The 115,343-nt window shown below is 44.5% G+C and carries 96 protein-coding genes, 6 tRNA genes and 1 other RNA gene (2 of these 103 cut by a window edge); 70 read left to right on the top strand and 33 right to left on the bottom strand.

Translation table 11 applies throughout. The features are described from left to right. Positions 1-1,108, bottom strand: partial view of an acyl-CoA dehydrogenase FadE gene (gene fadE, locus AAEU32_RS00805; protein ID WP_421968645.1) — the start only. 1,349 nt of this gene lie to the left of the window's left edge; the window shows 1,108 of its 2,457 coding nt (coding positions 1-1,108); the start codon lies at positions 1,106-1,108; the stop codon falls past the left edge of the window. 302 nt (positions 1,109-1,410) lie between these two features. Between fadE and AAEU32_RS00800 the strand changes: the two genes are divergently transcribed. Beyond that, positions 1,411-2,175, top strand: a complete 765-nt coding sequence (locus tag AAEU32_RS00800; RefSeq protein WP_421968644.1) for a class II glutamine amidotransferase — start codon at positions 1,411-1,413, stop codon at positions 2,173-2,175. Positions 2,176-2,194: 19 nt separating this feature from the next. Here the strand turns inward: AAEU32_RS00800 and rsmS are convergent, their stop codons facing one another. Genes rsmS through dinG form a run of 6 tightly spaced genes read right to left on the bottom strand, consistent with a single transcriptional unit; the run spans position 2,195 to position 7,045 of the window. After that, positions 2,195-2,365, bottom strand: coding sequence for a pleiotropic regulatory protein RsmS (gene rsmS, locus AAEU32_RS00795; RefSeq protein ID WP_421968643.1), 171 nt, complete (start codon positions 2,363-2,365; stop codon positions 2,195-2,197). Beyond that, entirely contained in the window at positions 2,337-2,627 is a 291-nt protein-coding gene (locus AAEU32_RS00790) for a late competence development ComFB family protein (protein WP_421968642.1), read from the bottom strand. Before AAEU32_RS00790 ends, rsmS begins: the two co-directional genes overlap by 29 nt. A 53-nt stretch (positions 2,628-2,680) precedes the next feature. After that, positions 2,681-3,592, bottom strand: a complete 912-nt coding sequence (locus AAEU32_RS00785) for a histone deacetylase family protein (protein ID WP_421968641.1) — start codon at positions 3,590-3,592, stop codon at positions 2,681-2,683. Next, positions 3,589-4,197: a primosomal replication protein gene (locus AAEU32_RS00780; protein WP_421968640.1), complete on the bottom strand. Its 609-nt coding sequence runs from the start codon at positions 4,195-4,197 to the stop codon at positions 3,589-3,591. The genes AAEU32_RS00785 and AAEU32_RS00780 overlap by 4 nt, the downstream gene beginning before the upstream one ends. Continuing rightward, positions 4,197-4,973, bottom strand: a complete 777-nt coding sequence (locus AAEU32_RS00775) for a TSUP family transporter (RefSeq protein ID WP_421968639.1) — start codon at positions 4,971-4,973, stop codon at positions 4,197-4,199. The genes AAEU32_RS00780 and AAEU32_RS00775 overlap by 1 nt, the downstream gene beginning before the upstream one ends. After that, entirely contained in the window at positions 4,973-7,045 is a 2,073-nt protein-coding gene (dinG, locus tag AAEU32_RS00770) for an ATP-dependent DNA helicase DinG (RefSeq protein WP_421968638.1), read from the bottom strand. Before dinG ends, AAEU32_RS00775 begins: the two co-directional genes overlap by 1 nt. Positions 7,046-7,197: 152 nt before the next feature. Here dinG and AAEU32_RS00765 point away from each other — a divergent pair, with 152 nt between their 5' ends. Continuing rightward, positions 7,198-9,507: a DNA polymerase II gene (locus AAEU32_RS00765; RefSeq protein WP_421968637.1), complete on the top strand. Its 2,310-nt coding sequence runs from the start codon at positions 7,198-7,200 to the stop codon at positions 9,505-9,507. A 79-nt stretch (positions 9,508-9,586) separates the two neighbouring features. On the opposite strand, the gene AAEU32_RS00760 is transcribed toward AAEU32_RS00765, so the two are convergent. From AAEU32_RS00760 to AAEU32_RS00750, 3 genes are all read right to left on the bottom strand, one after another. Then, positions 9,587-11,116 (bottom strand): tetratricopeptide repeat-containing sulfotransferase family protein, encoded by a 1,530-nt coding sequence (locus AAEU32_RS00760; RefSeq protein ID WP_421968636.1) that lies wholly within the window; start codon positions 11,114-11,116, stop codon positions 9,587-9,589. Between the two features lies 1 nt (position 11,117). Then, entirely contained in the window at positions 11,118-12,878 is a 1,761-nt protein-coding gene (locus tag AAEU32_RS00755; RefSeq protein WP_421968635.1) for a 2OG-Fe(II) oxygenase family protein, read from the bottom strand. Positions 12,879-12,940: 62 nt separating this feature from the next. Continuing rightward, positions 12,941-15,799, bottom strand: a complete 2,859-nt coding sequence (locus AAEU32_RS00750; protein WP_421968634.1) for a TonB-dependent receptor domain-containing protein — start codon at positions 15,797-15,799, stop codon at positions 12,941-12,943. 564 nt (positions 15,800-16,363) lie between these two features. Between AAEU32_RS00750 and AAEU32_RS00745 the strand changes: the two genes are divergently transcribed. The 9 genes from AAEU32_RS00745 to AAEU32_RS00705 all read left to right on the top strand — a co-directional run bounded on the left by AAEU32_RS00745 (position 16,364) and on the right by AAEU32_RS00705 (position 26,551). Continuing rightward, positions 16,364-18,943, top strand: coding sequence for a TonB-dependent receptor (locus tag AAEU32_RS00745; RefSeq protein ID WP_421968633.1), 2,580 nt, complete (start codon positions 16,364-16,366; stop codon positions 18,941-18,943). Between the two features lie 57 nt (positions 18,944-19,000). After that, the gene (locus AAEU32_RS00740; protein ID WP_421968632.1) at positions 19,001-19,894 is read left to right on the top strand and encodes a class I SAM-dependent methyltransferase; all 894 of its coding nucleotides are present in this window, start codon (positions 19,001-19,003) and stop codon (positions 19,892-19,894) included. 509 nt (positions 19,895-20,403) lie between these two features. Continuing rightward, complete coding sequence (locus tag AAEU32_RS00735; RefSeq protein ID WP_421968631.1) at positions 20,404-21,174, top strand: DUF3450 domain-containing protein; 771 nt, start codon at positions 20,404-20,406, stop codon at positions 21,172-21,174. 6 nt (positions 21,175-21,180) lie between these two features. After that, positions 21,181-22,545 (top strand): MotA/TolQ/ExbB proton channel family protein, encoded by a 1,365-nt coding sequence (locus AAEU32_RS00730; protein ID WP_421968630.1) that lies wholly within the window; start codon positions 21,181-21,183, stop codon positions 22,543-22,545. After that, the gene (locus AAEU32_RS00725) at positions 22,545-23,069 is read left to right on the top strand and encodes a MotA/TolQ/ExbB proton channel family protein (RefSeq protein ID WP_421968629.1); all 525 of its coding nucleotides are present in this window, start codon (positions 22,545-22,547) and stop codon (positions 23,067-23,069) included. The genes AAEU32_RS00730 and AAEU32_RS00725 overlap by 1 nt, the downstream gene beginning before the upstream one ends. 14 nt (positions 23,070-23,083) lie before the next feature. Beyond that, positions 23,084-23,485 (top strand): ExbD/TolR family protein, encoded by a 402-nt coding sequence (locus AAEU32_RS00720; RefSeq protein WP_421968628.1) that lies wholly within the window; start codon positions 23,084-23,086, stop codon positions 23,483-23,485. Next, the gene (locus AAEU32_RS00715; protein ID WP_421968627.1) at positions 23,485-24,102 is read left to right on the top strand and encodes an energy transducer TonB; all 618 of its coding nucleotides are present in this window, start codon (positions 23,485-23,487) and stop codon (positions 24,100-24,102) included. Before AAEU32_RS00720 ends, AAEU32_RS00715 begins: the two co-directional genes overlap by 1 nt. A gap of 13 nt (positions 24,103-24,115) precedes the next feature. Beyond that, positions 24,116-25,381, top strand: a complete 1,266-nt coding sequence (locus AAEU32_RS00710) for a tetratricopeptide repeat protein (RefSeq protein WP_421968626.1) — start codon at positions 24,116-24,118, stop codon at positions 25,379-25,381. A 186-nt stretch (positions 25,382-25,567) separates the two neighbouring features. Next, complete coding sequence (locus AAEU32_RS00705; protein ID WP_421968625.1) at positions 25,568-26,551, top strand: hypothetical protein; 984 nt, start codon at positions 25,568-25,570, stop codon at positions 26,549-26,551. Here AAEU32_RS00705 and AAEU32_RS00700 read toward each other — a convergent pair. Then, on the bottom strand, positions 26,532-26,894 hold the full coding sequence (locus AAEU32_RS00700) for a TraR/DksA C4-type zinc finger protein (protein WP_421968624.1): 363 nt from the start codon (positions 26,892-26,894) through the stop codon (positions 26,532-26,534). The genes AAEU32_RS00705 and AAEU32_RS00700 overlap by 20 nt on opposite strands. A 368-nt stretch (positions 26,895-27,262) precedes the next feature. Next, positions 27,263-28,228 (bottom strand): tRNA-dihydrouridine synthase, encoded by a 966-nt coding sequence (locus AAEU32_RS00695; protein ID WP_421968623.1) that lies wholly within the window; start codon positions 28,226-28,228, stop codon positions 27,263-27,265. A gap of 185 nt (positions 28,229-28,413) precedes the next feature. On the opposite strand from AAEU32_RS00695, the gene AAEU32_RS00690 reads away from it, so the two are divergent. From AAEU32_RS00690 to AAEU32_RS00675, 4 genes are all read left to right on the top strand, one after another. After that, entirely contained in the window at positions 28,414-28,905 is a 492-nt protein-coding gene (locus tag AAEU32_RS00690; protein ID WP_421968622.1) for an HvfA family oxazolone/thioamide-modified RiPP metallophore, read from the top strand. Positions 28,906-28,971: 66 nt separating this feature from the next. Next, positions 28,972-29,817 (top strand): HvfB family MNIO-type RiPP peptide maturase, encoded by an 846-nt coding sequence (locus AAEU32_RS00685; protein WP_421968621.1) that lies wholly within the window; start codon positions 28,972-28,974, stop codon positions 29,815-29,817. Positions 29,818-29,823: 6 nt separating this feature from the next. Continuing rightward, the gene (locus tag AAEU32_RS00680; protein ID WP_421968620.1) at positions 29,824-30,567 is read left to right on the top strand and encodes an HvfC family RiPP maturation protein; all 744 of its coding nucleotides are present in this window, start codon (positions 29,824-29,826) and stop codon (positions 30,565-30,567) included. A 56-nt stretch (positions 30,568-30,623) separates the two neighbouring features. Then, entirely contained in the window at positions 30,624-30,749 is a 126-nt protein-coding gene (locus tag AAEU32_RS00675; protein WP_421968619.1) for a hypothetical protein, read from the top strand. 71 nt (positions 30,750-30,820) lie between these two features. On the opposite strand, the gene AAEU32_RS00670 is transcribed toward AAEU32_RS00675, so the two are convergent. From AAEU32_RS00670 to map, 4 genes are all read right to left on the bottom strand, one after another. Then, positions 30,821-31,870 (bottom strand): S66 peptidase family protein, encoded by a 1,050-nt coding sequence (locus AAEU32_RS00670; protein ID WP_421968618.1) that lies wholly within the window; start codon positions 31,868-31,870, stop codon positions 30,821-30,823. A 130-nt stretch (positions 31,871-32,000) separates the two neighbouring features. Further along, positions 32,001-32,825 carry a 2,3,4,5-tetrahydropyridine-2,6-dicarboxylate N-succinyltransferase gene (dapD, locus tag AAEU32_RS00665; RefSeq protein WP_421968617.1) on the bottom strand — a complete coding sequence of 275 codons (825 nt, stop codon included), beginning with the start codon at positions 32,823-32,825 and terminating at the stop codon, positions 32,001-32,003. A gap of 22 nt (positions 32,826-32,847) precedes the next feature. Then, on the bottom strand, positions 32,848-35,478 hold the full coding sequence (gene glnD, locus AAEU32_RS00660) for a [protein-PII] uridylyltransferase (protein ID WP_421968616.1): 2,631 nt from the start codon (positions 35,476-35,478) through the stop codon (positions 32,848-32,850). A gap of 15 nt (positions 35,479-35,493) precedes the next feature. After that, complete coding sequence (map, locus tag AAEU32_RS00655; protein WP_421968615.1) at positions 35,494-36,282, bottom strand: type I methionyl aminopeptidase; 789 nt, start codon at positions 36,280-36,282, stop codon at positions 35,494-35,496. 288 nt (positions 36,283-36,570) lie between these two features. On the opposite strand from map, the gene rpsB reads away from it, so the two are divergent. The 18 genes from rpsB to tilS all read left to right on the top strand — a co-directional run bounded on the left by rpsB (position 36,571) and on the right by tilS (position 57,389). Continuing rightward, positions 36,571-37,299 (top strand): 30S ribosomal protein S2, encoded by a 729-nt coding sequence (rpsB, locus tag AAEU32_RS00650; protein ID WP_421968614.1) that lies wholly within the window; start codon positions 36,571-36,573, stop codon positions 37,297-37,299. 111 nt (positions 37,300-37,410) lie between these two features. After that, positions 37,411-38,262, top strand: a complete 852-nt coding sequence (gene tsf, locus AAEU32_RS00645) for a translation elongation factor Ts (RefSeq protein WP_421968613.1) — start codon at positions 37,411-37,413, stop codon at positions 38,260-38,262. Between the two features lie 213 nt (positions 38,263-38,475). Further along, positions 38,476-39,222 carry a UMP kinase gene (pyrH, locus tag AAEU32_RS00640; protein WP_421968612.1) on the top strand — a complete coding sequence of 249 codons (747 nt, stop codon included), beginning with the start codon at positions 38,476-38,478 and terminating at the stop codon, positions 39,220-39,222. 13 nt (positions 39,223-39,235) lie between these two features. Further along, positions 39,236-39,793 (top strand): ribosome recycling factor, encoded by a 558-nt coding sequence (frr, locus tag AAEU32_RS00635; protein WP_421968611.1) that lies wholly within the window; start codon positions 39,236-39,238, stop codon positions 39,791-39,793. 100 nt (positions 39,794-39,893) lie between these two features. Then, positions 39,894-40,661, top strand: a complete 768-nt coding sequence (gene uppS, locus AAEU32_RS00630; protein ID WP_421968610.1) for a polyprenyl diphosphate synthase — start codon at positions 39,894-39,896, stop codon at positions 40,659-40,661. 16 nt (positions 40,662-40,677) lie between these two features. Further along, positions 40,678-41,544 (top strand): phosphatidate cytidylyltransferase, encoded by an 867-nt coding sequence (locus tag AAEU32_RS00625; protein WP_421968609.1) that lies wholly within the window; start codon positions 40,678-40,680, stop codon positions 41,542-41,544. After that, the gene (ispC, locus tag AAEU32_RS00620; RefSeq protein ID WP_421968608.1) at positions 41,541-42,740 is read left to right on the top strand and encodes a 1-deoxy-D-xylulose-5-phosphate reductoisomerase; all 1,200 of its coding nucleotides are present in this window, start codon (positions 41,541-41,543) and stop codon (positions 42,738-42,740) included. The genes AAEU32_RS00625 and ispC overlap by 4 nt, the downstream gene beginning before the upstream one ends. Further along, positions 42,740-44,095 (top strand): sigma E protease regulator RseP, encoded by a 1,356-nt coding sequence (gene rseP, locus AAEU32_RS00615; protein WP_421969040.1) that lies wholly within the window; start codon positions 42,740-42,742, stop codon positions 44,093-44,095. The genes ispC and rseP overlap by 1 nt, the downstream gene beginning before the upstream one ends. Before the next feature lie 201 nt (positions 44,096-44,296). Then, the gene (bamA, locus tag AAEU32_RS00610) at positions 44,297-46,768 is read left to right on the top strand and encodes an outer membrane protein assembly factor BamA (protein ID WP_421968607.1); all 2,472 of its coding nucleotides are present in this window, start codon (positions 44,297-44,299) and stop codon (positions 46,766-46,768) included. A gap of 10 nt (positions 46,769-46,778) precedes the next feature. Further along, entirely contained in the window at positions 46,779-47,297 is a 519-nt protein-coding gene (locus AAEU32_RS00605; protein ID WP_421968606.1) for an OmpH/Skp family outer membrane protein, read from the top strand. 2 nt (positions 47,298-47,299) lie between these two features. Continuing rightward, positions 47,300-48,322, top strand: a complete 1,023-nt coding sequence (gene lpxD, locus AAEU32_RS00600) for a UDP-3-O-(3-hydroxymyristoyl)glucosamine N-acyltransferase (protein WP_421968605.1) — start codon at positions 47,300-47,302, stop codon at positions 48,320-48,322. A gap of 21 nt (positions 48,323-48,343) precedes the next feature. Then, positions 48,344-48,796: a 3-hydroxyacyl-ACP dehydratase FabZ gene (gene fabZ, locus AAEU32_RS00595; protein ID WP_421968604.1), complete on the top strand. Its 453-nt coding sequence runs from the start codon at positions 48,344-48,346 to the stop codon at positions 48,794-48,796. 2 nt (positions 48,797-48,798) lie between these two features. Next, positions 48,799-49,569: an acyl-ACP--UDP-N-acetylglucosamine O-acyltransferase gene (gene lpxA, locus AAEU32_RS00590; protein WP_421968603.1), complete on the top strand. Its 771-nt coding sequence runs from the start codon at positions 48,799-48,801 to the stop codon at positions 49,567-49,569. A 244-nt stretch (positions 49,570-49,813) separates the two neighbouring features. Further along, entirely contained in the window at positions 49,814-50,971 is a 1,158-nt protein-coding gene (gene lpxB, locus AAEU32_RS00585) for a lipid-A-disaccharide synthase (RefSeq protein WP_421968602.1), read from the top strand. After that, positions 50,961-51,557 (top strand): ribonuclease HII, encoded by a 597-nt coding sequence (rnhB, locus tag AAEU32_RS00580; protein ID WP_421968601.1) that lies wholly within the window; start codon positions 50,961-50,963, stop codon positions 51,555-51,557. Before lpxB ends, rnhB begins: the two co-directional genes overlap by 11 nt. After that, on the top strand, positions 51,557-55,048 hold the full coding sequence (gene dnaE / locus AAEU32_RS00575) for a DNA polymerase III subunit alpha (RefSeq protein WP_421968600.1): 3,492 nt from the start codon (positions 51,557-51,559) through the stop codon (positions 55,046-55,048). The genes rnhB and dnaE overlap by 1 nt, the downstream gene beginning before the upstream one ends. 16 nt (positions 55,049-55,064) lie before the next feature. Further along, a complete protein-coding gene (accA, locus tag AAEU32_RS00570) occupies positions 55,065-56,021 on the top strand; it encodes an acetyl-CoA carboxylase carboxyl transferase subunit alpha (protein WP_421968599.1) in 957 nt (318 codons plus the stop codon). A gap of 42 nt (positions 56,022-56,063) precedes the next feature. Then, positions 56,064-57,389, top strand: coding sequence for a tRNA lysidine(34) synthetase TilS (tilS, locus tag AAEU32_RS00565; protein ID WP_421968598.1), 1,326 nt, complete (start codon positions 56,064-56,066; stop codon positions 57,387-57,389). A 244-nt stretch (positions 57,390-57,633) separates the two neighbouring features. On the opposite strand, the gene AAEU32_RS00560 is transcribed toward tilS, so the two are convergent. After that, positions 57,634-58,608, bottom strand: coding sequence for a GGDEF domain-containing protein (locus tag AAEU32_RS00560; protein ID WP_421968597.1), 975 nt, complete (start codon positions 58,606-58,608; stop codon positions 57,634-57,636). Positions 58,609-58,750: 142 nt separating this feature from the next. Here AAEU32_RS00560 and AAEU32_RS00555 point away from each other — a divergent pair, with 142 nt between their 5' ends. Continuing rightward, positions 58,751-60,721, top strand: coding sequence for a monovalent cation:proton antiporter family protein (locus AAEU32_RS00555; protein ID WP_421968596.1), 1,971 nt, complete (start codon positions 58,751-58,753; stop codon positions 60,719-60,721). An 8-nt stretch (positions 60,722-60,729) separates the two neighbouring features. Here the strand turns inward: AAEU32_RS00555 and AAEU32_RS00550 are convergent, their stop codons facing one another. Next, the gene (locus AAEU32_RS00550) at positions 60,730-61,869 is read right to left on the bottom strand and encodes a patatin-like phospholipase family protein (RefSeq protein ID WP_421968595.1); all 1,140 of its coding nucleotides are present in this window, start codon (positions 61,867-61,869) and stop codon (positions 60,730-60,732) included. Positions 61,870-62,012: 143 nt separating this feature from the next. On the opposite strand from AAEU32_RS00550, the gene AAEU32_RS00545 reads away from it, so the two are divergent. The 9 genes from AAEU32_RS00545 (at position 62,013) to AAEU32_RS00505 (ending at position 74,899) form a co-directional block, all read left to right on the top strand. Further along, positions 62,013-62,873, top strand: coding sequence for a DUF3014 domain-containing protein (locus AAEU32_RS00545; protein ID WP_421968594.1), 861 nt, complete (start codon positions 62,013-62,015; stop codon positions 62,871-62,873). Positions 62,874-63,048: 175 nt separating this feature from the next. Then, positions 63,049-63,145, top strand: an RNA gene (gene ffs, locus AAEU32_RS00540) — signal recognition particle sRNA small type. A gap of 183 nt (positions 63,146-63,328) precedes the next feature. Beyond that, complete coding sequence (locus AAEU32_RS00535; RefSeq protein WP_421968593.1) at positions 63,329-65,443, top strand: two-component system response regulator; 2,115 nt, start codon at positions 63,329-63,331, stop codon at positions 65,441-65,443. A gap of 119 nt (positions 65,444-65,562) precedes the next feature. After that, a complete protein-coding gene (locus tag AAEU32_RS00530; protein WP_421968592.1) occupies positions 65,563-66,831 on the top strand; it encodes an ABC transporter substrate-binding protein in 1,269 nt (422 codons plus the stop codon). Between the two features lie 9 nt (positions 66,832-66,840). Next, on the top strand, positions 66,841-69,135 hold the full coding sequence (locus AAEU32_RS00525) for a response regulator (protein ID WP_421968591.1): 2,295 nt from the start codon (positions 66,841-66,843) through the stop codon (positions 69,133-69,135). Beyond that, positions 69,119-72,607: an ATP-binding protein gene (locus tag AAEU32_RS00520; protein WP_421968590.1), complete on the top strand. Its 3,489-nt coding sequence runs from the start codon at positions 69,119-69,121 to the stop codon at positions 72,605-72,607. Before AAEU32_RS00525 ends, AAEU32_RS00520 begins: the two co-directional genes overlap by 17 nt. Before the next feature lie 354 nt (positions 72,608-72,961). Further along, positions 72,962-73,597 (top strand): energy transducer TonB, encoded by a 636-nt coding sequence (locus AAEU32_RS00515; RefSeq protein WP_421968589.1) that lies wholly within the window; start codon positions 72,962-72,964, stop codon positions 73,595-73,597. A 59-nt stretch (positions 73,598-73,656) separates the two neighbouring features. After that, on the top strand, positions 73,657-74,283 hold the full coding sequence (locus tag AAEU32_RS00510; RefSeq protein WP_421968588.1) for an RNA polymerase sigma factor: 627 nt from the start codon (positions 73,657-73,659) through the stop codon (positions 74,281-74,283). Next, a complete protein-coding gene (locus AAEU32_RS00505; protein WP_421968587.1) occupies positions 74,276-74,899 on the top strand; it encodes a hypothetical protein in 624 nt (207 codons plus the stop codon). The genes AAEU32_RS00510 and AAEU32_RS00505 overlap by 8 nt, the downstream gene beginning before the upstream one ends. Before the next feature lie 196 nt (positions 74,900-75,095). On the opposite strand, the gene AAEU32_RS00500 is transcribed toward AAEU32_RS00505, so the two are convergent. The 5 genes from AAEU32_RS00500 to cmoA all read right to left on the bottom strand — a co-directional run bounded on the left by AAEU32_RS00500 (position 75,096) and on the right by cmoA (position 79,359). Then, a complete protein-coding gene (locus AAEU32_RS00500) occupies positions 75,096-75,896 on the bottom strand; it encodes a DUF3108 domain-containing protein (RefSeq protein WP_421968586.1) in 801 nt (266 codons plus the stop codon). Beyond that, positions 75,829-76,500: a phosphoribosylglycinamide formyltransferase gene (gene purN, locus AAEU32_RS00495; RefSeq protein WP_421968585.1), complete on the bottom strand. Its 672-nt coding sequence runs from the start codon at positions 76,498-76,500 to the stop codon at positions 75,829-75,831. Before purN ends, AAEU32_RS00500 begins: the two co-directional genes overlap by 68 nt. Then, positions 76,500-77,552: a phosphoribosylformylglycinamidine cyclo-ligase gene (gene purM / locus AAEU32_RS00490; protein WP_421968584.1), complete on the bottom strand. Its 1,053-nt coding sequence runs from the start codon at positions 77,550-77,552 to the stop codon at positions 76,500-76,502. The genes purN and purM overlap by 1 nt, the downstream gene beginning before the upstream one ends. A 101-nt stretch (positions 77,553-77,653) precedes the next feature. After that, a complete protein-coding gene (gene cmoB, locus AAEU32_RS00485) occupies positions 77,654-78,622 on the bottom strand; it encodes a tRNA 5-methoxyuridine(34)/uridine 5-oxyacetic acid(34) synthase CmoB (protein ID WP_421968583.1) in 969 nt (322 codons plus the stop codon). An 11-nt stretch (positions 78,623-78,633) separates the two neighbouring features. Further along, positions 78,634-79,359 (bottom strand): carboxy-S-adenosyl-L-methionine synthase CmoA, encoded by a 726-nt coding sequence (gene cmoA, locus AAEU32_RS00480; protein ID WP_421968582.1) that lies wholly within the window; start codon positions 79,357-79,359, stop codon positions 78,634-78,636. Between the two features lie 229 nt (positions 79,360-79,588). Between cmoA and AAEU32_RS00475 the strand changes: the two genes are divergently transcribed. Continuing rightward, the gene (locus AAEU32_RS00475; protein WP_421968581.1) at positions 79,589-80,272 is read left to right on the top strand and encodes a DUF3334 family protein; all 684 of its coding nucleotides are present in this window, start codon (positions 79,589-79,591) and stop codon (positions 80,270-80,272) included. Between the two features lie 2 nt (positions 80,273-80,274). Here AAEU32_RS00475 and AAEU32_RS00470 read toward each other — a convergent pair whose 3' ends face one another. After that, positions 80,275-81,132 (bottom strand): DUF72 domain-containing protein, encoded by an 858-nt coding sequence (locus AAEU32_RS00470; protein WP_421968580.1) that lies wholly within the window; start codon positions 81,130-81,132, stop codon positions 80,275-80,277. A 190-nt stretch (positions 81,133-81,322) separates the two neighbouring features. Here AAEU32_RS00470 and aspS point away from each other — a divergent pair, with 190 nt between their 5' ends. From aspS to AAEU32_RS00370, 20 genes are all read left to right on the top strand, one after another. Further along, positions 81,323-83,104 (top strand): aspartate--tRNA ligase, encoded by a 1,782-nt coding sequence (gene aspS / locus AAEU32_RS00465; protein ID WP_421968579.1) that lies wholly within the window; start codon positions 81,323-81,325, stop codon positions 83,102-83,104. Between the two features lie 126 nt (positions 83,105-83,230). After that, positions 83,231-83,752 carry a crossover junction endodeoxyribonuclease RuvC gene (gene ruvC, locus AAEU32_RS00460; RefSeq protein ID WP_421968578.1) on the top strand — a complete coding sequence of 174 codons (522 nt, stop codon included), beginning with the start codon at positions 83,231-83,233 and terminating at the stop codon, positions 83,750-83,752. Positions 83,753-83,763: 11 nt separating this feature from the next. Further along, positions 83,764-84,387: a Holliday junction branch migration protein RuvA gene (ruvA, locus tag AAEU32_RS00455; RefSeq protein ID WP_421968577.1), complete on the top strand. Its 624-nt coding sequence runs from the start codon at positions 83,764-83,766 to the stop codon at positions 84,385-84,387. A gap of 11 nt (positions 84,388-84,398) precedes the next feature. Further along, positions 84,399-85,403 carry a Holliday junction branch migration DNA helicase RuvB gene (gene ruvB / locus AAEU32_RS00450; RefSeq protein ID WP_421968576.1) on the top strand — a complete coding sequence of 335 codons (1,005 nt, stop codon included), beginning with the start codon at positions 84,399-84,401 and terminating at the stop codon, positions 85,401-85,403. 785 nt (positions 85,404-86,188) lie between these two features. Further along, complete coding sequence (tolQ, locus tag AAEU32_RS00445; protein ID WP_421969039.1) at positions 86,189-86,890, top strand: protein TolQ; 702 nt, start codon at positions 86,189-86,191, stop codon at positions 86,888-86,890. Then, entirely contained in the window at positions 86,877-87,302 is a 426-nt protein-coding gene (gene tolR / locus AAEU32_RS00440) for a protein TolR (protein ID WP_421968575.1), read from the top strand. Before tolQ ends, tolR begins: the two co-directional genes overlap by 14 nt. 1 nt (position 87,303) lies before the next feature. Further along, positions 87,304-88,236 (top strand): cell envelope integrity protein TolA, encoded by a 933-nt coding sequence (tolA, locus tag AAEU32_RS00435; RefSeq protein WP_421968574.1) that lies wholly within the window; start codon positions 87,304-87,306, stop codon positions 88,234-88,236. A 9-nt stretch (positions 88,237-88,245) separates the two neighbouring features. Next, the gene (tolB, locus tag AAEU32_RS00430) at positions 88,246-89,601 is read left to right on the top strand and encodes a Tol-Pal system beta propeller repeat protein TolB (protein ID WP_421968573.1); all 1,356 of its coding nucleotides are present in this window, start codon (positions 88,246-88,248) and stop codon (positions 89,599-89,601) included. A gap of 122 nt (positions 89,602-89,723) precedes the next feature. Then, positions 89,724-90,257 (top strand): peptidoglycan-associated lipoprotein Pal, encoded by a 534-nt coding sequence (gene pal / locus AAEU32_RS00425; RefSeq protein ID WP_421968572.1) that lies wholly within the window; start codon positions 89,724-89,726, stop codon positions 90,255-90,257. A gap of 18 nt (positions 90,258-90,275) precedes the next feature. Next, positions 90,276-91,049, top strand: a complete 774-nt coding sequence (ybgF, locus tag AAEU32_RS00420) for a tol-pal system protein YbgF (protein ID WP_421968571.1) — start codon at positions 90,276-90,278, stop codon at positions 91,047-91,049. A 186-nt stretch (positions 91,050-91,235) separates the two neighbouring features. Beyond that, positions 91,236-91,311, top strand: a tRNA-Lys gene (locus AAEU32_RS00415). Between the two features lie 28 nt (positions 91,312-91,339). Beyond that, a tRNA-Lys gene (locus tag AAEU32_RS00410) sits at positions 91,340-91,415 on the top strand. 24 nt (positions 91,416-91,439) lie between these two features. Beyond that, positions 91,440-91,515: transfer RNA gene (locus AAEU32_RS00405), tRNA-Lys, on the top strand. 24 nt (positions 91,516-91,539) lie between these two features. Further along, positions 91,540-91,615 (top strand) — tRNA-Lys (locus AAEU32_RS00400). A gap of 35 nt (positions 91,616-91,650) precedes the next feature. Beyond that, positions 91,651-91,726 (top strand) — tRNA-Lys (locus AAEU32_RS00395). Between the two features lie 293 nt (positions 91,727-92,019). After that, positions 92,020-93,063 carry a quinolinate synthase NadA gene (gene nadA / locus AAEU32_RS00390; RefSeq protein ID WP_421969038.1) on the top strand — a complete coding sequence of 348 codons (1,044 nt, stop codon included), beginning with the start codon at positions 92,020-92,022 and terminating at the stop codon, positions 93,061-93,063. Between the two features lie 105 nt (positions 93,064-93,168). Then, positions 93,169-93,259: transfer RNA gene (locus AAEU32_RS00385), tRNA-Ser, on the top strand. A gap of 104 nt (positions 93,260-93,363) precedes the next feature. Continuing rightward, on the top strand, positions 93,364-95,091 hold the full coding sequence (locus tag AAEU32_RS00380) for a DUF6538 domain-containing protein (protein WP_421968570.1): 1,728 nt from the start codon (positions 93,364-93,366) through the stop codon (positions 95,089-95,091). Positions 95,092-95,113: 22 nt separating this feature from the next. Next, complete coding sequence (locus AAEU32_RS00375) at positions 95,114-95,998, top strand: hypothetical protein (protein WP_421968569.1); 885 nt, start codon at positions 95,114-95,116, stop codon at positions 95,996-95,998. 550 nt (positions 95,999-96,548) lie between these two features. Further along, a complete protein-coding gene (locus tag AAEU32_RS00370; RefSeq protein WP_421968568.1) occupies positions 96,549-97,136 on the top strand; it encodes a hypothetical protein in 588 nt (195 codons plus the stop codon). Between the two features lie 452 nt (positions 97,137-97,588). On the opposite strand, the gene rnhA is transcribed toward AAEU32_RS00370, so the two are convergent. Together rnhA and AAEU32_RS00360 are read right to left on the bottom strand one after the other, a co-directional pair. Beyond that, the gene (gene rnhA, locus AAEU32_RS00365; RefSeq protein WP_421968567.1) at positions 97,589-98,074 is read right to left on the bottom strand and encodes a ribonuclease HI; all 486 of its coding nucleotides are present in this window, start codon (positions 98,072-98,074) and stop codon (positions 97,589-97,591) included. Between the two features lie 165 nt (positions 98,075-98,239). Beyond that, positions 98,240-98,821: a recombinase family protein gene (locus tag AAEU32_RS00360; RefSeq protein ID WP_421968566.1), complete on the bottom strand. Its 582-nt coding sequence runs from the start codon at positions 98,819-98,821 to the stop codon at positions 98,240-98,242. Between the two features lie 388 nt (positions 98,822-99,209). Here AAEU32_RS00360 and AAEU32_RS00355 point away from each other — a divergent pair, with 388 nt between their 5' ends. Further along, positions 99,210-100,382, top strand: a complete 1,173-nt coding sequence (locus AAEU32_RS00355) for a hypothetical protein (protein WP_421968565.1) — start codon at positions 99,210-99,212, stop codon at positions 100,380-100,382. Between the two features lie 618 nt (positions 100,383-101,000). Further along, positions 101,001-101,966, top strand: coding sequence for a GGDEF domain-containing response regulator (locus tag AAEU32_RS00350; protein ID WP_421968564.1), 966 nt, complete (start codon positions 101,001-101,003; stop codon positions 101,964-101,966). A gap of 63 nt (positions 101,967-102,029) precedes the next feature. On the opposite strand, the gene AAEU32_RS00345 is transcribed toward AAEU32_RS00350, so the two are convergent. The 5 genes from AAEU32_RS00345 to AAEU32_RS00325 all read right to left on the bottom strand — a co-directional run bounded on the left by AAEU32_RS00345 (position 102,030) and on the right by AAEU32_RS00325 (position 107,097). Continuing rightward, positions 102,030-102,968, bottom strand: coding sequence for a LysR family transcriptional regulator (locus AAEU32_RS00345; protein WP_421968563.1), 939 nt, complete (start codon positions 102,966-102,968; stop codon positions 102,030-102,032). A 61-nt stretch (positions 102,969-103,029) separates the two neighbouring features. Continuing rightward, positions 103,030-104,724, bottom strand: a complete 1,695-nt coding sequence (gene aceK / locus AAEU32_RS00340; RefSeq protein ID WP_421968562.1) for a bifunctional isocitrate dehydrogenase kinase/phosphatase — start codon at positions 104,722-104,724, stop codon at positions 103,030-103,032. A 65-nt stretch (positions 104,725-104,789) separates the two neighbouring features. After that, positions 104,790-105,275, bottom strand: a complete 486-nt coding sequence (locus AAEU32_RS00335; protein ID WP_421968561.1) for a DUF4124 domain-containing protein — start codon at positions 105,273-105,275, stop codon at positions 104,790-104,792. A gap of 111 nt (positions 105,276-105,386) precedes the next feature. Continuing rightward, positions 105,387-106,880, bottom strand: a complete 1,494-nt coding sequence (locus AAEU32_RS00330; protein ID WP_421968560.1) for a DUF3413 domain-containing protein — start codon at positions 106,878-106,880, stop codon at positions 105,387-105,389. 4 nt (positions 106,881-106,884) lie between these two features. Next, complete coding sequence (locus AAEU32_RS00325; protein ID WP_421968559.1) at positions 106,885-107,097, bottom strand: YejL family protein; 213 nt, start codon at positions 107,095-107,097, stop codon at positions 106,885-106,887. A gap of 65 nt (positions 107,098-107,162) precedes the next feature. Here AAEU32_RS00325 and yejK point away from each other — a divergent pair, with 65 nt between their 5' ends. Both yejK and AAEU32_RS00315 read left to right on the top strand, forming a co-directional pair. Next, complete coding sequence (yejK, locus tag AAEU32_RS00320; protein ID WP_421968558.1) at positions 107,163-108,173, top strand: nucleoid-associated protein YejK; 1,011 nt, start codon at positions 107,163-107,165, stop codon at positions 108,171-108,173. Between the two features lie 234 nt (positions 108,174-108,407). Then, entirely contained in the window at positions 108,408-109,238 is an 831-nt protein-coding gene (locus tag AAEU32_RS00315; RefSeq protein WP_421968557.1) for a lipase family protein, read from the top strand. A gap of 85 nt (positions 109,239-109,323) precedes the next feature. Here AAEU32_RS00315 and rne read toward each other — a convergent pair whose 3' ends face one another. Continuing rightward, positions 109,324-112,584 carry a ribonuclease E gene (gene rne / locus AAEU32_RS00310; protein WP_421968556.1) on the bottom strand — a complete coding sequence of 1,087 codons (3,261 nt, stop codon included), beginning with the start codon at positions 112,582-112,584 and terminating at the stop codon, positions 109,324-109,326. Between the two features lie 636 nt (positions 112,585-113,220). On the opposite strand from rne, the gene rluC reads away from it, so the two are divergent. Together rluC and AAEU32_RS00300 are read left to right on the top strand one after the other, a co-directional pair. Then, positions 113,221-114,183, top strand: a complete 963-nt coding sequence (gene rluC / locus AAEU32_RS00305) for a 23S rRNA pseudouridine(955/2504/2580) synthase RluC (protein ID WP_421968555.1) — start codon at positions 113,221-113,223, stop codon at positions 114,181-114,183. Then, positions 114,167-114,832, top strand: a complete 666-nt coding sequence (locus tag AAEU32_RS00300; RefSeq protein ID WP_421968554.1) for an HAD-IA family hydrolase — start codon at positions 114,167-114,169, stop codon at positions 114,830-114,832. Before rluC ends, AAEU32_RS00300 begins: the two co-directional genes overlap by 17 nt. 6 nt (positions 114,833-114,838) lie before the next feature. Here the strand turns inward: AAEU32_RS00300 and AAEU32_RS00295 are convergent, their stop codons facing one another. Then, on the bottom strand, positions 114,839-115,343 hold the 3' portion of the coding sequence (locus AAEU32_RS00295) for a Maf family protein (RefSeq protein ID WP_421968553.1). 83 nt of this gene lie beyond the right edge of the window; 505 of the gene's 588 nt are visible here — the last part of the coding sequence; the start codon falls outside the window, past its right edge — the gene reads right to left on this strand; its stop codon occupies positions 114,839-114,841.

Genomic DNA, 115,343 nt, shown 5'->3' with positions numbered 1-115,343 from the left:
AACATTCAACTAACATGCGCCAGCCTTGACCAGCCATTTTTGGGCCACCAATAATGTAATCGAGCGGTACAAAGACGTCTTTACCCTTGGTAGGGCCATTTTGGAATGGCACATTGAGCGGGAAGTGACGACGACCGATTTCTACCCCTTTCATGTCCGTAGGGATGAGCGCGCAAGTAATACCCAAGTCTTCTTCGCCACCAAGTAAACCCTCGGGGTCTTGAAGTTTAAATGCTAAACCCAGTACGGTTGCCACAGGAGCAAGGGTGATATAGCGCTTGTTCCATGTAAGGCGAATACCGGTGATTTCTTCACCGTTGAATTTGCCTTTACATACCACTCCGAAATCAGGAATGGCACTGGCATCAGAGCCAGCTTCTGGGGAGGTCAGAGCAAAGCATGGGATCTCTTCACCACGGGCTAAACGCGGTAAATAATGATCTTTTTGTTCTTGAGTACCATAGTGTTGCAACAGTTCACCGGGACCCAATGAGTTAGGTACACCCACAATTGATGAGAGGAGTGTCGATTTACTGGTTAGCTTTTGCAGCACGCATGATTGTGCGTATGCTGAAAACTCAAGGCCACCAAACTCCTTTTTGATGATCATGGCAAAGAATTTATTGTCTTTTAGATATTGCCATACATCTTGAGGAAGATCAGTGAGTTCATGAGTGGCTTCCCAGTCATCCAACATTGCACATACTTCTTCAACGGGGCCGTCGAGGAATGCTTGCTCCTCAGAGCTAAGTTTAGGTGCTGGATACTGGTGTAATTTTTTCCAATTAGGATTACCGCAGAACAAATCGGCTTCCCACCACGTGGTACCTGCATCGATTGCTGACTTTTCGGTATCCGACATGGTTGGAGTCACTTTTTTGAAGGCTCTAAAAAGCGGCTCGGTGATATATTGCTTGCGAATTGTTGTGACTGACAGTGGAACGGCAATCACTAAAAATAGTAACCAACTGATGAAACCGAATGCGCCAGCGAAGGTGCCAATCACCATGGTCGCAATTGCAAGTCCCAAACAGGTATTAAAACTGGCTCGATTGTAGCTGGCATAGGACAGCACAACGATCAGCGCGAGTAAAAACAGAAGTGTCATAATCTTATTCCTTGTTAGAGGTCTGACCACTAGAGAGTAGATTAGCGTTACTCTATTGGGGATGCAAGCCCTTGCTTTTAATTATAGGGTGTCAAAGGAGGGAATGCTGACCTTTGACGTATTAATTTTGGATAAATCAAAGATTTTTAAAGCTTTATGGTCGGGTTTTGGAGTCCTTTGTGATCAGCGAAGTCACATGTGATGTTTGCGCGATTCATTATTAGGTGATTGCCATAGAGTCTCTAAGCGAAGCCAATAACACCCTGATAGTCTTGCTCAAGTTTTATTTTTTAGGAGTTTATGTGTGCGAATTACTTGGCATGTCTGCCAATGTCCCTACCGATATTTGTTTTAGTTTTACTGGCCTTTTGGAGCGTGGCGGAAACACAGGGCCACATCGAGACGGCTGGGGGATTACTTTTTATGAAGGCAAAGGGTGCCGCTCTTTTAAGGATCCATTGCCCAGTTGCGAGTCTGAAATCGCAAAATTAGTGCGCGCTTATCCTATCAAGAGTAAGTCGGTGATCAGCCACATCCGCCAAGCCAATCGGGGACGCACGTGCCTTGAAAATACGCACCCATTTACACGTGAACTGTGGGGGCGAGAAATCACCTACGCACACAATGGCCAATTGTCTAACTACAATGATTTAAAGCCCAGCTATTATCAGCCCGTTGGCAATACAGACAGCGAGTTAGCATTTTGTTGGTTGCTCGATAAAATTCGTCAAAAGTATCCAACCCGGCCATCGAATATGGCCACGGTGTTTCGCTATGCGGCGAAGTTAGCACATCAGCTCAGAGAAAAAGGTGTGTTTAATATGTTGCTTACAGACGGGGTACATGTGCTGGCATATTGCACCAATAATTTACATTGGATCACCCGTCGCGCCCCTTTTGGTAAAGCAACCTTGATTGATGCCAACATTGAAGTGAATTTCCAAGAGGAGACAACGCCCAACGATGTAGTTACTGTGATTGCCACAAGGCCGTTAACCAATGATGAGCAATGGCACAAAATGGAACCGGGTGAGTTTGCTTTGTTTAAGCTTGGAGAAAAGCTCTAGAGATCTTTTGATACTCGAGCTAGCACTGATGTTGCTGTTGTACTTTGGTTTGCAGATCCCGCTTTACTATTTCAATGGCGCTTAGGGCCACATGTGGATCAACTTCATGCTGCTCAAGCAGCATGATTAAATCCACAGCAAGCTTCACATCATCAGGAGCACTATCTAGGGGTTTGTCGGTATTCTGCATCAGTTCCTCTTCTGGAGATGAGTCCACGTGCAACTTCTATTGCCGCAGCCACCTTGTCTTGCATCATCGATGCATCATCACTTGATAAATAAAACGCCATATCGACATCTGAGCGAATATACCTAGGCGGCAATTGACTCAATGCTGCACAGCAGATGTCGGCAAGGGTGTTGTTGTCATACACTTGATATAGCTGTTGTCTGCCAATTTCCTCAGCGACGAGTTTTTCATAGTAATTGTGCACATCTTCGAAGAATATCATAGGTTCGTACGCCTGTATTTCTAGCCTCATATTTTATGATAGACCACAAGCGCTTAGATGCCATTGTAAGCCTGATGAGCGCTCAAAAGCAGTTGCCAATGAACGTCTACAACCTTGTGCACATCGCGCTGATAGCCGCCGCCAAGAACACACGCGAGGGGAATATCATAGTGTTTGGCCGTTTCTATAACTAAGGTGTCGCGACGGCGTACGCCATCGAGTGTTAAAGCCAATACGCCCAATTCATCCTCGTTGTATACATCAGCTCCGGCGTTATAAATGATGATGTCAGGGTCGTGCAGTCTAATGGTAAGATTCAGCGCCTGATCCAAAGTATCTAGGTAGGTGTCGTCATCACAGCCGTTAGGCAGTGCTAAATCATAGTCAGAGTGTTGTTTAATTCGCGGGAAGTTTTGCTCACCGTGTAAAGAGAGGGTAATGATGTCTGAGTCATCTTCAAGTATTGCCGCACTGCCATCCCCTTGATGCACATCTAAATCAACAATCAATACAGTGTGTGCGAGTTGCTCCTCGATAAGGAAGCGTGCCGCAATTGCCGCGTCATTAAATATACAATAACCACTGCCGTAATCTGCGAACGCATGGTGATAGCCGCCAGCAAGGTTTATGGATAGCCCACATTGCAGCGCCGCTTTTGCAGCAGCCATGGTATTGCCTACAGACTGTAATGTGCGAGCGACGAGGGTGTGGCTGTAGGGAAATCCAATACGTTTTTGTTGTTGGGGAGAAAGCGTGCCTTGCAAAAAGTCAGTGACATATTGTTGTGAATGCGCACGTAGGATGTCGTTGGGCGTCGCAGCATCGGCGCAGTTTAATTCGAAATGTTCTTTGGCATCTTTATGTGACATCACGCGCTCGAACAGCAGGCGATACTTGTCTATTGGAAAGCGGTGGTGTGGCGGTAAATCAAGTTCTGAGTAAATAGGGTGATAAAATAGCTTCATCGGTTGTATTGTTTTTCTGCCAACTGGATACGCTCTTCGCACGCACCAATTGCCTTTCGACAACGGCCTAATCGAGCGTGCAGCGCGAGTATTTCAGTGTTTAACTGTTGCGCTTGAGTGGGATCTGCTTTGCCCATAGCCAGTTTCCTTTCATTGATCATGGCTTCAAGGCGGCGCTCGAATTCATGGTTTTGCGCTAACTCTTGATAGAGCTCATTGGTCGGCTTAATGATTTGTTGAACGGCTTTTTGATACTTCTTCGCTTTGGCGCTTGGAGTGTTTTCTTTGGCCCAAACAGGGGTGGCCTTGAGCACTTTTACAATCGCTTCAATTTGTTCACTCAAATGATTGATCGCGTGAGCATATTGATGGCGAGCGTTTTGATATTCACTGCGCCCCAGTCTGTCTAACTGTTGTTGCGCTTCATCAACATAGTCCACAAGCAGCATGCTTTTAGTGGTAAATACTGAGCGCTCAAATAAAGAGTGTTGTGATTGCATATACCGGTTTTTTGAAAACCATTTAGCTTTATCAAATTGTTCTGCGTCAGCGCGAAGCCGTGATAGTTGCTCTTGTAATCTTGAAAGTGCGCGCTGTCCCTGCATCACAAATATGCCTCGTAAATAAGCTTTAAAGCCAATATGATCACCACAGTGTTGAATACCGGACGAATAACCTTAGACCCAAAGCGTATCGCTGAATGCGCGCCAAGCCAAGCACCTACCATCAAAAAGATGCCCATGGTAACACCGAGGATGAAATTAACATGGCCCAGTGCAACAAAGGTGATGAGTGAAATAAAGTTACTCACAAAATTCATTGATCGAGCGAGGCCACAGTTAAACAGTAAGTTCATTTTGTACAGCATACTGTTGGATGCAGTCCAAAATGTGCCAGTACCTGGCCCTGCAACACCATCAAAGAAGCCAAGAGACAAACCTTGTAGCCATTGTTTTATTTTCACTGTCACACTGAGCGTTGGCAGTGAGTCACTCTGCTCAGGGCTCAATTTACCAAACAGGGAATACACAGCTACAGCAATGATAACCAGCGGGATCACCTTGTTTAAAAACTCGATACTCAAGCTGTCAACGACTATTGTGCCTATTGCTGCACCTATGGCTGTTGCAAAAATTGAAGCGGCCCAAAATTTTGGGTCAAACAAGCGGCGGCGATAATAGGTCACACTGGCAGTCAACGAGCCAAAGCTTGCTGCTAATTTATTGGTCCCGAGCGTGAGATGGGGAGGTAGCCCCGCCGTGAGTAACGCAGGCACCGTTAGCATACCGCCTCCGCCGGCAATGGCATCGATGAAGCCCGCGGCAAGTGCAACTGCGCAGAGTATGGCCCACGTTGAAGGGTCTATCGCTAATTCAAACATTAATAGTCTATTTGTCTTTTAAATGGCGGTAAGGTGTCGAGCATGGCTTTACCATAACGTTTGGTTACTAAACGGCGGTCATAAATAGTAATCGTGCCGCTGTCACGCTCTTTGCGCAGCAGTCTACCACAGCTTTGTACTAATTTCTTTGCTGCGTCGGGAACGGTGATCGACAAAAATGGATTACCGCCTTTACTTTGCACGAACTCGGCTTGCGCTTCTTCAATTGGTGATGTTGGCACTGCGAATGGGATCTTGGTGATCACCAAGTTCGTTAGATAATCGCCGGGTAAATCGAGGCCTTCCGACAAGCTTTGTGTACCGAACAAAATACTTCCTTGACCATCGTCAATACGACGTTTGTGTCGGCGAATGAGTGCATCTCGTGACACCTCACCTTGCACCAGTAAATCCCAACCACGTGCGCGTAGACGCTCGGCAACGTGTTGCATTTGCCAGTATGATGCGAATAACACTAGGTTGGCTTTAGACTTATCTAAAGTGCTTGGCAGTGCACTTGCCAAAAAGTCACTAAATGCTTTATCTGTTGGCTCACAGTCAGTTTTAGGAATATGTAATGTGGCCTGCTTTGGGTAATCGAACGGTGAGGGGACCTTGATAAATTTAGCCCCTTCTTCACCTCTTAAACCACTTTCATGAGCAAAATGCTCAAATGAGCCAAGGGCCGTTAATGTGGCGGAGCAAAGTACCGCACCAGCACATTCGCGCCAGAGCTTGTCTTTGAGGTAAAAGCCAACCTCTATCGGGCAGTCACTAAGTAGGTAATCATGGTGGTTTTTGTATTCCATGCGCTTAATCCACCTCGCATGGGGCACACTTTCTGTTTGTTTACTGTAACTGGACCACAGCTTATAAAGTGTTTCTAAGCGGGCAATGTATTGACCACTTTCAGCGAGGATCGGGTCAGCTATAAAGGCTTTAACATCGCCATCATTCACATCACTGCTGAGTGTTTCATGCATTTTCGTCAGAGTACGCAGCGCCACTTTTGCGCCTTCACTGATATCTTTAGCCTGAATCGTGAGCTGTTCTGGCAATATGCCATGTGAAAAGCGATAGGTACTATCTTCACTGTATTGGTAATCAGCACCATCGAGCATAGTGAGTACTGCTTTGTGACCACGGGAAATATCATCGATAGCGTCATTTAACTTAAATTGGCTTCCGGAGACACTGGCGCTGAAAATTGTTTGCGCCATTTTGCCACTGAACTTAAGCAGCTTTTCTAACCAATCTTGTGTGCCTTTGATTGTCGCTGCTGCCGAAGAAAAGTCTCGAGTAATATGCGCAAGGTGGTGAGCTTCATCAATCACATAAATGCAGTTTTCAGGCTCGGGCAGGATAACCCCTCCGCCAAGCTCGAGATCGGCCAACAGCAGACTGTGGTTGGCCACGAGCACATCCATCTGGGCAATTTTTTGTCGTGCTAAATGAAAAGGACATGTTTGGTGGGCCTTCATTTGGCGCTGGCAAGAGTGTTTATCACAAGCTATTAGGTGCCATACCCTATCTGGAATAACATCGGCCCATGAGTCACGGTCACCTTGCCATTTCTTTTCAAGGTAGGCTTGACGCAGTTGGGCTAAACATTTTTGTTCCATCTCACTGAGCGGCGACGTTAATGTTGGCATGAGTGCCATTTGTTGTTGGTCTTCATTGAGGGCGTTTTCGAGTTTGTGTGCGCACACGTAACGACCTCGTCCTTTGACAAGATCATAGCTAAAAGTGAGCCCACTTTGCTGTGCGAAAAAGGGCAGCTCTTTGTACAGAAGTTGTTCTTGCAGCGCAACAGTAGCTGTTGAAATTACGAGCTTTTTATTTGCCTTTAGTGCAACAGGCAATGCCCCTAGGCAATAGGCTAGAGATTTACCTGTACCTGTGCCCGCCTCGATAACACATATGCGTTGCTTTTTATGGTAATCGCCACTGAGCGTTTTCGCTATTTCTGCAACTAAGTAATTCTGGCTTGGTCTTGGGGTGTAGTCATCTAAGCTATCAGCGATCCGTTTATGGGCGTCACGAATGGTTTTTTTTATTGGGTCGCTGAGCATGATTGGTACTTATGTATATATTTACAGTGCTGTCATTTTAGGGGCTCATTTGGCAAGACTCAAGCGCTTATCGCGCTATATATAAAATGTCAGCTGTATTTGTTGGCATGCTTAGGTAAACTGCCAGTATTCCTATCGTTAAAGGTAAGCACGTGTCAGTCATAGCAGGATTTATTCTTTCCATACAAACACAACAGCGTCGTGATGGAATTCGCTATGTGTTGTGGCTTGCCAGTGACAATGGTCCCGTAAAAGTCGTGACTGACGCGCAGCAAGCGGTCTTTTTTGTGCTGGAGCGCAGTGCAAGTCAAGTTAAAAGCCTATTGCACAATCAAGGTATCGACGTGCAAATCTCAGCAGTCACCTTAAAGAATTTTGCTGAGCAACAAATGTGTGCCTGTTATTTTAACAAGCTACAAGATTATTATGCTGCCAGAGACGCGTTGCGTGACGCTCATATAGCGGTGTATGAGGATGATATTAGGCCTCAAGACCAGTTTTTAATGGAGCGGTTTATTCGTGGTGCGGTGTGGGTGAAAGGTCAATATTCGCCAGGCCACAGCGATTTTATGCAAGGCGCGCAAATAAAGCCTAACGAGCACTTTAAACCCACACTGACAGCGCTCTCTTTGGATATAGAGTGCAGTGGCGACGGCATTTTGTATAGTTTTGCCGTGCACAGTGACAGCTACACTAAAGTGGTGATGGTTGGGAACCAACAACAGAGCAGTCCTTCATGGCTTGAGTTTGTACCCGATGAAGTAGCGTTATTATTACGTTTAAACGATATCATTTGCGATCAAGACCCAGATTTAATCATTGGTTGGAATGTTGTTGATTTTGACTTTCAACTGTTGTGCTTTCGTGCAAAGCAATTAAATGTGAATTTAAACTTTGGTCGAAACAAAGAATCGGTCATATGGCGTGGAGGGCAAATTAATAAGCTTGTCGTGCCGGGACGCGCCGTGCTAGATGGCATTGAGATGCTTAAAAACGCCACGTATCACTTCACTAGTTTTTCATTGGATAACGTCGCCCATGAAATGCTGGGTGAGCGAAAATTGATAGATGGTGGCGATAAGCTTGGGCAGATACAGCATTTATTTGAGCATGACAAAGTTAAATTGGCACAATACAACCGTAAAGATGCGGCATTGGTGTTGGAGATTTTCCGAAAGCTTGAGTTAGTGGACTTTGCCGTCGCAAGGACACGCCTCACAGGGTTGCCATTGGAGCGCTTAGGAGGTTCGGTTGCTGCATTTACAAATTTATATCTACCGCACTTACATCGAAGTGGTTATGTTGCCCCCAATCTTGGCGAGCATGGATTGCATTTCGATAGCCCCGGCGGTTATGTGATGGAGTCGACTCCTGGCCTTTACCAGAACGTTGCAGTATTGGATTTCAAAAGTCTGTATCCCAGCATCATTCGCACCTTCCGTATCGACCCTCTCGGTTTAATTGCGGGCTTGGCCGACAAAGAAAACAGTATTGAAGGATTTAATGGGGGCTATTTTTCTCGCACACAGCACCATTTACCGCAATTGGTTGCCACGCTCTGGGAGGCAAGACAAGCGGCAAAGGATGAGGGAGATCACCACCTCCAACAGGCAATCAAGATTATTATGAACAGTCTTTATGGTGTGTTGGGATCGACTGGTTGCCGATTTTATGACCCGCGGTTATCTAGCTCAATCACATTACGGGGCCATGAAATCATGCAAACAACAAAGTTATGGCTTGAAGAAATGGGAGTGCAGGTCATCTATGGAGATACCGATTCGACGTTTGTATCTTTACCGGAGAACTTATCGCTAGAGGAAAGTCACACCCTTTGCGTGAACCTTGTTGGAAAAATAAATCAAAAGTGGGCGGAAAAGCTAAGTCAAGAGTCTAATTTATGCAGCTTCATGGAGTTGGAGTATGAAAGCTTGTTTAGACCTTTTTTTATGCCCAAAGCTCGGCACAAAGATATTGGCAGCAAAAAACGTTATGCCGGATTGCTTGCTCAAAAGGACTTTAAACTAGTTTTCAAAGGGATGGAGTCGGTGCGTTCAGATTGGACACCCTTAGCAAGGGATTTCCAGCAGGCGTTATTCAGGGCACTGTTTAATGATGCCGATATAAATGCCGTGGTTCAGCACTATGTCAATGAAACACAAGATATTTCTGATTTGAATAAGTTCGTATATGCAAAGCGGTTAGGTAAAAAACCTGAACAGTATGTTAAAACAATTCCTCCTCATGTTCGCGCCACGTTGAAGTCTTCAAAACAATTCCATAAAGGTGATTGGATTGAGTATGTGCAAACCGTCAATGGCCCAGAGCTCATGCCCACGAACACGCCATTAGATATTCAGCATTATATGGAAAAGCAACTTCAGCCCATCATCGACGACCTCAGTGGAATAGGTATATCTGTTGAAGCAGTGAGCTTTGATGGACAATTCTCACTGATTTGATGCTCTGATCTTGTACATGCCCCAGTAAAAATTGTTTGGGGACAAGGTGTGCCCCCAAATTAATAGCCGTGAGGCTGCTTTAGCATTCAGCTAATTTTTTTAGATAAGGATCTGAGCGATTAATGGCTTTGGTATTAATGCCTTGCCTTACTTGATAGGAGCTGGGAGTGAATACTTTATTCTTACTGTTGACAAAGTCTACAACAGAATCATTCCACTCCAAGCCTGTGAAATCGAACACTTCTCTCGCTTGAGTCTCAAAATTTGATACAAATTCTTCGTAATCCAAAGAAAGTATATTGTCAGAGAAAATACCCTGCCAATGCTCCATCATGTCATCATGTAACTCTTGCATGTGAGCGATACCCTCAAGGGTATTAGTGAAAGTCATATGGTTCGAAAACATGTTTGCAAATATTGATAGAGCATTATCTTGCTTATTGCGCTTCATGTTAATGACCTTCATATTTGGGAACATTAACTTGAGTAGACCTAAATAGAGGAAGTTACCTGGAAGTTTATCGACACTTCTGAGCTTGCCTTCAACATGGCAATTGGCAATATAATCGAGATAATCTGACGCAAGATCCGCAAATAAGCTAGCTGGCGCCAAGCCTATATCTTGAGGGAAGCGAATATTATACAGTCGTCCGTTTACAGCTTTATTAAGAGCAGGGGATTCTCCAGCTGCGCATATGCAGCCACTTCGCTCAAGCACTTGCTCCAACAATGTAGTACCACTGCGAGGCATACCTACTATGAATATGGGGGATACGTCTTGATTACCTTTGTGCTGATACTTAGAAAGTAATTCGCTGGTAAACGATTCTTTAATTAATTTAACTTGCTCATCAACCTGCTTGCCATCATAAGGAAAGAGCTTACTTTGAAGGCTATTACCTTGACTCCAATGCAGCCAGGCTTTGTCGTGCATATTGCAATCATCGTACATTTTTCCCAGCGCCATGTGCGCTTCAATTTTTTGATCGTCTCCGACTAAAGCGTTTTCAATAATTTGTGTCGCTATTTTTTCTATATGCGTATCTACATTTTTGAATTTTGTCGACTTTACAATGCCATAAAGTGCGGTTGCACTGTTAGGTTGGATATCAAGAATGTGTTTGTATAAATCGATTGCTTGTGAAAAATTCCCATCACCGTGTTCTATATCGGCTAGAACACCGATAGCATATATATCATCTGGCTTATTAGCTAATATCTCTTTATACAGCCCATGAGCCTTATCATGAGCGAAGCTCTTTATGTAAAGCATCGCGAGCTTATGCTTTTGGTTGTGATCCCCTTTGTCTTCACAAATTCGTTCTTGCACAGGAATGGCCTTAAGGTATTGTGAAGTCTGCAAATAAAAATCTACGGCGCAATGGAGATAATACTCTTGAGAACCAAACTGCCTCACTAACTTTTCTATGTAGTTGTTTGCCTTTGGCCAATCCATAAGCTTAAAGTGGTTAAAGGCAAGCTGTAAGATTACCTTCCCCTCATTTGGGTATTCAGCACTTAATTGCTCTAATTCTTCTATTGATTTTTGGTGAGCCCCTTTATTAAACAGCATTTGTAATTCTTGTAGTTTCTTGTCTATTAAAGTCATTCTAATTCTCAAAAATTGGCAGTAGGTCAAACGCTATCGTTAATCTGCGTTTGTCATTTTTTAACACATTTGTTCCATGCCACATATAGGATGGAAACAATACAACATGGCCCTGTTTTGGGGTTATTTCCACCTTCGCTTCAGATTTAACTCCCTGGAGATCCATTTTACCGAGGTGCAAGGCTCCTTCATTCCCTGTTAATTCAGGAACTTCCACATAATAAACGCCACTTATCCAACCTCGGCTGTGGTAGTGGCTTGTATGAAAGCCGTTGTCTTTCAAACATACAGACCAAGCACCAGAAAACTTAAATTCACTACCAGCAAATTTTCTTGTTGGATGTTCTTTGCTTTCAGGTAAGTTGGCGATATAAGTTTGTATGTGGGCTATTAGGCTAGATTTAAAGTCTTGTATAACAGCATTATCGAGGTTAAGAATGTTACCCAGAGTCTGTGTGCCCCCAACTACTGACTGACCAATAGGTGGAGCGCCTATCTCATGAATACCCATTAAAGTATCTGCTAGCTTGTCATTAGCATCAAACCCTTGGAGTGCAGAGCTATCGATTAATCCATCGAAGTCATTAAGCCCTACGTAATCAGTGGCGCCTGCCAGCTCTAATGCACTTGCGTGCAGACACCAATACCCTTGATCAAGAGCGTGCTCTTTTGTCAACTCTACTGTATCGTTTAATGCTTCAGAATAATTACCAACTGCGATATTGCACCTGGCTCGCCACATTCTCTCTGTTGCGCTGAACCCTTCGTTTGTATTCTCAAGGGCTAAGATTCCATTTTCATACTCACCTCTTTCGTAACAAAGCTGACACTCTATCAAGTGCCATGGACCAGAATGTTTGAACTTTGATTTCGCAATGTCCAAAACCTGCTCGGTAGTATTCCAATCTTTTGTATGAACTAGGAGGTTTAAAAAGCCAATGAAGTGTTCTTTTGATAGTTTATCTAATCCTATTTCATAATATTTGGCATAGGGAGCGTCATACCTATATTCGAGCTTCACCCTTGCTAATTCATTTGTCAAAACGGGGAGGGCACCGCAATACATTATCCCTTCTTCCAAGCAGGCAATAGCCCCTTTTACATTGCCTATTAAAAGGTGCGTGCCAGTAAGCTGAATATATGCATGATGACGCTTTCTATCTTTTTCTTTAGCTCTTTCAAAATACTGCAAAGCGTCACTGTATTGACCAATTTCCTTGGTATACAAGCCCAAGTTATATAAAGACACGTAATCAAGTGCACTAACTTTATCGAGATTGCTCAAAGTCTCTATAGCCTGTTGATACAGCCCACGTTTAGCATAAGTCTCAGCAAGTCCGATATAATTAGCAAGCCTTGAATAACCAGAGTTAATTACTGACGAAAAGTACTCAGTTGCGCTTTGATACTTACCACGCTTAATTAAGCTATAACCTAACTTATTAATTAGATTGTGGTTTCCTGAGCGCTTAATGACCCCAGAGACTACAGGAAAAACGGTATCGAATTGCGTGGCTTTTTGACAACAGTCGATTATTACCAGCAGGTAATTTTCCTGTTGTTGTAGATTACCCGGTAGTTTTTTAAAACAATCAATAACTTGCTCATATTTTTTGAGTCTTGTGTAGAGAAAAAATTCTCGATGGACAACATCCACACTATTTCCCAAAGAGCCTTGCTTTATATTATGTAAAGCAGCTAATGCATCTTTTAACTGACCCTGTTGAATTAGATAATCAACACTTCTGATATCTAGATTCATCTCAACTCTCCGACTATATAAAAAAGGCCGCTTATGCGGCCTTTTTAGATCTTTAGCAACTATTAGAATTTAACAGTTACGCGACCGTAGAAGAAACGACCTGTTGGGTCATACAAACTCGCATCGAAAGAGTTTGCGAACGCTTGTGTTGAGATTGGTGGAACTTTGTCGAACAAATTCTTAATACCAAATGTCAAACGAGTGTTCATATCTTCTAGCATATAGCTTGCCTGAATATCGTGATAAACAGTAGTGCCTAGTTTGTTTTCGTCATTGTCTAGGTCGCTACAAGCCCAAGTGTCAGTAGACACGTTTGAGATACCACAATCTTCGATTTGCTTACCAATTAACTGTAGGTTGTAGTTAAATGAGAAGTTATCAAGCATGTAAGTAACGTCGAAGTTTGACTTCCAGCGAGGGAAACCAGCATCACCTAGGTTACGGCCAGAGTAGTTTGAACTCGCAACACCCTGATCGTTAACTAAACGGTAAACATCAGTATATGTTGCATCAAGAACTGTTTTGAATGAACCGAAGCTAGTTTCGAAATCATACATGATATCGAAGTCAACACCATTTGTTTCGAGCTTACCAGAGTTCAGCAGTGGGTTGATGAACGTTACTGGAACACCACTTGGTGCACGTGTTAGTAACGAATCACAGTTTGGTGCAATTGGGTGATTCGCATCATCAGAATCTTTACCTGCATAGTTTGAACAAGTGTCTAGTACTTGTTGGAAACCAGCCGAAGTAATGACGTTTTCGATTTCAATGTCCCATACATCAACAGATAGGTTTAGACCTTCAACGAAGCTAGGTTCATAAACGATACCGTATGACAAGCTTTCTGATTCTTCTGGCTCTAGTGAGTCATTCGAACCTACTTGCGCTTCTAACTGTGTGTTAGGCTGAGTATATGCTGGTGGAACGTCAGCACAAGCGCCACCATTACATGGATCCGTTACTGATGGGAATGTTACAGATAAACCACCGAACAAATCACTGATTGAAGGAGCGCGGAAACCTGTTGAAGAGTTAGCACGAGCCATCAAATCATCGTTTACACGCCACGTTAGACCAACGCTGTACGATGTATTGTCACTTTCGAAACCGACTGAGTTTTCGATATCTGTATAACGGATAGCCGCTGATAGTTCTAAGCTTTCCATCATTGGTGCGTCAGCAACTAGAGGCGCGATTACCTCTAAGTGGTATGAAGACTCAGAGAAGGTACCTTCTGTAGGCTGAATCGAACCACCTGATGACTGACCGCTTTGGACTAGGTAGTCTGGAAGGTTGTAACCTTCTTCACGACGGTATTCGTAACCTGCTGCGATGCCTAAATCACCCGCTGGTAGTGATACAGGTGAACCTGAAATGTTCGCCGCATAGTTCCAAAGTTTGTTACCACCTTGGCTTGTTTCAGTTGTAGTGATGTAATCAAGCATTTCTGGAGTGATTGAGCCTTCGCCACCAAACAAGTTTAGAGGTACACAACTTGAGTCAGTATTACAATCTGCACTTAGAGCTTGAGCGATACGCACCATGTTCAGACGACCTTTGGTAGTTTGAACTGACGAGTTGTCACCGTAACCGAAGTGTACAGACCAATCCCAATCTACATCAGCGATGTTAATAAAACCGTCAAAACCTAAGTTGAACTTCCAAGTCTCAACTTTTTGTGAGAACTCACGCCCGCCGTTTTCGATCATTCGACGACCGATGAAACCACCGTTGTAGTAGCTCATGTGTTCTTCACCGAAAATATCGAAACCGAATGGGTTGTAGATGTTCTCAGCTGAAATGACCGTCGGGTTAAGCGCTTCTGCACCACCTGCCCAAGGACCAATGAAAAGAGGCATTGGAGCAAGGAACTGTGCTGATTCACGGTGGTTGTATAGTACATCTGTACTCATGCGTACATTGTCAGCTAGCTCATAACCACCAGTAGCGTATAGTGACCAACGATCCTGAGGTGTCAGAAGATAGTTCACTGGTGCGTAGTTGTAGCGAATATTGTTAGAAAATGGTGTGAAATCGCTGTCTGGATTAGCAGAGCCATCCGCGTTAAATGGGGTGTTAGGAACCGTACCATCTGTAGGGAAGCCTTGAGTTACTGAGTGGTTAACGAAACCACGGTAGTTGTCAGCAGATGTTCCGTCTACGAAAGAGAAACGGCCTTGCGGAGTACCTGAAGAACCTAAACGGTTACCGGTACCAAATTGTGGCACGTTTGAGATTTCACGGTCGCCGGCCCAGATTGGCTCTTGCTTGGTGTAAGAAACATTTAGCGCAACGTGACCTTTATCTGTTGCTGTACCTACAGTGAAGTCGTATTGCTCTTGAGCACCGTCACCTTCTGAGCTTTCACCCATGTATGCAGTCGCTTCAACACCTTCGAAATCTTTACGAGTAATGATGTTAACAACACCTGCTACTGCATCTGAACCGTATACGGCGCCAGCGCCGTCTTTAAGGACTTCGATGCGTTTGATAACAGTTGTTGGAATGGTATTTAGGTCAACTGAAGAGTCAGCACCTGTGCCTGAGTTAATCCAACGACGGCCGTTTACAAGAACTAGCACGCGGCTAGAACCTAAGTTACGTAAGTCGATACGAGTTGAACCGTCACCACCGTTGTTGAAGGTAGTATTAATTGCCGAACCTGCGATAGGAAGCGTTTGTAGGAAGTCACCTACAGAAGTAAGGCCTGTTGCCTCTAATGAAGCACGGTCAATAATTGCTACAGGTTGTGCTGTTTCAAGATCTGCACGTTTGATGCGTGAACCTGTTACTTCGATACGTTCTACTTCTTCTGCACCTTCTTCAGCCGCGATAGCGTTTGCTGACATACCAGCAGTTGAAGCAGCACCAAAAGCAAGCGCTAGACGCACTGATTTTGCGATTTTGCTGTTTAACATTGGATTCTCCCTGCGTCACGTTAATGTGACAGATTATTTTTTATTTTGATTACGCCTGTTGCGAAGTCTTATTTAAGTTCGCAGACAGAATTTAAACAGCGAAACAAACTCTGGTCAACAATAATTTAACTAAATTAGTCGTGTTATTTACCTTTTTGTAACAATTTGGGGTTTGGCGCTAAATGAGTTGTGAAAGATGTATTTTTACAAATTTTAAACTCTTCTTGTAAAGATTTAATTACGAGTTGGGAGATATTGCTATTAACTAATTTAAATGGAGGGAAACAGTGCATTTGATGAAGTTTCTAAAAATATTTACGAAAGTCGTAAATGTCTGCTTTGCTTAACTTATGTTATTGTTTTTATTTGTTTTTATTGCTTCTTATTGTGGTTTATTGTTTCTATGTTGTTGATTTTGATCGTTTCGTTGTTAATTTGATGTTGACCTGTGTTTCTCAAATTGTTTAGTATCTTCCCAAGAAATGTATGTTGTTACATTTTCTAATTAGTTGTTCACAACAATAAATAATTAGTCACATCTAAATGTGACCCAGGGAGAATCCAATGTTAAACAGCAAAATCGCAAAATCAGTGCGTTTAGCACTAGTTTTTGGTGCTGCTTCGACTGCTGGTATGTCAGCAAACGCTATCGCGGCTGAAGAAGGTGCAGAAGAAGTAGAACGTATTGAAGTAACAGGTTCACGCATCAAGCGTACAGACATGGCTGGTGACCTTCCGGTTACAGTTATCGACCGTCAAGCAATCGAACTTAGCGGTGAGGCTTCAGCAGCTGACTTGCTACGTAACACAACAGTGAATAGTCTAGGTTCATTCCGTCCTCAATCTGGTAGTTCAGCACAGGGTGTGTCTTCAGTGAGCCTTCGCGGTCTAGGTTCAGACCGTACACTAGTTCTAGTTGATGGTCGTCGTTTACCTAAATCAACTCTAACTGGTTCAAGCCAAGACTTGAACTCTATCCCAGTAGCAGCTATCGAGCGTGTTGAAATTCTTACTGATGGCGCATCTGCACTATATGGTTCTGATGCTATCGGTGGTGTAATCAACGTTATCACTCGTAAAGATTTCAATGGCGCGGAAGTTCAACTAGGTGGTGCTACTATTGAACATGAAGGCGGCGACCGTGAAAATGGTTCAGTTGTCTTTGGTGCTTCTTCTGACAATGCGTCAGTGCTAGCAGGTGCTTCTTGGAGCGGTCGTGACATCGTCTTTGCACGCGACTTCCCTTGGTATTCACCAGGTGGTTCAGTATATTCAAATAACTTCACAACATTCTCAGTTGTAGAAGGTGAAAAGTCTTCAAACTTTGATTTCTTCTCTCCAGAAGCGACATGTGAAGGCGTAGGCAATGAAAACTTCTACCGCATCGGTGCTCGTTGTGGCTTTAACTTCGCATCAGTATCTGCGGACGAAGCGTCAATTAAAAACCGTTCTGCATTCGTGAAGGCACGTTTTGAAATCAATGATAACTGGAACTTGTATTCAAATATCAATATTTCACAAACAAAGTCATTTGGTCGCTATGCACCATCTCTTGACACTACAGCTTTCGACTCAACCATGCAGATTGATGCCGACAGCCCGAACAACCCAACTAACCCAGATAGCCCATTGTACGATGCATCTTTAGGTCTAGAGCAACAGCCTCTTGACTTCTGGCACCGTTTTGCGGCTCTTGGTAACCGTGATAACAGCTTCACAAGTGAGCTAAAAGACATCGTTGTTGGTTCTGAAGGTTACATCGGTAACGTGTTTGTTGATTTCGGTGCTCGTAAGACACTAAATGAAAGTAACAACATCGGTTCTGGTTATGTTCTTCGCGGCGTAGCACGTCAGTACATCAACGACGGCACGTATGACCTATCTGATCCATACGGCGCTTCTGATGCTGTTCGTAAAGCAATGACTGTAACAACTTCTCGTGTTGGTAAGTTTAACCAAGAAGAAGTTTACGCAAATGCTTCATTCGACGTGATGGAAACGTCTGCTGGTATGATTCAAGGTTTCGTTGGCTTTGAATATCGTACAGAAGATTATGCGGATAACTACGATTCACTATCTGAAGCAGGCCAAGTAGGTGGTTCTTCTGGTAGTTCGGCAGCGGGTGACCGCTCAGTTCGCTCTGCGTTCTTCGAAGCACTAGTACCTCTAGCTGACACTTTTGAGCTTAACATTGCTGGTCGTTACGATGACTACTCTGACTACGGTAGTGATTTCTCTCCAAAAGTATCTGTACGCTACGACGGTGTTGAAGATCTAGTTCTTCGTGCATCTTGGGGTGAAGGTTTCCGTGCTCCATCACTACCTGACCTTACACAACAGCCAGCAGAATCTGCTGACTCGGTAAGTGATGATCTTCACTGTGCGGCAATTGGTGAAGCGGCGGGTTGTAGCTCACAAATCAATGCGGTTGTTATCTCTAACCCAGATCTACAATCAGAGAAATCAGAATCAATCTCACTAGGTGCTGTATACACGCTTAACGATAACTTTGATTTCGAAATTGACTACTACGATATTGAAGTAACTGACCGTATCCGTGCGTTCAGCTCTCAAACTATCATCGATGCAACACTACGTGGCGATGCTCTACCTCCTGCGTTCACTGTGAAACGTGCTCCTAATGGTGCGATTTCTGAAGTGGTACGTGGTTTTGGTAACGATGGTTCACTAGAAACTAGTGGTATCGACTTCAAAGCGTCAGCTCGATTTGACTTCGGTGATGCTGGCTCGTTACGCTCTAACCTATCTTACAGCTGGATCAAAGATTACAGCACAGATGGTGGCCGTAGCTTCGTTAAAGACCCAGGTGTACCAGAGTATCGTGCAACATTAGCAACTTCATACTCAATCGCTGATTTCGACATCGCTTGGAACATGAACGTTATCGGTTCTCAGTATGAAGATATCAATGACGGTCAAGGCGAAGGTCATATCCCTTCATGGGTAACTCATGACCTACAAGTTGGCTATAATGCACCTTGGAACGGCAAGTTCACTCTTGGTTCACAAAACGCATTTGGTAAAGAGCCGCCTTTATTCGCATTCGGTGGCCGCGATTACAACTTCAACCTATATAACGGTTTTGGTCGAATCGTATACTTCAACTACAAGCAAACTTTCTAATATAACTTGTAGACTAATCTAAGCGGCCATTGGCCGCTTTTTTTTGGAGCAAATTTTATGAAGCACTGGCAAAGCTTTTGGCAACAGACGAGTATGGTTTCGAGTTTCGGCCGTGAAGGTCAGCGTTATGGCTATCCGGAGACTATCGAGCGCTTTTGGCGACGCGTAGCAGTAAACTTCAATAACGAAGATTCTGTTCTTGATATTGCTTGTGGTAAGGGAGCTCTGGCGTTATTGATCGCAAACGAATGTGCGCAAACGCCACGTGCACTGGATATTCATGCAACAGATATAGTTGAAATTGATTTGTCAGATGTGGGTAATGCTTTCGAGGAGTTTGAGTCTATAACATGGACTTTGGGTTATAGTTTAGACGCGCTTCCATATGAAAAAATGGCATTTAACCATCTTGTAAGTCAATTTGGCGTCGAATATGCGGGATTTGACGAGAGCTTAGTGGGAAAGTTACTTGAGCTTGTAAAGCCAAACGGGACTATTAATTTTCTTGTGCACTCAAAAGACTCCGCAATTAGCGTTGATTCGGCATCTGGGATTAGAGCGATTGAGGCTGTGTTTAATTCAGGACTGTTTTTATGGCTTTATCAAAGGTTCTGTGAAAACGCTGCATCGCAACAGATCTATGATTATTTAGACGCAACCTTTAACAGCATAAGTAGCGAACTTGCAGGAAACTCTTGGTTAGAAGACATTAAAAAGAGTTTTATGAACTTGGTTGACGCTCAAAAGCAGAATCAAGTGTTGTTATTAGATAAATTAGCGTCAAATCTTGAGCAAACGGTAAGTAGATTACATCAACAAATAAAAGTGGCATTAAACACTGAAGAATTGAAGGTATTACTTGGCAATTTCATTAATACACATTTTGAAGTGACCCCAGTGGAAGTCGATGGCGCTCGATTTGGTATACATATTTATATCAAAAAGCTTTAGGGCCAAATGAAATACAAGTTTGTGGGAGAACTTGTTTGCTTATTGAGGGTATCCTTGGTTTCTAAAAGGAAAAATCCAATCTCAACTCAATGAATAGTCGCTAGAAACTATCTACAACTGCTTAAAAAAAGGCTGAGCTGAGTGCGGTTTTTATCGAGAGTTCAATCACCAATAGAGCATCAAACACCAATAAATTTTAATTTGTTTGCTTTAATTCAAGTGAAAAATAGTAAACAACACTAACTTCAATAAAATTAACTTTTTATTTCCAAAATAGTACGCACGGCACACAGAGCGGGGGATAAGTAGTCTTATAATGTTAATTTTTTGTTTCAGTAGAGAAAACAAGACGAAAGCAAGGGAATTTGCGATAAACATCGAGTTGACAGCACTGGAACCTTTTAGCATTATTGGCAAGTTGGTATCACTAGAAAGATACCTAGGTTGGCTCACATCCTAGTGGGTTAATTAAAATTCAAAAAGTAACATTACTTAATTGGTTGGGAACTATGTCTGTTAAAATCAGAAAGAGTCTTGTAGCTTCTGCGTTGGTTGGCGCAGCTGCACTAGCAAGCAACAATGTGATGGCAGATCCTTTGAATGAATTGCACAAAGCTGGTGCAACTATTCAAACGGCTGCTGTTAAGTCTCAAACTAAAGTCGATAACATCTATGGTCAAACTATCGAGTTAATCGCTGATTACCGTTCGACAGTAGATGAAACTGAAATCATGAAGGTCTATAACGACCACGTTCAGCGTCTTGTTGACGACCAGAATGCTCAAATCGAGTCTCTAGAGCGTCAGATTGCTGGTATCGATAAAACTAAACAAAACGTTGTGCCTTTGATGTATCGCATGATCGATACGCTTGAGCAATTCATCAAAGCGGACGTTCCGTTTGACACTGAAGAGCGTCTTGAGCGTGTAGAAAACCTACGCGACATCATGACAAACGCGTCAATCACTACTTCTGAAAAGTTCCGTCAGGTACTTGAAGCGTACATGATTGAAAAAGACTACAGCACGACTATGGTTGCTAACACTGGTAGCCTAAACATCGACGGTCGTGATGTTAACGTTGACTTCGCGCGTCTTGGCCGTGTTGCATATGTTGCACAGTCTTTCGACCAGAAGAATGCTTGGTTGTGGAACAACAACACTAAGCAGTGGGAAGCGTTAGGTGACGAATTCTTGAAGCCTATCAAAGAAACTATCCGTATGGCGCGTAAGCAAGCGGCTCCGGATCTTGTTAAACTACCAATCTTCGGCGCGGAGTAATAGATAATGAAGAAACTATTTAAAGGTTTTGCTGTTGCAGCAGTACTTTCTGTTTCTGCTGGTGCTGCGCTAAATGCTCACGCAAACACTCAGGTTCTAGACCAGATCCTTGAACAAGTGAAGCAAGAGCGTATCTCTGAAGGCAAACTAAACAAGCAACGTGAGCAAGAGTTCCTTGCTGAGCGTGCAGATAAACAAGCATTACTTAACACTGCAAAGCGTGAACTAGCTGCTGAGAAAGCACGTGGTGACCGTCTTCAAAAAGAGTATGCTCAGAACGAAATCACACTAGCTGAAAAAGAAACTGCACTTGAAAATGCAAAAGGTACGCTAGGTGAGATGTTCGGTGTTGTACGTCGTGCAGCACAAGAAACAATTGGTTCAATCGAAGCGTCACTAGTAAGTGCTGAAAAGCCAGGACGTGCAGAGATCCTTCGTTCACTAGCGGCAGCGAAAGAGCTTCCAACTACACGTGAGCTAGAAGATCTTTGGATTGCACTTCAAACTGAAATGACAGAGTCTGCAAAGGTGTCAACATTTGACGCTGAAGTTGCTGAGCTAGACGGCGCTACTTCTACTAAGAAAGTAACTCGTATCGGTAACTTTAACCTTATCACAGACGACGGTTACCTAATCTACTCAGGTGACACGCAGTCAATTCAACCACTTGGTCGTCAGCCAGACGGTTACGTTCTAAACACAGCAAGTGATCTAATCAACACTTCTGCGGACGCGTACACTGGTTTCTATGTTGACCCTACTCGTGGTTCAATCCTTCGTCTAAACACACAGAAAGCGACTGTTGAAGAGCGTTTCCACCAAGGTGAAGAAGTTGGTTACATCATCGCTGTGCTTCTAATTGTTGGTTTCCTAATTGCGATTGTTCGTCTAGTTGACCTAACAATCACTGCAGGCAAAATCAAGAGCCAGCTTAAGAACACAAGCGCACCTTCAGAAGGTAACCCGCTTGGTCGTATCCTTAAAGTCTACCACGACAACAAGAATCAAGACGTTGAAAACCTTGAGCTTAAACTTGATGAAGCGATTCTTCGTGAAACGCCACGCATCGAGATGGGTATCAACATCATCAAGATTTTGGCAGCTATCGCACCACTACTAGGTCTTCTAGGTACAGTTGTTGGTATGATCAACACGTTCCAGCAGATCACTCTATTCGGTACTGGTGATCCTAAGATCATGGCTGGTTCAATCTCAATGGCTCTTGTAACTACCGCTCTAGGTCTAATTGCGGCACTTCCGCTAATCCTAGTTCACGCTGTTGTTGCGGGTAAAAGTAAATCAATCATCCACATTCTTGATGAGCAAAGTGCTGGTATCGTAGCTGCTCACGCGGAGAAGGAGAAAGCCTAATGCTAGTCCTGATGGAGATTTGGGAATCTATCAGGGATTTTGTTGGCACAGGCGGCCAGGTTTTATACGTGGTCGCGATAGCACTCTTCGTCATGTGGGTATTAATGATTGAGCGCTATTGGTTCCTACTTGCTGAATTTCCGAAAATGAAGAAGGGAATTGTAGCTAGGTGGGACGCCCGCCAAGACACTACGTCTTGGTTCGCACACAGAATCCGCGATGCATGGATTTCTGAAGCGTCTGAAAAATTAGATGAGCGCATGTTGTTGATTAAGACATTGGTAGCTGTATGTCCTTTGATTGGTCTACTAGGTACAGTAACGGGTATGATCGCGGTTTTCGAAACCATGGCTACTCAAGGTACAGGTAACCCTCGATTAATGGCATCAGGTATTTCAATGGCAACAATCCCAACAATGGCTGGAATGGTTGCGGCACTATCAGGTGTATTCTTTAGTACACGTCTAGAAGCACGTGCAAGAATGGCTAAAGAAAAGCTTATTGATAGCTTGCCTCATCACTAGAGAGAGATTTGACTATGGCACGTAAACAGCGTTTTCGTGAACAAGAAGAAGCAGCCGTCGATATGACGCCGATGCTCGACATCGTATTCATCATGCTTATCTTCTTTATCGTAACTACATCGTTCGTTAAAGAAGCTGGTATTGATGTAAACAAGCCAGAAGCAGCACAAGCGACTAAACAGAAGAATGCAAATATCTTCATCGCTATTCGCTCTAATGGTGAGATTTGGATGGACAAGCGTCAGGTAGATGCCGAGCGCGTTGCTGCTAACATCGAACGTCTATTAGCTGAACAACCAACTGAGGTGGTAATTATCCAAGCGGATAAAGAAGCCAAGCACGGTGTAGTTGTTAAGGTTATGGACCAAATTAAAGCTGCGGGTATCGATAAGATATCTATCGCTGGAGATAAGTAATGATTCGTTTTCTGTTTTCACTGATTGCAGGTGGGGCAGTTACTTTCGGCTTATTCTTTTTCATGGCGTACCTCATCTCTTCTGGAGATGGGCGCGCCGCTGACGAGAAAGAGAAGATCGTTGTCGAAATTATGACGAATCCACCTGAATCCAAGGTGCAGCAGCGTAAGCGTGTTCCGCCTCCGCCGCCGCCACCGCCTAAGCAGCCGCCAAAGCCGCAGCCGCCACAGCCGGATACTAGCAATGCTAATCCTGGCGCATTAGGGTTCAACATGCCTAGTGTAAATGTGGGTGGTTCTGCCGGTGGTCTAAGTGGCCCAGGTGCATTTGGTCGAGATGGTGACGCGACACCTCTTGTTCGAATTGAACCTAAATACCCAGTGCAAGCTGCACGTGATGGTAAAGAAGGTTGGGTACAACTTTCATTCACTATCAATGAGCTTGGTGGAGTAGACGACGTTGAGGTAATCGATGCAGAGCCTAAACGTATCTTCGACCGCGAAGCAAAGCGCGCACTGCGTAAGTGGAAGTACAAGCCTAAAGTTGTGGATGGCAAGCCGGTTAAACAGCCTGGCATCACAGTTCAGCTTGACTTTAAACTGAACCAAGATCAGTAAGGAGAGTGTAGAGATGAAAAATCTATCTAAAGTTACTGCACTCGCTCTGCTTATTTCTTTGTCGGGCACAGTGGTCAGCACATCAGCTGTCGCTGCGCCTAACTACGAAGAGATTGAAAAGCGCAAGAACGCCAAAACAAAAGTAATGGGTGAGCGCGTCGGTAAAAAAGTGGTTAAAGCGTTTGAGCTTTATGAAGCTGAAGACATCGACGGCGCTATTGCGATTATGAAAGAGCTTGAACCATCAGATAAGTTCGACAAAGCGACAGTTGACCGCTATTTAGGTCAGCTTTATGCGCAGAAGGACAACTTTGATTTGGCAATCAAGCACATTCGTGATGCGATTAAACCTGATGTACTTAACTTTGGTGACCAAGAGCAGTCTATGAAGCTTCTAGGTGACTTGTTGGCGAATACCAAAAAGTACAAAGAAGCGAAACAGGCGTACATCAGTTGGATGGACTTCACAGGTGAAGAAGATGCAACAGTGTACACGCGTATTGCGCAAGCAAACTACGAGCTAGGTCTGTTCAAAGACGTTGTTGAGCCAGCTGAAAAGGCTATCCAGATTAATGCGAATAAAGAACCTCAGAAGGCTCCTTTCTCGCTACTCATGGGTGCTTACTACGAGACAAAAGATTTTCAGAACGTAGTTAAAGTTGGTGAGCGAATGGTTAAAAGTTGGCCTGAAGACAAGAAGTCTTGGACTAACTTAGGCCGCTTCTATATGCAGGTAGAAGACTATGCAAAAGGTCTTACTATCATGGATATCGCTTACGATAACGGTTACCTTGAATCAGAAACAGATTTTAAGGTTCTTGCACAGCTATATTCTTTTGTAGGTGTACCATACAAAGCCGGTTTCCATATGGAAAAGGCGATGAATGATGGTAAAGTTGAGCGTACTAAGCAAAACTTAACTGCAGTAGGTAGCTACTACCATAATGCGAAAAACATTAAGACGGCAGCTAAATACTACGAAGAAGCGGCTAAGTTTGACGACGATGCAGAGCTATATCGTAAGGCAGGCTCTTTACGTTTACAGGAGCAGCAGTTTGATAAAGCTGTAACTCTTTTAAACAAAGCGCTTGACCTAGGATCAGACAAAAAAGGGACGATTTACTCTGATTTAGCAGAAGCTTACCTTCAACAAGAGAAGTACAAGCAAGCCTATGCTGCTATTACAAAGGCAGCGGAAGACCCGAGCACGCGTAAGTTTGCTCGCAGTTGGAAAACATTTATTAAAGACAAAGCACAGCGTAATGGTGTAAGTCTTTAATAGCCAACTTTTTGGTCATGAAAAGCCCCGTAAGGGGCTTTTTTGTTGTCTCAAAAAGAGTAGGGTCTACAAGTTATATCCACTCGGCTAGTCGTTTATCCACTATGAATGATGCTTTGCAGATAAAATTGTCACTCGTTATAATCATCGCCCACGTCCTGCACTAATGGCCACTTTGAGAGCTCAATGACTAAATTTACTATTTCGCTATGCACTTTACTGCTTCTTTGCTCATGTTCTCAAGAGCCGCAATACCCTGCTGAGAAAGCGTTAGATGAGATAAAGGCCTTGAATGCTGTTCTAGTTGGGAATGCTAATACTGCTGAGGTATTTTGGCCCTATTCCGAACCTTATTTAAAAGCCCGCCATACTATTTACTCTCGCGTGAATATTGATTCATTGAATGATGCCCAGTTGCAAACGCTAAACTACCTAACTATCGAGGAGCGGTTTGTAAGAAGATATCAGCCTTGGCATTTGCTTTTTGACCTCTCCCCCTTATTAACAAGGCTAGGCGAACCACAGTGGCAATCAGAGCTCGCTAGTTGGCTTACTTTTGTCGAGTACAAGATGATGGAAGCGCAACGCAGTAAAATCTTTATTAATCAGATTGAGTTGGCGCATATAAACAATCAATTATCAGTATTGTCTGATTCACCTATGAGGAAGGAACTTACTTCATCGGTGCAATCACTACAAAAATATTTAGCAACGTATGTACCGCGAAATCAGCTTGGCTTATCTCAATTACCTAATGGGGGGGATTGGCTACAAACAAAACTAAATTATTACAGTAATGATGTGCACTCACCGATTCAGTGGTTAACCGCAATTCAGTCACAACTGAAGAGTTACGAGTCAGAGCTAGTGGCTGCTTTGCCTGAGCCTAGAACAAATGAATTGGCGAGTGATCTAGATTGGAGACAAGGTTTTGCTGATCTAAAAGGGTGGGCAAAATTACAGAATTTGAGCTCAGAGCAAAAGAAAATGGCGCTCATTTGGATGGAACTCGATCTCGGGGTTCATGCGCAAATGTGGGATGAAGAACTGGTTTTTAACCTGATGGCACAACGGGGTATTGCGCAGCCCATAGCGCAACAGCTGTTAGATAAGGTACTACGCAATCCTGGACAAAGTTTTATCTACGCATTTATTGTGCGCGAGATTTGAGCTGCGACTCGCAATGTTGGCAGCGTTGCACCGTAACATCGTGCTCTAGACGTGTGTCCTCTATAGGCTCCTCACAATCACTGCAAAAACCGAATAGTCCCAGATCAAACTGGCATTGAGTCGCTTCTAGTCGCTCAAGTTTATCAACAAGCTCTTTGTAGTTCGGGCCACTGTAGTCTCTAAGGTGTGCCACCCAATCTGATTCAGGGTGCTCATTTAGAAGCGCGAACAACTTATTGTCATGAACAACGTTAGAGTAACGTAATCGATTTAATAACTCTTCTCGAACCTGTGCGAGCTGCAGCGCCACTTGTTCTTCAAAGTCCAGAGTCTCAGTACTCATATTGTAATCCAATCAAACTCACTTACCTATATTGTGGCGGTGATCGCATGCTTATGACATGACCATGATCAATTAAAGGTCATAAATTTGCAGTTGATGTGCTAGCGCGTGTTGACCGTTGGAGGTAAGAATTTTGTTCAAACCAAAGGTTTTCAACGCTAGGAATGGGTTATTTTGCACGGTCAACTCAGCTTATGACCATTAACAACGTAGTGCACCCCTTTGATTGAACCCTTTGAGAAGCATCACTAGGCTATTTTCATTGGGTTATCGCGTAAATTGCCGAGAGTCACACAGCGATGCGGGCTTTGTCTTGTTAACACACCTCAATGACTGGCGTAAAAATAAACAATAAAGATAAACAGGCCTTAGTTAGGGCTTTGTTCGGCATGCTGCTGCAAGACGCTAAGTACCTCATCTTTGTCATGAAGGCGGCGAATATCATCAAACAATGCGTTAGCCTGCGTATAGGTGCGCTTTAAATAGCCTAACCACTGTTTAGTGCGATTAGCAAAATAGCGTTTAGACATCATTTCATCATCGTGCATGGAGGAGTGAACGATGTGATAGAGAATATCTTGCCACGACAGTTTGATATGCTCCCGTGAATTATCAGATGCCTTTATCCACGCGGCTAGGTCAGGCATAGCTAAGGCGCCTCGACCAAGCATAATATGCTTACAGCCACTTTGCGTTCGCGCATTGATAGCGTCATCCAAGTCCCATATTTCTCCATTAGCGACAATTTCAATGGGTGCATTTTTTGCCACAAGAGGGGCTATTTTGTCCCAGTAGGCAGGGGGACGATACCCATCCTTTTTGGTACGAGCATGAATAGCGATACTGTTTGCTTTTGCTTGAACTACGGCGTCAAAGATTTCTTCGCTACGCGTGCTATCATCAAAACCCAAGCGTACTTTTGCACTGACGATGTGTGACTCGTCTACCGCGTCTCTAACTGCTTTTACAATATGATAGATTTGCTCTGGCTCTTTGAGTAAGACTGCACCGCCTTTACTTTTATTCACGGTCTTGGCAGGGCAGCCAAAGTTTAAGTCCACCCCATGCGAGCCCAGAGCAACGGCTTTTACGGCATTTTCTGCGAGGTATTGCGGATGTTGTCCTAACAGTTGAATTCTGACGGGAGTCCCTGAGCGAGTGTATCCGTTATTCAATAATTCTGGACAATAGCGCATAAAAACACGCCTAGGTAGACGCTGTTCCACTACGCGTACAAATTCGGTAACACATAGGTTAAAACCACCAATGTCAGTGAGTAGTTGGCGCATTTTAAAGTCCACAACACCTTCCATGGGGGCTAAAACTAATTTCATATTTGACCTATTGCAATCTCGGGGCGGCGTATTCTAACCTGAACCAAGGTATTGATAAAATAACATTATCAGGTCATATTTAGGTCAGTGATCTTTTTTATGGAAAAAATTCCAATAGCAGTGAAAGGATTTCTTCATGTGCAAGGTCTCCTTGTTTTGAAAGCTACTAACACAGAGAGCAAAAAATGAATACATTGAAAAAAAATTCGATCGCGTTAACCCTTGGTGCAGTTGTAGTAAGCGGCGCATCGTTAACTTCTACTGACGTACAAGCAAATCCATTTGCAATGCAAGACATGGTAGCTGGTTACCAGCTAGATGCCGGTGAAGGCAAATGCGGTGAAGGCAAGTGCGGCGAAGGCAAAAAAGCCGAGAAAGAAGGCAAATGTGGTGAAGGCAAGTGCGGCGAAGCCAAAAAAGCGGAAAAAGAAGGCAAGTGTGGCGAAGGCAAATGCGGTGAAGGTAAATGCGGCGAAGCCAAAAAAGCGCACAAAGAAGGTAAGTGTGGTGAAGGTAAATGTGGCGAAGCCAAAAAAGCGCACAAAGAAGGTAAGTGTGGCGAAGGCAAATGTGGTGAAGCCAAAAAAGCACACAAAGAAGGCAAGTGTGGCGAAGGTAAATGTGGCGAAGGCAAAAAAGCTGAAAAAGAAGGCAAATGTGGCGGCCACAACGCTTAATTAACTGTTAATTAAGCCATCTAATACAAGCCGCCTGATGCGGCTTGTGTCTTTTAGGAGGTCTCTATGCAGGCAAATAAATACGACGTTGCAAATGTAGGCTTGGGATTACGCAGAGAAATGTTGCCAGATATGCTCAATCATATTCCTGAGCAAATAGGCTTTATGGAGGTTGCCCCTGAGAACTGGCTACCTTTTGGTGGCAAGCTGGCAAAGCAGTTTAAGGCGTTAAGTGAGCGACATCCCTTCGTATGCCACGGCTTGTCTTTGTCTATCGGTTCGCCCGATCCATTAGATATCGACTTTATTAAGGCGCTGAAGCAATTTTTTGATGAACATAATATTCGTATGTATAGCGAACATTTAAGCTACTGCTCCGCCGACGGACATATGTACGACCTCATGCCAATTCCTTTTACCCAAGAGTCGGTAAAGTATGTTGCTCAGAGAATACGCCAAGTTCAGGACATTCTGGAGCGCCCATTGATTATCGAAAACGTGTCTTATTACGCAGCCCCTGGCCAGCAAATGAGTGAGCTTGAGTTTACTCAAAATGTATTGGCGGAGGCAGATTGCCAACTTTTGCTTGATGTGAACAACATCTATGTCAATTCAGTTAATCATGGCTATGATGCGCACGCATTCTTGCAGGCATTGCCAACTGAGCGAATTGCCTACATGCATGTGGCGGGACACTACAACGAGGCCCAAGATTTAATCGTAGATACTCACGGCGCTGATGTGATAGATCCTGTATGGCAGCTGCTGACAAGTGCTTATGAACATCATGGTGTACATCCTACTTTGTTAGAGCGTGACTTTAATATTCCTCCGATGCATGAGCTGTTACGCGAGATAGATATGATTCACTCTCTACAGCGTCCTTTTTTAATTGAGCAGCAAAGAGCTTAGATTTTTATGCAGTTTAAAGACGTCCAGGCGCAATTTAGTGCTCACATACGAGACCCTGAAAATAATTCGCTTCCTGAAGGCATTGAAGATAGACGCATGAAAATTTATCGCGAGCTGTTTTTCAATAACGTAAATAGTTTTCTTGAAAGTGGCTTTCCCGTGTTACGCAGTATTTACGACGAGCAGGCATGGCTGGCGTTAGCACGTAAATTTTTTGCCCAACATCAGGCTGAGTCACCATATTTTGTGGATATATCAAAAGAGTTTGTGACATTTTTAGCGCAAGAGTATGAGCCAATACAGAGTGACCCTCCATTTTTACTCGAGTTGGCGCATTATGAATGGGTGGAGCTATGCGTTGCTACGGCAAAGTTAAACACACAGTTCAAGCCAGTTTTTAATGTTGAGAAAGAGTCACTTTATGTTAGCGATTGTGCGCAAGTCGTCTGTTATCACTACCCTGTGCAAACAATATCTGTAGATCATCAACCACAAAACCCGGATGAGACTCCCAGTTATATTTGTGTGTATCGTGATACACAAGAAGAAGTGCAATTCTTGGCGCTAAACGCAATGACCGCGCTGCTATTGGATAGCTTATCCCACCACTTAGGGACTGACTTTGAATCTTTGTGTTTGGTGTTGCAAAAGCAAGCGCCTCAGTTTGAATTGGCGCAAATTCAGCAGGGGGCAAGGCAAATTTTACAAGAATTGATAAAGCGCAGGATCGTGTTAACGCTGGATTGCTAGCCATTATTAGATTATTATGTGCGCCGTTTTTTGTCGTGTTTTAGAGGTAATTTACAATGGCACAAAAAGGTGACTTTAAAGACCCTTTCAACTTCAAGTACTTCGTAGCATTTATCGCGGTATTTGCAGGTATCGGTTGTCTTAACGCAATCTTAGGTTGGGCAACCGCTATTTCAGCGTAATCCCAAACTAAAAATAGGCCCCGATAAGGGGCTTTTTTGTATCTCACATACGTTACTCAAGCCTGAACTTGCTAACTAAACACTGACTCCTCAAGCACCATCGTTCTGTTATTGGCATCAAGCGTGACCATTGCGCCAACAGGCAAAATAAACTGGCGTTCAATGTGGCCGATCATCGCCCCAGTGTAAGCGGGGATACCGAGTGGTCGTATGTAATCATTGAATATTTCATCGAGACTTAGCGAGCCGTAGCCAGCACCAGGGTTACAGTCATTACAACCCCCAAATACGAAGCCTGCTATTTTATCAAGCGCTCCCATCAGTTTGAGTGTACTCATCATGCGATCAACGCGATAAGGTGCCTCACCAATGTCTTCTAAGAACAAAATCGCACCGTCAAAATCCGGTAAATACGCTGAGCCGGCTAATGCTGTTAGCACAGTCAGGTTGCCTCCTATTAGACGTCCTTTAGCCACACCCGGAGTGAGTGTTTGGGTAAAGTAATCACGATTGACTAATTCACCGTCTTGCTTGTCTAAATTTTGATAGCGCATGCGTTGTTGTTGCTCAAACAGGCGCTGAAATTGGTCTACATGGAAGCCATTCCAATCACTCGATGCATTAGGACCGTGGAAGCTTATCATGCCAGTTTGTGCCAATATGGCATTGTGTAGCGCCGTTATATCAGAATAGCCGAGCAGTGGTTTAGGATTGAGCTTGATGGTTTGATAGTTGAGCAGTGGCAATATGCGCGCTGCACCTGAGCCACCGCGTAAGCAGAAAATTGCATCGATGCTGGGGTCGGCAAAAAGGGTGTTTAAATCGTCGGCTCGTTGTTGATCTGTGCCCGCTAGGTGCCCCCTTCGCTGCATCACATTTTTGGCAACGTGTGCATTGTAACCGAGGGCCTCGATGATTTGCTTAGCTAGGACAATGTCTTTGTGGTGCGCGGTTGCTGAAGATGGACTTACAATGCCGATGGAGCCGCCTCTTGGCAGTGCTTTAGGCTTAATAATGTGTTGCTTTGATGTCATTGGCGACGTGCTCGAGTAGGCTGTGGAGTGTGCCAAAACACTCGCCCCCAACAATGAGCATGTTTTTAAAAAGGTCCGTTTATTCATATATCTATCTCACAAGCGGTATTCACTATCAGTAACGCAGTGAGGACAATATTTCAAATAGAATAGGTGAATAAGCGTTGTGGCGAGCAGCCAAGCTCATAGTGAGCTTGGCTAAGGTGTGATGTGCGATTTATTCAATACCACGAAGTAGGGCGTTAACACCTACTTTTTCACGGGTTTGTTTATCAACTTTTTTGACGATGATCGCAGCATATAAGCTATGGCTGCCATCTTTGCTTGGTAGTGAGCCAGGCACAACAACTGAGCCTGCAGGGACGCGGCCATAGTGTACTTTTCCTGTCTCTCTGTCATAAATGCGTGTGCTTTGTGAAATGTACACGCCCATTGAAATAACGGCGCCTTCTTCGACAATCACGCCTTCGACGATTTCAGAGCGAGCACCGATAAAGCAGTTATCCTCAATGATGGTTGGATTCGCTTGTAATGGCTCTAAAACACCACCAATGCCTACGCCACCCGATAGATGAACATTCTTACCAATCTGAGCACATGAGCCAACGGTCGCCCACGTGTCGACCATAGTACCGTCATCAACATACGCACCGATGTTGGTGTATGAAGGCATCAGTACAACGTTTTTGCCGATATAGCTGCCCTTACGCGCCACCGCATTAGGGACTACACGCATGCCTTCTTGTTGGAATTGCTCTGGCGTGTAGTCTGCGAATTTTAACGGCACTTTATCGTAGTACTGGTTTGCGCCATCTGTAATTGGTTGGTTATCTCGAATACGAAAAGACAGTAGTACTGCTTTTTTTAACCACTGATGTACAACCCACTCACCAGAAATCTTCTCTGCCACACGTGCATCACCTTTATCAAGGCGTTCTAACACCTCGATAATTGCGTCTTTGACATGCGCTTCAACAGTGCTTGGCGTAATTGCATCTCGGTTGTCCCAAGCCTGTTCGATGATAGATTTTAAGTCTGCCATAGTATCCTCTATTATTGGCTGATCAGGCGTTGGCCGCCTCGTTATCAGCATTTAGTTTCTTCCTCAACGCTTGATGGATTTTAACTTGTTGTTCATCCGTCAACGCTTTGTATTCATTATTTGAGACTACGAAAAAGTCTTCAGCTCTCTCGCCAACAGTGGTGATCCTAGCCGCGTGTATATGCAATTGATGACGCTGAAATACTTCTGCAATCTTGGTTAATAAACCAGGAATATCAACTGCTTGTATTTCAATTAGACTGCGATCAGAACGGGCATGTGGACGCAAGACCACCTTGGGTTTGATATTGAAATCTTTAAATCGTTGTGAACGATTTTTCTTGATACGAATTTTCTTCTTCGGATCATGTAAGGTAATTTCTAATGCGCGACGAATGCCATTACAACGGCTTTGTGACAACGGCTCACCGTTTTCTTCTAGGATAACGAAACTAAAGAGTACGTAACCATCTTTGGTCGTCATAACCTGCGCATGTTGTATTTGTGCCTTTTTCGAGCCAATAACCGTTACCAGACGAGCAAATAGACCCGAGCTGTACGGGCTATAAGCGAAAACCTGAGTACCGCCGTGCATCGGCTGCACAGAAACATCGACACTGGCTTGGGTTAAATCCTCAGCCTCAAGTAGGTGCTCGCTGTGCCAAGAGATTTGCTGCTCACTAAATGCGGTAAAATAGTTTGCTTTGAGTCGTCCCCACAATAAATCGATGTGCGCCTCATCAAAACCATGGTTAATAAGGCGCTGTTTAGCTTGGTGCTTTTTGTCGCGAATTTGGTCGCGCATGTCCATCGGATTCTCAAGCCCTAAACGCAGTGCACGTTGAGTATGCAGATACAACTCGCGCAACAGCGTATTTTTCCAATCATTCCATAGGTTATCGTTGGTGGCACGAATATCAGCAACGGTTAGACAGTAAAGGTAATCGAGTTGACGCTCATTTTTAACCTTTGTGGCGAATTCATTAATTACATCAGGGTCGTTAATGTCTTTACGTTGCGCAGTGACCGACATCAGTAGGTGATTCTCAACGAGCCACGCAATGAGTTTGCCGTCAGAGGTCGGTAATTGATGTAGGCGAGCAAAGGCAAGCGCATCTACCGCACCTAGCTCAGAATGGTCGCCACCTCGGCCTTTGGCAATGTCGTGGAAAATGGCTGCTAGATACAGCAATTCAGGTTTATCCATGCGCGTTAAAATTTCGCTGCACAACGGAAACTCCTGAGCGCGGCTCTTGTCACCATATTGATATATGTTGTTAATTAACTTATGAGTGTGTTCATCCACCGTGTAAGCGTGGAACAAATCAAACTGCATTTGCCCAAAGATGTTACGCCATTGCGGTAGGTAAGCGGCGAGCATGCCGTGTTTGTGCATCAGAGTAAATGCGCGGCCCATGCCATTAGGATGTTTCACCAAGCGCATGAAGGCTTCACGACACCCCGCGTAATCTTGTAAGTCGCCTAATAAGCGGCGACGCACCTGACGCATTGTCCTGATGGTACTTGGATGAATATGCGTGATTTCAGGATTGTCAGCAATGTGCTCGAACAACACCAGTAGCTGATCACGGCGAAAAAACACTGAAGGGTTTTTTACGCGAATTTGATGACCAATGCGTTCAAAATTTCGATCTAACTCTACAACTTGTAACTCTTGGCTCTTAGGAATGATCGACTGCTCAAAGTTTGTCAGTAGCATCTGATTAAGTTCGCGTACACGACTCATAATCCGAAACAGGCGCTTCATCATGCGCTCGACTGATGCTTTACCATCGCTACCAAAACCGAGTATCTCCGCGGCATGGGGCTGATAATCGAACAATAAGCGATTTTCGTTACGACCTGCTGCTAAGTGAAGCGCAAATCGTATGTTCCACAGATTTTCCAAACACTCGAGTAACTCTTGGTATTCCTCATGGGTTAGATATCCATGATTAATTAACTCTTCGAGCGCTTCGGCTTGGAAGTGCTTTTTGGCCACCCAAATAATGGTTTGCAAATCACGCAGACCACCGGGGTTTTCTTTGATGTTTGGCTCTAGGTTGTAGGCGGTGCCGTGACACTTACGGTGACGAACGTCTTGTTCTTGACGTTTGGCAGTAAAAAATTCCGCAGAACCCCAAACTGGCGTCTGAATAATATGATCTTTGAGTTTTTCAAATTCGATGTGATTACCAAAGATAAGACGACTTTCAAGCAGGCTTGTGGCGAAACTGACGTCTTCACGCTTTTGTTCAATCGCCTGAGCTCTCGTGCGCACGCTGTGACCAATCTCAAGGTTGAGATCCCACAACCGCGTTACAAATTGGCCAATTTGCTCGCACACTTGTTCTGATGGGTCGTCATTGACCAGAAGTAAAAAATCAATATCAGAATAAGGATGTAATTCACCTCGACCGTAGCCGCCAACCGCGACTAAAGCGAGATCGGGGTTTTGAGCCAGTCCAAAGCTGTGAAATAACTTAATTAACAAGCGGTCAATGTATTCAGCGCGCGCTCGAATGAGTGAACCTACCGGCTGTTTATCAAATTGGTTATTCAGCCATTTGTAAAAATATTGACTACAGGCTTTGTACTCTTCCAATTCATTTGCCTGCTCAAGCAGGTCTTTTAATTTATTCGGTAGGGCCACTGCAATTTCCTTTAATTAGTTGTGCTCAATCACGCGGGGTAAGTCTTCATCACTGCGCAGAGTCAGTATTTCTACACCATTGTCGGTAACCAGTAGGGTGTGTTCCCATTGTGCAGACAAGCTGCGGTCCTTGGTGATTACCGTCCACTCGTCTTTGAGTAACTTACACTGGCGTTTACCCGCATTGACCATCGGCTCAATCGTTAAACACATACCGGCTTGCAGTGTTTCACCTGTACCAGGGCGGCCATAGTGCATTACTTGTGGTTCTTCATGGAATTCTTTACCAATACCATGACCACAGTACTCGCGTACAATTGAATAGCTAAAGCTTTCAGCATATTTTTGAATGGCTGCGCCAATATCACCCAGACGCACCCCTGGTTTCACCATTTTAATGGCAAGATACAGGCTTTCTTGTGTCACTTCGCACAGGCGTTTGCCTTGAATGCTTGGTTGGCCGACATGAAACATTTTTGATGTGTCACCATGATATCCATCTTTAATAACGGTAACGTCGATGTTAATGATGTCGCCGTCTTTTAGCGGCTTATCATTGGGAATACCGTGACAAATAACATGGTTCACTGATGTACAAATTGATTTCGGAAAGCCATGGTAATTAAGAGGCGCCGGGATAGCATCTTGCTCATTCACAATGTAGTCGTGGCAAATGGTGTTGAGCTCATCAGTGGTCACCCCAGGTTTAACATGTGGCCCGATCATCTCCAGTACCTCGGCAGCCAAACGGCCTGCTACGCGCATTTTTTCGATTTCTTCTGGGGTTTTGATCACTGCAGTCATTGATGCTCCAATTCGATTCTTTAAATGTAATTTGCGCACAAATTGTGTGCAAAAGATTGAGTCTTAGTCGCCAATATGGTATAAAGCGCGCCGTCTTTTTACAAATAAAATCATTTCACTTGTGTAAGCAAATGAAGATGATTTGTCTGTAACGAAGACAGAACCATTTAATATTAACACACACACATATCGACACATACACTTGGGTGCATGAAAGAATTTATTCTAACGTGTTGGTGCTATGGGATATGTGGAGGCTTAACCCAAACTTATATAGAGGAAAATACAATGGCAAACGTTTCAATGCGCGATATGCTAAAGGCGGGTGTACACTTCGGTCACCAGGCTCGTTACTGGAACCCTAAGATGAAGCCGTTCATCTTCGGTGCTCGTAACCGTGTTCACATCATCAACCTTGAGCAAACTGTACCTATGTTCAATGATGCACTTAGCTTCTTACAGAACGTAGCATCAAACAAAGGTAAAGTACTTTTCGTTGGTACTAAGCGCGCTGCAAGCGAAGCAGTAAAAGAAGCGGCAGTTAAATGTGACCAGTTCTACGTAAATCACCGTTGGTTAGGTGGTATGCTTACTAACTGGAAAACTGTTCGCCAGTCAATCAAGCGTCTTAAAGATCTTGAAACTCAAAGCCAAGACGGTACGTTTGAGAAGCTAACTAAGAAAGAAGCGTTAATGCTTACTCGTGAAATGGCTAAGCTTGAAAAGAGCCTTGGCGGTATCAAAGACATGGGCGGTCTTCCAGACGCACTTTTCGTTATCGATGCTGATCACGAGCACATTGCTATCAAAGAAGCGAACAACCTGGGCATTCCAGTAGTATCAATCGTTGATACTAACTCTAACCCAGACGGCGTTGACTACATCGTTCCTGGTAACGATGACGCGATCCGTGCTATCCAGCTTTACACTAACGCAGTTGCTACTGCTGTTACTGAAGGCCGTGAGAGCAACATCGCCGTTCAAGCTGAAAAAGACGATTTCGTCGCAGCTGAGTAATCGCGACTCGCTTATGATCAAGTCTTCATCCTGATGCGGTGAAGACTTGATATTCTTATTTCAAAGTGACACCTCGTCACTTGCTCTAAACATTGATTTGAGGAATTTCCCATGGCTGTAACTGCTGCCCTAGTTAAAGAATTACGTGAGCGCACTGGCGCTGGCATGATGGATTGTAAAAAAGCACTAACTGAAACTAACGGTGACATCGATCTAGCGATCGAAAACATGCGTAAGAGCGGTGCTGCTAAAGCTGCTAAAAAAGCAGGTAACATTGCTGCTGAAGGTACAATCCTTATCAAAGAAGGTAACGGTTTCGCTGCGCTTCTTGAAGTTAACTGTCAAACTGACTTCGTTGCTAAAGATGCAAACTTCCTAGGTTTTGCTAACCAAGTACTAGACGCTGCTGCTGAAACTAAAGCAGACATCGAAACGCTTAAAGCGCAATTCGAAGAAACGCGTGTTGCACTAGTTGCTAAAATCGGTGAGAACATGAACATCCGTCGCGTTGAATACATCGATGGCGACAAGCTAGCTTCATACCGTCACGGCGACCGTATCGGTGTTGTTGTAGTTGGTGAAGCTGACGAAGAGACGCTTAAGCACGTAGCAATGCACGTTGCTGCTTCAAAGCCAGAGTTCGTTAACCCTGAAGACGTACCAGCTGACGTTGTTGAGAAAGAAAAAGCAGTTCAAGTAGAAATCGCTATGAACGAAGGCAAGCCAGCTGAAATCGCTGAGAAGATGGTTGTTGGCCGCATGAAGAAGTTCACTGGTGAAATCTCACTTACTGGTCAAGCTTTCATCATGGAACCTAAGCAAACTGTTGGTGACATGCTTAAAGAGCGTGGCGCGTCAGTATCTGGTTTCATTCGCCTAGAAGTAGGTGAAGGTATCGAGAAGAAAGAAGAAGACTTCGCTGCTGAAGTAGCTGCACAAATCGCTGCTGCTAAAGGCGAGTAATACTCGATAGGTTAGAACATAACCATGCTGTGGCGATACACGGAACAAAGTGAATGGCAGAGTTTAAAGACTGAGCTGATTACTAAGCAAAGTGAGCAAAAGCGATGATTTGCTTTTGCGTCGTCCAGCAAAATTAATTAGAATAACCGCGCTCTTATGTACCCACATAGGCGCGGTTATTTTTTATCCACATTCGTTATTGGCCAGGAAAATATGAATATTAGTCGCAAACCTATTTTTAGACGTGTTCTACTTAAATTAAGTGGTGAAGCTTTAATGGGAGACGAGGGCTTCGGCATCGATCCTAAAGTACTCGATCGCATGGCTCAGGAAATTAAAGAGCTTGTAGAACTCGACGTAGAAGTGGGTTTAGTGATTGGTGGTGGTAACTTCTTGCGTGGTGGCTCGCTTGCAGAAGCAGGTATGAACCGCGTAGTAGGCGATCACATGGGTATGTTGGCAACTGTAATGAATGGTCTAGCAATGCGTGACGCGTTGCACCGTGCGTTTGTGAATGCGCGCTTGATGTCAGCTATTCCACTTAATGGTGTGTGTGACGCTTACAACTGGGCAGAAGCAATCAGCCTATTAAAGTCAGGCCGTGTGGTTATCTTCGCAGCAGGCACAGGTAACCCGTTCTTTACAACTGACTCGGCAGCATGCTTACGCGGTATCGAAATCGAAGCAGACACTGTAATCAAAGCAACAAAAGTAGACGGTGTATTCAGCGACGACCCAGTGAAGAACCCAGATGCAACGCTTTATCGCCATCTTGCCTATAATGAAGTAATTGAAAAAGAACTGAAAGTTATGGACTTAGCAGCCTTCACTTTGGCGCGCGACCATAAAATGCCAATCAGTGTCTTTAATATGAATAAACCTGGTGCGCTTAAGCGCGTCATCATGGGTGAAGAAGAGGGAACTCTTATTTCCTCAGAAGCCTCGAGTGAGACAAAATAAGTAGGATACTAGCGTGATTAACGATATTCAAAAAAGTGCGCAAGAGCGCATGCAAAAAAGTGTAGCAGCACTTGGTAGCCAACTGTCAAAAATTCGTACTGGTCGTGCTCACCCAGCATTACTAGACGGTATTACAGTTTCTTACTACGGTGCAGATACGCCGCTTAACCAAGTTGCAAACGTAACGATTGAAGATTCTCGCACACTTGCGATCAGCGTGTTCGATAAGTCTTTGGCACAAGCTGTAGAAAAAGCAATCATGACATCAGATTTGGGCCTTAACCCAGCTTCTGCGGGTACAGTGATCCGTGTACCACTTCCTCCGTTAACGGAAGAGCGTCGTAAAGATTTAATCAAGATTGTACGTGGTGAAGTTGAGAGCGGCCGTGTAGCGGTACGTAATATTCGTCGTGATGCTAACAGTGATATCAAAGGTCTGTTAAAAGACAAAGAAATCTCTGAAGATGAAGCACGCCAAGGCGAAGATGAAATTCAAAAGCTAACAGATAAGTACATCAAAGAAATGGACGCGCAACTAAGCGCTAAAGAAGAAGAGTTGATGGAAATCTAAATGCTTAATTTATGAGCAACTTGCTCATAAAATGCCATTAGGTTTGTAACGCCGTCTGGGGTATACTAGGCGGCGTTTTTTTGTGGATAATTTACGTTACATGGCTTTAAACGCAGAACATATTTCTAAAGAATTATTGCCCAAACATGTGGCAATCATCATGGATGGTAATGGTCGATGGGCTCAAGCTCAGGGGCACCCGCGTGTGTACGGCCATAAAAAAGGGGTTGATGCGGTTAGAGAGTCAGTGAAATTTTGCTCTAAGCTTGGAGTGAAATCGCTAACCTTGTTCGCTTTTAGCAGCGAGAATTGGCGTCGTCCAGAGGAAGAAGTGACCACCTTAATGGAGCTTTTTTTGATGGTACTTGGCCGTGAGGTTAAAAAGCTGCATAAAAATAACGTAAGATTATCTATTGTTGGCGACACTCGTCGCTTTTCACAAAAGCTACAAGAAAAGATTGCTGCAGCTGAAGAGCTAACAAGCGAAAACACTGGGTTACAGTTAAATATTGCTGCTAACTATGGTGGGCGTTGGGATATTGCCAATGCCGCAAAGCAGTTAGCCCTTGAGGTATCAGCAGGCGAATTATCAGCGGATGACATTGACGAGCAAACGCTGGCAAAGCATATTAGTCTACACGGTCAAAGTGAATTGGACCTTTTGATCCGCACCGGCGGAGACTTAAGGATCAGTAACTTTTTACTTTGGCAGGCTGCATATGCTGAACTGTATTTCACACCAACGCTGTGGCCTGACTTTAACGAGTCGGTGTTTGCAGAAGCGGTAGCCTGCTATGTATCGAGAGAACGTCGGTTCGGATGTACCGGCGAACAAATAAAAGAATTACTCTCTCCTGCTCAGCCCTAAGTTGAAGGTATAAGACTTGCTTAAACAACGAATTATTACGTCACTGATCCTGGCGCCATTGGCACTAGCATTAGTATTTTTGGCTCCTTTGGATTGGTTTAGTTACTGTGCTGGCGGTATTGTCTTATTGGGCGCCTATGAATGGTCGGCCTTAATGGGTATTTGCGACCGCGTGAAGCGTGTTGCTTATGTGCTGCTCATGGCTGTGTTAGTTGCGCTTATGCAATGGCACTGGCCTATTACAGAGCTGTGGGTCAATGGGCAACTGCGTGGTGACATCAATTATGTATTCACTCTTTCAGTCGCATGGTGGCTGGTCGCAACTGTACTTGTGGTACGTTATCCAAAATTCAGTGACGCATGGTCTCAGGGCTATGTGATGCGCGGCGTATCGGGTGTTTTGACACTTGCGCCGTTGTGGTTAGCGCTGTCAGTGCTTCGCAGTGCAAGTTACTCAGAGTCAGCGCAATTTGGTTCATTTCTTATTCTTGCCGTGCTTGGTATCGTTTGGTGCGCCGACATTGGTGCCTATTTCACGGGTAAAAGCATGGGCAAACATAAACTGATGCCTAAAGTGAGCCCTAATAAAACCATTGAAGGGTTTGCTGGTGGTTTAGTGAGCTCAGCAGTGTTTGTCGTAGCATTTTGTTACTTCAATGGTATTGAGTCATCCATGTGGGTACTTTATGCCCTGATGGCTATTGTTGTGGCCGCTTTTTCTGCTGTGGGTGATTTACTTGAAAGTATGTTCAAACGCCAAGCAGGAATGAAAGATAGCGGCAAGTGTCTACCAGGTCACGGTGGCATTTTAGATCGTATTGACAGCCTAACCGCTGCCGCACCAATTTTCGTGGTGTTTTACGCGTGGACCATGACGCTATGATGAAAAAGAGAGTCACGATTTTAGGCTCTACAGGTTCCATAGGTCAGAGCACATTGGATGTGATTGCTCGTAATCATGCTGATTATGAAGTGTTTGCGCTCGTAGCAGGACGAAACGTCGCGCAAATGGTTAAAGATTGCCAAACCTTCAACCCGCGTTATGCAACACTCTCGTGCGCCCAGTCTAATGCCGTGTTAAAAGAGCAATTAAGTGCTTTGAACCTCGCCACCAAGGTGATTGATTACGACACCGACATCGCTTTGGTATGTCAGCATGAAGATGTCGATACGGTTATGTCTGCAATTGTTGGTGCTGCGGGTCTAGTGCCAACGCTTAGCGCTATTGAAGCAGCTAAAACGGTGTTACTGGCGAACAAAGAATCGTTGGTGATGTCAGGGCAGTTGTTCATGGACAAAGTACGTCAACATGGCGCGACGTTGCTGCCTATAGACAGCGAGCACAATGCAATTTTTCAATGTATGCCTGAGGCAATCCGTGACCAACGTGCTCAACAGTTGTCACAGCATGGGGTAACAAAAATACTTCTCACAGGTTCTGGTGGACCGTTTCGAGAGCGTCCTCTGAATACCTTCCAAGACATCACGGTCGCAGAGGCTGTTGCTCATCCGAATTGGTCTATGGGTCAGAAAATATCCGTTGACTCTGCAACCATGATGAACAAAGGCCTTGAGTTCATAGAGGCAAAATGGTTATTCAATGCCAACACCCGTGATATCGAAGTGGTGATCCATCCGCAAAGTATGATCCATTCAATGGTGCAATATAGTGATGGCTCTGTCCTTGCACAAATGGGACAGCCAGATATGCGCACGCCTATTGCGCATGCATTAGCCTACCCGCAGCGAATTAACGCTGGGGTTGAGCCACTCAATTTTGCCGCGATGAAAGATTTTAGTTTTTATGCTCCCGATTTTGAGCGCTATCCGAACCTCAAGCTCGCAATTGACGCGTGCGAATTAGGCCAATCTGCAACCACGGTGGTCAATGCGGCAAATGAACAAGCAGTGGCGGCATTTTTGGCAGGTCAAATTAGTTTCAACGACATATATGCTGTTAATGCACAGACGTTAAGTGATATGACACTCAATTACAGTGATGATTTAGAGGGTATTTTGGCGTGCGATGCTGACGCTCGTTCACACGCACAGCAAATCATCCACGCGAGGGCTAAATGATGTTGGATTTTTTATTTAATCTTGGTTCATTCATTGTCGCACTGAGCATTCTTGTCACTATTCATGAATATGGCCATTTTTGGGTGGCACGAAAAGCAGGCGTCAAAGTGCTGCGTTTTTCTATTGGCTTTGGTAAGCCAATAATTCGATGGTATGACAAGCGTGGTACTGAATACGTTATCGCTATGATCCCCCTTGGTGGCTACGTCAAAATGCTCGACGAGCGTGTGGATGATGTTGACCCTCAAGAACGTCACTTATCGTTTAACTCCAAGTCTGTATATTCACGCATCGCCATTGTCAGTGCAGGGCCACTAGCCAACTTTTTATTTGCCATTGTGGCATTAGCGTTGATGTATGTGATTGGTGTGCAATCACCAAAGCCTATCGTAGGCGATGTGCAACCTCAGAGTCTGGCCGCTGCGGCGGGAATTAAAGCGGGCGATCAACTTATAGCCATTGGCTCACAAGAGACTCAAGACTGGCAAGAAGTGACTATCGCATTGGTGCAACATATTGGCGATGATAGCGTCAGTGTCAAAGTGCAAAGTGAATCAGGATCGCACAGTATTAGGTCATTAAGCCTGAGAAACTGGACTCTTGATGAGCGTGATGGTACACCGCTTAACTCCATTGGTATTACACCATTTAGGCCAGAAGTGACGTTAGCTTTAGCAATGGTTGCACCTGACTCTCCTGCACAAAACGCAGGCTTACAAAAAGGCGATGTTCTGCTTAGCGTTAATGGCGAGTTGATTAAATCGTGGCAGTCGTTGGTAGATATTATTGAGCGCTCCGCTAACACGCCGATGGACTTTTATATCATGCGCGGCAAAACGGGCATGGATGTGCGTGTGACCCCCGCAAACAAACCCAATGAAAATGGTTTTTCTCGTGGTTATCTTGGGGTTGTGCCACAAGTAGAAGCTTGGCCAGAAGAGGCGATATTGACGCGCAGTTACAACCCTCTAGAAGCTGTTGCCCTGGGCGCGGCTAAAACCTGGCAGATGGTGAGCGTTAGTTTTGAAATGATTGCAAACTTTATCACCGGTCAGGTGTCTATTAAGAACATTAGTGGACCTGTTGGCATTGCGGTTGGCGCTGGAACTAGCGTAAGCTACGGCTTCGTTGCGTTTTTGCAATTTTTAGCATGGATAAGCGTAAGTCTAGGGGTATTTAACTTGCTTCCGCTGCCTGTACTTGATGGCGGGCATTTAATGTATTACTTAATTGAACTTATTCGCAAAAAGCCAGTCTCTGAAAAGACACAAGAAATTGGTTTTCGAATTGGCGCAACGCTTCTTTTGGCGTTGACTGCATTCGCACTGCTAAACGACATTGGGCGCCTCGGATAACAACACGAGCAACTTAATCGTAACAACTGCGTGCAAATTGTACAGAATGCGTAAATAAACTGCTGTGTAAGCCAAGCAGCAATGATAAGATGGCCGTCACTTATGCAGTCGGTGGCCTATAAAGTATAACAGCCGTGCACATGTCGAACTCGTATTATGCGGTTGGGTAAAGACACTGTAGTAAAGGACAAAGATAATAAAATGGCTATAAAAAAACATTTGGCGGTAACTAGTTTATTAGGGGCAAGTTTTGCAGCTCTAGGCCAAGATTCCTTTATCGTAGAAGATTTAAAAGTAGAAGGTCTACAACGCGTAGCACTCGGTGCGGCGTTGACTCACATTCCTATTAATGTGGGCGATCAGATTGATACCTACACGGTATCTAGAACTATCAAAGCGCTATACAAATCGGGTCACTTTGATGACATCGAAGCCTACCGCGATGGCGATAAGGTTATTTTTAAAGTAACTGAGCGTCCAACCATCAGTTCAATTGAGTTCGATGGCAACAAAGATATCAAAGACGAGCAGTTGACAGATAGCTTGAATCAACAAGATATCCGCACGGGTGAACCTCTTGATCGCACTGTTCTTGAAAACGTTGAAAAGGGGTTGATTGAGTTCTTCCATAGTATCGGTAAGTACAATGCCACCTTGGATATTGAAATTACACGCCTTCCGCGTAACCGAGTTGCCGTCAAGTTTAACTTTGATGAGGGCGACGCAGCCTCAATTCGTCAGATCAATATTGTCGGTAATGAATTGTTCTCTGATGAAGAACTTTTAGGCCTCGTTGAGTCACAGCAAGACTTGCCGTGGTGGAAATTCATGTCGTCAGATCGTTATCAAAAGCAAACGATTGAAGGCGATTTAGAAAAAATCACCAGCTATTACCTAGACCGCGGTTACCTGCGTTTCAATATTGACTCAACTCAGGTGTCGGTAAGCCCAGAGCGCGAGTCTGTTTATGTTACTGCAAACGTCACTGAGGGCGAGCAGTACATGGTGAAGGGCTTTGACTTTATCGGTGATTTGCTTGGTCGAGAAGAGTTGATTAAGGCGGTTATTCCGCTTAAGTCTGGCGAGCTTTACAATGGCTCTGTGGTGACTTCTTCTGAAGAGTTTATAAAGAGCTACCTTGCGCGTTTTGGCTATGCCAACGCGGAAGTACGCACCATTCCTGAAATTGACGACGAAAACAAAGAAGTACAACTTACTTTGTCAGTTGACCCTGGTAAGCGTGTATACGTTCGTCGTATCGATATTTCTGGTAACCAAAACACCGCAGATGAAGTCATTCGTCGCGAAATGACTCAGCTTGAAGGTGCATGGTTATCAAATCAGAGCCTTGAGCGTTCTAAATTACAAATCCAACGTTTGCCGTATATGGAAACGGTTGAGTTTGAAGTAAACCCTGTTCCAGGTGTGGATGATGAAGTCGATGTCGGCTTTAGCGTTAAAGAGCAGTCTGCAGGTAGTTTTACAGCGGGCCTAGCCTATGGCTCATATTACGGTTTGCAGTTCAACATTGGTGTGAGCGAGCAAAACTTCCTAGGAAGTGGTAATCAGGTCGCATTTAATATTAATACTTCGCGCGGCTCTGAGAGTGTCAGCTTGTCTTACACAGACCCATACTTTACACCTGATGGGGTATCACAAGGGTCAAGTATCTTCTATCGTAACTATGATGCAAGTGCGTTTAGCTTGATTGACTACAAATCAAAAAGTTACGGTTTAGGCACTAACATTGGTTTCCCAATTAATGCGGTAAACCGTTTGAACTTCGGTGTTCGTTGGATTGAAGAAGAGCTCTCTGATCTTGCTGAATATGAACAAACACGTGTATTGCGTGAGACCTTCTTGGACCCACAAAATCCAGATGCAGGGTTTGAATTTACTAAGTTTGAACTGAGCGCTGCGTGGTCTCGTGTAACGGTAAACCGTGGTATGTTCCCAACGGCAGGCTCGCGTCAATCATTGAGTCTACAAGCAACGACTCCAAACTCAGACCTGACGTACTTCAAGGTTAACTATAACTCACGTTTCTATTGGCCTTTGAGTGATAATCACCGTTGGGTGTTCTCTACACGAGCGGCACTGGGATATGGTAATGGTTATGGTGAAACAAATGGTTATGACCAAGTGTTGCCAGTGCAAGAGTTCTTCCGTATAACAGAGCAAGAACTGCGCGGCTTTGATAGAAATACCATCTTGCCACGTGCTGTGTTGCGTTCTCCGCAGTCTATCCCAGGCACTACTTTGCCTGATGGCTCACCTGTAGGAGGAATTGGTGGTGCAGAAGAGTTTGACCAATTACAGCTTGCAGGTCGCATTGGTGGTAACGCCAAAGCAGTTGCCGGTATGGAATTGATTGTACCAACGCCATTTTTAGATGAAGAGAACACGTCATCTGTTCGTACGAGTTTCTTTGTTGATGCGGCTAACGTATGGGATACTGAATTCAACGTTGACCGTTATCAAAATTTACAGCCTGATGTGCGTGCGCGCTTGGATGATTATTCAGACCCAAGTCGCTTTAGGGTCTCAACTGGTTTATCAATCCAGTGGATCTCGCCTATGGGGCCGATGCTAATTAGTTTTGCGTATCCGTTGAAAGAACAAGAAGAGGATGAAACCAAAACAATTAGCTTTAATATCAGTAACACTTTCTAAGGAGTTTTTTGTGAAAAAAGTATTCAAAAATACAGCAATGGCTGTACTTGCAGCGCTAACTATGGGTACATCTTTAAATGCGCTTGCGCACAAAGTAGGTATTGTTGATATGCAATCAATTTATCAGCAAGTACCACAAACAGCGGCCATTGAAAAAACATTGCAAGGTGAGTTCGCAGAGCGTAGTCAGCAGCTTGAAAAGCTTCAAGGCGACATCCGTTTTGAAATGGAAAAGTTCCAACGTGAGTCGACTACGATGAGCGAAGAGCAAAAAACAGCACTACGTGACAAAATTCAAGGCATGCAAAAGGAGCTTGCTGAGAAAGGCCGTCCGTTAGAGCAAGAAATTAAAGCGCGCCAAAATCAAGAATTAGCTAAACTACAAAAGACAATCATCGAAGCGATTGAAGCAGTAGCCAAAGATGGCGACTACGATGAAGTGAAACTTAAAGATGCCACTATCTACTTCAACCCTAAAGAAGTAACTGATCTTTCAGAAAAAGTGGTTCAACGCGTAAGTAAGAAGTAATAATGGCAATTAGCTTAGCTGATATAGCCGAACACTTAGGTGCCGAGCTCGTTGGAGACGGCGCCTTAGTTATTTCTGGCATTCAGACTTTAGAAAAGGCGCAAGGTAAACATATTAGTTTCCTCGCCAATAAAAAGTACCGTAGTCAACTGGCCAGTACCCAAGCAGGTGCTGTTATGCTCAGTGCCGCCGATACACAGTATTTCGACGGCAATAAGCTAGTATGTAAAGACCCCTATGTTGCCTACGCCAAGCTTGCTCAGTACCTAGACAGCACGCCAGCCTCTGCTTCAGGGATTCATCCCAGTGCCGTCATCAGTCCTGACGCCAAGGTGAGCGACTCAGCTAATATCGGCCCTATGGTAGTCATTGAGGCTGGTGCAGTTGTTGAAGCACACGCGCAAATAGGTTCTCATTGTTTTATTGGTGAAAATGCGCACATTGGTGCCCATACCAAACTTTGGAACCATGTCACTGTATACCATGAAGTGAAAATAGGTGAGCATTGCCTTGTTCAAGCAAATACAGTGATTGGCTCTGATGGCTTTGGCTATGCTAATGAGCACGGACAGTGGGTGAAGATCCCGCAGTTAGGCTCTGTTATCATTGGCGATCATGTAGAGATTGGAGCGAGTACAACAATCGACCGTGGTGCTATCGACGATACTCTTATTCACAGTAACGTGATTATCGATAACCAATGCCAAATTGCGCATAACGTTGAAATTTGTGAAGGTACTGCAATTGCAGGCTGTAGTGTGATAGCAGGCAGTACTAAGATAGGGCGTTATTGCCAAATTGGTGGTTTAAGCGGTATTACTGGTCACGTTGAGATTTGCGATCAAGTGGTGTTAACCGGTCGAAGTATGGTTACCAGCGGTATTAGTGAGCCAGGTATATACTCTTCGGGTCTGCCGCACGTGAGTAATAAGGAATGGCGCCGTACTATCGCACACTTACGAAATATTGGTGATATGAGCAAGCGACTCAAAGCCATCGAGGCTGAGCTTAAATCACACGATTAACTTTGTTTTAAGGAAAAGAAGTTGGCTAATCAGTTAAATAGCATAGATATTCAAGAGATCATGAGTCTACTGCCGCACCGTTATCCGATGCTTTTAGTAGATAAAGTGGTGGATTACACGCCGGGAGAGAGTCTGCACGCGATTAAAAACGTGACGATGAACGAGCCTATTTTTACAGGTCACTTCCCAGGTCAACCTATCTTCCCAGGTGTCATGATCCTAGAAGCTATGGCTCAAGCAACCGGTTTATTAGGCTTTAAGACCACAGAAAATCGTGGCGAGAACGAGCTATACTTGTTTGCAGCAATTGACAATGCGCGTTTCAAGCAGCCAGTACTGCCGGGCGATACAATGCATCTACACGTGAAGTTTCTAAAAGAGCGCCGCAACATGTGGAAGTTCTATGGCGAAGCGCGCGTTGATGACAAAGTCGTATGTAGTGCTGAATTAATGTGTGCTAGAAGAGAGTTTTAATCGTGATCCATCCTACCGCAATTATCGAACCAGGTGCGAAGCTTGCTGATGATGTTCAAGTCGGCCCATACAGTTATATTGGCAATGACGTTGAAATCGGTGCAGGCACCATTATTGAGTCACATGTTGTAGTGAAAGGCCCATCAAAGATTGGCAAAAACAACCACATTTACCAATTCGCATCGGTTGGCGAGGCTTGCCAAGATAAGAAGTACAAGGATGAACCAACGCAGTTGATTATCGGTGATAATAATATTATTCGCGAATGTGCCACTATCCACCGTGGTACGATTCAAGATGAAGGCATCACTAAAATCGGCAGTAACAACCTCTTTATGGCGTACACCCACGTAGCGCATGATGCTGTGATTGGTGATAACGTTATTTTCGCCAACAACGCAAGTGTTGCCGGCCATGTTCATGTTGGTGATTGGGTTATCTTAGCGGGTAACTCAGGTGTGCATCAATTTTGTAAAATTGGTTCACACGCATTTGTCGGAATGTATTCAGGCGTAAACCAGGATGTTCCACCTTATGTTACAACCATAGGCACACCAGCGCGTCCAGTTGCAATTAACACAGAGGGATTGAAGCGTCGCGGCTTTGAAGCCGATGAAATCATGGCCCTGCGCCGTGCCTACAAAACGCTATTCCGTAAGGGCTTAAAAGCTGAAGAAGCAGTTGCGCAACTACAACAAGAAGTTGAGCAATTTCCTGCAATTCAGCCAATGATCGATGCTGTTGTAAACTCAACCCGCGGTATTATCCGTTAAGCGGTTTGTGAGTTTAGTTTTCGAAAACGCCGTCATTGACGGCGTTTTTTTATGGCTGTGATTTGAGCGCTGCTTTGGGCGCGTTGCGAGTAAATCTACTTGTCTTGTTGTCTATAAATCACACTAAATAATGTGCTGATTTTCAAACGCATAGATTTCCTCCACGACATGGTTTTAAGCACATCATAAACAGGGTAGACTAGTCTGTTAATAATCATTGTGGTTAATGGGAATCCCCACATTCATGTGCGCAACAGCTAAACCTTTACGTGTCGGCATTGTGGCTGGCGAGATGTCAGGTGACATTCTCGGCGAAGGCCTAATTAAAGCGATTTTAAAAACTCATCCAGATGCTCAATTTGAGGGGATCGGCGGTCCACGCATGCAAGCGCTTGGTGTTAAGAGCTTATTTGACATGGAGCAGTTGTCGGTGATGGGGCTAGTAGAGGTGTTGTCTCGTTTACCTCGCTTGCTTTCAATTCGTAAACATTTGGTGCAGCATTTTATTGATAACCCACCGGATGTGTTTATCGGCATCGATGCGCCTGATTTTAATTTGCGTGTAGAGCTGCCTCTTAAACAGGCCGGGATCACCACAGTTCACTATGTCAGCCCATCGGTATGGGCATGGCGTCAAAAGCGCATCTTTAAAATAGCTAAAGCCACAGACCTAGTCTTGTCATTACTGCCATTTGAAAAGGCATTTTATGATGAACATAATGTACCTTGTACGTTTGTCGGGCACACCCTTGCTGATGATATCGCCGTGCAGCAAGACAGCCGTGCTGCGCGCGAGCAACTAGGATTATCACAAGATGATAAAGTGCTGGCGTTATTGCCAGGTAGCCGTGGCTCTGAAGTTGGTTTACTTACACCTACCTACGCACAAACTGCTGAGCGACTGCAACAGCAAAACCCTGACTTGAAAGTCGTTGTACCCTTGGTAAACGATGCACGAAAGCAGCAGTTCTTAGAATTACAAAAAGCACATGCTCCCAACTTGGATGCCATCTTACTCGATGGCCAATCAAGTATTGCTATGCAAGCCAGTGATGCGATTTTATTGGCATCGGGCACCGCATCTTTGGAAGGAATGCTGTATAAAAAGCCTATGGTAGTCGGTTATAAACTAAAGCCGATGACCTACTGGATGGTGCAACATGTGTTTACGTTCACCATTAAATATTTCTCACTACCCAATCTGTTAGCTGATGAAGAGCTGGTACCTGAATACTTGCAGCATGAATGTAACGTAGATAGATTATGTGAAGCACTGGAACCGCGCTTATACGGTGATAACAGTGAGCTGGTAGCACGCTTTACAGACATTCATAAAAATATTCGCTGTGATGCCAGCAGCCAAGCCGCAAAAGCTGTATTGGAGTTAATCAATGCAAATTAATCGCCCAGACGTTCAATATATTGCCGGTGTTGATGAAGTAGGGCGCGGCCCTCTCGTTGGCGATGTCGTCACCGCTGCAGTTATTTTAGACCCTGCCAAGCCAATAGAAGGCCTTACTGACTCGAAAAAGCTCAGTGATAAAAAGCGTCAGGCCCTCAGTGAGGAAATTAAAGAAAAAGCGTTAAGCTATTGTATTGCCCGTGCAACGGTTGCTGAAATTGATGACATCAATATTTTACACGCCACCATGTTAGCGATGAGCCGCGCGGTAGCAGGGTTGGATATTAGCCCTGACTTTGTGTTTGTGGATGGTAATCGCCTACCTGACTTGGATATGGCCGCGCAAGCCGTGGTTAAAGGGGATGCCTTGGTGCCGGAAATCAGTGCCGCATCAATTTTGGCTAAAGTCGCGCGCGATGACGAAATGATTGCCCTTGATGCCCGATATCCACAATACGGCTTCGCAGGACACAAAGGCTACCCTACCAAAGCACATTTTGAGGCATTGGCGGAACATGGGGCTACAGAACATCACCGAAAAAGCTTCAAGCCCGTGCAGCGGGTGCTAGCTGAGCGAGGACAATAATGGCAGCGCCACAATTCGTTCACTTACGTGTTCACAGTGACTTCTCTATGGTCGATGGCTTGGCAAAAACCAAGCACATTGTCGCAGCAGCACAAGAGCAGCAGCTCAGTGCAATGGCTATCACAGATCAGATGAACTTATGTGGCTTAGTGCGCTTTTATGGTGGCGCCCATGGCGCCGGTATCAAACCTATTGTTGGTGCCGATATTTGGCTGAACACTCCAGAGTTTCCTGATGAGCCATGTCGTATTGTTTTGCTCGCAAAAAATAATGAAGGATATAAAAACCTAACTTTACTGATCTCCAAGGCGTACTTGCGTGGTCATGTGATGCACCGCGCAATGGTCGATAGGCAATGGTTGGCAGAGCACGGTGAAGGTCTAATTATTCTCAGTGGCGGCAAAGATGGAGACCTAGGCAAGGCGTTGCTCAAAGGCAATGCGGCGATTGTCGAGGAAATTAGCCAGTTTTACCGTACCCATTTCGCTGATGATTACTATCTCGAGCTAATTCGCACATCTCGTGCGGATGAAGAAACCTATCTGCATATGGCAGTTGAGCACGCCTATGCCCATCAGTTGCCCGTAGTTGCTACGAACGAAGTTGTATTTCTAAAGCCCGAAGATTTTGAACCCCATGAAATTCGCGTTGCGATTCACGACGGTTACACCCTTGAAGATAAACGCCGACCTAAGCGCTTTTCGCAAGAGCAATATCTGAAAACGCCAGAGCAAATGAGTGAACTGTTCAGCGATATACCTGAGGCGTTAGAAAATACCGTTGAAATTGCCAAACGCTGTAATGTAACAGTACAACTGGGTACGTACTTCTTGCCTGATTACCCAACGGGTTCACTGAAAATTGAAGACTTCCTAGTTAAAGTATCTCGCGATGGTCTCGAAGAACGCTTACAGTTTTTGTTCCCTGACGAACAAGTCCGCGCCCAGCGCCGTGGTGAATACGACGAGCGTTTGCAAATTGAACTTGACGTAATCAACCAAATGGGATTCCCGGGTTACTTCTTGATAGTAATGGAGTTCATTCAGTGGTCAAAAGATAACAATATTCCAGTAGGGCCGGGGCGGGGCTCGGGTGCAGGTTCCTTGGTGGCGTACGCCCTGAAAATTACCGATCTAGACCCACTGCAATTCGACCTGCTTTTCGAGCGATTTTTGAACCCTGAGCGTGTATCCATGCCTGACTTCGACGTCGACTTCTGTATGGATAGACGTGATGAGGTAATTGACCATGTAGCCAAGCTCTATGGCCGAGATGCGGTATCACAGATCATCACATTCGGTACCATGGCTGCAAAAGCGGTGATCCGCGACGTAGGTCGTGTGCTTGGCCACCCGTATGGTTTTGTTGATAGAATTTCTAAGCTCATTCCGGGCGATCCGGGGATGACGCTTGCCAAAGCGTTTGAAGTTGAGCCGCGTTTACCTGAAGCCTATGATGGTGACGAAGAAGTACGTGACCTTATCGACATGTGCCGCATTCTCGAAGGATGTACCCGTAATGCCGGTAAACACGCAGGTGGTGTTGTCATATCGCCGACTACGATCACCGACTTTGCCGCGCTTTATTGTGATGAAGAAGGCAAGTTTCCGGTTACCCAATTCGACAAAAACGATGTTGAAACTGCCGGTCTAGTAAAATTCGACTTCCTGGGTCTGCGTACTTTGACCATCTTGCAGTGGGCGTTAGATATGACTAACGAGCGCCTTGCTCGTGAAGGAAAAGAGCCGGTTGATATCAATGCGATACCACTGGACGATAGAGCGAGTATCGAGTTGCTATTACGCGCGGAAACAACTGCCGTATTCCAGCTCGAATCGCGCGGTATGAAAGACCTTATTCGTCGATTAAAGCCGGACTGCTTCGAAGACATGATCGCACTGGTTGCTTTGTTCCGCCCAGGTCCGTTGCAATCGGGCATGGTAGATAACTTTATCGACCGTAAGCATGGTAACGAAGAAATATCCTACCCAGATGCGCAGTATCAACACGATAGCTTGCAGCCAATCTTGGAGCCTACCTACGGCGTTATCTTATACCAAGAACAGGTAATGCAGATAGCACAGGTACTTGCTGGTTACTCGCTAGGTGGCGCTGACTTGCTGCGTCGTGCAATGGGTAAGAAAAAGCCAGAAGAGATGGCCAAGCAGCGTTCAACCTTCGAAGAAGGAGCTATTAAGAACGGTGTTGATGGCGAGCTGGCTATGAAGATCTTCGACCTTGTAGAGAAGTTCGCAGGTTACGGCTTTAACAAATCTCACTCCGCGGCCTACGCTTTGGTGTCATATCAAACGCTGTGGATGAAAACCCATTACCCCGCTGAGTTCATGGCGGCGGTAATGTCTGCCGATATGGATAACACCGACAAAATTGTGACTCTCGTGGACGAGTGCGAGAATATGAAGCTCGCATTGTTACCACCAGATGTTAACGCGGGCTTGTATAAGTTCACAGTGAATAAGCAAGGCCAAATCGTTTACGGCATCGGTGCTATCAAAGGTGTAGGCGAGGGCCCAGTCGAAGCTATCTTGCAAGCACGAGAGCAAGACGGTCCATTTAAAGACTTATTTGATTTTTGTGCGCGTGTCGATTTAAAACGTCTGAATAAGCGCGTAATTGAAAAGCTCATTATGGCCGGGGCCATGGACAAACTTGGGCCTGATCCCGTGCAGGGTGGTCGGGCTATCTTAATGGCCTCACTTCCAGAGGCGATTAAATCAGCTGAGCAACATAACAAGGCAGAACAATTAGGCCAAGGCGATTTGTTTGGTCTGTTAGCAACTGAGCCAGAAGAGGTTGAGCAAGCGTTCAAACGTGTCCCTTATTTCACCGATAATCAGTGGTTAGATGGGGAGCGTGAAACCTTAGGGTTATTCCTAACGGGGCATCCAATTAACCAATATCGTGGTGAATTAAGGCACTATACGAGCGGAAAACTCGTCGATTTGACGCCAACTGAGCGCGATGTGCAAACAACTGCCGCAGGGTTGGTCATTAGTGCCCGAACTTTGGTAAATAAAAGGAATAAACGTTGGGGATTAATCACGCTGGATGACAAGAGTGCCCGGATTGATGTACGCTTATTCCCAGAACAGTTCGAAATGTTCCAAGAATTGCTGCAAATCAACAATATCTTGGTCATAACTGGACAGGTCAGCTTTGATAACTTCTCTGGCGGCATTACAATGACCGCCAGAGACGTCTGTACTCTCGCTGAGGCCCGTGAAAAACGCATAAAAGCGATGAAAATGACGGTCGATATGGCGCAAATTGATGACAACTTCTTCGAAAAGTTGGAAAAAGTGCTAGAACCGTACAAATTTGGTACTTGCCCGGTAAAAATTCTTTACCGTCGACCAGATGCCTTAGCTGAGTTGGAACTAGGAACACAATGGTGTGTGACGCCAGCGGATGACTTAATTCACAAGTTATCTTTGATGGCGGCACAAAATATAGAATTAGAATTTAATTAAGTGGGTTAATGAGCGCATGAGTCTCAATTATTTGGATTTCGAACTACCGATTGCTGAATTGGAAGCGAAGATTGAAGAGCTACGCAATGTCGGCCGCGCCGGTTCATTGGATCTAGGCTTAGAGGAAGAAGTTTCTCGCCTGAAAGAGAAAAGTGTTGAACTAACAAATAAAATCTTTTCAGAATTAGGTGCATGGCAGGTTTCTCAACTAGCGCGTCACCCTTTACGCCCTTATACGCGTGATTACATTGAGCGTATCTTTACCGAGTTCGATGAACTTGCAGGTGATCGCGCGTTCGCAAACGATCCTGCTATTTTAGGTGGTGTTGCTCGTCTTGATGGTGAGCCAGTAATGGTTATCGGTCAGCAAAAAGGCCGTGACACAGCTGAGAAAATCAAACGCAACTTTGGTATGCCGAAGCCAGAAGGTTACCGTAAAGCATTACGCCTGATGGAAATGGCTGAGCGTTTTAAAATGCCAATCTTCACCTTTATTGACACCCCTGGTGCATACCCAGGTGTTGGTGCAGAAGAGCGCGGACAAAGTGAAGCGATTGCGCGTAACTTAAAGGTTATGGCAGCACTTAAGGTGCCAACAATCTGTACTGTGATTGGTGAAGGTGGCTCAGGTGGAGCTCTGGCGATTGGCGTTGGTGATCGCGTAAACATGCTGCAATACAGCACCTACTCAGTAATTTCACCAGAAGGCTGTGCATCCATTCTTTGGAAGAGCGCAGAAAAAGCCCCACTTGCAGCTGAAGCTATGGGTGTGACTGCCAAGCGTGTGAAAGAGCTTGATCTTATTAATAATATCGTTGAAGAACCACTAGGTGGTGCGCATCGTAACTATGATGCAATGGCGAAGAGCCTAAAACTACAATTGAAGCGTGATTTGGCAGAATTACGTCAAACCAGCGTTGAAGAAATGTTGGATTTACGCTACAAACGCTTAATGAGTTTCGGCTACTGTTAAGCAAAAAAGGCCGCACAGTCGGCCTTTTTTAATGCCCTCAATATGCAATCAACGTTCGATACATCACTTTCTCAATTACTTGCGCGTTGTGACAACTGCCAAGGTCTTGCTGTTGCCCTAAGTGGTGGGCTGGACTCTATGGCGCTACTTGCTTTAAGTCACGATTATGCTGCTCGCCACAATTTGCCAATATGCGCAGTACACATTCACCATGGACTCAGTGCTAATGCTGATAGCTGGCTGACATTCGCCAAGGAGCAATGCCAGCGCTTAGGCATTACATTGTATAGTGCTCGGGTGCAAATAAGTGAGCAAACCCGTAAAGGTATTGAGGCTAAAGCGCGTGAGGCTCGTTACAATAAGATTGACGAGCTTGTGCCGCAAGATTATGCCCTAGTGCTGGGGCAGCACCAAGATGACCAAGTCGAGACTTTTTTCTTGCGTTTGAAGCGCGGTGCGGGACTCAAAGGACTAGGTGCGATGCACGATTTAGCGACGTGGCAAAGCAGGGTGTTGCTTCGTCCTCTTTTACATGTATCCCGAGCTGATCTAGAGCAGTTTGTCGCGCAGCAAAAGCTGTCACATATTCATGATGAATCAAATGATGATTCACGCTATGACAGAAATTTTTTGCGTAATGATGTGCTGCCTTTACTCAATCAACGTTTCCATGGCTTTAGTGACAAGGTTGCGCAAACCGTCACTCTGCTGCAAGCGCAACAACAACTACTTGACGACATTGCCCAAAGCGATCTTGAAAGTGTGCAACACGATGCGCACAGCGTGTCATTGGATGCCTTGCTAGCGCTTGGTGAGTCGCGTTATCTCAATGCGATACGACTGTGGTTGCAGCACCATGATTGTGTGATGCCATCGCAGATAAAACTTAACACTGCGTTTGCACAATTCATCCATGCCCGTGAAGACGCTCAGCCGTCAATCACCTTTAAAACACATGGTAATTTAGCCGTTGATTTGCGCCGTTATAATGGGCTTATATACTTGGTAACGTGCTCTGTGGAGCCGGTTCAGCGGCACTTAGCGCAGGGTGAAAATAGTGTGCAGCTAGATGCGCAAACACAACTTACATGGTGGGTTGGAAATGGCGTTCGAGCAGCTCATGCAAGTGAGCAAATAACTATAAGATATGGGTGTTTAAATAGCCGTATTCGTCCACACAATAAGCCTTACAGCAATAAACTCAGTCACTGGCTCAAAGAGCTCAAAGTGCCGCCTTGGCAGCGTCAAACTATTCCACTGATTTTTTACGATGAATCCTTGGTGGCAGTGGTGGGATACTTTTATAATCACGACTTTTTGGCGGCTGAAGGAATACAATGGCAAATCACAACCCAAATCAACACGTAGGCTTATCCCTTGTAAATAAAGCGCCAGTGGCATTGCTGGTGTGCGCGGTGCTGCTCGTTGCATTAGCGCTCAGTACACTTACATTGTGGCGTGTAATCATCCCCTCTGGGATTGCAGGTTTGATATGTGGGGCCTTGCTGCTATGTTACTGGAAAGGCAAAGGGGGTGTATTTTTTATCACCGCCATACTGGTGCCTTTGGTGTGTATCGTATTGATACACTTACCTAGCTTTACATCCTTGTATCAGCTAATTTTGGCATTTTTTACAGGCTTTTGGCTGTCTTTGTGGGTGTTTAAATCCCTCACCGACAAAGTTTCTAATAGCGCACCTTGATAGCTATCTCGGCCATTAAATTTGGCTTGATAGAGCGCCTTATCAGCACGTTCGAACAATTCCATATTCGTGTCTTTAGCTCGAGCCAATGTGAAACCAATACTACAGGTTACGCCGTACTGGCTCATTATCGCGCTGTTTTTCACAGCGTTGATAATGCGCTTGGCAATAACAACATTCGTCTCAAACTGTTTGTCGTCAATAAGTACGGCAAACTCATCACCGCCAAAGCGAAAAGCGGTATCAGTGCCACGCAAACATATGCGCAGTATTGCCGCAAACTCTTGTAGTGTTTCATCACCAGCTTGGTGACCGAAGTTGTCATTGACTTGCTTGAAATGGTCCAAATCTAACAACATCAGGCTAAATGGACGATGCTTGCGTCTGCATGCCTCAAGCTTTTTGTCCATGTTGACGTTGAAGTCACTGCGGTTATTCAGCCCAGTAAGAGGGTCGCGCGTAGCAAGACGCAGCACACGGTTGTACGTTAGCGCATTACGTAGTGGGTAAGCGAGAATCTTATGCCACTGTTTTAATTGCGCAGAAAGCTTATTGGTGAATGCCACATTGCTGAGATAAACCAATTGCCCTAAATGCTCACCTTCAACCTCAATGTCAAAGCGATTGGCGACATTCGCACTGTGAGTTTTTGTCATTTCATTGACGCCAAGACTCGAGTGCAACTGTAACCCTGAAAACTTTGCGTAGGGTGCGATAAATTGTGCGAATGTATCTAGCAGAGTGACCAGATCCAAACTACGTTGTAGCTGTTGCGTAAGGGCTGTTGTATTCAAAGCACTATCTTTGCGGTAAAAATATGCCGCTTTTGCTGCTTCGCTACCTATTTGGCTGTGGTCATATGTCAAAATATGGACATTATCCATCAGAATCACTCCAAGACTAAATTCGTATATGGTTAATGCGATAATTGTGCCAATAATTCAAACTGGATATAAAACAAGCCGTTGCTATAGTTATTTAACGGGGTTTCGGTCCGAGTCAAGGTGTTGACACCTAGGGAGTGGCATGCAGGAGCTGTTTATAGAGGTCTTTGGACTGTTACTCAGTGCGGTAGTATTGGTGTGGCTGTTTAAACGCCTCGGATTACCTGTTATTTTAGCCTACCTTGTCACTGGTATTCTTGCCGGTCCCCATGGTTTTGACTGGCTTGCTAATGAGTCGCAAATGCAGGCTTTTGCTGAGCTGGGTATTGTCTTTTTGCTCTTTAGCTTGGGTCTTGAGTTTTCACTTCCACGCCTAGTTGCTATGCGCAACATTGTGTTCGGTGTTGGTCTGCTACAAGTTCTGATCACTTCATTGATATTCTTCGGTGCATTGTGGTTGCTTGGCTTGGATAAGCTCAGTGCCTTCACTGTCGCCACCCTAGTGGCATTGTCGTCCACGGCCGTGGTAGTTAAATGTTTGAAAGAAAGTGGCCAGCTGCGAAAAAGGCGCGGTCAACTTGCTATTGGCGTATTGCTCTTTCAAGATTTAGCCGTAGTTCCTTTGCTTATTGCGATTCCACTCCTTGCCAGCGACAGCTCGCAATCACTTGTACAAAGCCTCGCTATCGCCCTAGGCAAAGGGGCATTGGTGTGTGCGTTATTGTGGGCTATTGGCAAGTGGGTATTGCCGAGAATGTTTAATGAAGTGGCACGGATGCGCAACGAAGAGCTATTTGTTCTTACTACCTTGTTAGTTACTTTGTTTGCCGGTGGTCTTACACATTGGTTCGGTTTATCTATGGCTTTGGGGGCGTTTCTCGCAGGCATGATGCTCGGTGAAAGCCAGTATCGTCATCAACTTGAAAGTGATATTCGACCCTTTAGAGATATTCTTATGGGCCTGTTCTTCGTGACCGTGGGGATGCAATTAAGTATTGATTATGTGCTCTCGCATATTCACCTTGTTTTTGCTGTGCTTGCGGTAATGATGGTTGTTAAATGGATGATATTGGCGGCCATTGCCCAAGCGTTAGGTGAACGTAAGAGTGACGCGCTAAGTGCTGGCCTGATGTTGTGCCAAATGGGGGAGTTTGGTTTCGTGTTGGTGGCATTAGCAAATACTCACGGTGTGCTTGGCAGCGAGTTATCCTCCTTATTGATTGCTTTGGGCGTATTGTCGATGGCTATTACGCCTTATCTTATTGATTGGGCACCGACATGGGTAGGGCGTTTAGTGTCTGCGCCGGTCGAGCAACTCGAGTCGCAGCTCGCTAAAGATGAAGATCTCAAAGAGCATGTGATTGTCTGCGGCTACGGCCGAGTTGGGCAGAATATAAGCCGATTTTTAAGTGCCGAAGCATTGCCATTTATCGCTATCGATTTAGATCCATATCTAGTGCGCCAAGGACGCCATGCGAACTATCCGTTGATGTTTGGCGATGTAACCCAAAAAACCATTTTACAAGGTGCAGGTGCTGACAAAGCCCAGCTCGTGGTGATCACGTTTACTGATTTGAACAAGGTGAAGTTAGTTACGTCAGTGCTCAAAGAAGTTGCTCCATCGGTCAATATCCTTGCGCGAATGCCTGATGATAGTCACCTAGACGAACTCAAAGCCAGTGGTGTTTCAGAGGTGATCCCTGAGTCACTCGAGGCCAGTTTAATGCTCTCGTCTCATGTATTGTTTATGAGTGGAGTGCCCATGAAACGCATAATTCGTCGCGTTAGCCAAGAGCGCGAGAATCGATACTCATTACTGCAAAGCTTTTATATTAGCGATGAAGCGCCTGCCCATGAAATTCATTCCGACGCGCTGGAATATTTACACGTTATGGCTTTAGCGGATAATGCGTTTGCTGTGGGTCAGAAAATAAGTGAGTTGAGCTTTGAAGCACGCAGAGTGAGCGTCGCCGCCTTGCGCCGCAATGGCCGAGAAATAGAAAACCCGAGTCAAGACACGATACTCATGGGCCAAGATGTATTGGTGCTAAGAGGCAAGCCGCGACGGGTGGAGCGCTGCGAGCATTATCTTCTCAACGGCGGTGATGTGTAGAGAGCGAGTTAATCCAAACACAAAAAATGGCGCAACTCTTTGAGGTTCTTCACCCCATCTTGATATCCAAGCTCAATAAGATGCTCGGTGTAACGTTTCTCAAATAATAAGTAGCTCGGTAAGCTCGATTCACTGTAGCGTTTGACACCAATCCCACGTAACAGCATACGAATAGCTAAGGGCATATCATCGTAATATAACGAGCTGATCTCATTAAAGTTATGAGAAGGGTTAATACAAAATGTATCGATGTGTTTGAGTTCTTGGTGTTTGTGCTTTGCACTGAGCAAACCTACGGTACGATTAATACGCTCTACACGCTCTAAATCCGCATGAATGGTGTCTGCAAAGACGCTATCAAGCAAGTGACCAGCAATGGCCGACATGCCAGGATAATGGGGCGCGTATTTGCGGTGCTCTTCCTTTGGTTGCTCCACACCGATAACAAAAATCCGCTCAGCACCTAAATGAATGGCACTCGATAACGGCGACATTTGGTGGATTGAACCATCACCGTAATATTGATGGCGAATTCTTACACTTGGAAACACCACAGGAATGGCACTTGATGCCATGAGATGTTCCAGGTGGATACGCGCTTTTACACCTTGGCGTTTTGAACGTTGCCAAGGCGTTGCATCTTTACTTTGAAAGAAAGTAATTGAATCTCCGGTACTGTAATTAGACGCAGTAATGCCAAGCGCATCAATCACCCCTCGATGGATATTACGGTCAATGCGTTCCATTGGCAGCACTTCTGCGAGCAAACGGCGTAAAGGCGAATTATTAAATAAGCTTGCAGGGGCATGATTAGCGTGGCCAGAGCGAAAGCTCGATAGCACATTGCGAATAATGTGGCCAAATACGTGCGCAAAGTCACTGCGATAAACATGGGAGGTGTGGAACTGTCCCCACACGGTATCAAGCTTACGTAAAGCTAAGTGGGCGCATGATGCCCAACAGGCCAGAGCCACTGAATTAATTGCACCAGCAGATGTCCCTGTTATGATACGAAATGGCAAAGGAGCGGTGCGCGGCATGCTGTGAGTCAGTGCTTTGAGTACACCCACTTGATACGCTGCTCGAGCACCACCGCCACTGAGTAATAATGCTGTGCCTTTTCGGCCGCAATTGGTTTGCTTTCGCATGAGTAATGCACTTAAATAAAGACCTAACTTAAATGTAAAGTATTCTTTAGTAAAAAGAAATGTATAGGTGCTTGGAAGTGTGTTGCAATAGAGCCAAGCAAGTGGCATTTATCTCTTACATAAAGTAGTTAATGGAGTTTTTAATGAACGATCAGCCTCAAGCGCAAGAAAAAAGTCGCCCCAGTCGTAATACGTTACTTTTTGCTGCAATTGTTGTTGTAGTGTTGGTAGTCGTCATCATGATTGCCTTGAGTAAACAGCAAGACATGGTCACAGAGAGTGTAGAGGCACCACAAACCGTTGTTATTATTGAGCCCGAGGAACCTGCAACACAGCCAGATGAACCAATCTCAGAGCCTGAAACTATGCCACAGGCGCTACCGCAAAGCGAACGTGAACAACCCACAGAGCAAGTTGAACAAGAGCCAGCGTTACCAAGCTTAGATGAAAGTGATGACGTGGTGAGCGAGCGAGTTAGTCAATCACTGAGCCAAGCCAGTGCAGACTTGTTGGTCAATGATGACTTAATTCGCCGCGCTGTGGTGTTTGTTAATAACCTTGCAGATGGCCAAGTAGCAGCTAATCATTCACCGGTAACCAAGCTACAGGAGCCTTTTAGCGTTGAACAAGGAGAGGTGCTGACAATGGACCCACAGAGCTTTTCGCGCTATGACCCCTACGTTGCTATTTTAACGTCATTACAAACGGAGCAATTAGTTGCCCTGTATCAACGCTACGAACCGTTGATTGAACAGGCGTATGCAGAAGTAGGTCGTCCGGATACTCACTTCAATGAGCGATTAACCAAAGCAATAGACTTGTTGCTTGCGACGCCTGAAATGACCACACAAGTACCACTACTCAAAGATTCAGTAACCTACAAGTATGCTTTTTCAGAGTGGGAAAATTTACCACCTGCGCAAAAGCAATTGTTGCGCATGGGCCCTGAAAACGTCGCCAAAATTAAAGCCGTATTAACTGAGTTACGTTCAGAACTTCAATAATTAGTAGTTAGGTGTTCGTCCAAGCGATGGGTGCGAACACCTTTACTCATTACACTTCTCTATAAAATGATTGTTTACTAAGCAATTAACCACGAAATTACTGATTTCCCTTGAAACCACGTAGGAAAGTCTGGATAATCCCTCCTGCGCCCAAAGAGGCCCACTACGGTGGCCTTATTGGTCCTCTCGCAACACTAGCAGGTGAACCTGGTCAGGCCCGGAAGGGAGCAGCCACAGCGTGTGATGTGTGTGCCGAGATGTGGCTGGTAAGGCTACCACCCAAACTCTGTAATCTCATTTCTACTAATTTATTCCCTACTTTCAACATCTTTTTAAGCTTGTTACCACCTAGCACGAGTTCAGTTTGTGTCATTGTGTGTCGAGTGCTATGAAAAGCTTTTCAGTGTGCCTAAATTTGATACAATCGGGCGATGCACACGGAGTTGTTAGTAAGAATGAATCAACGGACAAAAATTCTCGTCATAGATGACGAAGTCATCGAAACAATTGCATTAACTGAGGCGTTATCGGGCCTTGGAGAAATTTATAGCTGCAACAATAGTTGCGTTGCAATACAGCAAGTGATGCACCTTCAACCCGACATTGTATTGCTAGATTTAGAAATGCCAATGATTTCTGGGTTCGATATTCTCGCCCAATTAGCTGAACTTGACCCCTTTACTGCTCCGAGAGTACTAGTGATCACGTCCCACAGTGATCATCAAGCGCAAGAGCGGGCATTGCAACTTGGTGCTATCGACTTTATCAGCAAGCCTGTGCATCTCAACTTATGCCGTATGCGTGTACAAAACCATATTTATATTATCAATCAGCAAAAGTCTTTGGCATTGACAAAGGAAATGTTATTTGCGGACAGAGAGCAATTACGCGTCACGCTTGATTGCATTGCTGATGGCGTGATCTCTACAGATGATAAGGGTCATGTTATTTATTTAAATCCGGTTGCGCAGCGCCTCACTGGGTGGTCACAAACAGCAGCTCAAGGGCGCTTTATTGATGAAGTGATGACGTTATATGACGCCATTACAAAAGAGCGCTATGCCAATCCTCTTATCATTGCGCTTAAAGAAAAGCGCACGGTAGCAATGGCACTAAACACGCAAATAACGAGTAAACACGATTTTGACTATCGCGTTCAAGACAGTGCCGCGCCAATTATCGACTCACAGGGCTGTGTCAAAGGCGCGGTGATGGTATTTCAAGATATAAGCGAAACATTAGAGATGTCAGTGCAAATGACCTATTTGTCTCACCATGACCAATTAACAGCACTCCCTAACCGCGTGTTGCTATATGACCGCTTAGCACAAAATCTTGCTCGTGCCGAGGTTGGTAAACATAAGCTGAGTTTGCTGTTGATAGACATCGACAATTTTAAATATGTTAATGATGCATTGGGCCATCATATTGGTGACGATGTTATCGCTCACATTGGCCATAATCTTGACCGCTTTGCCTGTAGCGATATTACGGTTGCGCGAGTAGGTGGTGATGAATTTGCCATTGTAGTGCCTCATGTGCAAAAGGTGATGAGTGTTGATGCCTTGGTAAGTAGTGTGTTTGATGAAATCAGCAAACCCTTTCGTTTGGGTAAAGAGCAATACAGTTTAAGCGCGAGTATTGGTGTGAGTGTATACCCCGATGACGCTCTGACCATTGAAGATATGATGCGCCACGCAGATTCAGCGATGTATAAGGCGAAGCAACACGCATTTAATTCCTGTTGTTACTTCAGCGATGAGCTCCAGCAAGAAGTGGATAGAAACCTTGTCGTTGGCAAAACGTTGCGAAGTGCGCTTAGAAATGATGCGCTGGTGGTGCACTATCAACCCAAGTATAACTTGCAGTCTAATCAGATCTGCGGAGCAGAGGGCCTTGTAAGGGTGCAAGATGCCGATGGCAAAATGATTGCGCCATTTGTATTTATTGAGTATGCAGAAGAGTCTGGCCTTATTTACCGTCTTGGCGAGCAAGTCCTCAATCGATGTTGCTGTGATGCTAAGCAGTGGCTCGAATCAGGCTATCCAATAAAGGTAGCGGTAAATATTTCAGCTAAACAATTTAGTGATCCAATGCTCACGAGCATAGTGGCTAAAGCGCTAGAGAAAAGTGGTTTACCGAGTTGTTATTTAGAATTAGAGGTTACTGAATCAGCCCTAGTCGATGATTACGACGCTACCATTAAACAACTCACTGCTATTTCTAAGATGGGCGTAAGTATTGCGTTGGATGATTTTGGAACGGGTTATTCGAGTTTGTCTTATTTGCGGTTATTTCCATTAGATGTCTTAAAGATTGACCAATCCTTTGTCAGTGACATGCTCACGAATAATCAGGCCTTTGACATCGTTCATACCATTATTCAGCTGGCTGGAACATTGAACCTGCAACTCGTAGCTGAGGGGATAGAAACTCAAGAACAAAGGGTTGAACTGGCTCAACTTGGTTGTGCGACCGGGCAAGGCTACCTGATGAGTCGACCAATGAGCGCGGATGAATTCGCAAAATTACTTTGTGCAAGCGAACAAAAAGAGTGTAAGCCATCATAAATCACTATCTATTTTGGAGATGTTAAAGGGACGGTTGTTGGTATTTTTTATCCTAGGTAGGTTATTGAAAAACCTTGACTATACTTACCCTAACTAGCCACTTTCCGAGACCTCTATTTATGCCTAAGTTATCCAACCGCAGAGATTTTTTGCGTACTCTTTCTGTTGGTGCAGCCGCGTCTGCCGTCGCATTCAAAGTACCCTATGTATTTGCCAAAAAGCCAGTCACTTTGCGGGTTATGGGCACGCATGTGACCTTACAAGAAGAGTTACGTCAACGTGCAATGAAAGAGCTTGGCATTAATATCGAATTCACCCCCATGGGCAGTGCCGCAGTGCTTGAAAAGGCAGCCTCCAATCCAAGTAGTTTTGATTTGTACGAGCAATGGTCTGATTCAATCAATATTCTGTGGCAAGCGGGAGCAATTCAGCCAATTGATGTTCAAAGGCTCACTTATTGGGATGAAATTAATGCGCTGACTAAAACAGGAAAATTAGTTGAGAACGCCAAAACTGGGGCAGGCGATGCGCCCAATAAAATCCTTTTTGTACAAAGTGATGGCACCTTGGGTACGCAACCGACCGAGCAAATTAGTTTTATGCCCTATGTACATAATGTGGATTCTTTTGGCTACAACACTCAGCATATCGCCAAAGGCGAAGCCTATAAAACAGAGTCATGGGGTTGGTTATTGGATGACCGATACCGAGGTAAGGTGTCATTAGTTAATGCGCCAACCATTGGTATTTTTGATGCCGCTTTAGCGGCGCAAGCGCAAGGCTTAATCACCTTTGATGACATTGGCAACATGACCATAAACGAGATTGATGCTTTATTCGAAATACTGATGGCGAAAAAGCAACAGGGCCATTTTGCTGGGCTTTGGACATCAGTGCCTCAGTCTGTTGAGTTTATGAAAACAAATCGCGTGCATATCCAAAGCATGTTTTCTCCAGGTGTAAGTGCTTGCCGAGGGCAGGGGATCCCCGTTGTGTACGCCTCACCCAAAGAAGGTTATCGTGCTTGGCATGGGGTGATGTGTCTGTCGGCGAATACACATGGTCATGTCAAAGATGCCGCGTATGAATACATGAATTGGTGGTTATCGGGCTACCCTGGTGCCTTTATTGCCCGCCAAGGATATTACATTTCCAACCCCCAGCGCAGCCGTCCACTAATGAGCGATGATGAATGGCAATATTGGTACGAAGGCCAAGCAGCTAACAGCGCGCTTACAGGCACCGATGGTAAAATATCAATTCAACCGGGTGAAGTACGTGATGGGGGGAGCTACGTCAAACGTTTCTCTAATATTGCAGTATGGAACACCGTCATGCCTAATTATGACTACAGTTTGGACAAGTGGTATGAGCTTCTCAACGCATAAGGAATTGCTTTGCTAAGTATAATTAAGCGCTCAATTGCGGCAAAAGTATTGCTGGTTTTAACCATTTTGTTAATCACGGTATTGAGTGTGTATGCCATGCTTGAGTATCGCATACAAACCATTGAAGACTCAGTGAGTGACACTCTTGGCTTATCAAGCCAGACGGTGGACATACTGCGTATCAACAATGATATTGTACAGCTGCAAAGAGATGTCTCAGTATTTGGGAGCTCAGGCAGTGAGGCCATCTACGCCAAAATTGAACAAAGCCATTCGAGTATACGCAGCCGCCTTAATGAAATTAGTGCTCAACTTATAGAAGGCGAGGATTCAGAGCAAATAGAAGCGATGAAACAGCTTGTTGAGCGTTATGGTGAAAACCTCAATGTATTGGCTGAGCGTTATCACGCCAAAGTGTATTTTATTGATATTGAGTTGCCACAATACTATCAGCAAATGCTGGGGTATTTGGATGGTATGTATCAGGCCGCGCCTGTAGGCCAAGCGCAATTAATAGTGCTTCAGGCAACCAACAAATGGCATAGCTTGCACTCAGATGCAGGCTTGTTTTTGAGCAAAAAAGACTACAGTAAACGACAAAGTGTGCAACAAGGCTTGTCCGCCTTACCACGTTTATTGAATACGCTACCCTCAGCGTTTCGCAGCGAACAGGAAGTTGAGATTACCAAAATAAGGGAGTTGATAGCACAGTATCGCACCGCGTTTGGTAAAAGTGTGCAGGCGAATCGAAACTACCTTACCTTAGTGAATGTAGTCATGGCTGGTGATGCCATCGAGTTTAACAATTTAGTCGATGTACTCAGAGAACGTTCAATAGAGCGCTTGCAGACGATTAAATTGCAAGGAAATCAGGCGATTAGACGTGCTGAAGTCGTGATGAAAACACTGTTATTTGCGGCTGTCTGTTTGATTTTAGCGTTCGGTTATTTCTTACATGCTCACATCACTCGTGCGATCCGTCGCCTCACTGCCAGTTTTAAGAGCTTCCTAAAAGGGGACTTATCCGCAGAAATTCACGATAGAGAACGCCAAGATGAAATTGGCGTATTGGCAGAAGCTGCGGATCAATTTAGAGAGCTCAGTGAACACCTCATTGTTGCCAAGCAAGAGGCAGATAAAACCTCACAGGTGAAGTCTGAATTTTTGGCAAATATGAGTCACGAAATACGCACGCCCATGAATGGTATTCTAGGTATGGTACGTTCGCTCAGTAATACGCCGCTTAATCAAGAGCAAAAGCGCATGCTCTCAGTCGTAAACTCGTCGGGTAAAAGTTTGCTGGTGATCCTTAACGACATTCTTGATTTGAGCAAAATTGAAGCCGGTAAAATCACCCTAGAAGAGCGCCCAGTAAATCTCGAAGAAGTGCTTTTTGAAATCAACCAGATGTTCAGCACGCAAGCTCGTGCAAAACAAATATCACTGCAGCTTCCCGATCAAGTTCCCTTTGCCAATGGCACTATTGCCTGCGATGAGACTAGACTTAAACAAATCCTCATTAATTTGATCAGTAATGCGATTAAGTTTACCGAGCAAGGTCAGGTAGCGATGGATATTAATGTTCTGGCGCAAACTGACGACACCATTACGTTAGAGTTTGCTATCGCAGATACTGGAATTGGTATAAAGCAAGAGCAACTCGCCACACTATTTGAAGCGTTTTCTCAAGCTGACACGTCAATCACTCGGCGTTTTGGTGGTACAGGTTTAGGTTTAACTATTGCCAGTAAAATGCTCGCCTTGATGAACTCAGAGCTCTCAGTTGAGAGTGAGTTTGGCAGAGGCTCTCGGTTTTCGTTTGCGTTAACATTGGCAAAAGTGGAACTGATTGAACACGAAGATGACTTTTTTGATGAGCCAGACGTTGAGGGAGATTATCAAGAGTTAGTGGTGCTCGCGGTTGAGGATAATGAAATAAACCAGATGGTTTTGCAAAGTTTATTAGAAGAAGCTGGAATTAGTAACATCATCCTTGCGGATAACGGCGAACAAGCGGTAGAAAAGTGTGAATTACAAGATTTTGATCTAATTTTCATGGATATGCAGATGCCCGTGATGGATGGCCCACAAGCTACTAAGCTTATAAAGGCAATGCCTCAGCATCGGGATACCCCGGTGGTTGCGTTAACCGCCAACGTACTCGACTCTGACAAAGATACATGCATCGCCGCGGGTATGGATGACTTCGTCGCCAAGCCAGTTGAGTACACAGCATTACTACAAGTATTAAAGCAATGGGGAAAGCGCGACAAGCAGAGCGCGCATCATGAGCATAATTGCTAAGAACGGGGATCATATGGGCCGCATGGATAAAACGCTGACACAAAAACTAAAAGAGAATGCTATTTTGTGGGTGGCTTTATTTATTATTTGTGCGGCTTTGGCGGCAGCGGTATCACTGTTTGAGCTAAGAGTGCAAAGCAGTGTATTGGACGAATTACACATTAACCTTGAGTCCAACTCCAAGCAATTACAGAACAACCTAGACGATTCATTGAATGAAGCACGCGCTAATCTGAGGTTTTTACATGCAACCCCACCCATATCGGGTTTACCTCGAGCCTATTACAATAATGGCATTGATCCCTATGACGGCACTCTGTATGAGCAATGGAAGCGCCGCCTAGAGACTATTTTTGTAGCCTTTGTACAAAATAACGAAGCGATAGATCAATTGCGGATCATTTCTGTTGTCGACGGTGGCCAGGAAATTATTCGGGTCGACAGGGTTGGCGGAGTGATAGAAGCCGCGCCAGAATATAGTTTGCAAAACAAAGTTAATGAAAGCTATTACAAACCAAGCAGTCAATTGTCGGCGAACCAAATATTTGTGTCGAAATTAACCCTTAATCGTGAAAACGGCGAAGTCGAGTTTCCCCATCGACCGATGCTGCGTTTTTCAATGCCTATTTTTAGCCCACAAGGAGAGCGCTTTGGTTTTATTATATTGAACTTGAATGCAACGCAGTTGATAGAACAATTAGTTGATAATGTCCCCTCTTATGCTGCGCTTATACTGAGCTCAGCCAATGATGACATAATTTATCATCCTAAAGAGTCATATCGCTTTACTCGAGACTTGGCACCAGAAATTACCTGGGACTCCCTGTTCGACAAAGAAGTAGATTATGAATACGTGTACAGAATAAGTGCAAGGAACTCTACAGAAAAGTGGTATGCCTACTCACAAAAAGTGGCAACACGCAATGCCAATACCCTGAACTACGTTAACCTTACAACCTTGGTTCCTGACTCATTTGTTACGGCGAATATTAATGAAAAGCGATTAAGTGTGTATGGCTTTTTGCTCACCGTATTTACAGTCACTACTATTGTTGTTCTATTGTTTCACCGCAATGCAACACGTTCTGCAGAATTGGCTGAGGCGCGACGAGAGTCTGCTGCAATAGTGCAAGGGTCTATCGATGCCATTGTTGGTCTTGACTTGCAAGGTCGCATAACCAGTATGAACCATGCGGCAGAAGTTATCTTTGCGACATCTTTTAGCAACATAGCTGGTAAGTTGTACACTCACATAGACACTCTAGAACATCTTCCGATCAATACGTATATTCGTGCCTTAGGGCACTCAGCCCACAAGGTAACAGATAGCTTACAGGTTAAAATAGACGGGAAATATTACTGCTTTGCGGTATCAGCAAGCCCGGTACGTGGCGATGACCATGTACTTCGCGGCATTGCGCTAATTATCCGTGATGTTACCAAAGAGCAAGAAGCCGAAAGTAAAATACGTAAACTCAATAGTGAGCTTGATATCAAGGTGAAAAAGCGCACCGCAGAGTTGGCTCAGGCAAAAGAAGAAGCGCAAAAGGCCAGCGACTTTAAAAGTGCGTTTATTTCCAATATTAGCCATGAAATGCGCACCCCTCTTAATGGCATCATAGGTACCATGGGGCTAATCAAACGAGAGGCACAATCTGACAAGGCCACTCGATTGATCGACATGATGGAGCTCAGTGCAAATAATCTCAATATACTCATTAACGACATTTTGGATTTGTCGAAAATTGAAGCGGGTAAATTAGAGTTACATCCAAAAGCTTTTAACCCAGTCGCCTTGGTAGAGAGTATTGTCACGTCAGCGGCAGTCAAGGCTCACGACAAAGGCTTAGAGTTATTCGTAGACACCAAGGAACTGCACTGCCAAGAAGTGGTCAGCGATCCGCATAGGTTTACCCAAATAATCAATAATTTAATCAACAATGCAATTAAGTTTACCGAGCAAGGGTATGTGCAAGTGACATTGCGAGGCGAAGTGCTTGATCATGACCAATTTCAGCTCACGGTGGCAGTCAAAGATACAGGGATTGGTATTGAAAGCCACGCGCAAGAAAAGTTATTTAACTCATTTACTCAGGCCCACTCTGGGGTGGCGGCTAAATATGGCGGCACTGGGCTGGGGTTATCGATTTCTCGCCAGTTGAGCCGATTACTCAATGGCGACATCAGTTTTACATCCAAAGTCAATGAAGGCAGTGAATTTGTTTGTCACATCAATCTTGCACTAAACAGTGTAAAAATGCGTGCACATACAAAGTATCTAAAAGATGCGAAGGTATTGCTGTTGCTCAATAATAAAGACCTAGCAGAGCATTTAACAAGCGTACTTAATTATGATGGGGCGAAAGTAACAACGGTTAAGAGTGCGCGATTTAACCCTTCATCATTGGTTAAATACGACATGGTGTTTATAGATAGTGAGGATGCTGCATTGAGTCAGCTTGAGCCTATCTACAGCAATGTTGCTGAACATGAACTCCCCCAAGTTATTGCCATGCAGTCCCCAACAAAACCGATGCCAAGCAGCACGGTTATAAAAGCCATCAGACTTAATAAACCTGTTTTGTATAGCGAACTTCATCGTATATTGGAAAACCCAGATAGTGCTAAGCAGCTTAACAATACAGCCGACGATAATGTGAACGTGACCACCCATTTGAGTACGTTGGCTAAAATTAAAGGACGCAGCGTTCTGGTAGTAGATGACAACGAAATCAATATCGAAGTTGCTATAGGGATGCTTGAAGTATTGCCTCTGCAGTTCTTTAGGGCTAATAATGGACTTGAAGCAATTGAAAAGTTGAAACAATTCAATGAAAAGGGCATAAGGGTGAGTTGCGTGTTGATGGATTGCCAAATGCCGGTATTAAATGGCTACGAGGCAACCGCGAAAATTCGCAAAGGTGAAGCCGGGCAGGATAATAAAGAAGTGCCAATTATCGCCATGACTGCCAATGCCTTAATAGGTGAAAAAGAAAAATGTTTAGCCGCAGGAATGAACGATTACATTAGCAAACCTGTGGTTGCGCAAGAGGCTGAAGTGAAGTTAGTGAGGTGGATTTTGTCTTATTCAGATAATAACGAGCAAAGCGAAACGGATAACGAAAAGTCTGACATGCTGTGGGACAGGAGTGCAGCGTTGGCGCGTTTGCTGAACAAAGAAGAATTGTTGACTCGGGTATGCATCATGTTTGTAAAAACGGCTCCCAATAAAATGTCAGCCATAGAAGAGGCCATCGGCAAAGCTAATGCTGAAGATATTCGGCAATTAGCGCACTCTTTCAAAGGGTTATGTGGAGAGATAAATGCGAGTCGTATTCATGCTTTGTTAGCAGAGATAGAGAATAAAGCGACCGCAGGCAGCCTTGATGTCAATGGTGAGTTTGAAGAACTTAAGAAGCTAGTACCCAAACTCCTTGAGCAAATTGAAGCGCACATGTCGCCAAGCGCATAATCATCAAAGATTTTTTCGAGGGGCTTAAGCCCCTTTTTTGGTGTTATCACCCTACTAAAAACAAACAGCAAAGTTCAACACGCCCTAATTTAATCACAAAAAGAGTCACCCCTTTTTTAAACCTGAGCCGTTGTATTTATAAGCGCAGCAATTTGGTGCGCTGGAGCTTTCAGTTTTAATTCCAATCAGCATAAATGTGTAGTCAGAAACAGCGCTGGATAAATGCTGTGCTAGCAAGGCGAAATTTCTCTTATGTATTGATTCTACAGAGAGAAATTTTAGCAACGTGAGCACGACATTAAGCCCGCTAGAAAGATTAGCAATATAAGTAGATTGGTAAAATAGGGGAATGTTATGGAATATACAATTGAGCATGAACAGAGCTGGTTCAAACCGAGTGTAAAGTTCGCTTTAAGTGCAATTAGTGCTGCCACGATTACACTAGCGACCTTTACCTTTATGGTGTCATTACTTAATCAGCCACAACGCTTTGATAATAATGCAGGCGAAGACATTATTGTGGAAATCATGGAGCCACCGAAGGATTCTGAGGTGATTACGAAAGAAAGGCCGCTCCCACCACCACCTCAACCACGCCCGCAGCAACGGCCAGTAACCACAAGCGTTCCCGATACCGACTCGCCAGTGATTACTTTGGATAGACCCGATGTGAGCACGAACATAAAAGACAGCTTTGATTTTAACCAAGCATCACGATCAGCTGTGACGCCGATTGTTAGAGTGCCGCCTCAGTATCCAACGGCTGCTGCACGTGAAGGCATTGAAGGCTATGTGGTATTGAGCTATGACATTTCTGCCACAGGACAAGTGATTAATGCTAAAGTCATTGGCGCTGAACCCAAACGGACGTTTGATAAAGAAGCACTCAGAGCACTGAAAAAATGGAAGTTTAGTCCAATGGTTATCGATGGTGTTGCCAAAGGGCAAACGGGCCTGCAAGTTCGTTTGGACTTTAATTTGCAGCAATAATGAGGCAAGGCAACAGGAGTACGCAGCAAAGGGTTGCGACTCCTCGCTAAGGAGAGATGATGCTAAAAGCCGTAGCATCTATGCTATTTACACCGAACAGGCAGGATTTTAGCCTGCTTAATAATGAAGCCCTAGCAGAGCTGGCATCGCAAAGCGCAAAGGCGCGAGAAGAGTTGGTAACGCGCTTGAGTGACGATGTGTTGTATTTCATTCAATCGCAATTGCACAGCGTGGAGCATGGAAACTATGCCAAGCGCCAAAGGGCGCTCGATTTGCTTCATGATGTGTGGCTAACTTGGTTGAGCAAACCCCATGCCTTTAAGGTGCAAACGCAAGGGAGCTTTAAGGCATGGCTATTTGCCATAGCGCGCAATAAGCTGATTGATGAGCTTCGCAAAGGTCGCAAGCAATTACCATGGCAAGAATGTGAACATGAACCACAACTGCATGTTGCAGATGATTACGTTACAACGTTAATTAATAGCGCGTCGCAGCAGCAGTTGAGCAGCGCCATTGCGGCGTTACCCTATTTGCAACGTGAGTCACTGACGTTGCAGTTAGAAGGGTTTAGTTTGCATGAGATAGCGATGATTACCAATAGCGAAAAAGAAAGTGTAAAAACGCGTCTGCGTTATGGCAAAGCCAACATTGCGCAAAGTATCAATAAGGGGCATGGTGATGACTGAACAACGAAATGAAAAGCTTACTCAGGCGCACCAAGCGAGTAAGGCACAATCACGGCTTACGGGCTCAGAAAAACGCGATTTGCTCGCGAGTATGGCCGATACTGTAAAGCACAAAAGCGCAATGTCGTGGTGGCACAAAGGGCAATGGCTGGTGGCCTGCACTGCGCTTATTACATTGATGTCGCTCACACTGTTTGAGTATCAATATGACTCGGTGCCACTTTACGACACCGTTGCCTATGAACGTATTGAAATCTTTGATGAAGTCAGTGGCGAGCAACGAGTGCGCGTCTCAGAGCAAGTGCCACATCATCTTTCTAGCATCCATGTGGCGGAGCGACAACTGGCTGAGCAACTTAAGGTGCAAAAGCGTGCGTATAACACAGTGTATGATGAAGAGCCTGTGCGTATCGCGCGATTAGTGCAACATCAAGGCGATTGGCTATTGGCTGACTGTCGCAGACAAGTACTTATCGCGCTTAGCAGTGAATTAGCGCATAAAGTGGTTGATGATGGGCTGCTCAACATAGAAAACGGGGCGATGTTGGCACTGCGCTTTGATAGTACGGGCAAGCTGGTTGCCATTGATAATGCCATTAACGCTGAGCAATGTTAGCGTGTTAAAGAAGGCGTCATTTACCCAGCGCACTGGCTGACTAGGTGCTCCAACGCTTAGCGTTGAGTCGGCTTTATCACAGCATGAAGGGGTGCTGATTAGTATTCGAATGGCAAATCGACTATTCACTGTCAGATTTGATTCAACTCTAGAAATCAAATCTGACAGATAACGTTTAGATTTATTCACGTAATAGTTACTGCAAAGGTGTGTATTCGGCAAGTTCTACTACAAACTGCTCAACACCATCTTTGCCTTTGAACATGCGCACCATCATGTAGTTCATACTTGGTGCAAACCAGGCAATAGCTTGGCGTTTATCGCTATCATACAGGCGCTTAACTATGATTGTTTCGACATTGCCTATTGGTAAGGTGATAGCCTCAGTGCCGACAACTTCAAACATATATTCTCGGGAGTTTCCCTTTTTATCTACGATGGGGTAGGCAAATTTGGTCTCGCCGTTCGCCAAGCCCTTGCGTAATGCAATTTGATATGACAACACATCTTGGAAATCTGCTTTCCACTCGATTTCGATAGGGTATTTAGATTTGTTCGTAAAGACCTGTTGTGCATCATGCTCAAAGCTGACTTTATAGGTTTTATCAGGCCCAGTTCCTTCTCGCTCTAATACATAATCAAGCGGCTTAACATCGCCGTCATGATAGGCAAAACGGCTACTCTCTGTGCGCTCATCAGAAAATATCATCCACTCAATATCGCTGCGATAACTGAGTTTATAAGTACCATCTTCGAGTTGCGCTAATGAGCGCTGAGCTTCGCCATGACGTTCACCTTGGCGCGTTATAAAGTACTTTGCTTGATATTGAAGTAGTTGGGAAGCAGGATGTGCTTGAGGGGCTATTTCTTGCTGTTGTGCTACAGCATGCGAAATAGTGCCGCAGCTAAGTACTGCGGCAAGGAATAATTTAGCTGTCCAGATACGCTTGCAGATCAGCGCCTTGGCTTGGAAGGGTGTTGTTATCGAGCACTGCATAGTTATCTTCCATAGTCAGTCTTTGTTCGCTGAACCATTTGACCACCAACGGATAGATAATATGTTCTTGCGCATGAACCTTTTGTGCCAAACTCTGAGCCGTGTCTCCCTGTTCAATAGGGACGTGAGCTTGAACGATGACAGGTCCGCCATCAAGCTCTTCGGTAACAAAGTGAACACTAACGCCATGCACTTTATCGTTCGCATCTAAAGCGCGCTGGTGGGTATTCAGCCCTTGGTACTTAGGCAACAAAGAAGGGTGAATGTTCAACATTTTTCCCTTAAATTTTTGCACTAAGCCAGCACTTAGAATACGCATAAATCCAGCTAATACAACACAGTGCGGTGAAAAACTATCAATTAGCTCACCAAGCGCTGCGTCATACTCTTCTCGTGAATCGAACGCTTTATGGTCTAAAACCCGAGCTTCGATACCTGCATTTTTGGCGCGTTCAAGGCCGTAAGCATCGGCCTTGTTGCTGATCACTGCACAAATTTCAGCAGGGATTGTTCCTGCTGAAACTGCGTCAATAATTGCCTGCAGGTTAGAGCCACTGCCTGAAATAAGTACAACTAATCTGGCAGGAGTCTGGCCTTGCGTCATTATTGCGCACCACCTGTGATTTCAACTTGCTCTTCACCTGCTGCAGCATCTTGGATTTCACCAATGTGCCACGCATTTTCACCCGCTTCTTTAAGAATGCTTAGGCTTTGCTCTAGTTTGTCTGCAGGAACCACAATCACCATGCCCACACCACAGTTGAAGGTGCGATACATTTCGTGCGTTTCAATGTTACCGTTCTCTTGCAACCAGTTGAAAACTGCAGGCCACTGCCAGCTGTCACCTTTGATAACTGCTTTTGCAGATTCAGGCAGTACGCGTGGGATATTTTCCCAGAAACCACCGCCTGTGATGTGAGAAAGCGCATGAACGTCTACTTGCTTAAGTAGTTCAAGCACTGGCTTCACGTAAATACGTGTTGGTTCAAGAAGGTGTTCGCCAAGCGTTTTGCCTTCAAACTCACTGTTTGTGTCTGCACCTGATACTTCAAGTACCTTGCGTATCAGCGAGTAACCATTAGAGTGAGGGCCGCTTGATGCAAGTGCGATAAGTTGGTCACCTGCCGCTACTTTCGATCCATCAATAATGCCTTCTTTTTCAACAACACCTACGCAGAAACCAGCCATATCGTAGTCGTCGCCTTCGTACATGCCTGGCATTTCAGCCGTTTCACCACCGATAAGGGCACAACCAGAAAGCTCACAGCCAGCACCGATGCCAGTCACTACGTCAGCCGCAGTATCAACATCTAGTTTGCCAGTAGCATAATAATCTAGGAAAAATAGCGGCTCAGCACCTTGAACGATAAGGTCGTTCACACACATAGCAACAAGGTCGATGCCTACAGTGTCATGCTTTTTAAGGTCGATAGCTAGGCGAAGCTTAGTACCGACACCATCAGTACCAGCAACTAAAACAGGCTCTTTATAGCCAGTAGGAAGCTGACATAGCGCACCAAAGCCGCCGATGCCACCCATTACTTCAGGGCGTTTGGTCTTTTTTACAACGCCTTTAATGCGTTCAACAAGGGCATTACCTGCATCAATATCGACGCCGGCATCTTTGTAGCTAAGAGACTGTTTTTGTTCGCTCACAGGGTTTCCTCAAAATTCAATTTAGGGGTTGCTTAGAAACGCCGGGCATTTTACAGCAAATGCCGCGGCTTAGCTAGGAAAAGGAGGACCTTTGTCCTTGTTTATGCGGTTGCTACGATCACTGCACGCAGTGGTGCTGGGTAGCCTTCAATAGTTTTATTAGGATCTTCAGGGTTTAAGAAGTCAGCCAATGACTCATTTTCCATCCAATCGGTACGTCGCTGTTCATCTAAAGATGTTTGGTCGGTATCTACAACGCGAATATCTTTAAAGCCAACACGGCGCATCCACAGCATCAGTGCTTCTGCGCTGGGTATGTACCAAACATTACGCATTTTTGCGTAACGGTCTTCAGGTACTAGCACCGTATTAATGTCACCTTCAACGACTAGGGTTTCAAGTACTAACTCGCCGCCTTTGCGCAGCTGCGCTTTTAGTTGCGCTAAGAAATCGATAGGTGAGCGACGGTGATATAGTACGCCCATTGAAAATACCGTATCAAATGCCTTTAACTCAGGTAGCTGCTCAACGCCCAATGGTAATAAATGTACGCTTGGGTCTGGGGTGTAGTGTTTGATGGTTTGGAATTGGCACAAAAATAAGTCGCTTGGGTCTATTCCCACAACAAGTTCAGCGCCTTCACCGCGCATGCGCCATAGGTGGTAACCTGAGCCACAGCCAATATCGAGCACTTTGCGCCCTTGCAAAGGGCTGATATGCGGCACTACGCGATCCCACTTCCAATCACTGCGCCATTCTGTATCAATGTCGATGCCGAACAATGAAAATGGCCCTTTTCGCCAAGGCATAAAGCGCTTGAGCAAATGTTCAAGCTGTTTACGTTGGCCATCATTTATATCGGTGTCGGTACCAACACGCACTTCGTTGGCGATATTGACGTCTGAAGGGGTGATTTCAGGTAAATTGTTGAGTACTTTTTGCCATTTTGGCATATCGCCGTGACGGGCCTCGTCTTGCCAGTGTTGTAACTGTGCAGGCAAGGTATTGAGCCAATGACTCAGGTCAGTACAGGCAATATGTCGATAAAACTCGTTAAACCACTGATTCATCTTTATTCCGATTATTTGATTGCAACCATTGAGCAGAAATTAAAGCACTGATACCACACTTGGGTCTGGCTAAAGCCAGTGTCTTTTAAGCGTGCTAAGTGGGTATTAAGTGTATCTGTGCGCATCACATTTTCAATTGCAGTGCGCTTTTGGCTTATTTCAAGCTCGGAATAACCGTTGGCGCGCTTGAAGTCATGATGTAAGTCGATGAGCAATTCATCCACTTCTTGATTTTCACCACGCAGTTTTTCGCTAAGCAATAACACACCACCAGGTTTAAGTGCGTTGTAAATACGCGCGAGCAAAGCTTCGCGTTGCTCTGGTTCGATAAATTGCATGGTAAAGTTCATGGCAATGACCGAGGCATTTTCTAATTTAGTATCGAGAATATCCCCGAGCTCGACCCTCACAGGGACCGTTGAGCGAAAACCTTCGAGGTGCAAGCGACATCGCTCAACCATGGCTTCGGAATTATCAATGGCGATAATCTCGCATCCTGAATGATTTAGGTTACGACGCATACTTAAGGTGACCGCACCCAATGAGCATCCTAAGTCATATAAGTTGCTATTATCCTGCGCATATTTACCTGCTAGTTTTCCCAATGTGCTAACGATGGTGGCATAACCGGGCACCGAGCGTTCGATCATATCTGGAAAAACTTCCACTACTTTGGCGTCAAAGGTAAAGTCTTTTACCTGTTGCTGTGATGCATAAATACTGTCTTTTGCTGACACTTTGCTAAGCTCTAGCTAGAATCGATGGCTGCATTTTATCATTTTTGTTCGCGCAGTGGAGGGCTTTAGTTACTTAATCTTCTGTGACAAAGCGGCAACAATCTTGTGTAAACCTGCTATTCTTATATTTATCGTTATAAAACAAGCGTTAATGTGAGATTTAATCGGCTTGTTAGTGAACTTTAGCACGTAACCACACAGCAATAAGCAAGATTCAGCGAGAGCGCACATGAGTAAAAATAAAGTAATTAGCACAGAAGATATTCTTTCCACACTTTGCCGTTCAGTTACGGAAGTGTTGTCTTCTGCTAGTGGCAACAGCATTAGCTATTCGGCGATGGTACAAAAAATAACACGTACCTGCATGCGCCCCGATATTGGTTGCTTTGTATTGTTTGATGGCGGATTCACCGGCTTGGTAGTAACCAATTTTACGCAACAGGCGGCAATGGAAATTTACGGTGATTACATGAACAACATGGGCATGCCACCAGAAGAGCTGGCGAAAAGCCATTTGTCGGACGACGTTGCTAATGTGCTCGGTGAATTAATGAATCAAATAGTGGGTGATTTCACTAACAAAGTCAGAGAGCAATTACATACCTCCATTACGCAGAATCAGCCAAAAATGATGGCCATCAACAAGCAAGTGCAAATCTCTGTCGATACAACAATGGATAGACCTCAAGCGCGACGAGTGACATTCACCACGCAAAATCAGAACATCTTTTATCTTGAGCTCGCAATGGACAAAACTGAGTTCATCAAACTGCATGATTATGATATTGCGGATACCGTTGACCCCGATGACATCATCGCTGACACAAATAAAAAACGTCAGGACCAAGCGGCCGCCGCTCCCGATGTTGACCAAGATATCGATGATGATTTTATGGAAAATTTAGGCTTGTAAGCTTACAACAAGCTGGTTTGCTGATTAGTCTCGCCAGGGAAGGGAGCTAATACACTATGGTCAAGGCCGTTCAATGTGTGCAAATCGCGCATAAATTGGCGTGCAAGTAATGGCGCTCCGTCATTATCTGCTGTATGTAAAAATACATAAGGCTCTTTCCCTTGCTCTAGCCATTGGGCAATTTTCTTTAGCCATGGTTGGTAAAATGACTGGTATTCATCTTCAAGCCCTGCGGTTACAAAACGCACGATAGGACGCTGCCCAAATGCGATTGCGTGCACAGGTAAATGCGGCTTTTTCTTTTGCGCATCGATGATTGCATCATTATAAGGCGTAACAGCGAATAGGGCGCGCGTATCCATTGACACTCTATCTATCCCTTTATCATGACAGAAGCGATTGAAAGTCTGCTCGTTCAGTGATTTGTCAAAAAACTGAGGATGGCGTACTTCAATACTGTAGTTTAGCTCTGCGGGTAATTTTGCCATAAAAGCCTGCAACCGACCCAGATGCTCAGGAGCAAAACTTGCAGGAAGTTGCAGCATCAGGGAACCGGTTTTAGCAAACAACGGCGACATTAAGTCCAACCATGTATTGATCGCTTGTTGGTCGACACTCAGCGCAAGGTCATGGCTAAAACGTTTAGGGAATTTAAAGGTAAAACGGAATGACTCCGGCGTTGAGTCATGCCAGCGTTGCACTGTTTGCACGTTAGGGTCGGCATAAAAGGTGGTGTTGCCTTCTACTGAATTAAAAACACGCGCGTATTCACTTAGCATCTGCGCACGTTGAGTGCCCGGTGCAAATAAGGAGCCTTTCCACGCATTGTTTGCCCATTGCGGGCAACCTAAGTACAGCATTGTCAGTTTGGTTCAAGTTATTTAACGATATACGGCAATGCTAACACACAATCTTCTCTCTCAATGGTGAATAAATAGCCAACAAGTTGTTTGCTTCGTGACATTGACCACCGTTTTTATATAATTAGCGGCAATTTATTTGCCTCTGCGTGCAATTAGCCCACGCCTTTACAATTAAAACAGGAATATTATGCGCTCTATATATTGCGGACACTTGAATAAAAGCCATGTCGACCAAGAGGTTACTCTTTGTGGTTGGATCAACAAACGCCGTGATTTAGGCGGTTTGATCTTCGTTGACGTGCGTGACCGCGAAGGCCTAGTGCAGGTTGTATTTGACCCAGAAGTAGAAGGATTGATGGATGTAGCGAACAAACTACGCCAAGAGTTCTGTGTGCAAATCAAAGGTGTGGTACGTGCGCGTCCTGAAAGTCAAATCAACAAAGATATGGCAACGGGTGAAGTTGAAATTCTTGGTACTGGTTTAGAAATTATCAACCGCTCTGAGGCGTTACCGCTTGATTTTAATCAACAAAACTCAGAAGAGCGTCGTCTTAAATATCGATACCTAGACCTTCGTCGTTTAGAGATGAGCGATCGCATCAAACTACGTGCAAAAGCGTCAAGCTTTGTGCGTCGTTTCCTTGATAGCAATGACTTTTTAGATATTGAGACGCCAGTACTTACTAAAGCGACGCCTGAAGGTGCGCGTGACTATTTGGTACCGAGCCGTGTTCACCACGGTAGTTTTTATGCGCTACCGCAATCACCTCAGCTATTTAAGCAGCTGCTGATGATGTCTGGTTTTGATCGCTACTACCAAATCGTTAAATGTTTCCGTGATGAAGATTTACGTGCTGACCGTCAGCCTGAATTCACACAAATCGATATCGAAACGTCATTCATGAGCTCTGATGAAGTGCGTGCAGTGACGGAAAAACTTATCCGTGACATGTGGCTTGAACTACTAAACGTAGACTTAGGGCAATTCCCAGTAATGGCTTACGAAGAAGCGATGCGTCGTTTTGGCTCAGACAAACCAGATCTTCGTAACCCAATGGAACTTATTGATGTTGCTGATCTTGTTAAAGACGTTGAGTTCAAAGTGTTCTCTGGCCCGGCAAATGACGAAAAAGGTCGCGTAGCAGTACTTACTGTGCCAGGCGGTGCGGCGTTGTCACGTAAACAAATAGATGAATACACTAAGTTCATTGGCATCTACGGTGCTAAAGGTCTTGCATGGATGAAAGTGAATGACCGTGAAACAGGCGTTGAAGGTGTGCAATCACCAATCGCTAAATTCTTAAACGAAGAGGTGATAACCGCACTACTTGAGCGCACCAATGCACAAACTGGAGATATCATTCTATTTGGTGCAGACAGCCGCAATGTCGTTAATGAAGCGATGGGTGCATTGCGCTTGAAGATTGGTTTAGACCTTGAGCTAACCGACCTGACAAAATGGGCACCACTTTGGGTTGTTGACTTCCCAATGTTTGAAGAAGATGACGAAGGTAACTTACATGCTGTACACCACCCATTTACAGCACCAAAAGGTGTAAGCCCTGAAGAGTTAGAAGCAAACCCTTCAGGTACACTATCTGATGCTTACGATATGGTACTAAATGGTTATGAAGTGGGTGGCGGTTCAGTGCGTATCCACAACAGTGCAATGCAAGAAGCAGCGTTCCGCGTGTTGGGTATTGATGCACAAGAGCAACAAGATAAGTTTGGATTCTTACTTGATGCCCTCAAGTACGGCACACCACCTCATGCAGGTTTAGCTTTTGGTTTGGACCGTTTAGTGATGTTACTGTGTGGTACTGATAACATCCGTGACGTGATTGCTTTCCCGAAAACGACGCAAGCATCGTGCTTGATGACAGATGCGCCAAGCAATGCTAACCCAGATGCACTTAAAGAGTTGGGGATTGCTATCGCACCTAAAGCAACACAAGAGCAGGGTGAATAACAGTTAAGTGTTCACCCATTACTCGTAAGAAGCGGCCTTGGCCGCTTTTTTCATGCCCATCACCTTTACACTGGTCATCCATACAGTTACCATTATCCTCAGCGAAAACAATAATAAGGTATGTGAGTGAGTATCATTTTGGGGATAGATCCCGGCTCGCGATTCACAGGTTACGGTGTCATCCAGCAGCAAGGACACAAATTTGCCTATTTGGGCAGTGGCTGTATCAAATTAGGCGATAACCCTTTCCCTGAGCGATTGAAAATGATTTTTCAAGGAGTGACTCAGCTCATCAGCCAATTTAACCCTGATTCATTTGCAATAGAACAAGTGTTCATGGCGCACAATCCAGACTCAGCATTGAAGTTAGGACAGGCGCGTGGTGCGGCAATCGTTGCTGCTACTATGGCAGAGATATCAGTGCATGAGTATTCTGCGCGTCAAGTGAAGCAGGCGGTTGTTGGTAAAGGGGCAGCTGAAAAAGCACAAGTACAGCATATGGTTAAGCATATATTGAAGCTACCTGCGACACCGCAAGCAGATGCCGCCGATGCACTCGCTATTGCCATGTGTCATGGCCACTCACAACAAAACTTAATCAAATTAGCCGGTCAAGCACGCAAAACAGTGCGTGGTCGGTTACGATAACTGAGGTCACAATGATAGGAAGAATTCGCGGTGAATTAGTAGAAAAGCAACCACCAGAAGTGCTGATAGATGTTGCTGGGGTAGGGTATGAAATTAGCTTACCGATGAGTTGCTTTTATGCACTGCCTGAGTGCGGCGAGCAAGTGACCTTGTTTACGCATTTTGTGGTTCGAGAGGACGCACAATTGTTGTTTGGTTTTAATACTAAAAACGAAAGGGCATTATTTCGCGAGTTACTTAAAGCCAATGGTGTGGGGCCTAAACTCGGCCTAGGTATTTTATCTGGGATGTCAGCGGAGCAATTCATTCATTGCGTGCACAATGGCGACGCCAGTACCCTAGTTAAGTTGCCTGGAGTTGGTAAAAAGACTGCAGAAAGATTAGTGTTAGAGATGAAAGACCGCCTCAAAGATTGGGGGCCAGACTTATTCACACCGTACACAGATGCGGCGGCATTATCCTTGGCTAATGGTGATGCACTGGTTCATGGCGGCAGTGCGCAAGATGATGCCATTGCTGCGCTTGAAGCGTTAGGATATAAAAATACTCAAGCCGTTAAGTCGGTTAAAGCGGTGGCTCAACAGAACATGAGCTCCGAAGATATGATCAAGCTTGCGCTCAAAGCAATGCTCTAACGAGAACATACATGATAGAAGCAGATAGACTGATAGAACCTCAGCAGCAAGGTAATGAAGATGTAGTGGATAGAGCTATTCGTCCTAAGCTACTTGATGATTACCACGGTCAGCCGCATGTGAAACAGCAAATGGAGATCTTCATTGAAGCGGCGCGCTCGCGCAGTGAGGCTTTGGATCATTTGTTGATATTCGGACCTCCTGGATTGGGTAAGACTACGCTTGCAAATATTGTTGCAAACGAGCTTGATGTCAGTATTAAAACGACCTCAGGACCGGTGCTAGAGAAAGCGGGAGATTTAGCTGCATTACTGACAAATCTTGAGGCACATGATGTGTTGTTTATCGATGAAATACATCGTATGAGCCCACACGTTGAAGAGATTTTATATCCAGCAATGGAAGATTATCAGCTTGATATCATGATTGGCGAAGGGCCTGCGGCGCGGTCGATTAAACTTGATTTACCGCCTTTTACTCTTATTGGTGCCACAACCAGAGCCGGCTCTTTGACCTCACCACTTCGCGACCGGTTTGGCATTGTGCAACGTTTAGAGTTTTATAATGTTGACGACCTTGCCGCAATCGTTAAACGATCAGCGATGCATCTAGGCCTAGAGGTAGATGAGCAAGGTGCCTATGAGGTGGCCAAACGCTCTCGAGGCACGCCAAGAATAGCCAATAGATTACTTCGTCGTGTACGAGATTTCGCTGAAGTCAAAGGTGACGGAAAAGTGTGCGTCGATATTGCATCACAAGCACTAGATATGGTCGATGTTGATAAAAGTGGGTTTGATTACATGGACCGTAAATACCTACTCGCCATTATTGAAAAGTTTATGGGCGGTCCAGTTGGGTTAGAAAACCTTGCTGCGGCGATTGGCGAAGAAAAAGAAACGATAGAAGATGTGATTGAGCCTTATTTGATTCAACAGGGATTTATTCAACGTACCCCCAGAGGACGTATTGTCTCTGATCACGCTTATGCACACTTTGGCTTACAGAAGTCACAATAGCTACACTTGCCACACATAATTTAGTAAAAGCCGGACGTTTGTTCGGCTTTTACTTTAACTAGCCAAATGTTCGCTAGTGATTCACAGCGCATTAAGATTCAGCTTATTAGCATCAAAGCGACTTACATAAGCAAATTTCAGGCAAAAAAAAGCCCGCAAAGATGCGGGCTAAACAACAAGTTGAAGGAAGTAAATCCAAAACACATCAACTAATAGACGTTTGAAGCTGTTAGCTGATGGTGCGAGGTGGGGAATCAGAAACCACCTCTTGAACTGTGCATAAGAGCCTTAGTTGGTTGCGCTAGCTCAGTACGGGGAGAATATTAAAGCGCAACGCGGTTTTATTCAAACTAGAAAAATTATTTTTTTCGGATAAAAAAAACTAATAACGAATAAAATTTTAATGATGCTAATTTAGTCACTTTGTATTAGGCGTAACTTTCTAATACATGAAAAATATAGATTTTTTAAGTTTTGTTCTTTTTTTGTTCTATTAGAATTACTATTTTTTAACTTTTGCCGCCAAGGGGAAATGAAAGCTTATGCGGCAAATTTGCATAAAACAGATATTTTTTGAACTTAATTGGGGTTTGAGAGGCCCAAAAAAACACATAAAGTTGTAACCTAGGCGGGCGGGTGTGTCATTCACCTGCGCATATAGTCAATTCATGGCAAGGCCATTGTCAGCGCTATAACGACTGGGTACACTAAAGCTCATTATGTCGCGTACTGTAATCAGTATCGATATGGTTATTAGTAGTAAACTGCGCTCGGGGAGAAAAGACGTGGATTCAGGGTTAAACTTTTTTGATCTTATTTTAAAAGCGAGTGTGCTAGTTCAGCTCGTGATGCTCACATTAGTGGCGTTGTCAGTTATTTCGTGGGCCATTATTATCCAACGTCGAAAAACATTGAGTAACGCGCTTAATAATGCAAAAAAATTCGAAGCGCGCTTTTGGTCTGGTGTTGACCTGTCTAAACTTTACAACGAAATTTGTGCACGTACTGTGCAAACTGAAGGCATGGAATCAATTTTTAGCTCAGGCTTTAAAGAATTTGCCCGCTCTAAAAAATCTTCATCCTCGGTTGGTGCAGTCGCAATAGACGGCCCACACCGCGCAATGCGTGTAGCGCTGTCGCGCGAAGTGGAAAAGTTAGAAACTGGCGTGCCGTTGCTGGCCACGATAGGTTCAATTAGCCCGTACATCGGCTTGTTTGGTACGGTGTGGGGGATCATGACCGCATTTATCGCTTTGGGTGAAGTAAAGCAAGCGACATTGCAAATGGTTGCTCCCGGTATTGCCGAAGCATTGATTGCAACAGCAATGGGTTTGTTCGCTGCGATTCCAGCGGTAATCGCATACAACCGCTTTGCGACTAAATTGGAAAAAATCGAGTCGTATTACGCCAACTTTATGGAAGAGTTTGCCAATATTCTACACCGCCAAGCAATCACCCAAGAGGTAAGAAGCCATGTATCAGCGTAAGAAACGCCGTGCGGTCGCTGAGATCAACGTAGTTCCTTACATTGACGTCATGTTGGTGTTGCTGATCATCTTTATGGCAACGGCACCGCTGATCACCCACGGTGTGAAAGTGCAACTGCCAAAAATGGAGACATCAGAGCTCATTGAGACTAAGGATGCACCGCCGATAATCGCATCCATTGATGCAGACGGAAAATATTATGTGAGTGTCGGTGCTGACCCTGAAGCGCCAATGGAAGCGGTGGATGTCGCTGCTGTGATCAAGTTAAAACTTGAACAAAACCCAGAGACACCAGTGATGATCAAAGGTTCTGGCCAAGTCAGTTATCAGGAAGTATTACGCCTAATGGACTTTTTGCAGCGAGCAGGGGTGCCAGAGGTCGGTCTGATGACGGAGTCATTTGAGGATTAATATGCAGCAGTTCAAAAAGCCGCTCATCATATCGCTGGTTTTGCACGTGGCTTTGTTATTAGCCATTGTTATTGCTTCTTATTTAAAGCCCTCAGCCCCTAAAGTGCTGACGGTGAGCCTCAATCCGCCAAGCAATGAAGAGACCCCACCTAAAGCTGTTAGTGCTGTTGCCGTGAATCAGGAAGACGTCAATAAACGCATCGAAGATTTACGCAAACAAGAGGAAGCTAAAAAGCGTGCTGAGCAAAAGCGAATTGCAGAGCTAGAGCGTCGTGCTGCTGAAGCAAAGAAAAAGCGTCAAGCGGAAGCTGAGCGTATCAAAAAGCTTGAGCAACAACGCAAAGCCAAGGAGCAAGAGCGCAAGAAAGCCGAAGCTGAGGCGAAAAAAGCCAAAGAGCGTGAACGCATAGAACGTGACAAGGCGAAAAAAGCACAGCAAGAAAAAGAAGCTGCGGAAAAGGCAGCGAAAGCGGCCGCTGAAAAGCGTCGCAAAGAGGAAGAGGCTGCTCAAAAAGCTGAGGAAGAACGCAAGCGTAAAGAGGCCGAGGCTAAACGCAAAGCTGAAGAAGCCCGTCAAAAGGCTTTGGCAGAGCAATTACTGCAAGAACAGCTAGCAGCAGAAGCCGCTGTGCGAGCAAAGGCGCGTCAGCAACAAGTCATGTCTGAGGTAGACAAATACCGAGCCCTGATTGCTAGTCGCATTCAGCAAAACTTGTTGTTGGATGAGAGCTATCGTGGCAAAGAATGCCGATTAAACATTAAACTCGCATTCAACGGCTTGGTCACCAGCGTGAGTTCACTCGGTGGTGACAGACAAGTGTGTGAAGCTGCCGTGCGCGCAGTTCGTCGTGCTGACACTTTGCCAGTATCACCTGATCGCGACGTATTTGAAGAATTAAAAAATATTAACTTAACCGTTATTCCAGAGTTTTAGGGGAAAATTATGCTTAAGGTATGCCGAAATATAGCGGTAACTTTTTTGGCGACGATAAGTATGTTTACACATGCAGCGTTAGAAATCGTCATTACCGAGGGTGTTGATAGCGCTCGTCCAATCGCGGTTGTGCCTTTTACCTACAAAGGTACAGGGGAGATGCCGTTGCGCATCAGTGAAGTCATTGCTGCTGATTTGCGCCGCAGTGGTAAGTTTAAACCCATTGCTGAAATAGATATGCCGCAGCGCCCTGCGAGTGATGCGCAAGTGGATCACAGTGCATGGGTTGAGCGCGGCGTTGAAGCGATTGTTGTTGGTTCAGTTGAACAACAGTCAGCGGGTCGTTACTTGGTTAATTTTGAATTAATTGACGTGTTGCGTGGACAAATCACCGGTGGTCAAACGCGAGTGTTGCAAAACGGTCAGTTAGTGCAAAGCGAAGATCATGTGTTAGATGCACGCCAAACTGTTATCCCTGCGGGTAGCTTCCGTCGTTATGGTCATCGTATCAGTGATGTGGTTTACGAGGCACTGACAGGTGAGCGCGGTGCATTCCTAACAAAAATTGCCTATATCATCGTTCGTGAAGATGAGCCGAAGCCTTATCAGTTGGTAGTTGCAGACTATGATGGCTTCAACGAGCAGGTGCTCCTGCGCTCAAAAGAACCTCTCATGTCACCTTCGTGGTCACCAGATGGCAATAAATTAGCCTATGTAACGTTTGAAAATCGCCAAAGCCAGATTTTTGTACAAGATATCTACACTGGTCAACGTCAAATTATCACTAGCCATCCAGGTATTAATGGGGCACCAAAGTTTTCGCCAGACGGTACTAAATTAGCCATCGTACTATCAAAAGATAGAACGGGCGCGACAGAACTGTATTTATACGACTTAATGACTAAGCAAGAACGTCGTTTGACGCGCCACCGTAGTATTGATACAGAGCCGACGTGGCACCCAAATGGCAAAGACATTTTCTTTACCTCTGAAAGAGGTGGTAATGCACAGATTTATAAGTTAAATTTAGACTCGGGCCGAGTAAAACGTATGACGTTCGACGGCGATATGAACCTAAATGGCTCAGTGACACCCGACGGCAAGCACCTTGTCGTGGTGAACAGAACGTTAGGTCGATACCATATCGCGAAAATGGATCTTGAATCGGGCAATTTCCATGTGTTGACTCGGACTCGATTGGATGAGTCACCCAGTATTGCACCGAATGGTTCTATGATCATTTACAGTACAATGCACAATAATAAAAATGTATTGGCGTTAGTTTCGATGGATGGACGCTTCAAAGCGCGCCTACCTGTACTCAATGGACAGGTTAAATCGCCATCTTGGTCACCATTTTTATAATTCGCTCAGGGTGTAGTCAGCTTTGAACGCATAAACTTGCAGTTTATGTACATAGCTTACTATAGTAAGCAAAATTGAAAATCAGGTGATGGTTTCACTTAATTATAATAGGAATCTACTCAATGCAACTTAATAAACTATTAAAAAGCCTGCTTGTCGCTGTGCCAGTAATGACGCTAGCTGCGTGTAGCTCTTCATCAGACCTTGATGAGGGTCAAGCAAACGAAACAAATCAAGTTGAAACCCAAACAACTGAGACTGTTGAAGTTGAAACAATTCAACCGGTAGAAACACCAGAAGAAAAAATGCGCAAGCAAATTGAAGCGCTACGTCAACAGCAAATCGTATACTTCGATTTCGACCGCGCTACAATTCAAAGCCAGTACGCAGAACTGCTTCAAGCACACGCTCAGTTCTTAGTACAAAACCCATCAGTGAAAGTACTTATCGAAGGTCACGCTGATGAGCGTGGTACTCCTGAGTACAACATCGCACTAGGCGAGAGCCGTGGCCAAGCGGTTGAGAAATACCTAATGAGCCTTGGTGTGAGCGCTAACCAAATGTCTGTTGTGAGCTATGGCGAAGAAAAGCCTATGATCAAAGCACGCAACGAAGAAGCGTTTGCTAAGAACCGCCGTGCGGTATTGGTATACTAATCTGACTGAAGAGTAATGATGAAGCCGAAACTTATTTTGGCAGCCTTACTCATGAGCGGGAGCACCCATGTTTGGGCTGCTCCCGCTCCTGTTTCTGAGGCAACTGCCAGCGAATCAAGCATAGAACAGCGACTAAGCCGCTTGGAGCAACTGATGCAAACGCGCAATTTGCTTCAGGCTAATTTGCAACAGCAATTGGATTTACTTCAAGACGAAGTGAGTCAATTACGCGGTATCACCGAAGAGCACAGCTACAAGCTTGAAAAAGTATTACAGCGCCAGCGTGAACTATATCAAGAGATTGAAGAGCGTGTTAGTGCCGCATACAGCCAGCAACCAAGCTATGACAGCCAATCAGCCACAACAGCTGTACCAACGGTTGATAACGAGGTTACACAAACGCCTGTAAGCTCCGATGTGTCAGAAAACGATGCCTACGACAAGGCAGTTAAGCTTATCATGCAAGATAAGCGCTACGATGCTGCAATCCCTGAATTCCAAGCATTTGTAAAAGCGTACCCAAATTCAGTGTATGTGCCTAACGCGCATTATTGGTTAGGGCAATTACTTACGATTAAAGGGGACACGGCAGGCGCTAAATTCCACTTTGAAACTGTGGTTAACCAGCACGCAGATTCAACTAAGCGTCCTGATGCATTACTTAAGTTAGCAACACTTGAACAACAGCAAGGTCAACTTGCTCGCGCCAAGCAATTGTTTAATGAAGTAATTACACAATATCCTGATAGCACAGCTGCAAAACTCGCTGCAGATCGTGTTAGTAAGATGTAGCAAATTTTGCTAGTTGTTATGTTTTAGACTGCTTTATCGCAGAAGCGGTCTAAAATTAAGCAACTAACAGGAAAAACTAAAAAAAACCGAGTATTTGTGTTGCACTTGGATTTTAAATAAGTATTATAAGCGCCCGCAGCAGGGGATTACTTCACAGCAATTTACTGCGGCGATTACATGAGATTTGGGTCATTAGCTCAGTTGGTAGAGCAGTGGACTTTTAATCCATTGGTCGATGGTTCGAGTCCATCATGACCCACCACGTTTCATGTAACAATTTGCACAGAGTTGGGTCATTAGCTCAGTTGGTAGAGCAGTGGACTTTTAATCCATTGGTCGATGGTTCGAGTCCATCATGACCCACCACTTGCAAACTCAATCTATAATGTTGGGTCATTAGCTCAGTTGGTAGAGCAGTGGACTTTTAATCCATTGGTCGATGGTTCGAGTCCATCATGACCCACCACTAGATTGATAACACCATAATGTTGGGTCATTAGCTCAGTTGGTAGAGCAGTGGACTTTTAATCCATTGGTCGATGGTTCGAGTCCATCATGACCCACCATTCAAAACATCTCCCTCGCTATGAAATAGCAACATGGGTCATTAGCTCAGTTGGTAGAGCAGTGGACTTTTAATCCATTGGTCGATGGTTCGAGTCCATCATGACCCACCATGTTTTCAGTTATTTCTGTTAGTCATATTCATCAACACTCCTAACGCCAATCAATTAAAATTGCTGTTCATTCTAGCGGGCTAAATATCGTACGCACGTCGTTTATTCTGCGCCAAACCTGCTCACAGAGCTTCTCATGGGTACAATTTTGAATAAACAATTGTCTCTATGTGTATGTGTTATTGGAATATTTAAAGCCAACCCCTGCTATCATCTGTGCTTAGCTTCTTTTTATCATAAGAGTTTCGTATAATTGCGGCACGATTGTGCAATGTAGAATTAGTTTGACCAGTATGGGTATTAGCGAACAGATCATGCCTGAGGATTATATTTTTCCTCCTAAGCCAGCGCCTCTTTCAGATGCAGAGAAACAAGCGTATAAAGAGCGAATCAAGCAGCTTCTTGTAAGCAAGAATGCGGTACTTGTAGCACACTATTACACAGATCCAGAGATTCAAGCGTTAGCTGAGCAGACTGGTGGCTGTGTGGCAGATTCACTTGAGATGGCTCGCTTTGGCGCACGCCAAGAAGATGCGGACATGATCATTGTTGCGGGTGTTCGCTTTATGGGTGAGACTGCAAAGATACTGACACCAAACAAAACTGTGGTGATGCCAACCCTGGAGGCCACGTGTTCGTTAGACGTAGGATGCCCAATTGATAAATTCAGCGAGTTTTGCGACCAACATCCAGATCGCAAAGTAGTGGTATACGCGAATACGTCAACAGCGGTCAAAGCACGTGCTGATTGGATTGTTACCTCGTCGTGTGCATTGGAAATCGTCGAGCATTTAGACAGCGAAGGTGAAAAAATTATCTGGGGTCCAGATAAACACCTTGGCAGCTACATTCAAAAGAAAACAGGTGCAGACATGATCATGTGGAACGGTGCTTGTATCGTTCACGATGAGTTTAAGACTAAAGCGCTTAAAGACATGAAAGCACTTCACCCAGATGCTGCCGTGTTAGTTCACCCTGAATCTCCGGCGGAGATTGTAGAGCTAGCCGATGCGGTTGGCTCAACCAGTCAGCTTATTAAAGCAGCGCAGGAAATGCCAAATCAAAAGTTCATCGTTGCGACAGACCGTGGCATCTTTTATAAGATGCAGCAGTTATGCCCTGAGAAGGAATTTTTTGAAGCACCTACGGCAGGTGAAGGGGCAACATGTAAAAGTTGCGCACACTGCCCGTGGATGGCTATGAATGGCCTTAAAGCTATCGAAGAGGCATTGCTAGACCCAACGGGCAAAGAAGTGTTTGTAGACATGGAATTACGTGAAGGAGCACTGCGCTCTTTAAACCGCATGCTTGATTTTACCGCTAACATGGCGCGCTAGTGGCTGTATACTAAGCAATTGATTTGGTTTTGATAAAAAGCCCTTGCAAGGCATGTAGCGTTTGCTTAGTATAGGCACCGCTGCATAGCAGCCCAGTGTAAGTGTGGAGAGATGGCTGAGTGGCTGAAGGCGCACGACTGGAACTCGTGTATACGTTAATAGCGTATCGAGGGTTCGAATCCCTCTCTCTCCGCCATCCTATCTCAAGGCCTCGTATTGTGCGAGGCTTTGTCGTTTCTGGGCTACAGAGAATTGACTACATCTACCAACTGGTACAAAAGGTTGGTACAAATGGGTATTATGGCTTCTCCACAAAGACACCCAAAATCGGGTATTTACTACTTCAGAATGGGTGTTCCAAAAGACCTCCGTTCAATCATTGGTAAACGTGAATTTAAAACATCTTTAGGTACGACTAACCCGTCTGAAGCAAAGCGTTTATATAGTGATCATTACCAACAAGCATTACATCAACTTGAACTGGCGAAGCTTAAAGTGTCAGGGCAAGCTAACACTGACTTAAATCATAAAGACTGTGCAATCATTGCTGAGCGCTGGTATGAACACTCCAAGAATGAAGTTGAGCGTTCTGGTGCGTTTAGTAACCATCTATCGAAGACTCATAATGAAGGGTACGGTCAGGATGGCTTTAAAGCTAAGTTCACTGCTTACTTTGGTTTATCTGATACTCTTTCTATCTCTGGTCGTGAGTTAGAATCAGCTTCAGAGCAGCAGCTTGATGAACTGGCTGAGGACTTAAAAGAAGAAATAGATGCTCAGTTAGATCGTGAGTCCATCGTCCTTGTTTATCCTAGTGATGCCTATAGACGTTTAGCTGTCGCATTCTATCCTTACGTGATTAATATTGAGCGCTTGTGCAGGGCTAGGTATGAGAGAAACTGGGGCTATGAACCCGTTGAAATCAGAATCGCAAAAGACTCACTCTCGTTTGATATGCAGTCGATGTCCACTTCCTCGTCTAGAGCGCGTAAAGCGGTTAAAGACAGTCTTTCATCTGTATTGAAGAAGTTTATCGAATCAGAGAAGGTCAAACATAAAGGCTCTCTAAGCCGCCTCAAGACCCTCAATGAGACGTCCCTTAAGGTAGAGCGATTCATTGAAATTATTGGTGATAAGCCTATTACAGAGGTCTCTCGTAGTGACGTTATGACTTATCGTGACACGTTATTGCAACTACCTAAATCTAAACAGAAAAATATTCGAAGTAAGCCTATTGAAGAGCAGATCAAGCTAGTGGAATCTGAGGGTCTGGAGACTATTTCTGCTGCGACGGTTAAGAACTCTCTACGGCAGTTATCGACCGTTTTTACCTATGCCACTGACTTAGAGCTGATATCTAAAAACCCTGTCTTTGGTGTAAAGGTGAGTACATCTCAGAGGAAAACTGAAGTAGAAGAAGGCAAAGGCTATACAGACAAAGAGGTTGAGCGTTTATTTGCTACTGAGGTATTCATCGACCCTCGTGCTTCCAAAAGGTATGAGATGGCCTGTTACTGGATACCTCTGTTGTGTAGATACACTGGCGCAAGACTTAATGAGATTGCTCAGCTGCGCAGTGAAGACGTAATGCTCTCAGAGTCTGGAGTACATTACTTGAATATTCGTAGAGGTGAGCAGCAGAGTGTTAAGACAGATGCTTCCTTAAGACATATTCCATTGAGTGAACACCTAATCGAGCTTGGCTTTTTGGAATACGTCAAGACTACCAAAGGGTGGCTGTTTTCTGAGTTACCAAAAGATAAGTATGGAAAGAAATCTACTGCAATTACAAAGTGGTGGCGTTGTGTTCTAGAAGAAGTGGGAATCGCTAATACTCAACCATTTCATGCGTTTAGGCACTCATTTAAAACCCAGATGCGTACTCTAGGGATTCCAGATACTGTAAGTGATGCAATCACAGGTCACGCAGGCAAATCAGAGGGAGACCGTTATGGAGTCGTTACGCTAGAAACCAAAAAAGATGCTGTTGATCGTCTTCCTCGATTATCAGTGAACCGTATATTTTAGTTAAGCTAGGCAATTAAGAAGTATGTCTCAAGTTAAACGGATTACCTGCAAAGAATGCGGGAAACGTAGAGTTAAAGCCACAATAGTAAACCTAGAAACAGGTAAAGAAAGGAAAACCCCCGCTAGAATATGCCAAGAGTGTCATTCTAAAACCATAGACTATCAGTTTTTCAACAGTTCCTTTGGACAGTGGCTCAGAGGGGCGTTTAAAAGGCAATGTACCGCGTCTATACCTAAGACGACAGAAGAGCTTGGGGGTGTACTTATGCTATGGCGTGCGTGTAGAAGTGCTTCTGGTTTTTACAGTGATGGAGAAACAGTTAGTAAGAACTATAAATACGAGTTATGCCATATAGACCCAGTTAAGGGCTTGGATGGGAAGGTAGGGCTGCTTCTTGCAGGAAACTTAGTTATTGCTCCATCTCATATAAATAGGAAGCTATCCAATCTACCTTACCCTGCGACGAGTGGTTTATCTGCATTAGGCGGAGAACCTATAGATGATGACAACTTCAGGGAAGTATGTCGCGAGCGTTATGATCTTCAGAGGTTGAAGAGAGACTTCATGCTCAAGCCTCCAAAGAAAGGAAAGGGGTTGTCAACATTTGAGACTATAGGGGTTTCCCCATCTAAATTGCTAGCTATGGAGTTAAATCGTCTTGGTTTCGTGACCGACTTAATAATTGATGATGATGAGTATCCTGAGTTAGTTGATAGTGTTTTTGAAACTTTCTTTAAGGTAGGTGGAGCACTCGCAGTCGCAGAGCTTGAGGGATATCAAGAGTATTCAAGGAAGGCTATTAGTGGAGAAATTTCATATGACATGCAGACACCTTTAGAGAGGATAAAGGAGTCACAAAAGCGACGAAGAGCGTCTTCAAAGAATGAGGAAGTTGAGGAGTTCTGAGGGCTCAGCCCTATACTATAGTTATTCCTTGTTGTTCTCTCTGAATCTCGTAAAAAGAACATAAAGTGATCGTTTTTAGGGGTGTTTAGTCTCATAAATGAACAACATGGTCACCTAATGAACACTCTAGGGCGTTCTTATATCGTCCAGAGAGCGTCCACAAAGTCACTTATAAGTGTCCAGTAGGGAAGAATGTTAATAAGGATAAATACTAAAGTGGCTACACTTAATGACCTCGTAGTGGAGCTTTCGTTGGTGTGTTTCCTTACGAACTAGCCAGCTAATGATAACTCCCTAGCTAATCACTTTTCCTTGATTAATCTAATTGCCTAGGGGTTAGGCCAAGGGGGGAGGGGTGGAGGTAATAGGCTTCCTAAGCGATTGCATCGGGTCACTACGTTTGCACAAAATGTGTTTTTAAAAGTATGATTTTTTTAAATGAATAAGGTGTATCAAGCTAATCAAGATACCATAAGTTGGAAATTATAATTTTAAGGTGTAGTCTGATTTTCAAACGGGATGGATCTCGATAAGGGATGATTAAAAAATTATGATTAAATTTATGGGCTTTCTTTATATCTTAGCAATTGCTGCTGTGGCTTATCTTCATGTTGATAGAGTCATAGAAGGGCAAAAATCTCCCTTAGATTTCAATTTTATTTTATTGTTGTTGATTCCTTTTATCATTATGGTTTGGAAAGATGCCGCTGTTATAAAACTAGGTTCAAAAGGCTTAGAGCTTGAAAAGTTAAAACGTGATGTCAATCAAACTATCAAGCATGTTGCTCATGGTGACGTTATTGACCACAAGTCTCTTGACAACTTATACAAGTCCGTTGATGCCAACGATTGGTTGAAGCTAGTTTTAACCAGAATGTTAATGAGAAAAGGTCTCGCAGCTTTAGTACCAGAACATGAGTTTGGGTTCTCACCAAGTCTCAGTAAGCTTATTCCACAGTGTTTAGCTGAGGGTAAAATATTAGAAGAGGAAAGTCTTAAGCTCGAGAAATTGCGCAACATTACTTTCTACGCTGAATGGTGGGATGGTGATGTGCCAACTAATGAAGACTGGCAATGGGCACTAGAAAATGGTCAAAAGATTGTACAGAGGCTCTTTGACAAGCAGCCTATTAATTGAATACAGATAAACCTGTTGTCTACACCAAGGAAAGTCACAACGTATACATGTTTACACCCAGCCACTCAAGTCAAACGGTGACTGGGCTTGATGGATTTCTACTGGTTAAGTCTTTCTTTAGTTTGTCCATATTCCGCATCATGCGTTTTTTGGACAGGATCTTTAGTGGCTACAGTAAGGCGCTTACTTATCGCATCATGCGTTTTATGAGCAGATTCATTGTTAAACTCATGAGCTTCTTCAGTTTGTTGGTTTTTTATATATGCTAGAGCTCCTTTAGGGTGTCCATTTTTGGCATCATGCCGTTTTTGGACACTAACCCGCTAAGTCTCTTCAGCTTGGTTCACTTCCGCCACTGGCGATTTTGAGCTAGGTGATTCCTAGCCCAGTGTGCCTTAATGAAGCCTGCCAGCTTATCTTATTTCACTTGATACCCTCTCATTCCTGAAGGTTCATTTACGAGGGATAGCAGCGGTAGCTAATTGGTCTGCCTGTTCATTCTCAGGGGGGCCGCTGTGACCTTTAACCCACTTCCAAGTAACAGACAATTTAGAGTTCAACTCGTCCAACTGCTTCCATAAATCTTGATTAAGTACAGACTTCTTAGATGAGTTAATCCAATTGTTCTTCTTCCAATTAACTATCCAAGTATTAATCCCATCAATGACATACTTACTATCTGTGGTGAGGACTACAGGTTTCTCAGGGTGTTTATCTAATACAACCTGTAGAGCGTTGATAGCAGCTGTAAGCTCCATTTTGTTGTTGGTCGTGTTCCTAGCACCACCGTTACGCTGTAAGACCTTTTGTTCACCTTCTTCGTTTGTACGCTTCAATATGAAGCCCCAGCCACCTAGCTTTAAGTTGACCTGACAAGCTCCGTCTGTATAAGCGTAGATAGTAGTATCGTTGAGAGGTGTTAAAGTATTGTTTTTCATAATTCTCCTAAATATTGTTAAAGGTGTGAATAGCGACAATTAGCAATAGCCGCTGTTAATAGCAGCCCTTTTTGAGGGCTACTTTCCTTTAGTCAGGGAATTTGAAGTATTTTAATTAGGGGTGGACTAACAAAAAATAATATTGCCATACCACAATGGGGGTCATTAGCCATTCTTTACAAGTGAAGTAAGGCGTTTAACTGTAGCAATAGAAACACCTAGCTGGTTAGCCGTTTTCGAAATGGAAAGCCCTTGAGAGCGCATCTCAGCAACCTTTTCAGGGGTTGCTTTTCTTGGTCGGCCAATCTTCTTACCTTGTGCTTTAGCTCTTGCCTGACCCTCGATGGTGCGCTCTCTAATACGGTCACGCTCAAACTCTGCAAACGCAGTGAACATACGGAGCATGAGCTTTCCTTCAGAGGTCGTAAGATCTTTGGTAGGGAGATCTAGGCTGTGCACGTTGATACCTTTGTCACTCAGGAGACTAATAGTCTGTTGAACGTCTATGTTATCTCTTCCTAAGCGGTCTAGCTTTAAGACCACCAGCGTATCACCCTTCATCAGTTTATGCTCTACAAGGGCTCTGAAGCCCTCTCGTTGCATCGCACAGATTGAGCCTGATACTGTCTCTTCAACGATAAAAGCATCATCAACTAAGTAGCCTTTGTCTTTGAAAGCTTGCTTCTGGTTCTCAGTTGTTTGCTCAGTGGTTGATACACGACAGTAGAAGTAAGTCCGTTGGCTCATTAAGTTAACTCCTTGGATAAACTAGGGGGTATTTTAATGAGCTAGGCTAAAAAGTCAAAGTGGTACTTATGAGCCGCACCTTGATAGGTTCAATGCTGGTGGCTCATAAATGAATGCTTTTAATACCATCGGATTGGCACGTTCTATTTGTTGAAGCTAATATTTCAGCAGTGAGTTTTGAAGGTTATTTATCATCAATTAGAGATAGGTGGGTTATTTCAGCAAGCTTGCCTTTACCTCGCAAACTAATTCTTAGGTTTGTAGTTGCCCATTGATTAATTTTGAATATTGAACAACAGGTTAAGTGATTAGGGAGGATTGAATTGAACAAGCCTCCAATTTTTCCTAAGTATTTGATGAATACCAATTAGCTAAACAGGAAAATTGCATGACCAACTTTGATCAGAATACTAAATACTTTAGAGAAGCTGAAGAAGCTGGACTTTTATTGAAAGGTGACGGTAGAAATAAAAGTTATAGAACTTATGAATTTAGGGCTTGTGGTCATGCTCAAGAAATTAAACCTTGTCACGTTAGAGTGGGAAACTTTAGGTGCAATACATGTCTATTAGAAAAGCTACAACAAGAAGCTGAAGCGGTTGGTCTTATCCTAATTGGTGATGGTAAAAATTGCGCATTTAAAACCTATAAGTTTAAAGAATGTGGCCACACGCAAGAAATACAGGCCAGTTTTGTTAGGCGAAGTAAGTCAATTCGATGTCAATCATGTCTTTCAGAAAGGCTGGAGCAGGAAGCTGATGCAGTTGGACTTATCCTCAAAGGCAAAGGAAAAAATAAAAATTATAGAACTTATGAATGTAAGACTTGTGGTCATACTCAAGAACTTAAACCCAACCATGTCAGAGATGATAACTTTAGATGCAATAAGTGTCTATTAGACAAACTAAAGCAAGAAGCAGAAGCGGTAGGGCTTACCCTTATAGGTCTAGGTGAAAGGAAAAATTATAAAGAATATAAGTTTAAGGATTGTGGCCATATGCAGGAGTTATCACCAGCGAGGGTTAGGGATAATCAATTTAGATGTCAGACATGTCTGTCAGACAGACTAAAGCAGGAAGCTGAAAAGGTAGGACTTATCCTGATAGGCGAAGCTAAAGAGAAAGCTAAAGGTTATAGAACTTATGAATTTAAAAATTGTGGCCACACTCAAGTTATTGATATTGGTTGTGTCAGAAATAACAGTTTTATATGTCAAACATGCGAAGACACGTCTTTTTCGCAACCAAGTAATATTTATTTAATTAAAATTAGTAATGACGGTAAGAGTTGGCTGAAGCTTGGTTACGCTAAAGTTGTCAACAACAGGTATAAGGAATATGGACTACCTAATAGTGCTTTAATTGAGGAGGTTTTGGTTGTACCTATAGCTACGGGTAAAGCCGCTAGGGAATTAGAGCTTGAAATACATAAACGATACAAAAAAGACCAATTATCCAAACGATTAACTAAATCAATGGGAATGTCAATTAGTGGTTTTGGTGAGTGTTATCCAATAGATATGAAAGAGACGTTATTCAACTGCGTTATGGGACTTGCATGATAAATCTTTGGTTAGAGTGGTAGTTGACTACCCTTAACTTTTACATATTTGACTTTGTGTATATTGTACTCTAATGCTCAGTAATTAACCGAGCTTTTCCCTTAAACCCCTTTAATGCTGAATAATCAAATAATAGATGTCCACAATATACGCTTGTGGTTTTTATTGTTAGTTTAAAGACTAGCACAAAGGTGTAGTACAAAAATCGCTGTGCATGTATTATTAATATATTGAAATATATGGTTTTTATTTAGGTAGATGACAGTCGAGGGTTCGAATCCCTCTCTCTCCGCCATCCTATCTCAAGGCCTCGTATTGTGCGAGGCTTTGTCGTTTCTGGGCTACAGAGAATTGACTACATCTACCAACTGGTACAAAAGGTTGGTACACACCCCCCTAATGCTTCCAAGCAAATTTACCGTTTAGTGAGCTGTTGATACAGCAACTGTTCATATTTCATCGCTGTGATGAATCGTAATGTTAGACTTATACTTCATAAGTCTTTGTTAATAAAGTGTTTCAATGCAAAGCGATAAAAGGTAAATTATCCACTTATCAATTTTATGCGTCTAATGCTGGTCTATAATGCAATAGGTGTCTGTTATTTTGGGGAAGGTGGTGAGCAATATCGCGGTCAATATTAGGGAAGCTAAACTACCTGATGAATCACTCGCTCCTCATCTTATTTATGTGGTCGATGATGAAGAGATCTCATTAGAGATACTCAAAGAATTGCTCAAGCCTCTTGGTGAAGTCAGAGGCTTTTTTGACGGCGAGTCTTGTGTTAAAGCCTGTGAAGATACACTTCCAGACATTATTATCATGGATGTAAATCTTGGTGAAGTCAGTGGCTTGCAGGTGTGCAGAAAACTCAAATCCATGCAGGTAACTAAAGAAATACCTATTATTTTTATCACCGCGAGTCAGTCAACTCATGCAGAATCTGAGTGTTGGCAGGCAGGTGGTGCTGATTTCGTAAACAAGCCAGTAAATGCGCTAACGTTACAACATCGAGTGCGTTCACAATTACGCTATAAACGCCAAGCCGATCAATTGCGACAGCTAACATACGTTGATGATCTATGTGGTGTCTATAACAAGCGCTATTTGCTTGATGCTCTGGACAGAGATGTACGTAATGCGCGCCGTAACATGAATCATATCTCAGTCATGATGGTCGATATCGATTGGTTTAAGCAGTTTAATGATCATTATGGCCACCTTCATGGTGATACTTGTTTAAGACGTGTTGCGCAAATATTATCGAAAAGCTTAATGCGCCCCACTGACTATGTTGCTCGTTATGGTGGTGAAGAGTTTACTTGCGTGCTTAATAACACCACTGAAGCAGACGCCATTACGGTCGCAGAGCGCATGCTGGAAGCGATTCACCATGTTAATATCGCCCATGAAAAAAGCGAGTTTGGCCACATCACCGTAAGTATTGGTATTTACAGCGCGCATAAAAAAGAAACCTTACGAAGTGCCAGTATCTTGCAGCATGCAGATAGTAACCTTTACCAAGCTAAACGAAGTGGCAGAGCGAGGATTGTTTCCTCAAGCGACAATAATGAGTCGGTTTAACTACGTTCTCTGCAGTATGCATGCCGCAGTAAGCGGCATGTTAGGTGTGATTACCTGAGTGAATTAACTCAATTCCTGAGCAACTTCCGCTACTTTTTGACGCAGCCATACATGACTAACATCGCGATGCAATAATGGCGACCAAATCATATCCAGTTCAAAAGGCGCAATAGGGAAAGGCGGCTCTAAAATTGTTAAACCTGGGTCATCTTTATAAATTTTTGCTGCTTTAGATGGCAAGGTGGCAATGAGGTTTTGCTCTTTTGCAAGGTGAATGGCCACGTGGTAGTTTCGCGTGAATGTTGCGATGTTGCGATGTTTACCGAAGTGTGCGAGTGCTTCATCTACCCAACCGAGCTTCTGAACGTCCTTGGGATCCATTCCAACACCCACACCAAACCCTGTTTTGCTTACCCAAATATGACGTGCTTGCAAGTAGGTTTCAAGATTAAAGCGCTCAATGATTGGGTTATCGGACTTCACCAAGCATGAAAAGCTGTCTTTCCATATACGCTTGTGGTGAAACGATTGGGGGAGTTTTTCAAAACGGTTAATAGCCATGTCTACTTTGCCGTTTTCTACATCGTGAAAGTTAACGTCACTGGGGGTAAGTATATCCAATGTAGTGTCTGGTGCCTCTGCATGGAGTTTACTCAGTAGGCGCGGTGCGAGCGTGCTAGCAGCATAATCACTGGCCATGATCCGAAAAACGCGTTTACTGCTAGCAGGTTCAAAATCGCGGTTAGGGGCTAATGTTTCTTCAAGTGTCATAAGCACACCGCGGATCACAGGTTGTAACTCTAATGCTCGCTCAGTGGGTACCATGCCCTCACTGGTGCGTACCAACAAAGGATCATTTAATAAGTTTCTTAAGCGCTTAAGGCCATTACTCATTGCAGGTTGAGTAATACTTAACTGATTCGCTGCTTTGGTTACATTACACTCTCGTAATAAGGTATCGAGATAAACGAGCAGGTTTAAATCAATTTTATTTATATTCATCACATGCTGCCATTTTTATAATTTATGGAGATTGTAGCCTATAATTTCGGCACACAATACCCTACCAAAGATGTATAAATCTTTGCTCTTGAGGGTATGGATAGACTTGCTTGTATTCACCCTGAAGAATCTTGCGTTGTGCATTTCGCCAATACTCAGCGTCGATTAGTTCTGGATGATATTTCAAGAAGGTTTCTTTGTGCTGAGCGTTTGGTAACACAAAGGTGGTCAATTGGGCTGGGAACACATCGTTGGGGGCAACAGACACCGTCATTTCATCTACACCATCTAACTCTCTAAACTGCATATCAGTAAGATACTGCACTTCATCGTAATCATAGAAAACGACACGACGGTGCTTGGTTACCCCAAAGTTTTTTAACAGCATGTCACCTGGAAAAATATTGGCGGCTATCATGTCTTTAAGTGCTTGGCCGTATTCCTTGATAGCGTCTTCAGTGCGCTCAACATCAACTTCTTGTAGATAAAGATTCAGTGGTGTCATGCGTCGTTCAATATACAGGTGCTTAATGATCAACATGCCATCTTCAATGCGCAAAGAGTTAGCAATGCTGCTATTGAGTGTTAGTAACAGTTCATCACTAAAACTACTTAACGGTAAGGCTACATCGGAGTACTCCAGGGTATCAGCCATGCGGCCAACACGGTCATGGCGCTTGACCAATTGATATCGGGCAAGGACGGTGGAACGGCCAAATGGTTTACTTGAGCCAAACTTATCTCGGATGATTTTAAAGACATAAGGAAACGAGGGCAGGTTTATCACCATCATCACCATACCGGGCGTTCCAGCGGCCAATTCGAAGCGCTCGCGAGTGTGTTGCATATGTTCAAGTAATTCACGATAAAACTCGGTTTTACCTTGCTTGTGAAAGCCAATGGCGTTGTAGAGTTCCGCTTTAGTTTTACCCGGCATTAACTGATTTAAGAAGTGTACCAAAGCCGAGGGAGCATGGGTTTGCACCATAAAGTACGCACGCGCGAAGCCAAAAATAACGCGCATTTGCGAGGACCGGGTGAGTAGAGCATCGATATACAGCCCTTTGTTTTTGTTATGCAATACAGCAATGATAAATGGCTGTGAGCCATGTGCAGACACAACGCGTCCCACTATGTATGCAGCTTGGCCGCGATAAAATGGCGCTTGGAGAATATCAAAGCGCATTTGGTAGCTTTTAACATGGGTCTCTGGAGCTTGTTTGATAAATGCTTTTAATAGCAATCTAATATCGCGCTCGAGGTTAACAAACTCGCAGCCAAACTCAAACTGGGTGATGATTTGTCTAATGGTGGGCTTTAACCCTTGCGTGACTGGGAAATAGCTGCGGTATTCAGCCTCTACAGGCAAGGCCGGTGCGTCCGCTAGGGTGGCTTTTACAAAAATAAAATCATTGTTGTAATACTTACGTTCAAATAAGCGACAAAAAACAGAGTTATAAAAGGTTTCGGCCAACTCCGCTTGTGGGTGAAACGCTAAAAATTCTTGATAGCAAAATTTGGTTTGTGTCCATGTAGTGGGGGCGTGGGCAGGATCACTTACTTGTTTGGCGAGTGCCTCAACGGTTTCATTGACGCGTGTATCATAGTAACTAATGCGTAAGCTGGCTATTTCACGCATTGTTTCCCAATCACGTTGTGCAAAGGCTAATGGGGCACGGGCAGTGATTGATTGGAACAACCTGTAATGGTTTGTAAAGCCGTCTAGGATACGTTGTGCTATTGCTTGTGGGGACACATCCTTCACCTATAGAGTTTATGCTCTAATCGAGGTTACGCGATGAGTCTTTGATTATGCAAGCATTATTGAAACTTTTTCAAAGACTTCTCTAGAGATACCAGTGTCTGTTCCATCTGTTTGATGCGTGAAGCATAGCGGTTTTCAATGTTTTTGATGTTGCTTTTCACCTCTTTGCTTAAGGTTTTGCGCTCATCATCTGACATTAAACGCTCAAGGCGCTGTTCTTGCTCAAGCGTTTTGGAGCTGCGCTCTCTGCGCAACATCACCACTTTATGTTTGGTGCTACGAATTTGTAGCTCAAGATTGCGGCGTTTCTGATCACGCTCCATTGCACTGAGCTGTTTAGAATAATCGGTGGCAGGGGCTTTAACTTTAGGGTTTGAATGAGTCACTTCCTGTTCTTGTGCTTTTTCATCACAAGGGAATTGGCTAAACACAATACCTTCGTCAGTTTGGCATTTATAGTACACGGTATTTGCAGAACTTAGCCCAGAAATCATTGTGCAAAGCGCACATACTCCTATTTTTAGTGGGTGTAAATTAGCCACTTTTTGCCCCTATTATTATTAGTCTCATTCCTCGTTTCAATATAGATTAACTCTAAATGAATGTCACGAATCTAATAAAATGGTATTAAAAACAGGTAAATATGTTAAAAGCTAGTGTTTGCTGAAACGCTTTAATTGCTTTAAGCCTTGCACCAATAGGGGCAGGTTGAGCTCCTGCTCCAAAGCGAAGCCTTGTGTGGCAGAGATATGTTTGTAGCTGCCATCACTACTCAGTAACGTGATCCGGTCTTTACGAAGAATGATAAACACGCCTTGTGAATAATTAATATCCGGAGTCTGGTGCTCACTTGAAATGGCATTGGCTATCAGCGCTTGTTGCGCGAGCTCAGGGCAGGACCACAGGTCGTTGAGCACTGTAGCAATAAGGTCTTGCGGTTGGACAATATGGTCGCTTTCAGAAAGTACTGTCTCAGAGCTCCAAAGTTTATTTATCGCGGTAATTCGCTCACTAGGCTCGTTTTGTATACTGAAGGCAAAGGTGATTGCATCACCGTTTATCGCATCGAGTGAATCGATAGAAACCTGAACAGATGCGTTAGCAGCACGGGTGTTGATAAAATCGAATTGCGGGACATTGGTCGCAACAGACATGTTAGGGCGTACCCACAGAGGTTGCGTGTTCTGCGCAGTAAAGCTTTGGCGATAGTAACTAGGCAAGCCATACATGACATTGAACAGCGTGTCTTGCGTATTCACCGGATGTAAAATCGGAGCGATAGGGCGCAGATTTGGCGCCTTGGATAAAAACCGTTGCAACCCGTCTTTGCTTGAAAACAGACGAATATCCACGGGCTTGGCGTTACTATTTATTTCACACAGAGGCAATTGTGCTGGTAGTGCTAACTCAACATTAGGAGCACTCACATTAACCTGATGTGCTTGCTCGTATACTTCAAGGTCGAGTAGATCGTTCTTCGCTAACAATGATTTGGCGGTTGTAGGGTAAGACAACGGCAGCATGTTGTCTTGCTTGGTCACATCAAATTTAAGCTCTGCATCGGCCCAAATATGAATGCTGTGACTGAGCGCAAAGCAAACCACAAGGGCAGCATAAATTCGTTTACCGATACGTTTTTGTTTAAGTGCAGCGAGATGATGCCACGTGTAGTTACTGACCAGCAGCTGATAAGCCAGAATAAGTGCGATCAGTACAGTGACGAGCAAGGTGGAAAGCGCCGGTGTATTACTGATATTACGCCAAAATAGCGACAAAATCTCACGCAGTGAGTCGTAATTCAAGTGATAGCCTAAGTTGTAGTAAACAAAGGCATCTACACAGAGCCATGTCATTCCAAGTGTTGCTATCACTGACGCCATGCCGCGGATATGACGCGGATATGGGAATATCAGCGACAGCGGAAATACCGTTAGCACAAAGGCTAAAAAGGTAATAAAAGCGGTGTGGCTTAGCCACGTTACTGCCATGTAGAAAGCACCAATGGCAGTCGTTGGCGCGGCATCAGCAAATAAGTAGGAAGTACTGATAAGCAACGCCAGAACAATGTTCGCGAGCGTGAACCAATGGCCCCAAGCCAGTAATTGACTGGCCTTTGAGGAAAACTGATTGGACGTTGCTAAGTTCATTTCGCTACTTTAGCGAGTCTGTAAGGGCATTGGCAAAGTTTTGTGCAACCGCAGCTCTTTTTGCTTGAGGCACATGCTCTTTAATAATATGCGTGATAGTATTGCCCAAACACATCAGGCTTAAATCAACCGGTGCCTCTTTTTCGGCAAGCACAGCTACAAGCTGGTCGACAAGTTGTTCTACTTCTTTATTAGTGTATTTAGATAACGCTGGCATCGGTTGATTCATTACTGATTTATATATGTCCTTGTATTTTAACACCGTAGGAGTGAAAAACAAAGATGACGACCGAGGTTAAAAAGCTGGTTGTGCATTATGTGGATAAAGAGGATGAAAACACTCAAATCCACCTGCGTAATGATGAAATGCCTATCAACGATCGCGTAAATGTATTTATTGAACAATTGCACCACGCGTACAATGGTAAGCCGGGAAAGGGTTTCTGCGCATTCAGTGGTGAGAAAAACAGTATTGTAGCGAGCGCTATGCAAAGCTACAGAAACAATGAACTCGGTTTTTGGCATGTGACTGAAAAAGCGGCTCAGGTATTAAAAGAAGAGTTAGACAAATACGCTTTTAACGAGACCGGTTACTTAGTATTTTGTCACTATCAGTATGTGGCAACAGAATATGTAATGATTGCGCTTATTAATATTAAAGAGCATTACAGCATCACATCTGAATTAGACTTAGCCGCATCTCGCCACTTGGACATTACTCGCATGCAGTTGGCTGCACGTATCGACTTAGCAGCTTGGGATACGCAAGCTGACGACAATCGTTATATTTCCTTCATCAAAGGTCGTGCTGGGCGTAAAGTTGCTGATTTCTTTTTAGATTTCCTTGGCTGTGAAGAGGGAATTGATCCCAAACAGCAAAGCCGTTCAATGCTCAATGCTGTTGAGGATTACTTGAGCGACCAAGGATTAGATAAAGAAGAAAAAGACGAACGTCGTAAAGAGGTGTTTGACTACTGTAGTGACCGAATCAACAGTGGCGAAGACGCACAAATCAATGAGATTGCGAGAGTTGTTAGTAAAGACGATGGCAGTAGCTTTGAGGGTTTCTATCAACAACAAGATTACGACATCGCTGAATCATTCCCTGTTGATAAAAAAACCGTTACCGGTATGGTTAAACTCTCAGGTATGGGTGGTGGCGTAAGCGTTGGCTTTGAGCGTAAGCACTTAGGCTCACGTGTCATTTATGATCCAGTTAACGATACCCTTACCATTAAAGGGGTACCACCGAATCTAAAAGATCAGCTCGACCAGCTAGATAAAGAAGACTAGGGCGTGTTGACCTTTGAGGTATGAATGTTGTTTAAAAAAGGGCGATAGCCCTTTTTTTGTGCCTCACAATCCTGTTATCGAATGTAATCGATATGTACCGCTTTTAGAGTAATGTTAGTTGTGCTGCAATGCTAAACCGACTGCGCATTAAATCATGTGAGTTTTGCTCTCAGATCATAGTTGCGTCGCAGCATGGCAAAAATGAAATGAATTTCAAAACCGAGGAAGGTGCTTATGGCAAAGGACAAGGCAATTAGCCCATACACAACGAAGTTGCATAAGGGCAATGCCTATTGGATGGCAGTGCTCTCAGATTTTGTATATTTGCATATGGAAGACTCGCAACGCACACCGGATAAAGTCGGCATTTTGACACGATTACAAGCACTTGATAGCAGCTTTATGGATGTTGTTGTTGCCAGTAAAAATAGTGCGCAAGGAATGATGGTTGAACACCAAGATTACTTTTGCTTGGCGTTCAGAGGAACGGATGAAACCCTCGATTGGATAGACAACGTCAATGCAATCCCTGTGTCACACTTGTTTGGTGAATTCCATCGAGGCTTTTGGAACAGCGTGCAAGATGTATGGGAAATACTTTTTGGTCAATATCAAATGCGAGCTCGAGAGCCGGGAAATCAAAAACCTTTATTCCTAACTGGTCACAGCTTAGGTGGTGCAATGGCGACGATCGCTGCGGCTATCTTGTGCGAACGCGATATTCCTTTTTCAAGTTGTTACACCTTTGGTCAGCCAAGAGCAATGAGCAAAGCCACAGCAAGGCTGTTTAATGTCGAATGCCACAACCGGTTTTATCGTTTTCATAATAACAACGATATAGTCACGCGAGTGCCGGCTCGTTTAATGGGTTACAGCCATGTTGGTCAGTATTTTTACATTAGTGAAGAAAAGGAAATTCACCCTGAGCCAGGCTTTTGGTTCCGTTTCATCGATTATTTAGATGGTGCAGTGTCAGCGTTAAAAGATAAAGGTATTGATTTGGTTGAAGATCATGCCATGGCGCACTATTTATCTGCCATTGAGAAGTGGGACTACAAGAATTAATACCCATTTGTATCGGGATAAAAAGGAATTGTGAGAAACAAAAAAGCCGCTGATTTCAGCGGCTTTTTGTATTACTAGGTGTTGTTTACTCTTCGACGACAGCTTCTGTTTCAGATGCGGTTGCCACTTGAGGCTTACTAACACTTGGAATAGCCGCGCCACTGTGGGCATGGCCCGTAGGTGCGATAGAGCCTGGCTTGAGATTGCTACTTAGCACTGCTACGCGCTGTTCAACGCTCATCGCTGATGGCATGTCACCAGCAGGTGCAAGCGCAACTGCTTTAGGTTGTGTCATCGGTGCGCTCACGTGAGCAAATAGCGAAGACTTTTTAGCAACCACAGGTTCAACAGCCTGAGCTACTTTTGGTTGTACTTGCTCTGTTGTCTCAACAACGGTCTCGGTAACTGTCTCAGTCACAGCTTCTGTAACTTGCACTGTATTGGCTTGCGCAGTTTCTTCAACCACACTTTGCTCAGCGGTTTCTTCAGAGCCAGACTGCTGTGACTGTTCAGCCACAACTTCACTTTCAGTAACGCTCGTTTCTTGAGCCTGTGTTGGTTGCTCTTGAGCTACTTCTTCCGTGTGCTGCTCAGAGCTTGCAACTGTTTGCCCATCTGTCGGTGATACGTCAGCGTCAGCTGATGTCGGCTCTTCGTTCTCAGAGCATTGTGCAGCGAGCTCTTCAGTCGCTTGAGGTGCGCTTGTTTGTGGTTCTGGTTGCACATCTTCTGGTGCAGCTGTTTCTGCCACTGCTACTGGAGCGTCTACATCGTGTTGCTCTGGTGCTTGTGAAGCTACATCCATATTTACGTTTGCTTTCTCAGAGTCCGAATCGCTGCTCTCAGCCAATTTGGCTTCTTCAGCCATAGCCTGATCCGCTACAGGAACAAATGCTAGCTTCTCACCTTCAACGTCTTGCTTATCGCGACGACGGCGCTGGCCAGCGGCACGAAGGTGGCGAGGCGAACGGCGCGTACGTGTACGACCTTCTTTCTCACCATCAGCTTGCTCAATAGACTCTTGTTGCGTGTCACTAACATCAGTTTGTGAACTGTGTTGCTCCGTAGGCTCTTGAGCGTCAACGGCCTGAGCTTTCGGCTTAGCTTCAACAGTCGCTTCAACAACGTCTTGGGTAGCGGCTTGTGCTTTTGGCTTAGCTACTTCTTGGGCTGTTTGAGTCGGCGTTGCCGTTTCTTTGTGCGGCACGTTTGCTACTTCAGCGTGCAGTTGCGCATCATTCGTTACTACTGGCGCTTCACTACTTTCACTTTGTACGCGAACTTTTTTACGCAAATTACGACGCTGACGGCGTTGTTTCGGCTTAGGCGCTTCTTGCTGCTCTTCTTTTGCTTCTACAACAGTTTCAGTGTTACGAGCCTCTGTACTCTCAGCGTTGTTGCGGTTGCGACGATTTTGTGAGCGACGACGTTTATTACGATTCTCAGGACGTTCGCTATTGCTGCGGCCTTGCTCATTTGTGTCTTTGCTCTCTTTCTCTGGCTTGTCCGTGGCTTTTTGGTTCTGGCCACGAGGCTTATTGCGAGATTGATTGTTACGACGGCGTTGGTTGTTGCCACGACGACGATCACCTGAAGAACGGTCTTTATTAGCACCTTTGCCTTTCTTTTGCTCTTGCTCATCTTCACCAGCGAATAAGGCTTTCAACCAGTTGCTGATACGCGTTAATAAACCTTCTTCTTTGCTTGGCGCTTGAGACTGCGGCTTAGCTTTGGCAACCGGAGCTGGTTCTTTTGGCATCGCTACGCCTTTAAGAACAGGTTCTTCGCGTTGTGGAGCTACCGGTGCGCGTGAATACTCTATTGCTTCAGGCTCAGGTTGCACGATCTGCTCATAACTTGCTGCTTCAAGTGTTTCATCTTTGCGCAAGCGGACCACTTCGTAGTGAGGTGTTTCCATGTGTTGATTTGGAATGATCACAACATCACAATTGTGGCGTTTCTCAATACGTTGAACGCTACGACGCTTCTCATTTAGAAGGTATGCACCTACGGCTACAGGAACCTGTGCATTCACTTGTGAGGTATTGTCTTTAATCGCTTCTTCTTCAATTAATCGAAGGATAGAAAGGGCAATTGACTCATTCGAGCGAATGGTACCTTGACCACTACAACGAGGGCATGTGCCTTGGCTTGCTTCACCAAGAGAAGGACGCAGGCGCTGGCGTGACATTTCCAATAAGCCAAAGCGAGAGATTTTGCCAATTTGTACACGAGCACGGTCTTGGCGTGCAGCATCTTTCAAACGGTTTTCAACTTCACGTTGGTGGCGAGGAGGCGTCATATCAATGAAATCAATTACGATCAGACCACCTAAGTCGCGCAAACGTAATTGGCGGGCAATTTCATCAGCTGCTTCTAGGTTGGTGTTTAGCGCGGTTTCTTCAATATCACTGCCCTTGGTAGCTTTTGACGAGTTGATATCAATTGACGTCAATGCTTCTGTCGGGTCGATAACAATTGAACCACCAGATGGTAAGCGCACTTCACGTTGGAATGCGGATTCAATCTGACTTTCAATTTGGTAGTGCGTAAATAGAGGCACGTCGTTTTGATAAAGCTTTACACGATTCATGAAGTCAGGGCGAAAACGCTCAATGTGCGCTTTTGCTTCTTCAAATACGCGAGGCTTATCAATTAAAATTTCACCGATATCGCGGCGTAGATAATCGCGAATTGCGCGGAAAATTACGTTACTTTCTTGGTGAATCAAGAATGGAGCCTTTCCGCTGTCTGCTGCGTCTTTAATCGCTTGCCAGTGAACGAGCAGGGCGCGTAAGTCGTACTCAAGCTCTTCAAACGACTTGCCAACACCCGCAGTGCGAACGATCAGTCCCATACCTTTTGGTAGTTCTAAGCGGCTTAATGCTTCTTTAAGATCTGCACGCTCTTCACCTTCGATACGGCGAGAAATACCCCCTGCGCGAGGGTTGTTCGGCATTAATACAAGGTAGCTACCTGCAACCGAAATAAAGGTTGTTAATGCAGCACCTTTTTGGCCACGTTCTTCTTTATCTACCTGTACGATAACTTCTTGGCCTTCTTTAATCACATCTTTGATGTTAGGGCGACCGCTGAAGGTATACCCGTCAGGGAAATAGGTACGAGCGATTTCTTTTAAAGGCAGGAAGCCGTGGCGTTCGGCGCCATAATCTACAAATGCTGCTTCTAGTGAAGGTTCAATACGGGTAATTTTACCCTTATAAATGTTTGCTTTCTTTTGTTCGTGTCCAGGGCTTTCGATATCTAAATCATACAGGCGCTGGCCATCAACCAGTGCAACGCGCATTTCTTCTTGCTGCGTCGCATTGATTAGCATGCGTTTCATATTGTTACTCTTACATTCTGTACATAGTGCCAGACCTTGTAAGGGCCGCTCGGCGCTCTTTTTGTGTTTTAGGTGCAGTCTCACGACTGGGCTTTTAACGAAAAAGCTTAACGTTTTTAATATGCGTGGGTGTTACTCAACATATGTGTTAGTTACGGCGTCACATTCGATAGTCACGTTTTGTCAGTTACGTGTATGACGCGTTTTATTCCTACGCAATTTTCGTTTACCGAGGCACCTCTACGGTGGTCGATAGCATTATGATTCTGTTTAATTACTGGTCCTTTGCAACGCGTTTGTTGTATTCAATCAGCGCAAGGCAAAGTACCACATGTTCTAATAATCGTTTCCTATAATGCCCTAAGGGCATATCACCTCTTGCGCTGGCAGTATCACTTACAATCTATTACGCGCATTGCTCGTAACTGCTCTCACGTGGGTTCTGGAAGATAAAGCTGTGGAAATACTAGCTCGAATCTGTATGATCGCTCTTCCCAGAATGTGTTGCACGCAAGTTTTGGCGTTAGCCAATGGTGATGTAAAATCCAGCGTTATGCACAGGTTTTACAGTGGCGATTATCCCACTAAAACCGACGCATTAGCAACTAAATTATGACTCAAATCAGTGATTAGGCAATGAAAGAGACAATTGGCACCCAGGTTTGCTTTGTAACCGTTGATGAAGACTACAGCGGACAACGCATAGATAACTTTTTGATAACCAAACTCAAAGGCGTGCCAAAGAGTGCTGTGTACCGAATTTTGCGTAAAGGCGAAGTGCGCGTGAACAAAAAACGCGTTAAGCCAGTATATAAATTGCAAAGTGGCGACACGGTGCGTATTCCGCCAATCAAAATCGCAGAGCGTGAAGAACAGGTGATCCCAACGAACCTTGAAAAGGTCAGTAAGTTGGAAGACGCAATTTTGTTCGAAGATAAATACCTTATCGTCATCAACAAACCTGCAGGAATGGCAGTTCATGGTGGCAGTGGTTTGAGCTTTGGTCTGATTGAAGCGCTAAGAGCACTGCGTCCAAATGATAAAAACCTTGAACTAGTGCATCGCCTTGACCGAGACACATCTGGGTGCCTGCTGATCTCAAAAAAGCGTTCAGTACTTAAGTCGTTGCACGAACAATTACGTGAAAAAACGATGGAAAAGAATTACTGGGCCTTGGTTGAGGGGCAGTGGGATGCCAAAGTGCGTAATGTCAATGAGCCGCTGAACAAAAACACGTTGCAATCGGGCGAGCGTGTAGTGCGTGTTGACCATGAGCGTGGTAAAGCATCGCATACCCGCTTTCGCGTGCTCGAGCGTTTTGAACACTGTTCTTTGGTGCAGGCTTCACCCGTGACTGGACGTACTCACCAAATTCGCGTTCACACCCAATGTAAAGGCCATCCTATTGCGTGTGATGACAAATATGGTGACCAAGCATTTGACGCACAGATGCGCACTAATGGTCTAAATCGTCTATTCTTACATGCGCGGGAGTTGCGCTTTTTCCATCCGAAAACGGAAACCACATTGGCGCTTGAAGCACCATTGGATAAAGCGCTTGAAAGCTGCTTGGAGCGACTGCGTGAAAATAGCCAATAAGAAACTCATCATTTTTGACTGGGACGGCACGATTATGGACTCGGTGCCGAAAATTGTGGCGACTTTGCAAAGTGCCGCAAGGGAGTTGCGCGTGCCAGAGCCTGACCACGTGGATGCAAAAAATATTATTGGTTTAAGTTTGGACACTGCGGTGTCCACTTTGTTTCCAGAGCACAGTGAACATCATCAGGCACTCGAAGAGCAGTACAAACACCATTATGTGTCTGTCGATACCACACCTAGCCCCCTGTTTGATGATGTTAGAGAAACCCTGCAAGCGCTAAAAGACAAAGGCTATTGGCTCGCCATAGCCACAGGAAAAAGTCGTAGGGGCCTTGACAGGTTACTCAACAACACAGGTTTAGCCGATTTTTTTGAAATATCGATGACCGCCAGTGAAGCAAAGTCGAAACCAGACCCCGATATGCTCGAGCAAATATTGGCTTTTTATGATATCCAGCGTGAGCAGGCAGTAATGATTGGCGACACGCAAATCGATATGCAGCTCGCTGCGAACGCCAATATGGATGCAGTCGGCGTAACCTTTGGGGTGCACTCTCAAACAGAACTAGAAACGTACAACCCCATCGCGACGGTAGATAATTATAAGCAATTGCTTGATTTGTTTCCTCAAGTGATTGCAACCTGACAGTGGTCAAAGCGCCAGTGGATCTATTCCCCAATCAAGTAACATCTCATTTAGGCGTAATAGAGGTAAGCCCACCAGTGCGTTAGGATCATCTCCTTTTAGAGCCTTAAAAAGGCAAATACCTAATCCTTCACTTTTAAAGCTTCCCGCACAATTAAGTGGCCGCTCTTTGTTTACGTATTGCTTTATTTGTTCATCACTCAATAGGCGAAAGTGCACCTCAAATGGCTCAACGATGATGGTGTTTTTGCCCGTTTCCAAATCTAATAACGCTAAAGACGTCAAAAAAGTCACTTTTTCACCACTAAAGCGGGCTAATTGTGCGTGAGCGTTTTCTACGGTGTGTGGCTTCCCGAGTATATCTGCGCCATGCAGCGCCACTTGATCAGAACCTATGACAATGCCGTGAGTGTATGTTTTGTAGGCGGCTTTTGCTTTTTCTAACGCTAAACGACGCACGAGTTGTTCAGGATGTTCATTTACCAGTGGTGTTTCATCAATATCTGGCGCA

The sequence above is a fragment of the Pseudoalteromonas maris genome (genome assembly GCF_049257235.1).
Taxonomy (GTDB): domain Bacteria; phylum Pseudomonadota; class Gammaproteobacteria; order Enterobacterales; family Alteromonadaceae; genus Pseudoalteromonas.
This window is presented reverse-complemented; position numbering and strand designations above follow the sequence as displayed.

Coding starts and splice junctions, on each gene's coding strand:
- rsmS (WP_421968643.1), bottom strand. CDS start 2,365: ATGCAGAATACCGACAAACCCCTAGATAGTGCTCCTGATGATGTGAAG.
- AAEU32_RS00790 (WP_421968642.1), bottom strand. CDS start 2,627: ATGATATTCTTCGAAGATGTGCACAATTACTATGAAAAACTCGTCGCT.
- AAEU32_RS00785 (WP_421968641.1), bottom strand. CDS start 3,592: ATGAAGCTATTTTATCACCCTATTTACTCAGAACTTGATTTACCGCCA.
- AAEU32_RS00780 (WP_421968640.1), bottom strand. CDS start 4,197: ATGCAGGGACAGCGCGCACTTTCAAGATTACAAGAGCAACTATCACGG.
- AAEU32_RS00775 (WP_421968639.1), bottom strand. CDS start 4,973: ATGTTTGAATTAGCGATAGACCCTTCAACGTGGGCCATACTCTGCGCA.
- dinG (WP_421968638.1), bottom strand. CDS start 7,045: ATGCTCAGCGACCCAATAAAAAAAACCATTCGTGACGCCCATAAACGG.
- AAEU32_RS00760 (WP_421968636.1), bottom strand. CDS start 11,116: ATGACTTTAATAGACAAGAAACTACAAGAATTACAAATGCTGTTTAAT.
- AAEU32_RS00755 (WP_421968635.1), bottom strand. CDS start 12,878: ATGAATCTAGATATCAGAAGTGTTGATTATCTAATTCAACAGGGTCAG.
- AAEU32_RS00750 (WP_421968634.1), bottom strand. CDS start 15,799: ATGTTAAACAGCAAAATCGCAAAATCAGTGCGTCTAGCGCTTGCTTTT.
- AAEU32_RS00745 (WP_421968633.1), top strand. CDS start 16,364: ATGTTAAACAGCAAAATCGCAAAATCAGTGCGTTTAGCACTAGTTTTT.
- AAEU32_RS00740 (WP_421968632.1), top strand. CDS start 19,001: ATGAAGCACTGGCAAAGCTTTTGGCAACAGACGAGTATGGTTTCGAGT.
- AAEU32_RS00735 (WP_421968631.1), top strand. CDS start 20,404: ATGTCTGTTAAAATCAGAAAGAGTCTTGTAGCTTCTGCGTTGGTTGGC.
- AAEU32_RS00730 (WP_421968630.1), top strand. CDS start 21,181: ATGAAGAAACTATTTAAAGGTTTTGCTGTTGCAGCAGTACTTTCTGTT.
- AAEU32_RS00725 (WP_421968629.1), top strand. CDS start 22,545: ATGCTAGTCCTGATGGAGATTTGGGAATCTATCAGGGATTTTGTTGGC.
- AAEU32_RS00720 (WP_421968628.1), top strand. CDS start 23,084: ATGGCACGTAAACAGCGTTTTCGTGAACAAGAAGAAGCAGCCGTCGAT.
- AAEU32_RS00715 (WP_421968627.1), top strand. CDS start 23,485: ATGATTCGTTTTCTGTTTTCACTGATTGCAGGTGGGGCAGTTACTTTC.
- AAEU32_RS00710 (WP_421968626.1), top strand. CDS start 24,116: ATGAAAAATCTATCTAAAGTTACTGCACTCGCTCTGCTTATTTCTTTG.
- AAEU32_RS00705 (WP_421968625.1), top strand. CDS start 25,568: ATGACTAAATTTACTATTTCGCTATGCACTTTACTGCTTCTTTGCTCA.
- AAEU32_RS00700 (WP_421968624.1), bottom strand. CDS start 26,894: ATGAGTACTGAGACTCTGGACTTTGAAGAACAAGTGGCGCTGCAGCTC.
- AAEU32_RS00695 (WP_421968623.1), bottom strand. CDS start 28,228: ATGAAATTAGTTTTAGCCCCCATGGAAGGTGTTGTGGACTTTAAAATG.
- AAEU32_RS00690 (WP_421968622.1), top strand. CDS start 28,414: ATGAATACATTGAAAAAAAATTCGATCGCGTTAACCCTTGGTGCAGTT.
- AAEU32_RS00685 (WP_421968621.1), top strand. CDS start 28,972: ATGCAGGCAAATAAATACGACGTTGCAAATGTAGGCTTGGGATTACGC.
- AAEU32_RS00680 (WP_421968620.1), top strand. CDS start 29,824: ATGCAGTTTAAAGACGTCCAGGCGCAATTTAGTGCTCACATACGAGAC.
- AAEU32_RS00675 (WP_421968619.1), top strand. CDS start 30,624: ATGGCACAAAAAGGTGACTTTAAAGACCCTTTCAACTTCAAGTACTTC.
- AAEU32_RS00670 (WP_421968618.1), bottom strand. CDS start 31,870: ATGAATAAACGGACCTTTTTAAAAACATGCTCATTGTTGGGGGCGAGT.
- dapD (WP_421968617.1), bottom strand. CDS start 32,825: ATGGCAGACTTAAAATCTATCATCGAACAGGCTTGGGACAACCGAGAT.
- map (WP_421968615.1), bottom strand. CDS start 36,282: ATGACTGCAGTGATCAAAACCCCAGAAGAAATCGAAAAAATGCGCGTA.
- rpsB (WP_421968614.1), top strand. CDS start 36,571: ATGGCAAACGTTTCAATGCGCGATATGCTAAAGGCGGGTGTACACTTC.
- tsf (WP_421968613.1), top strand. CDS start 37,411: ATGGCTGTAACTGCTGCCCTAGTTAAAGAATTACGTGAGCGCACTGGC.
- pyrH (WP_421968612.1), top strand. CDS start 38,476: ATGAATATTAGTCGCAAACCTATTTTTAGACGTGTTCTACTTAAATTA.
- uppS (WP_421968610.1), top strand. CDS start 39,894: ATGGCTTTAAACGCAGAACATATTTCTAAAGAATTATTGCCCAAACAT.
- ispC (WP_421968608.1), top strand. CDS start 41,541: ATGATGAAAAAGAGAGTCACGATTTTAGGCTCTACAGGTTCCATAGGT.
- rseP (WP_421969040.1), top strand. CDS start 42,740: ATGTTGGATTTTTTATTTAATCTTGGTTCATTCATTGTCGCACTGAGC.
- bamA (WP_421968607.1), top strand. CDS start 44,297: ATGGCTATAAAAAAACATTTGGCGGTAACTAGTTTATTAGGGGCAAGT.
- lpxD (WP_421968605.1), top strand. CDS start 47,300: ATGGCAATTAGCTTAGCTGATATAGCCGAACACTTAGGTGCCGAGCTC.
- lpxB (WP_421968602.1), top strand. CDS start 49,814: ATGTGCGCAACAGCTAAACCTTTACGTGTCGGCATTGTGGCTGGCGAG.
- rnhB (WP_421968601.1), top strand. CDS start 50,961: ATGCAAATTAATCGCCCAGACGTTCAATATATTGCCGGTGTTGATGAA.
- dnaE (WP_421968600.1), top strand. CDS start 51,557: ATGGCAGCGCCACAATTCGTTCACTTACGTGTTCACAGTGACTTCTCT.
- accA (WP_421968599.1), top strand. CDS start 55,065: ATGAGTCTCAATTATTTGGATTTCGAACTACCGATTGCTGAATTGGAA.
- tilS (WP_421968598.1), top strand. CDS start 56,064: ATGCAATCAACGTTCGATACATCACTTTCTCAATTACTTGCGCGTTGT.
- AAEU32_RS00560 (WP_421968597.1), bottom strand. CDS start 58,608: ATGGATAATGTCCATATTTTGACATATGACCACAGCCAAATAGGTAGC.
- AAEU32_RS00555 (WP_421968596.1), top strand. CDS start 58,751: ATGCAGGAGCTGTTTATAGAGGTCTTTGGACTGTTACTCAGTGCGGTA.
- AAEU32_RS00550 (WP_421968595.1), bottom strand. CDS start 61,869: ATGCGAAAGCAAACCAATTGCGGCCGAAAAGGCACAGCATTATTACTC.
- AAEU32_RS00545 (WP_421968594.1), top strand. CDS start 62,013: ATGAACGATCAGCCTCAAGCGCAAGAAAAAAGTCGCCCCAGTCGTAAT.
- AAEU32_RS00535 (WP_421968593.1), top strand. CDS start 63,329: ATGAATCAACGGACAAAAATTCTCGTCATAGATGACGAAGTCATCGAA.
- AAEU32_RS00530 (WP_421968592.1), top strand. CDS start 65,563: ATGCCTAAGTTATCCAACCGCAGAGATTTTTTGCGTACTCTTTCTGTT.
- AAEU32_RS00520 (WP_421968590.1), top strand. CDS start 69,119: ATGAGCATAATTGCTAAGAACGGGGATCATATGGGCCGCATGGATAAA.
- AAEU32_RS00515 (WP_421968589.1), top strand. CDS start 72,962: ATGGAATATACAATTGAGCATGAACAGAGCTGGTTCAAACCGAGTGTA.
- AAEU32_RS00510 (WP_421968588.1), top strand. CDS start 73,657: ATGCTAAAAGCCGTAGCATCTATGCTATTTACACCGAACAGGCAGGAT.
- AAEU32_RS00505 (WP_421968587.1), top strand. CDS start 74,276: ATGACTGAACAACGAAATGAAAAGCTTACTCAGGCGCACCAAGCGAGT.
- AAEU32_RS00500 (WP_421968586.1), bottom strand. CDS start 75,896: ATGCAGTGCTCGATAACAACACCCTTCCAAGCCAAGGCGCTGATCTGC.
- purN (WP_421968585.1), bottom strand. CDS start 76,500: ATGACGCAAGGCCAGACTCCTGCCAGATTAGTTGTACTTATTTCAGGC.
- cmoB (WP_421968583.1), bottom strand. CDS start 78,622: ATGAATCAGTGGTTTAACGAGTTTTATCGACATATTGCCTGTACTGAC.
- AAEU32_RS00475 (WP_421968581.1), top strand. CDS start 79,589: ATGAGTAAAAATAAAGTAATTAGCACAGAAGATATTCTTTCCACACTT.
- AAEU32_RS00470 (WP_421968580.1), bottom strand. CDS start 81,132: ATGCTGTACTTAGGTTGCCCGCAATGGGCAAACAATGCGTGGAAAGGC.
- aspS (WP_421968579.1), top strand. CDS start 81,323: ATGCGCTCTATATATTGCGGACACTTGAATAAAAGCCATGTCGACCAA.
- ruvA (WP_421968577.1), top strand. CDS start 83,764: ATGATAGGAAGAATTCGCGGTGAATTAGTAGAAAAGCAACCACCAGAA.
- ruvB (WP_421968576.1), top strand. CDS start 84,399: ATGATAGAAGCAGATAGACTGATAGAACCTCAGCAGCAAGGTAATGAA.
- tolR (WP_421968575.1), top strand. CDS start 86,877: ATGTATCAGCGTAAGAAACGCCGTGCGGTCGCTGAGATCAACGTAGTT.
- tolA (WP_421968574.1), top strand. CDS start 87,304: ATGCAGCAGTTCAAAAAGCCGCTCATCATATCGCTGGTTTTGCACGTG.
- tolB (WP_421968573.1), top strand. CDS start 88,246: ATGCTTAAGGTATGCCGAAATATAGCGGTAACTTTTTTGGCGACGATA.
- pal (WP_421968572.1), top strand. CDS start 89,724: ATGCAACTTAATAAACTATTAAAAAGCCTGCTTGTCGCTGTGCCAGTA.
- ybgF (WP_421968571.1), top strand. CDS start 90,276: ATGAAGCCGAAACTTATTTTGGCAGCCTTACTCATGAGCGGGAGCACC.
- nadA (WP_421969038.1), top strand. CDS start 92,020: ATGGGTATTAGCGAACAGATCATGCCTGAGGATTATATTTTTCCTCCT.
- AAEU32_RS00380 (WP_421968570.1), top strand. CDS start 93,364: ATGGCTTCTCCACAAAGACACCCAAAATCGGGTATTTACTACTTCAGA.
- AAEU32_RS00375 (WP_421968569.1), top strand. CDS start 95,114: ATGTCTCAAGTTAAACGGATTACCTGCAAAGAATGCGGGAAACGTAGA.
- AAEU32_RS00370 (WP_421968568.1), top strand. CDS start 96,549: ATGATTAAATTTATGGGCTTTCTTTATATCTTAGCAATTGCTGCTGTG.
- rnhA (WP_421968567.1), bottom strand. CDS start 98,074: ATGAAAAACAATACTTTAACACCTCTCAACGATACTACTATCTACGCT.
- AAEU32_RS00360 (WP_421968566.1), bottom strand. CDS start 98,821: ATGAGCCAACGGACTTACTTCTACTGTCGTGTATCAACCACTGAGCAA.
- AAEU32_RS00355 (WP_421968565.1), top strand. CDS start 99,210: ATGACCAACTTTGATCAGAATACTAAATACTTTAGAGAAGCTGAAGAA.
- AAEU32_RS00345 (WP_421968563.1), bottom strand. CDS start 102,968: ATGAATATAAATAAAATTGATTTAAACCTGCTCGTTTATCTCGATACC.
- AAEU32_RS00330 (WP_421968560.1), bottom strand. CDS start 106,880: ATGAACTTAGCAACGTCCAATCAGTTTTCCTCAAAGGCCAGTCAATTA.
- AAEU32_RS00325 (WP_421968559.1), bottom strand. CDS start 107,097: ATGCCAGCGTTATCTAAATACACTAATAAAGAAGTAGAACAACTTGTC.
- yejK (WP_421968558.1), top strand. CDS start 107,163: ATGACGACCGAGGTTAAAAAGCTGGTTGTGCATTATGTGGATAAAGAG.
- AAEU32_RS00315 (WP_421968557.1), top strand. CDS start 108,408: ATGGCAAAGGACAAGGCAATTAGCCCATACACAACGAAGTTGCATAAG.
- rne (WP_421968556.1), bottom strand. CDS start 112,584: ATGAAACGCATGCTAATCAATGCGACGCAGCAAGAAGAAATGCGCGTT.
- rluC (WP_421968555.1), top strand. CDS start 113,221: ATGAAAGAGACAATTGGCACCCAGGTTTGCTTTGTAACCGTTGATGAA.